This is a genomic window from Propioniferax innocua (genome assembly GCF_006716235.1).
Lineage (GTDB): Bacteria > Actinomycetota > Actinomycetes > Propionibacteriales > Propionibacteriaceae > Propioniferax > Propioniferax innocua.
The window spans coordinates 287,636-402,978 of the sequence record NZ_VFOR01000001.1; the positions used below are offsets into that span (position 1 = coordinate 287,636).

The 115,343-nt window shown below is 64.9% G+C and carries 102 protein-coding genes, 4 tRNA genes and 4 pseudogenes (2 of these 110 running past the window's edge); 45 read left to right on the forward strand and 65 right to left on the reverse strand.

Going from position 1 to position 115,343, the window contains the following annotated elements:
• From treS to glgB, 3 genes and pseudogenes are all read left to right on the forward strand, one after another.
• A protein-coding gene (gene treS, locus FB460_RS01310; protein ID WP_142092329.1) for a maltose alpha-D-glucosyltransferase crosses the window boundary here: on the forward strand, positions 1 to 737 show its end. The gene continues 1,024 nt to the left of window position 1, outside the view; 737 of the gene's 1,761 nt are visible here — the last part of the coding sequence; its start codon lies beyond the left edge, outside the window; the stop codon is at positions 735 to 737.
• Positions 738 to 1,278: 541 nt separating this feature from the next.
• Positions 1,279 to 1,782, forward strand: a pseudogene (locus tag FB460_RS13250) (phosphotransferase); the annotation flags it as partial.
• 438 nt (positions 1,783 to 2,220) lie between these two features.
• The gene (gene glgB, locus FB460_RS13255) at positions 2,221 to 4,140 is read left to right on the forward strand and encodes a 1,4-alpha-glucan branching protein GlgB (RefSeq protein ID WP_246044275.1); all 1,920 of its coding nucleotides are present in this window, start codon (positions 2,221 to 2,223) and stop codon (positions 4,138 to 4,140) included.
• Positions 4,141 to 4,286: 146 nt separating this feature from the next.
• Here the strand turns inward: glgB and FB460_RS01320 are convergent, their stop codons facing one another.
• The 4 genes from FB460_RS01320 to efp form a co-directional block, all read right to left on the reverse strand.
• The gene (locus tag FB460_RS01320; RefSeq protein WP_142092331.1) at positions 4,287 to 5,924 is read right to left on the reverse strand and encodes a hypothetical protein; all 1,638 of its coding nucleotides are present in this window, start codon (positions 5,922 to 5,924) and stop codon (positions 4,287 to 4,289) included.
• A 115-nt stretch (positions 5,925 to 6,039) separates the two neighbouring features.
• Positions 6,040 to 7,290, reverse strand: a complete 1,251-nt coding sequence (locus FB460_RS01325) for an MFS transporter (RefSeq protein WP_142092332.1) — start codon at positions 7,288 to 7,290, stop codon at positions 6,040 to 6,042.
• A 30-nt stretch (positions 7,291 to 7,320) separates the two neighbouring features.
• Positions 7,321 to 7,809, reverse strand: a complete 489-nt coding sequence (nusB, locus tag FB460_RS01330; RefSeq protein WP_142092333.1) for a transcription antitermination factor NusB — start codon at positions 7,807 to 7,809, stop codon at positions 7,321 to 7,323.
• A 77-nt stretch (positions 7,810 to 7,886) separates the two neighbouring features.
• On the reverse strand, positions 7,887 to 8,450 hold the full coding sequence (gene efp / locus FB460_RS01335; protein WP_281281815.1) for an elongation factor P: 564 nt from the start codon (positions 8,448 to 8,450) through the stop codon (positions 7,887 to 7,889).
• Between the two features lie 243 nt (positions 8,451 to 8,693).
• On the opposite strand from efp, the gene FB460_RS01340 reads away from it, so the two are divergent.
• From FB460_RS01340 to FB460_RS01365, 6 genes are all read left to right on the forward strand, one after another.
• Complete coding sequence (locus tag FB460_RS01340; protein WP_246044193.1) at positions 8,694 to 9,914, forward strand: aminotransferase class I/II-fold pyridoxal phosphate-dependent enzyme; 1,221 nt, start codon at positions 8,694 to 8,696, stop codon at positions 9,912 to 9,914.
• Positions 9,911 to 11,071: a trans-sulfuration enzyme family protein gene (locus tag FB460_RS01345; protein WP_142092334.1), complete on the forward strand. Its 1,161-nt coding sequence runs from the start codon at positions 9,911 to 9,913 to the stop codon at positions 11,069 to 11,071. The genes FB460_RS01340 and FB460_RS01345 overlap by 4 nt, the downstream gene beginning before the upstream one ends.
• A gap of 102 nt (positions 11,072 to 11,173) precedes the next feature.
• Positions 11,174 to 12,115 carry a siderophore ABC transporter substrate-binding protein gene (locus tag FB460_RS01350; RefSeq protein WP_142092335.1) on the forward strand — a complete coding sequence of 314 codons (942 nt, stop codon included), beginning with the start codon at positions 11,174 to 11,176 and terminating at the stop codon, positions 12,113 to 12,115.
• Between the two features lies 1 nt (position 12,116).
• Positions 12,117 to 13,115 carry an ABC transporter permease gene (locus FB460_RS01355; RefSeq protein ID WP_211345784.1) on the forward strand — a complete coding sequence of 333 codons (999 nt, stop codon included), beginning with the start codon at positions 12,117 to 12,119 and terminating at the stop codon, positions 13,113 to 13,115.
• On the forward strand, positions 13,112 to 14,104 hold the full coding sequence (locus FB460_RS01360) for an iron chelate uptake ABC transporter family permease subunit (RefSeq protein WP_142092336.1): 993 nt from the start codon (positions 13,112 to 13,114) through the stop codon (positions 14,102 to 14,104). The genes FB460_RS01355 and FB460_RS01360 overlap by 4 nt, the downstream gene beginning before the upstream one ends.
• Before the next feature lie 16 nt (positions 14,105 to 14,120).
• The gene (locus FB460_RS01365; protein ID WP_142092337.1) at positions 14,121 to 14,879 is read left to right on the forward strand and encodes an iron ABC transporter ATP-binding protein; all 759 of its coding nucleotides are present in this window, start codon (positions 14,121 to 14,123) and stop codon (positions 14,877 to 14,879) included.
• Positions 14,880 to 15,852: 973 nt separating this feature from the next.
• Here FB460_RS01365 and FB460_RS01370 read toward each other — a convergent pair.
• The 11 genes and pseudogenes from FB460_RS01370 to FB460_RS01420 form a co-directional block, all read right to left on the reverse strand.
• Positions 15,853 to 16,896: an IS30 family transposase gene (locus FB460_RS01370; protein WP_142092338.1), complete on the reverse strand. Its 1,044-nt coding sequence runs from the start codon at positions 16,894 to 16,896 to the stop codon at positions 15,853 to 15,855.
• A 217-nt stretch (positions 16,897 to 17,113) separates the two neighbouring features.
• Positions 17,114 to 17,345: pseudogene (locus FB460_RS01375) on the reverse strand (IS110 family transposase); the annotation flags it as partial.
• A gap of 91 nt (positions 17,346 to 17,436) precedes the next feature.
• Entirely contained in the window at positions 17,437 to 19,335 is a 1,899-nt protein-coding gene (locus tag FB460_RS01380) for an LGFP repeat-containing protein (RefSeq protein WP_170209899.1), read from the reverse strand.
• A gap of 968 nt (positions 19,336 to 20,303) precedes the next feature.
• Complete coding sequence (gene aroB / locus FB460_RS01385; protein WP_142092340.1) at positions 20,304 to 21,371, reverse strand: 3-dehydroquinate synthase; 1,068 nt, start codon at positions 21,369 to 21,371, stop codon at positions 20,304 to 20,306.
• Positions 21,368 to 21,871: a shikimate kinase gene (locus FB460_RS01390; RefSeq protein WP_142092341.1), complete on the reverse strand. Its 504-nt coding sequence runs from the start codon at positions 21,869 to 21,871 to the stop codon at positions 21,368 to 21,370. The genes aroB and FB460_RS01390 overlap by 4 nt, the downstream gene beginning before the upstream one ends.
• A complete protein-coding gene (gene aroC / locus FB460_RS01395) occupies positions 21,868 to 23,085 on the reverse strand; it encodes a chorismate synthase (protein ID WP_142092342.1) in 1,218 nt (405 codons plus the stop codon). The genes FB460_RS01390 and aroC overlap by 4 nt, the downstream gene beginning before the upstream one ends.
• A gap of 13 nt (positions 23,086 to 23,098) precedes the next feature.
• The gene (locus FB460_RS01400; RefSeq protein WP_246044195.1) at positions 23,099 to 23,929 is read right to left on the reverse strand and encodes a shikimate dehydrogenase; all 831 of its coding nucleotides are present in this window, start codon (positions 23,927 to 23,929) and stop codon (positions 23,099 to 23,101) included.
• On the reverse strand, positions 23,923 to 25,014 hold the full coding sequence (gene mltG / locus FB460_RS01405; RefSeq protein WP_142092343.1) for an endolytic transglycosylase MltG: 1,092 nt from the start codon (positions 25,012 to 25,014) through the stop codon (positions 23,923 to 23,925). The genes FB460_RS01400 and mltG overlap by 7 nt, the downstream gene beginning before the upstream one ends.
• Positions 25,011 to 25,487, reverse strand: coding sequence for a Holliday junction resolvase RuvX (gene ruvX / locus FB460_RS01410; protein ID WP_142092344.1), 477 nt, complete (start codon positions 25,485 to 25,487; stop codon positions 25,011 to 25,013). Before ruvX ends, mltG begins: the two co-directional genes overlap by 4 nt.
• On the reverse strand, positions 25,484 to 28,138 hold the full coding sequence (gene alaS, locus FB460_RS01415; protein ID WP_142092345.1) for an alanine--tRNA ligase: 2,655 nt from the start codon (positions 28,136 to 28,138) through the stop codon (positions 25,484 to 25,486). The genes ruvX and alaS overlap by 4 nt, the downstream gene beginning before the upstream one ends.
• A gap of 63 nt (positions 28,139 to 28,201) precedes the next feature.
• Positions 28,202 to 28,495: a DUF6167 family protein gene (locus FB460_RS01420; protein WP_142092346.1), complete on the reverse strand. Its 294-nt coding sequence runs from the start codon at positions 28,493 to 28,495 to the stop codon at positions 28,202 to 28,204.
• A gap of 76 nt (positions 28,496 to 28,571) precedes the next feature.
• Between FB460_RS01420 and FB460_RS01425 the strand changes: the two genes are divergently transcribed.
• Entirely contained in the window at positions 28,572 to 30,362 is a 1,791-nt protein-coding gene (locus tag FB460_RS01425; protein WP_142092347.1) for a hypothetical protein, read from the forward strand.
• Here the strand turns inward: FB460_RS01425 and FB460_RS01430 are convergent.
• Entirely contained in the window at positions 30,324 to 31,655 is a 1,332-nt protein-coding gene (locus FB460_RS01430) for a replication-associated recombination protein A (protein WP_142093291.1), read from the reverse strand. The two genes, FB460_RS01425 and FB460_RS01430, sit on opposite strands and share 39 nt — an antisense overlap.
• Before the next feature lie 163 nt (positions 31,656 to 31,818).
• Between FB460_RS01430 and FB460_RS01435 the strand changes: the two genes are divergently transcribed.
• Genes FB460_RS01435 through FB460_RS01450 form a run of 4 tightly spaced genes read left to right on the forward strand, consistent with a single transcriptional unit; the run spans position 31,819 to position 35,245 of the window.
• Positions 31,819 to 33,096 (forward strand): transporter permease, encoded by a 1,278-nt coding sequence (locus FB460_RS01435; protein WP_142092348.1) that lies wholly within the window; start codon positions 31,819 to 31,821, stop codon positions 33,094 to 33,096.
• Between the two features lie 33 nt (positions 33,097 to 33,129).
• Positions 33,130 to 34,122 carry an asparaginase gene (locus tag FB460_RS01440; RefSeq protein ID WP_142092349.1) on the forward strand — a complete coding sequence of 331 codons (993 nt, stop codon included), beginning with the start codon at positions 33,130 to 33,132 and terminating at the stop codon, positions 34,120 to 34,122.
• 20 nt (positions 34,123 to 34,142) lie between these two features.
• Positions 34,143 to 34,676, forward strand: coding sequence for a YbhB/YbcL family Raf kinase inhibitor-like protein (locus FB460_RS01445; RefSeq protein ID WP_142092350.1), 534 nt, complete (start codon positions 34,143 to 34,145; stop codon positions 34,674 to 34,676).
• Positions 34,677 to 34,711: 35 nt separating this feature from the next.
• Entirely contained in the window at positions 34,712 to 35,245 is a 534-nt protein-coding gene (locus tag FB460_RS01450; RefSeq protein WP_142092351.1) for a glycine cleavage system transcriptional repressor, read from the forward strand.
• 65 nt (positions 35,246 to 35,310) lie between these two features.
• Here FB460_RS01450 and FB460_RS01455 read toward each other — a convergent pair whose 3' ends face one another.
• The 4 genes from FB460_RS01455 to FB460_RS01470 form a co-directional block, all read right to left on the reverse strand.
• Positions 35,311 to 36,795: an alanine/glycine:cation symporter family protein gene (locus FB460_RS01455; protein ID WP_211345785.1), complete on the reverse strand. Its 1,485-nt coding sequence runs from the start codon at positions 36,793 to 36,795 to the stop codon at positions 35,311 to 35,313.
• Between the two features lie 135 nt (positions 36,796 to 36,930).
• Entirely contained in the window at positions 36,931 to 38,085 is a 1,155-nt protein-coding gene (locus FB460_RS01460) for an NAD(P)/FAD-dependent oxidoreductase (protein WP_211345786.1), read from the reverse strand.
• Positions 38,086 to 38,096: 11 nt separating this feature from the next.
• On the reverse strand, positions 38,097 to 39,539 hold the full coding sequence (hglS, locus tag FB460_RS01465) for a 2-oxoadipate dioxygenase/decarboxylase (RefSeq protein ID WP_246044196.1): 1,443 nt from the start codon (positions 39,537 to 39,539) through the stop codon (positions 38,097 to 38,099).
• Between the two features lie 94 nt (positions 39,540 to 39,633).
• On the reverse strand, positions 39,634 to 40,563 hold the full coding sequence (locus FB460_RS01470) for a LysR family transcriptional regulator (RefSeq protein WP_170209900.1): 930 nt from the start codon (positions 40,561 to 40,563) through the stop codon (positions 39,634 to 39,636).
• 111 nt (positions 40,564 to 40,674) lie between these two features.
• Here FB460_RS01470 and FB460_RS01475 point away from each other — a divergent pair, with 111 nt between their 5' ends.
• From FB460_RS01475 to FB460_RS01485, 3 genes are all read left to right on the forward strand, one after another.
• Complete coding sequence (locus FB460_RS01475; protein WP_142092353.1) at positions 40,675 to 41,331, forward strand: GntR family transcriptional regulator; 657 nt, start codon at positions 40,675 to 40,677, stop codon at positions 41,329 to 41,331.
• A 138-nt stretch (positions 41,332 to 41,469) separates the two neighbouring features.
• Positions 41,470 to 42,993, forward strand: a complete 1,524-nt coding sequence (amaB, locus tag FB460_RS01480; RefSeq protein ID WP_142092354.1) for an L-piperidine-6-carboxylate dehydrogenase — start codon at positions 41,470 to 41,472, stop codon at positions 42,991 to 42,993.
• Positions 42,993 to 44,117: a Glu/Leu/Phe/Val family dehydrogenase gene (locus tag FB460_RS01485; RefSeq protein ID WP_142092355.1), complete on the forward strand. Its 1,125-nt coding sequence runs from the start codon at positions 42,993 to 42,995 to the stop codon at positions 44,115 to 44,117. Before amaB ends, FB460_RS01485 begins: the two co-directional genes overlap by 1 nt.
• Before the next feature lie 78 nt (positions 44,118 to 44,195).
• Here FB460_RS01485 and aspS read toward each other — a convergent pair whose 3' ends face one another.
• A complete protein-coding gene (gene aspS, locus FB460_RS01490) occupies positions 44,196 to 46,001 on the reverse strand; it encodes an aspartate--tRNA ligase (RefSeq protein WP_142092356.1) in 1,806 nt (601 codons plus the stop codon).
• Positions 46,002 to 46,103: 102 nt separating this feature from the next.
• On the opposite strand from aspS, the gene FB460_RS01495 reads away from it, so the two are divergent.
• The 3 genes from FB460_RS01495 (at position 46,104) to FB460_RS01505 (ending at position 48,697) form a co-directional block, all read left to right on the forward strand.
• Entirely contained in the window at positions 46,104 to 46,799 is a 696-nt protein-coding gene (locus tag FB460_RS01495; RefSeq protein WP_142092357.1) for an MBL fold metallo-hydrolase, read from the forward strand.
• A 96-nt stretch (positions 46,800 to 46,895) separates the two neighbouring features.
• Positions 46,896 to 47,747, forward strand: a complete 852-nt coding sequence (locus FB460_RS01500) for an alpha/beta fold hydrolase (protein WP_142092358.1) — start codon at positions 46,896 to 46,898, stop codon at positions 47,745 to 47,747.
• Entirely contained in the window at positions 47,747 to 48,697 is a 951-nt protein-coding gene (locus FB460_RS01505) for a 3-carboxyethylcatechol 2,3-dioxygenase (protein WP_142092359.1), read from the forward strand. Before FB460_RS01500 ends, FB460_RS01505 begins: the two co-directional genes overlap by 1 nt.
• 76 nt (positions 48,698 to 48,773) lie before the next feature.
• On the opposite strand, the gene FB460_RS01510 is transcribed toward FB460_RS01505, so the two are convergent.
• Entirely contained in the window at positions 48,774 to 51,146 is a 2,373-nt protein-coding gene (locus FB460_RS01510) for a family 16 glycosylhydrolase (RefSeq protein WP_170209901.1), read from the reverse strand.
• A 151-nt stretch (positions 51,147 to 51,297) separates the two neighbouring features.
• Between FB460_RS01510 and hisS the strand changes: the two genes are divergently transcribed.
• The 5 genes from hisS to FB460_RS01535 all read left to right on the forward strand — a co-directional run bounded on the left by hisS (position 51,298) and on the right by FB460_RS01535 (position 56,469).
• Positions 51,298 to 52,605 (forward strand): histidine--tRNA ligase, encoded by a 1,308-nt coding sequence (gene hisS, locus FB460_RS01515; RefSeq protein ID WP_142092361.1) that lies wholly within the window; start codon positions 51,298 to 51,300, stop codon positions 52,603 to 52,605.
• Positions 52,606 to 52,931: 326 nt separating this feature from the next.
• Entirely contained in the window at positions 52,932 to 53,621 is a 690-nt protein-coding gene (locus FB460_RS01520; RefSeq protein ID WP_142092362.1) for a hypothetical protein, read from the forward strand.
• Between the two features lie 21 nt (positions 53,622 to 53,642).
• Positions 53,643 to 54,692, forward strand: a complete 1,050-nt coding sequence (locus FB460_RS01525; RefSeq protein ID WP_142092363.1) for a peptidoglycan-binding domain-containing protein — start codon at positions 53,643 to 53,645, stop codon at positions 54,690 to 54,692.
• Complete coding sequence (locus FB460_RS01530; RefSeq protein ID WP_142092364.1) at positions 54,692 to 55,339, forward strand: ABC transporter ATP-binding protein; 648 nt, start codon at positions 54,692 to 54,694, stop codon at positions 55,337 to 55,339. Before FB460_RS01525 ends, FB460_RS01530 begins: the two co-directional genes overlap by 1 nt.
• Positions 55,340 to 55,344: 5 nt before the next feature.
• Positions 55,345 to 56,469: an FtsX-like permease family protein gene (locus FB460_RS01535; RefSeq protein WP_342775211.1), complete on the forward strand. Its 1,125-nt coding sequence runs from the start codon at positions 55,345 to 55,347 to the stop codon at positions 56,467 to 56,469.
• 113 nt (positions 56,470 to 56,582) lie between these two features.
• Here the strand turns inward: FB460_RS01535 and FB460_RS01540 are convergent, their stop codons facing one another.
• On the reverse strand, positions 56,583 to 56,888 hold the full coding sequence (locus tag FB460_RS01540; protein ID WP_142092366.1) for a hypothetical protein: 306 nt from the start codon (positions 56,886 to 56,888) through the stop codon (positions 56,583 to 56,585).
• Positions 56,889 to 56,978: 90 nt separating this feature from the next.
• Here FB460_RS01540 and FB460_RS01545 point away from each other — a divergent pair, with 90 nt between their 5' ends.
• Positions 56,979 to 57,215, forward strand: a complete 237-nt coding sequence (locus tag FB460_RS01545; protein WP_142092367.1) for a VOC family protein — start codon at positions 56,979 to 56,981, stop codon at positions 57,213 to 57,215.
• 64 nt (positions 57,216 to 57,279) lie between these two features.
• Positions 57,280 to 58,144, forward strand: a pseudogene (locus FB460_RS01550) (IS5 family transposase).
• Positions 58,145 to 58,153: 9 nt separating this feature from the next.
• On the opposite strand, the gene FB460_RS01555 reads toward FB460_RS01550, so the two are convergent.
• Positions 58,154 to 58,624: a recombinase family protein gene (locus FB460_RS01555; RefSeq protein ID WP_142092368.1), complete on the reverse strand. Its 471-nt coding sequence runs from the start codon at positions 58,622 to 58,624 to the stop codon at positions 58,154 to 58,156.
• 112 nt (positions 58,625 to 58,736) lie between these two features.
• Between FB460_RS01555 and FB460_RS01560 the strand changes: the two genes are divergently transcribed.
• The 6 genes and pseudogenes from FB460_RS01560 (at position 58,737) to FB460_RS01585 (ending at position 63,718) form a co-directional block, all read left to right on the forward strand.
• Complete coding sequence (locus tag FB460_RS01560) at positions 58,737 to 59,693, forward strand: ABC transporter substrate-binding protein (protein ID WP_281281828.1); 957 nt, start codon at positions 58,737 to 58,739, stop codon at positions 59,691 to 59,693.
• Positions 59,690 to 60,463 (forward strand): class I SAM-dependent methyltransferase, encoded by a 774-nt coding sequence (locus FB460_RS01565; RefSeq protein WP_142092370.1) that lies wholly within the window; start codon positions 59,690 to 59,692, stop codon positions 60,461 to 60,463. Before FB460_RS01560 ends, FB460_RS01565 begins: the two co-directional genes overlap by 4 nt.
• The gene (locus FB460_RS01570) at positions 60,435 to 61,472 is read left to right on the forward strand and encodes a FecCD family ABC transporter permease (protein WP_142092371.1); all 1,038 of its coding nucleotides are present in this window, start codon (positions 60,435 to 60,437) and stop codon (positions 61,470 to 61,472) included. Before FB460_RS01565 ends, FB460_RS01570 begins: the two co-directional genes overlap by 29 nt.
• On the forward strand, positions 61,469 to 62,317 hold the full coding sequence (locus FB460_RS01575) for an ABC transporter ATP-binding protein (RefSeq protein ID WP_211345787.1): 849 nt from the start codon (positions 61,469 to 61,471) through the stop codon (positions 62,315 to 62,317). The genes FB460_RS01570 and FB460_RS01575 overlap by 4 nt, the downstream gene beginning before the upstream one ends.
• Positions 62,318 to 62,359: 42 nt before the next feature.
• Complete coding sequence (locus FB460_RS01580) at positions 62,360 to 62,818, forward strand: methyltransferase domain-containing protein (RefSeq protein WP_142092372.1); 459 nt, start codon at positions 62,360 to 62,362, stop codon at positions 62,816 to 62,818.
• A gap of 35 nt (positions 62,819 to 62,853) precedes the next feature.
• A pseudogene (locus tag FB460_RS01585) lies at positions 62,854 to 63,718 on the forward strand (IS5 family transposase).
• Positions 63,719 to 63,929: 211 nt separating this feature from the next.
• Here FB460_RS01585 and FB460_RS01590 read toward each other — a convergent pair.
• From FB460_RS01590 to FB460_RS01610, 5 genes are all read right to left on the reverse strand, one after another.
• Positions 63,930 to 64,649, reverse strand: a complete 720-nt coding sequence (locus FB460_RS01590) for a hypothetical protein (protein WP_142092373.1) — start codon at positions 64,647 to 64,649, stop codon at positions 63,930 to 63,932.
• A 151-nt stretch (positions 64,650 to 64,800) separates the two neighbouring features.
• Positions 64,801 to 65,925: an ABC transporter permease gene (locus FB460_RS01595; RefSeq protein WP_142092374.1), complete on the reverse strand. Its 1,125-nt coding sequence runs from the start codon at positions 65,923 to 65,925 to the stop codon at positions 64,801 to 64,803.
• Positions 65,922 to 66,800 carry an ABC transporter ATP-binding protein gene (locus FB460_RS01600; protein WP_142092375.1) on the reverse strand — a complete coding sequence of 293 codons (879 nt, stop codon included), beginning with the start codon at positions 66,798 to 66,800 and terminating at the stop codon, positions 65,922 to 65,924. The genes FB460_RS01595 and FB460_RS01600 overlap by 4 nt, the downstream gene beginning before the upstream one ends.
• Before the next feature lie 119 nt (positions 66,801 to 66,919).
• A complete protein-coding gene (locus FB460_RS01605) occupies positions 66,920 to 67,597 on the reverse strand; it encodes a response regulator (RefSeq protein ID WP_142092376.1) in 678 nt (225 codons plus the stop codon).
• Positions 67,594 to 68,850 carry a sensor histidine kinase gene (locus tag FB460_RS01610; RefSeq protein ID WP_142092377.1) on the reverse strand — a complete coding sequence of 419 codons (1,257 nt, stop codon included), beginning with the start codon at positions 68,848 to 68,850 and terminating at the stop codon, positions 67,594 to 67,596. The genes FB460_RS01605 and FB460_RS01610 overlap by 4 nt, the downstream gene beginning before the upstream one ends.
• 172 nt (positions 68,851 to 69,022) lie before the next feature.
• Between FB460_RS01610 and FB460_RS01615 the strand changes: the two genes are divergently transcribed.
• Positions 69,023 to 70,243, forward strand: a complete 1,221-nt coding sequence (locus FB460_RS01615; protein ID WP_142092378.1) for a pyrophosphate--fructose-6-phosphate 1-phosphotransferase — start codon at positions 69,023 to 69,025, stop codon at positions 70,241 to 70,243.
• A gap of 47 nt (positions 70,244 to 70,290) precedes the next feature.
• Positions 70,291 to 72,357: a hypothetical protein gene (locus tag FB460_RS01620; RefSeq protein ID WP_142092379.1), complete on the forward strand. Its 2,067-nt coding sequence runs from the start codon at positions 70,291 to 70,293 to the stop codon at positions 72,355 to 72,357.
• A 51-nt stretch (positions 72,358 to 72,408) separates the two neighbouring features.
• Here the strand turns inward: FB460_RS01620 and FB460_RS01625 are convergent, their stop codons facing one another.
• Positions 72,409 to 73,455 carry a YhjD/YihY/BrkB family envelope integrity protein gene (locus FB460_RS01625; protein WP_142092380.1) on the reverse strand — a complete coding sequence of 349 codons (1,047 nt, stop codon included), beginning with the start codon at positions 73,453 to 73,455 and terminating at the stop codon, positions 72,409 to 72,411.
• Between the two features lie 78 nt (positions 73,456 to 73,533).
• Positions 73,534 to 76,389, reverse strand: a complete 2,856-nt coding sequence (gcvP, locus tag FB460_RS01630) for an aminomethyl-transferring glycine dehydrogenase (RefSeq protein WP_142092381.1) — start codon at positions 76,387 to 76,389, stop codon at positions 73,534 to 73,536.
• Positions 76,390 to 76,464: 75 nt separating this feature from the next.
• Between gcvP and FB460_RS01635 the strand changes: the two genes are divergently transcribed.
• Entirely contained in the window at positions 76,465 to 77,727 is a 1,263-nt protein-coding gene (locus FB460_RS01635) for an APC family permease (protein ID WP_142093296.1), read from the forward strand.
• 171 nt (positions 77,728 to 77,898) lie between these two features.
• On the opposite strand, the gene FB460_RS01640 is transcribed toward FB460_RS01635, so the two are convergent.
• The 20 genes from FB460_RS01640 to FB460_RS01735 all read right to left on the reverse strand — a co-directional run bounded on the left by FB460_RS01640 (position 77,899) and on the right by FB460_RS01735 (position 92,037).
• Complete coding sequence (locus FB460_RS01640; RefSeq protein ID WP_142092382.1) at positions 77,899 to 78,474, reverse strand: MerR family transcriptional regulator; 576 nt, start codon at positions 78,472 to 78,474, stop codon at positions 77,899 to 77,901.
• 236 nt (positions 78,475 to 78,710) lie between these two features.
• Entirely contained in the window at positions 78,711 to 79,211 is a 501-nt protein-coding gene (locus FB460_RS01645) for a bifunctional nuclease family protein (RefSeq protein ID WP_142092383.1), read from the reverse strand.
• Between the two features lie 31 nt (positions 79,212 to 79,242).
• Positions 79,243 to 79,941, reverse strand: coding sequence for a transcriptional regulator FtsR (gene ftsR, locus FB460_RS01650; protein WP_142092384.1), 699 nt, complete (start codon positions 79,939 to 79,941; stop codon positions 79,243 to 79,245).
• Complete coding sequence (locus tag FB460_RS01655; RefSeq protein WP_142092385.1) at positions 79,941 to 80,465, reverse strand: FHA domain-containing protein; 525 nt, start codon at positions 80,463 to 80,465, stop codon at positions 79,941 to 79,943. Before FB460_RS01655 ends, ftsR begins: the two co-directional genes overlap by 1 nt.
• A 17-nt stretch (positions 80,466 to 80,482) precedes the next feature.
• Positions 80,483 to 80,866: a glycine cleavage system protein GcvH gene (gene gcvH / locus FB460_RS01660; protein ID WP_142092386.1), complete on the reverse strand. Its 384-nt coding sequence runs from the start codon at positions 80,864 to 80,866 to the stop codon at positions 80,483 to 80,485.
• Between the two features lie 146 nt (positions 80,867 to 81,012).
• A complete protein-coding gene (locus FB460_RS01665; RefSeq protein WP_142092387.1) occupies positions 81,013 to 81,855 on the reverse strand; it encodes a DUF881 domain-containing protein in 843 nt (280 codons plus the stop codon).
• Entirely contained in the window at positions 81,848 to 82,180 is a 333-nt protein-coding gene (locus FB460_RS01670; RefSeq protein ID WP_142092388.1) for a small basic family protein, read from the reverse strand. The genes FB460_RS01665 and FB460_RS01670 overlap by 8 nt, the downstream gene beginning before the upstream one ends.
• Complete coding sequence (locus tag FB460_RS01675; protein ID WP_142092389.1) at positions 82,177 to 82,950, reverse strand: DUF881 domain-containing protein; 774 nt, start codon at positions 82,948 to 82,950, stop codon at positions 82,177 to 82,179. The genes FB460_RS01670 and FB460_RS01675 overlap by 4 nt, the downstream gene beginning before the upstream one ends.
• A 59-nt stretch (positions 82,951 to 83,009) precedes the next feature.
• Positions 83,010 to 84,071, reverse strand: coding sequence for a glycosyltransferase family 4 protein (locus FB460_RS01680; RefSeq protein WP_142092390.1), 1,062 nt, complete (start codon positions 84,069 to 84,071; stop codon positions 83,010 to 83,012).
• On the reverse strand, positions 84,071 to 84,943 hold the full coding sequence (locus tag FB460_RS01685; protein WP_170209904.1) for a phosphatidylinositol mannoside acyltransferase: 873 nt from the start codon (positions 84,941 to 84,943) through the stop codon (positions 84,071 to 84,073). The genes FB460_RS01680 and FB460_RS01685 overlap by 1 nt, the downstream gene beginning before the upstream one ends.
• Entirely contained in the window at positions 84,940 to 85,569 is a 630-nt protein-coding gene (pgsA, locus tag FB460_RS01690) for a phosphatidylinositol phosphate synthase (protein ID WP_142092392.1), read from the reverse strand. Before pgsA ends, FB460_RS01685 begins: the two co-directional genes overlap by 4 nt.
• Positions 85,538 to 86,080, reverse strand: a complete 543-nt coding sequence (locus FB460_RS01695; protein WP_246044197.1) for an HIT family protein — start codon at positions 86,078 to 86,080, stop codon at positions 85,538 to 85,540. The genes pgsA and FB460_RS01695 overlap by 32 nt, the downstream gene beginning before the upstream one ends.
• Positions 86,080 to 88,095: a threonine--tRNA ligase gene (gene thrS / locus FB460_RS01700; RefSeq protein ID WP_342775195.1), complete on the reverse strand. Its 2,016-nt coding sequence runs from the start codon at positions 88,093 to 88,095 to the stop codon at positions 86,080 to 86,082. The genes FB460_RS01695 and thrS overlap by 1 nt, the downstream gene beginning before the upstream one ends.
• Before the next feature lie 70 nt (positions 88,096 to 88,165).
• A complete protein-coding gene (locus tag FB460_RS01705; protein ID WP_170209905.1) occupies positions 88,166 to 88,615 on the reverse strand; it encodes a GtrA family protein in 450 nt (149 codons plus the stop codon).
• 26 nt (positions 88,616 to 88,641) lie between these two features.
• Positions 88,642 to 90,396 (reverse strand): C39 family peptidase, encoded by a 1,755-nt coding sequence (locus tag FB460_RS01710; protein WP_142092394.1) that lies wholly within the window; start codon positions 90,394 to 90,396, stop codon positions 88,642 to 88,644.
• Positions 90,397 to 90,713: 317 nt separating this feature from the next.
• Positions 90,714 to 90,790, reverse strand: a tRNA-Val gene (locus FB460_RS01715).
• 1 nt (position 90,791) lies between these two features.
• Positions 90,792 to 90,862, reverse strand: a tRNA-Cys gene (locus FB460_RS01720).
• A gap of 41 nt (positions 90,863 to 90,903) precedes the next feature.
• Positions 90,904 to 90,975 (reverse strand) — tRNA-Gly (locus FB460_RS01725).
• Between the two features lie 129 nt (positions 90,976 to 91,104).
• Positions 91,105 to 91,181: transfer RNA gene (locus tag FB460_RS01730), tRNA-Val, on the reverse strand.
• A gap of 64 nt (positions 91,182 to 91,245) precedes the next feature.
• Entirely contained in the window at positions 91,246 to 92,037 is a 792-nt protein-coding gene (locus FB460_RS01735; protein ID WP_142092395.1) for an IclR family transcriptional regulator, read from the reverse strand.
• Between the two features lie 58 nt (positions 92,038 to 92,095).
• Between FB460_RS01735 and FB460_RS01740 the strand changes: the two genes are divergently transcribed.
• Both FB460_RS01740 and FB460_RS01745 read left to right on the forward strand, forming a co-directional pair.
• Positions 92,096 to 92,527 (forward strand): HIT family protein, encoded by a 432-nt coding sequence (locus tag FB460_RS01740; RefSeq protein WP_142092396.1) that lies wholly within the window; start codon positions 92,096 to 92,098, stop codon positions 92,525 to 92,527.
• Positions 92,527 to 93,579: a YihY/virulence factor BrkB family protein gene (locus FB460_RS01745; protein ID WP_142092397.1), complete on the forward strand. Its 1,053-nt coding sequence runs from the start codon at positions 92,527 to 92,529 to the stop codon at positions 93,577 to 93,579. The genes FB460_RS01740 and FB460_RS01745 overlap by 1 nt, the downstream gene beginning before the upstream one ends.
• Before the next feature lies 1 nt (position 93,580).
• Here FB460_RS01745 and FB460_RS01750 read toward each other — a convergent pair whose 3' ends face one another.
• The gene (locus FB460_RS01750) at positions 93,581 to 94,861 is read right to left on the reverse strand and encodes an ABC transporter substrate-binding protein (protein ID WP_142092398.1); all 1,281 of its coding nucleotides are present in this window, start codon (positions 94,859 to 94,861) and stop codon (positions 93,581 to 93,583) included.
• A gap of 215 nt (positions 94,862 to 95,076) precedes the next feature.
• On the opposite strand from FB460_RS01750, the gene FB460_RS01755 reads away from it, so the two are divergent.
• The gene (locus FB460_RS01755; protein WP_170209906.1) at positions 95,077 to 95,880 is read left to right on the forward strand and encodes a sirohydrochlorin chelatase; all 804 of its coding nucleotides are present in this window, start codon (positions 95,077 to 95,079) and stop codon (positions 95,878 to 95,880) included.
• A gap of 5 nt (positions 95,881 to 95,885) precedes the next feature.
• Here the strand turns inward: FB460_RS01755 and FB460_RS01760 are convergent, their stop codons facing one another.
• The 6 genes from FB460_RS01760 to FB460_RS01785 all read right to left on the reverse strand — a co-directional run bounded on the left by FB460_RS01760 (position 95,886) and on the right by FB460_RS01785 (position 101,240).
• Complete coding sequence (locus FB460_RS01760; protein ID WP_142092400.1) at positions 95,886 to 96,743, reverse strand: polyphosphate kinase 2 family protein; 858 nt, start codon at positions 96,741 to 96,743, stop codon at positions 95,886 to 95,888.
• Positions 96,744 to 96,803: 60 nt separating this feature from the next.
• Positions 96,804 to 97,808: a LacI family DNA-binding transcriptional regulator gene (locus tag FB460_RS01765; protein ID WP_170209907.1), complete on the reverse strand. Its 1,005-nt coding sequence runs from the start codon at positions 97,806 to 97,808 to the stop codon at positions 96,804 to 96,806.
• Between the two features lie 88 nt (positions 97,809 to 97,896).
• Entirely contained in the window at positions 97,897 to 98,316 is a 420-nt protein-coding gene (locus FB460_RS01770; protein WP_142092402.1) for an RbsD/FucU family protein, read from the reverse strand.
• Positions 98,317 to 98,335: 19 nt separating this feature from the next.
• Positions 98,336 to 99,661 carry an L-fucose:H+ symporter permease gene (gene fucP / locus FB460_RS01775; protein ID WP_142092403.1) on the reverse strand — a complete coding sequence of 442 codons (1,326 nt, stop codon included), beginning with the start codon at positions 99,659 to 99,661 and terminating at the stop codon, positions 98,336 to 98,338.
• Positions 99,655 to 100,602 (reverse strand): ribokinase, encoded by a 948-nt coding sequence (locus tag FB460_RS01780; RefSeq protein ID WP_142093299.1) that lies wholly within the window; start codon positions 100,600 to 100,602, stop codon positions 99,655 to 99,657. The genes fucP and FB460_RS01780 overlap by 7 nt, the downstream gene beginning before the upstream one ends.
• Entirely contained in the window at positions 100,602 to 101,240 is a 639-nt protein-coding gene (locus tag FB460_RS01785; RefSeq protein ID WP_211345790.1) for a KpsF/GutQ family sugar-phosphate isomerase, read from the reverse strand. The genes FB460_RS01780 and FB460_RS01785 overlap by 1 nt, the downstream gene beginning before the upstream one ends.
• Before the next feature lie 173 nt (positions 101,241 to 101,413).
• Here FB460_RS01785 and FB460_RS01790 point away from each other — a divergent pair, with 173 nt between their 5' ends.
• From FB460_RS01790 to msrB, 4 genes are all read left to right on the forward strand, one after another.
• Positions 101,414 to 102,610 carry a thiolase family protein gene (locus FB460_RS01790; RefSeq protein WP_142092404.1) on the forward strand — a complete coding sequence of 399 codons (1,197 nt, stop codon included), beginning with the start codon at positions 101,414 to 101,416 and terminating at the stop codon, positions 102,608 to 102,610.
• Positions 102,610 to 104,751, forward strand: a complete 2,142-nt coding sequence (locus FB460_RS01795; protein ID WP_142092405.1) for a 3-hydroxyacyl-CoA dehydrogenase NAD-binding domain-containing protein — start codon at positions 102,610 to 102,612, stop codon at positions 104,749 to 104,751. The genes FB460_RS01790 and FB460_RS01795 overlap by 1 nt, the downstream gene beginning before the upstream one ends.
• 96 nt (positions 104,752 to 104,847) lie before the next feature.
• Positions 104,848 to 105,714: an endonuclease domain-containing protein gene (locus FB460_RS01800; protein ID WP_142092406.1), complete on the forward strand. Its 867-nt coding sequence runs from the start codon at positions 104,848 to 104,850 to the stop codon at positions 105,712 to 105,714.
• A 106-nt stretch (positions 105,715 to 105,820) separates the two neighbouring features.
• On the forward strand, positions 105,821 to 106,252 hold the full coding sequence (gene msrB / locus FB460_RS01805; protein WP_142092407.1) for a peptide-methionine (R)-S-oxide reductase MsrB: 432 nt from the start codon (positions 105,821 to 105,823) through the stop codon (positions 106,250 to 106,252).
• A 110-nt stretch (positions 106,253 to 106,362) separates the two neighbouring features.
• Here the strand turns inward: msrB and hemQ are convergent, their stop codons facing one another.
• Together hemQ and hemE are read right to left on the reverse strand one after the other, a co-directional pair.
• Complete coding sequence (gene hemQ, locus FB460_RS01810; protein ID WP_142092408.1) at positions 106,363 to 107,100, reverse strand: hydrogen peroxide-dependent heme synthase; 738 nt, start codon at positions 107,098 to 107,100, stop codon at positions 106,363 to 106,365.
• 22 nt (positions 107,101 to 107,122) lie between these two features.
• Positions 107,123 to 108,178 carry a uroporphyrinogen decarboxylase gene (hemE, locus tag FB460_RS01815; protein ID WP_246044198.1) on the reverse strand — a complete coding sequence of 352 codons (1,056 nt, stop codon included), beginning with the start codon at positions 108,176 to 108,178 and terminating at the stop codon, positions 107,123 to 107,125.
• Between the two features lie 78 nt (positions 108,179 to 108,256).
• Between hemE and FB460_RS01820 the strand changes: the two genes are divergently transcribed.
• Together FB460_RS01820 and FB460_RS01825 are read left to right on the forward strand one after the other, a co-directional pair.
• Entirely contained in the window at positions 108,257 to 108,829 is a 573-nt protein-coding gene (locus FB460_RS01820; RefSeq protein WP_142092410.1) for a DUF3000 domain-containing protein, read from the forward strand.
• On the forward strand, positions 108,829 to 110,076 hold the full coding sequence (locus FB460_RS01825; protein ID WP_142092411.1) for an HRDC domain-containing protein: 1,248 nt from the start codon (positions 108,829 to 108,831) through the stop codon (positions 110,074 to 110,076). Before FB460_RS01820 ends, FB460_RS01825 begins: the two co-directional genes overlap by 1 nt.
• 393 nt (positions 110,077 to 110,469) lie before the next feature.
• On the opposite strand, the gene bluB is transcribed toward FB460_RS01825, so the two are convergent.
• The 5 genes in view from bluB to panD are tightly spaced (at most 60 nt apart) and all read right to left on the reverse strand, a layout consistent with a single transcriptional unit that may run on beyond the window.
• On the reverse strand, positions 110,470 to 112,167 hold the full coding sequence (gene bluB / locus FB460_RS01830) for a 5,6-dimethylbenzimidazole synthase (protein WP_142092412.1): 1,698 nt from the start codon (positions 112,165 to 112,167) through the stop codon (positions 110,470 to 110,472).
• Between the two features lie 60 nt (positions 112,168 to 112,227).
• On the reverse strand, positions 112,228 to 114,162 hold the full coding sequence (gene dxs / locus FB460_RS01835) for a 1-deoxy-D-xylulose-5-phosphate synthase (protein WP_142092413.1): 1,935 nt from the start codon (positions 114,160 to 114,162) through the stop codon (positions 112,228 to 112,230).
• Positions 114,163 to 114,172: 10 nt separating this feature from the next.
• Entirely contained in the window at positions 114,173 to 114,295 is a 123-nt protein-coding gene (locus tag FB460_RS13390) for a hypothetical protein (RefSeq protein WP_281281816.1), read from the reverse strand.
• 7 nt (positions 114,296 to 114,302) lie between these two features.
• On the reverse strand, positions 114,303 to 115,154 hold the full coding sequence (gene panB, locus FB460_RS01840) for a 3-methyl-2-oxobutanoate hydroxymethyltransferase (protein WP_142092414.1): 852 nt from the start codon (positions 115,152 to 115,154) through the stop codon (positions 114,303 to 114,305).
• On the reverse strand, positions 115,151 to 115,343 hold the 3' portion of the coding sequence (panD, locus tag FB460_RS01845; protein ID WP_281281817.1) for an aspartate 1-decarboxylase. 191 nt of this gene lie beyond the right edge of the window; 193 of the gene's 384 nt are visible here — the last part of the coding sequence; the start codon falls outside the window, past its right edge — the gene reads right to left on this strand; it ends in the stop codon at positions 115,151 to 115,153. The genes panB and panD overlap by 4 nt, the downstream gene beginning before the upstream one ends.

Consider the following 115,343-nt stretch of genomic DNA (forward strand, 5'->3'; position numbering starts at 1 on the left):
CACGGATGAAGTGCAACATCGGCATCCGGCGTCGGCTGGCCCCTCTCATGGATGGTGACCATGCACGCATCCGGCTGCTCCACGCGATGCTGCTGGCCCTTCCCGGTTCCCCGGTGCTGTACTACGGCGACGAGATCGGCATGGGCGACAACATCTGGCTCCCGGACCGTCACGGCGTCCGCACCCCGATGCAGTGGGCCCCACAGGAGGGCGCTGGGTTCTCCGAGGCGGCCGAGACAGATTTCTTCCTGCCCCTGATCCAGGATCCGTCATTCGACAAGACACTGGTCAACGTCGAGGACCAGATGATGGATCCCGGTTCGCTCCTGCACTGGCTGCGAGCGATGCTGGTGATCCGTGGCAATCACGAGGTCTTCGGCCTCGGCACCTTCACCGACCTCGGTGGGGAGAACACCGCGGTGTTCTCATTCCTTCGTTCGCATGTGGACGCAGGTGGCGTCGAGCAGACGGTCCTGTGTGTGAACAATCTCTCCGGCGAACCCCAGACCGCCGAACTCGATCTCGGTGCGCATCTGGATCTGACCGGCCTTCTCGGTGTCCGTCCTGAGAACCTCCTCGCCGACCACGAGACCGAGCCCATCACCGAAGATCCCTACGTGGTGGATCTTCCCGCCCATGGTTTCACGTGGCTGCATCTCACCCCGCAGCATGCGGAGCATCCTGTGCCCCTCGCAGCCCCTGACAATCCGAACGATCAGGAGAGTGAGCATGACTGAGCCCTACCCGACCCCCGGTCTGCAGGACGTGGCCCAGGTGGTGTGGCAGCACGTGAGCACGGCCCGCTGGTTCGCCGACAAGGGACGGGGCTGCCACCTGGCCCGGATCGTCCCACTGCCGTGGCTCCACCGCAGCGATGACCTGGCGGTCCGCCCCGAGCTGGTGGAGGTCCGGTTCGACGATGGTTCAGAGCCGCACTGGTATCAGGCGCTGCTTGCGTACGCGCGCCCCGAGACCGCGGACGCCGAGGGGAATCTGGGTCGCGTCGACACTGCAGCGGCCCCGGGTGCGCTCACCGAGGGGGCGCCCACCCCCGATCACTACGTGCTGGCCGACGCCACCCGCGTCCCCGCCGCGATGACCGCGGTGCTCGATTCGTTCACCGATCAGACGCTGAGCGACAACGGGCCCGCCCGCCTTGAATGTCATCTGGTGGACGATGGCTACCTCCATGATCGTTCCGGCCGTGAGGCCGACCTCTCCCCCGTGCTGTTCACCGGGGAGCAGAGCAACACCTCGATCATGTACGGGCGTACCGCGATGTTGAAGGTGTTCCGCCGGCTCGAAGCCGGTGAGAATCTCGACATCGAGGTGCATCGCGCACTCGTGGCCGACGCCGGTGCTCCGGTGGCCAGGCTCCACGGCTCGGTCCGCGTGCAGATCGCCGACGGACCGGAGATGGACTTGGCCATGCTCGCCGAGCAGTTGCGCGAACCGGTCAATGGATGGGAACTCGCGGTCTCGGCCGCCAGCTCGAACACCGATTTCAGCGATCATGCCCGCGGACTCGGCCAAGCCCTGGCTCAGGTGCATGGTGCCCTGGCGCGTGCGTTCGACACCAGTGCCGTCGATGGCGGGACCGTGGCCGCGTCGATGCGGACCCGACTCGAGAGCGTTGCGGGGCAGGTCTCCGAACTCACTCCCCACCGTGAGGGGCTCGCCGGCACTTTCGCAGCCCTTGAGGGGCGCCCGCTTCCGGTGCAGCGAGTGCACGGTGATTTCCATCTGGGACAGGTTCTGCTCAGTGAGGACACCTGGCGGATCATCGACTTCGAGGGTGAACCTCTCAAGTCCTTCGCTGAACGTCGCCAGCTCGATGCGGTGTGGCGCGATATCGCAGGGATGCTGCGCTCCTTCGACTACGCCGGTGCGACTGCGACCCGCTCCGGCGCCGACCCCGATGCCGCCTCGGCCTGGGTCGATTCCTGCACCGACGCCTTCCTCGACGGCTACGGCGCGATGGTCACTCCCGAGTTGCGGGCCTACATGGCCGACAAGGCCATCTATGAGGTGCTGTACGAAGCCCGGAACCGTCCCGGTTGGCTTCCCATCCCCATGGCTGCCGCCGCGGGATTGGCAGCCGGCAGTACGAAGCACATGTCTTCACGTACCGCGCCGACCGCGACCCGCGTCGAGCCGACCGATCCCACCCATGAAGGAGGGGCCATGAACGAGCCCATCGACCCCGAGCCCAAGCGCGCCATCGACGCCCCCAGCGTCGATCCCCGAACCTGGTTCGGCGGACTCACCGGCCGGGACTTCGAGGGATTCCACACCGGCGGGGACACCGAGCTCTGGAAGCGCCTGGGAGCGCACGCCGTCACAGTCACCGACACCGACGGCCGGGAGCGCAGCGGCGTCCGCTTCACCGTGTGGGCTCCCAATGCGCGGGAGGTCCGCGTCTTCGGCGATTTCAACGACTGGAACGGCGAGAGTCACCCCATGGAACTCATCCCCGGCACCGGGGTGTGGGGCATCTTCGTCGAAGATGCCCACCCCGGTCAGGTGTACAAGTTCAAGGTGCACGGTGCCGACGGGCGCTGGGTGGACAAGGCCGACCCCATGGCACGTTTCGCTCAGAGTGCACCGGAGACAGGATCGATCGTCACCGAATCGCACTACGAGTGGAATGATGCGGACTGGCTCGAGCGACGCGGCCGGGCACGCCACCACGCCGAGCCGATCTCCATCTACGAGATCCACCTCGGTGGGTGGCGACGCGGCAAGACGTACGTGGAGCTCGCCGACGAGCTCGTCGAGTACGTCTCCTGGCAGGGCTACACCCACGTCGAGTTCCTGCCGTTGGCCCAGCACCCCTACGAGCCCTCCTGGGGTTATCAGGTGACCGGCTACTTCGCACCCATGTCGATGTTCGGAACCCCCGACGAGTTCCGGTATCTCATCGACCGGCTGCACCAGGCCGGCATCGGCGTCATCATGGACTGGGTTCCCGGGCATTTCCCCAAGGACGAGTGGGCGCTCGGACGCTTCGACGGCACCGCACTGTACGAGCACGCGGATCCGCGTCAGGGCGAACAACCGGACTGGGGCACGTACGTGTTCAACTTCGGACGCAACGAGGTCAAGTCCTTCCTCGTCTCCAATGCCCTGTACTGGATCAAGGAGTTCCACATCGACGGGCTGCGCGTCGACGCGGTGGCGTCGATGCTGTACCTCGATTATTCCCGCGAGGACGGCGCCTGGGTGCCGAACATGTTCGGGGGCCGGGAGAACCTCGAGGCGGTCGACTTCCTGCGCTACGTGAACACGCATCTCTACGAGCGTGAGCCCGGCATCATGATGATCGCCGAGGAATCCACGTCGTGGCCCGGCGTCACCCGGCCCGTCGATCAGGGCGGTCTCGGATTCGGCTTCAAGTGGAACATGGGCTGGATGAACGACACCCTGTCGTACATCCAACGCGAACCGGTGCACCGTCAGTATCACCACAACGACATGACCTTCGCGATGGTCTATTCGTTCTCGGAGAACTTCGTGCTGCCCATCAGCCACGATGAGGTCGTCCACGGCAAGGGCTCCATGATCAACAAGGTCCCCGAGGATGACTGGCGCAAATTCGCCACGTTGCGTGCGTACTACTCGTTCATGTGGTCGCACCCCGGCAAGCAACTGGTGTTCATGGGCTGCGAGTTCGGTCAACGCTCCGAGTTCGATGAGTCCAAGGGACTCGAGTGGTGGGTCAGTGACCTGTGGGGCCATCGGGGTCTGCAGTTGATGATGCGACGCCTCAACGAGCTCTATCGGCAGAACTCCCCGCTGTTCGAACTCGACAACGACGCGGCCGGGTTCCGCTGGATCAATGCCGACGATGCCGGCGGCAATGTGTTCAGCTACCTCCGGTTCGACTCCCAGGGCAGTCCCATGGCGTGCCTGGTCAACTTCTCGCCGGTGCCCCGGCCGGTGTACCGCATCGGACTCCCCCACGACGGTCCGTGGCGCGAGCTGTTCAACTCCGATGCCATGGATTTCCACGGCACCGGTGAATGGCACAACAACGGCTGGGTGCAGGCCACCGATGTCCCCGCCTACGGGCTTCCGGCCAGTGCCGACGTGGTCGTACCACCACTCGGCGCTGTCTGGCTGGTTCCTGTCCGCGAGTGACGCCACTTGACGCCGCACAGCAGGCGGTATCCCACACCTGAACAAGAACGACACACCTGAACAAGAAGAACAGGGGCCCCGGTGGATGGTCATCCACCGGGGCCCCTGAATCGTTTGGCCGAATGTTTCAGCTTGGAAGAGCCGGCTCACACACCGGCGGAGGGCAGCCCTCGCTTGGCGGAGCCGCTGGGTTTCCCGGTGCTTTCCGGATCCTTCGAGCTTTCTGAGCCCTTCGAGCCGTCCTCACCCGGCTCGTCCTTGCCCGGCTCGTCCTTGCCCGGCTCGTCCTTGCCCGGCTTGTCGCCGCCAGGCTTGTCCTCACCCGGCTTGTCGACGATCTCGAACTCGTACAAAACCTTCGCATCGTCCCGCAGGAGTGCGAACGTGTGTCGGCCGAGTTCCCAGGGGAAATCAGAGCCGACGGTGAAGGTGACGGTCCCGTCCGCGTTGGCGACGCCGGTCAGTTCCGTTTCGTTGCCCCAGTCCATCTGTCCGGGAGCAAGCACGACGTAGCGGAACTCCTCACCCGGCTCGAGTCCGTAGATCGAAACATCGAGGGAGCCATCCGCAGAACCCGGCCCGGAGAGATCCAGCACGGGAGCCGGACGCGTCGGGGCGCCTTCCTCCCACGGCATGGGGACGTAAGGACGCAGACGCTCCTTGCCCGGCGTCACCGGGACGTCCACCGGATCATCCGCGGGATCCTGCAGCGGCACGTCCGGACCCCCCACTTCGCCATCGGGCCGAGGCCCGGGATTCACCACATCGGGCGCGGTCGGCTCCGGCGACGGGGCCGGCTGCTCGGTGTCGGGCTGCTTGTCCGCGTACTCGAAGTCGTAGAAGGCCTTCGCATCCTCCCGCAGCAGCGCGAAACTGTAGCGGCCGTCGACCCACGGGTGATCATTTGGCAGGGTCAGGGAGACCGTTCCGTCGGCATCCGCGACCCCGTTGAACTCGGCGTCGTCCAGCCAGTCCTGCTGGTCCGGATCGAGCACGAGGTAGTTGAACTCCTCACCCGGCTCGAGTCCGTAGATCGCCACCTCGACGGTTCCCTCAGCCCCGCCCGGACGGGACATGTCCAGAACCGGAGCCGGACGATCGGTCGGGGTCTCGGGGTCCCATGGAATCGGTTCGTAGGGACGGAGACGCTCCATGCCGGGGGTCACCGGGACGTCCACCGGATCATCCGCGGGATCCTGCAGCGGCACGTCCGGACCCCCCAGTTCGCCATCGGGCCGAGGCCCGGGGTTCGACACTCCCGGATCCGTCTCATCGGTGTTCGCCTTCTTCTCGACGCCGGGCGTCTGCTCCTCACTCGGGGAAGGCTCGGCAGGGGTCGGGGCCTCGGACGGCTGGGCCGAGGTCGGAGCGTCACTCGGCGTCGGCTCGGTGGCGCTTGGTTCATCCGTGGGCTCGGCCGTCGGTTCGGGTTCCTGGGTCGGCTCAGCCGTCGGTTCGGGTTCCTGGGTCGGCTCAGCCGTCGGTTCGGGTTCCTGGGTCGGCTCAGCCTCCTGAGTCGGAGCGGCCTCCTGCGTCGGAGCGGCGTCCTGAGTCGGAGCGGCATCCTGCGTCGGAGCGGCATCCTGCGTCGGAGCGGCATCCTGAGTCGGTGCAGGTTCCTCGGCAGGTGCGGACTGTGTGGCGGTGGGTTCCTGGATCTGTGTGGGTTCCGGCTGTGGCGTCTCGGCGTTCGCCGGAACGGTCGTCGAAATCGCAGAGAAGGCCAGAGCGGCTCCCAAGGCGATTCCTGTGGCGGGCTTCAGTACAGAGGTGGGTCGAAGCATTGTGTTCCCTTCGCCTGGGGGCATCCCCCCGATGCCCCGGTGTTGGAAAGGTAACCCTCGTCCATCGCCCGATGCAGTCAACGGGAAAAAGACGTTACTCAACCGTGACGCCTGGTCAGCGGTGCTGCAGAGCGCTCCGGGACAGGAGGCCGATGGGCACGAGCAGAGCCATCGAGATGATGGTCAACCAGCCGAACCCGAACGCGGCCATCACCGGTCCGGAGATACCAGCCCCGAAAGCGGCGAGAAGCCCGTTCAACGTATCGGACAGGCCTTGGGCTCGCGCACGGATCGGGGTGGGGGCTGTGGTTGAAAGCAACGCCGATCCGGCCACCATGCTCAGCGACCAACCGAGCCCCAGCCCGAACAGCCCGATGGTCAACAGCAGCCAGGAGTCCTGCCCGATCAGGCACACCAACAGCGATCCGAACGACACGCCACTGCCCAGGAGCACCGTGCGTCCACGCCCGATGCGGTCGGCGAGGACACCCACCAGCGGCGAGAACGCGAACATCCCCAGCGTGTGCAGGCTGATAGTCAGTCCGATCGCTTCGAGCCCGTGATGGCCCTGGTGCATGAAAACAGCCGTCAACGTCATGACCACGACCATCACCATGTGGGCCAGAGCACACGAGATGACCGCGAAACGTGCCGCCGGAATGCTCCACACCTCGACGAGAGCATGACGCAGCGGAACGGTCTTCGGCTGTCTGTCGGCATGATCGGCGTCACGATGTTGGGCGATCTTCAGTGGATCGGGGCGCAGTCCGACGAACGCGATGACCGCCGCGATGAGCCCACCGGCTCCGGAGATGACGTAGAGCCCAGCCATCGGCGTCAGCCCCGTCATGGCCCCGATCCACCGGCCCGGAGCGGCGAGATTCGGACCGGCCACCACCCCGACCGTCGACATCCACATGATCAGCGACAGGTCACGCGTGCGGTGCTCCTCGGCGGCGAGATCCGCACCGGCAAAACGTGCCTGGAAACCTGTCGCGCTGCCGACGCTGAACACCAGCAGTCCTGCCAGGAGCAGCCAGAGGTCCTGACGCATGATCGCGGCGGTCTGCATCACTCCGCCGGCGGCTGCTGAGAGCCAGCCGAAACCCAATGCAGGGCGACGACCGAATCGCGTGGCCAGCGACGCCAGCGGAAGGCCACACAACGCAGCGCCCAACAGGGCCACGGTGCGCGTCAGACCTGCCACTCCTTCGGAGTCGGTCACCTCGTAGGCCACCACGGATCCGAATGACGAGGACACACCAACGGCCAGGCTTCCGAACACCTGCATCCCCGACAGCACACCGACGGTGCGTCGCTGCAGATGCTCCAATGCCCGGGTTTCCCATGATCGAGCCCCGGTCATCCTCGGCACCACCTTTCCAGTGGTCCACTCTCAGTCTTCGGGCGTGTGTGCTGCTTCCTCCGCCGCCTCATCAGCGACACCGTTCGGGTCCGACGCGGCCCCGGCCGCCTCGACATCGGGCCGTTCCACAACAGCGATGCGCCCCAGGACGCCGTTGAGGAATCCTGCCGAATCATCGGTCGAGAACGTCTCGGCCAGTGCGACGGCCTCGTTGATGACCACCGCTGTGGGGGTGCCGACGAACCACATCTCCGCCACCGCCATGCGGGTGAGACAGCGATCCACCCGCGGCATGCGCATCAGCGACCAGCGGCCGGTCAGGTTGTCTTCGATCGCGGCATCGATCGTCTCGGCGTGATCGATCACGGCTGCGACGATGTCATGGCCGAGTTCGCGCAGCGGCGGACGCTCGGCATCAGCCACGTCGGCGGCCAACCGGGTAGCGAGCGATTCATCGAGCAGCTCGGCCTCGAAGAGCAGATCAAGCGCCTGTTTGCGCGCCTTGCGCTGGGTCGACATTGGCGCCGGGGGCTTCTGCCCGGGCGCCGGACCCACGAGTTTCAGTTCACCCGGCTCTGGATTGCGGAGTTCGCCCATCAGTTGTTGACGCGCCCGAGGTACTCCCCGGTCCGGGTGTCGACCCGGACGAGTTCACCCTGCTCGATGAACAGCGGGACCTGGACCTCCTTGCCGGTCTGCAGCGTGGCTGGCTTGGTGCCACCGGTGGAGCGGTCACCCTGAAGACCAGGCTCGGTGTAGGTGATCTCGAGCTCCACCGAGGCGGGCATCTCGATGAACAGGGGGTTCTCCTCATGCAGGGCCACCTGAGCGGTCTGCTCCTCGAGGAGGTAGTCCTTCGCCTCTCCGACGACATCGTCGGGAATGGTGATCTGGTCGTAGGTCGTGGTGTCCATGAACACGAACCCCGAACCGTCGTGGTACAGGTACTGCATGTCGCGACGATCGACGTTGGCGGTGTCGACCTTGGTGTCGGAGTTGAACGTCTTGTCGACGATCTTCCCGGTCAGGACATTCTTGAGCTTGGAGCGGACGACGGTGTTGCCCTTGCCCGGCTTGTGGTGCTGAAACCACAACACCTGCCACAACTGTCCGTCGAGGTCGAGGACCATGCCGTTCTTCAGATCGTTCGTGGAAGCCACCGAACCAAGCCTTTCTTCACAGGACGCAAGAGCCCCCACAGCATAGCCTCTCGAGACGGGGTGTGGCCGCACCATCCCGCCTTCACGAAGAATCTTCCCCACGTGATGCACGAACGGTGAGATGCACAGTGGGCATGGGGGCATCGACTTGTACCGTCGTTGTCCATGCGTCCCCGCCCCGAGAGTCCCCATCCCGAGAGTCCCCGCCCCGAGAGTCCCCATCCCGAGAGCTCGCGTCCAGAAGTGAGTGCCCATCCAGAACTCATCCGGCGCATGCGTCGTTTCGAGAACACGATCTTCGACGAGATGACCGAGCTCGCCACACGGCACGGTGCCATCAGTCTCGGTCAGGGTTTCCCCGACGATTCCGGGCCCGCCGAGGTTCTGGACGCGGCGGTCGCCGCCATCGGGCGGGGTGACAACCAGTACGCACCGGGCCGTGGCCTTCCCTCGCTGCGCGAAGCCATCGCCGAGCATCAACGCTCCTGGTACGGCCTCGACCTGGACCCCGACACCGAGGTGATGGTTTCCGCAGGCGCGACCGAGGCCATGACCGCAGCCATTCTGGCGCTGGTGGAACCCGGCGATGAGGTGATCGCCTTCGAGCCCACCTACGACTGTTACGACGGCGCGGTCACCATGGCGAACGGTGTGCTGCGTCCGGTGCGCCTGTCCGCCCCGGAGTACCGTTTCGACGCCGCTCGTCTGCGTGCTGCGATCACCGAACGGACCCGGTTCCTCATCCTCAATTCACCGCACAACCCGACCGGTCACGTGTTCGACGATCAGGAGCTCGCCGAGCTGGCCGACGTGGTGATCGAACATGACCTGTTCGTCCTGACCGACGAGGTCTACGAACATCTCGTGTTCGACGGCCACACGCACACGCCCCTGTCCACACTCCCCGGCATGGCCGACCGCACCCTGACGATCTCATCGGCCGGCAAGACGTTCTCGGTCACGGGATGGAAGATCGGTTGGCTCACCGGCCCGGCGGACGTGATCACCGCCGTGGGCCGCACCAAACAGAACATGACCTTCACCAACGGGACGCCATTCCAGCACGGGGTCGCAGCCGGGCTGGCCCTCCCCCACGAACGCATCGAAGCCATCGGCCACACCTTCCAGGAGCGTCGGGATCTACTGGCCGACGGACTCACCTCGCTCGGCTTCGACGTCCACCCGGCGCAGGGCACCTACTTCGTCACCGCCGACATCGGTGGCGTCCTCGACGATGCCGGGCGATCAGAATGGGACGGGATGGAGTTCTGCCGACGCCTGCCCGAACTCGTGGGCGTCGGCGCGATCCCGGCCCAGGTGTTCTACGCCGACCCCGACGATCCCGCCGACCCACGTGTGCGCCATCTGGTGCGCTTCACCTGTTCCAAATCCGCCCGCACGATCACCACCGGACTCGAGCGCCTCGCCGGGCTTCGGGATGCCATTCGAAGGAGCACGACATGACCAGCGGAACACCACACACCCGCGCCCATCGCGCCGGGGTCGAATCCGACCCGCTGGGTTCGGTCATGCCTCCTCTGCACCTGTCGGCCAACTACGCCTTCCGTGGTCTGGGCGAGCCGGGCCCCTACGACTACGCACGGGCCAGCAACCCCACCCGTGATGTGCTGGCCGAGGCGATGACCACCCTCGAGGGTGGCGCTGGGGCGGTCATCACCGGATCGGGCCTCGGGGCCATCAGCACCATCGCGCACACACTGGTGGGACCCGATGACACCGTCGTCATCCCCCACGACGCCTACGGTGGCACCTGGCGTCTGTTCGACCAGCTCTCCCGACGTGGACACCTGCGTCTGGTCACGTGCGACCTCACCGACCTCGACGCCACCGCCGCGTGTTTCGACGCGGAACCGCCGCAACTGGTGTTCGCCGAAACCCCGTCGAATCCCCTGCTTCGAATCACCGACCTCAGGGCGTTGAGCGATCTGGCCCACCGCCATGGGGCGACCGTGGTGGCCGACAACACGTTCTGCTCACCGGTCTTCCAGCGACCGCTCGAACATGGCTGCGATCTCGTGGTCCATTCGACGACGAAATACGTGAACGGTCATTCCGATGTCCTCGGCGGCGCCGTGGTGGCCAAGGACGTCGCAACCGCCGAGGATCTCGCCTTCATGGCCAACACCCTCGGCCACACCGCAGGCTCCTTCGATGCCTGGATGACCATGCGCGGACTGAGGACGCTGCGGCCGCGGATGCGTCAGCACGAGAGCAACGCCCTGGCCGTGGTCGAGGCTCTGACCGGGCATCCCGCCGTGGAACAGGTGTGGCACCCTTCGCTGCCCGACCATCCCGGGCACGAGATCGCCCGCCGCCAGCAGGAGGGCTTCGGCGCGATGGTCAGCTTCGACCTCGGTACTCGCGAAGCGGCCGGGGCCTGCGTCGAGAAGCTGCAGTTCGTCAGCCTCGCCGAATCCCTGGGTGGCACCGAGTCGCTCATCGCCCACCCGGTCTCGATGACCCACGGCGCGATGACGCCGGAGGCCCAGGCAGCAGCAGGTCTCACACCCGGCCTGCTGCGGATGTCGGTGGGTCTGGAGGACGCCGATGATCTGGTCGCCGATCTGACCGCCGGGCTGGATCGCGCCACGCGCGTGTGACGGAAATCACTGTCACTACGGGAATTCTTAGGTTAGGCAACCCTTGCGTGTGGCGTGGGGGTGAGGTTAGGTTAACCTTTCAAGACGATGGGAAGGTAACCAATGAAGCGAACCCTTGGCCTGGTGGCCACGATCATGGCACTGCTGCTCGGCCTGTCCGGTTGCGGCTCCAACGGCGCGTCCGGCGGTGAGACCGGCAGCGGCAAGATCACCGTGCAGGACTCACATGGTGAGGTGTCCCTCGACAAGGTGCCCGAGCGCATCGTGGTGATGGACTTCGGCGCACTGGACACCCTGAAGGCCCTCGGCATGGGCGATCGGGTCGTCGGCATCCCCCAGGGCGGCACCGTTCCCCCGCATCTCGAGGAGTTCGCCGGCGAAGGCGTCGAGAACGTCGGTTCGCCCAAGGAGCCCGATATGGAGGCCATCAACCGCGCCAAGCCCGATCTGGTCGTGGTCGGTGGGCGTCAGGCCGACTTCTACGAGGACATCAACAAGGTCTTCCCCACCCTCGATGTCTCGTATGACAAGGGCATGGACGCCATCGAGGCCACCGAGTATCAGGCCGACCTGCTCGGCCAGGCCACCGGGACCAGCGAGGTCGCCGACCAGAAGGTGGAGGCCATGAAGGACGACGCCGAGAAGAAGGAGGACGTGCTCGAAGACCAGACCGCCCTCGTGGTGATGACCACCGGCGGCAAGGTCTCCCTCCACGGTGAGGAGTCGCGCTTCGGGCTGGTCCACAGCCTCTTGGGCGCCGAGCCCGCAGTGGAGAACATCTCCACCGACAAGCACGGCCAGCCCGCATCGTTCGAGGCCCTGGCCAAGGCCGATCCCGACATCATGTTCGTCGTCGACCGCGACTCGGTGGTCAGCGGTGGTGGTGAGAACGCCGAGGTGCTCCTCGACAACGATCTGGTCAACGGCACCAAGGCGGCCAAGAACGACAAGATGGTCTACCTCGACGCCTCGCGGTGGTACCTGACCGCCACCGGGCTCGAGAACGTCCCGGCCATGCTCGACCAGGCGAGCAGCGTGGCCTGACATGTCGCTGCTCGAGCTGCGTCAGCCCCTGCTCTCGGCCGCCCCCGCGGCGGCCGAGAGCAGGCGCGAGCCCCGCGCCCGACGCCTCTTCCCCGCGGCCATGATCACCCTCGTGGTGGTGTTGGTCGCCCTCAGCCTCAACGTCGGCGCGGCCGATCTCACCCTGGATGTGCTGTTCACCTCGCGCATCCCCAGGACCCTCGCGGTCCTCCTCGCCGGTGCCGCGATGGCCATCGGCGGACTGCTCATGCAGCTCCTGGTGCGCAACCGGTTCGTCGAGCCTGCCACGGTCGGCACCACCGAGTCGGCCGGAGTCGGCCTGCTCGCGGTGACCATCCTGACGCCGGGCATGCCCATCGCCGGCAAGATGGCCGTCGCGATCATCACCGCCCTGTTGGGCACCTTCGCGTTCCTGCGCATCCTACGAGCCGTGCCACCGCGATCGTCGCTCATCGTGGTCCCCCTGGTCGGCATCATGTTCTCCGGTGTGATCGCGTCGATGACGACGTTCGTGGCCTACCGCACCGACATGCTCGCCACCCTCCAGGTGTGGATGACCGGCGATTTCTCCGGTGTCATCCGCGGCCGGTTCGAGCTGCTGTGGATCGTCGCCGGGGTTCTCGTGGTCACCTACCTCGTCGCGGACCGCTTCACCGTCGCCGCCCTGGGTCGGGAGCACGCCATCGGGCTCGGCCTCGACTACCGGCGCGTCGTCGCGCTCGGCATGGCTCTGGTCGCCGTCACCAGTGCGGTGTGTGTCGTGGTCGTCGGTGCTCTGCCCTTCCTCGGTCTGGTGGTGCCCAATCTCGTCTCGATGATCATGGGCGACAACCTGCGTCGCTCACTGCCGGTCGTGGCCCTCAGCGGTTCGGCCTTCGTGCTCGTGTGCGACCTGCTCGCCCGCACGATCAACCACCCCTTCGAGGTTCCGGTCGGTGTCGTCGTCGGCGTCATCGGTGGCATCGTCTTCCTGGTGATGCTGCTGCGTCAGCGCCGATGACCGAGACGCAGACGCCCACCACACCGACGCCCGCCCCACCGCGCCCCGGGCGTCGGATCGTCATGCTCGCCGTGGCCGCGATCGTGGCTGCGGCGATCTACCTGTTCGTCAACACCGGTGGGAATCTGGCGTTCGCGATGGAGTTCCGGCTTCCGAAACTCGCGGCCCTGACGCTCGTGGGGTGGTCGGTGGCGGTCTCGACCGTGGTGTTCCACACCCTCACCGGAAACCGGATCCTCACCCCATCGCTCATGGGGTTCGACGCGACCTATGCCCTGCTGCAGACGCTGCTGGTGTTCTTCCTCGGAGCCGTGGCCAGCGCCCGCATCGCAACGCCGGTGCAGTTTCTCATCAACACCGGCGTGATGATGGTCCTGGCCACCGTGCTGTTCACCTGGCTCTTCGGCGCCCAGAAGCGGTCCATCCATCTGCTGGTGCTGCTGGGCATCGTCATCGGAACCGTGCTGCGTTCGGTGTCGACGCTCCTGCAGATGGTCATGGATCCGGAGAATCTCCTGGTGCTGCAGGGACGCCTGTTCGCCACGTTCACCGGCGTCGACGAATCCCTGCTCGGGATCAGTGCCGTGCTGGTCGGACTCATCTCGGCATTGATCTGGCAGCGTCGCCGTGTGCTCGATGTGATGCACCTCGGTCGCGATCTGAGCATCTGCCTCGGCGTCGCCCACCGGCGCGAAACGGTGTATCTGTTGTTCCTCACCGCTGGTCTGGTGTCGGTCTCCACCGCGCTGGTGGGGCCCATCCTGTTCTTCGGCCTGCTGGTGGCCAACCTCGCGTATCTGGTCATCGGAGACCACCGACATCTCTACACGCTCCCTGCGGCCGGTCTGGTCGCGATCATCGCCCTCATCGGCGGTCAGGGGTTGCTGGAGCACGTGTTCGGGCTCGGCACCGTGCTGAGCGTCATCATCGAGTTCGTCGGTGGCATCGTGTTCATCGTCATGTTGATCCGCGGCCGCAGCGTCGCCTGAGAACCCGGGAGGTCCTGTGATCGAGGTCGAGAAGGTCAGCAAGAGCTATGACCGTGCGCTCGTGCTCGACGACGTCGAGGTGACCATCCCCACCGGCGGCATCACGTCGATCATCGGCCCCAACGGTGCGGGCAAGTCGACGCTGCTCAGCATCATCGCGCGCCTCCTCGACGCCGACGCCGGCACCGTCCGCGTCGCCGGACATGACGTGGCCACCACCGACAGCCGGGAACTGGCACGCATCCTGGCCGTACTGCGTCAGGACAACCACCTGACCGTCCGGCTCACCGTGCGTGATCTGGTGGCCTTCGGCCGCTACCCCCACAGCGGTGGCCGCAACACCCCGCACGACCATGACCTCATCAACGCGGCGATCACCTATCTGGATCTCGGTGATCTGGCCGACCGGTACCTCGATGAGATGTCCGGCGGTCAGCGTCAACGCGCATTCGTCGCGATGGTGCTGGCCCAGGACACCGACCACCTGCTGCTCGACGAGCCCCTCAACAATCTCGACATGCCGCACTCACGTGCGATGATGCGCCAACTCCGCAAGGCAGCCGACGAACTCGACAAGACCGTGGTGCTCGTGGTGCACGACATCAACTACGCCTCGTGCTACTCCGACCGCATCATCGCCATGCGGGACGGCCGGATCTTCGCCACCGGAACCCCCGAGGAGATCATGCGACGCGACCTGCTCGGCGACCTCTACGACATGGACATGCCCGTCGAGGAGTTCGGCGGACGCATGATCGCCTACCCGTACTTCTGAGAGCACACTGGACGCTCCAGCGTCACCGTACCCACGGCCCTACCCGCACACCCGCACGCCGGGGCAGCTCCCTGGCCCCAGCACACGCCAATCTGCCCGCAAAGCCGATTCAAGAATGGAAAAACTAAGTTCGCAAGCCAAAGCGCTTATGCCGTGGCCCCTCGGCAGGAACGCGGCTAGTTATCGTCTCCAATGTTGTGGTAGACGAGTTCATGTGGCTTAGGCCATCGCGAAGGCGGCTCATCGGAGGTCCAGGGCTGCTCCAATCCAGTAAAATATCCATTTTCAACCCAGGCGAAAACATCTGAGTTCCAATCGGGAGCAACAAGTATGAAATCCACTTCGACGGGGACCCGTCCGCTAGGACATTCAACCTTTGGCAGGTCTTTCGCAGGGCGCACGTCCAGCCATGTAGGGGAGATCTCGACAATGAGCGCGCTTTCTGCGTGCCGCATCAGCCCTTCTCTCACGCTAGGAGAGCAGGGCTTGAGTACAGCCTCGACAAGCTCCAACATCGCTGGCGAGAGACGACCGCCCACAACATCCAAATCCGCCATTTAACTCTCCTCAACGCCACGGAATGAAGTAAGCCCCAATGCGCGGTACACCGTCGATAACACGGCCTCTTACAACGACCGTTTGACCGCTGAGCCTGACCTGGGTTTCGTACACGCCCGGTGAAATTTTACCAGCAGATGATCCACACCTACCGACATGCGGCCCGGCGCCATGGCTGCAAGGTGATGGTCAAACTCATCGAGTCGATCAGCAACGGCGCACCAAAAAAACTGGTCGAGATCATCAGGCCGGGCAGGATGCTGAAGAAACGTGTCGGTAAAATACTGGCCTACTTCGCAACGACCTCACCGAGCAGTGAACGGACGACTCGAGCACCCTGCGACAGTGCGCTCGCCTTCCGTAACCTCGTCCACTACACCGCCCAAGCATTACTCGAGACAAGAGGTGGGCGGTGTCAAGTCGTCGAAGCAACATGGGGCTTGCTGGCCAGTAGCCGAGCGAATGCCTCGTTGGGGGTGAGGTAGCCCAGTCGGCGGCGGGGCCGGTTGTTGATCTCCTCAGCGATGGTGGTGAGGTAGGGCTGATGGTCCGGGATCACGGTGCCCTTGGGGAGATACTCGCGGTAGAGCCGGTTGGTGTTCTCGTTGCTGGGTCGCTGCCAGGGCAAGTGGGGGTCGGCGAAGTAGACCGGCATCGATGTGGCTAGGGAGACCTTCGCGTGCTGGGCCATCTCGCTGCCCTGGTCCCACGCGAGTGACGCCTTCATCATTTGGGGCAGCTCGTTGAAGTACTCGATGACCGCGTCCGCGGTCGGACCGGCGTGCTTGGAGGGCAGGGCCAGCAGCCCAGTGAACCCGCTCATCCGCTCCACCAGCGTCGCAGCGCATGAGGCACCGTTCTTCCCGATGATCAGGTCCCCCTCCCAGTGCCCTGGCACCCGGCGCTCGGCGGCGTCCTCGCCCCGCTCGCTCAGGGGCACCATCTCGATGATCGGCCCGCCCCGGGACCGGCCGGTGGTGCGGGGCCGGCGCTTGGTGCGCTTGGACTGCAGGAAGATCCCCCGCCGGGCGAGTTCCCCGCGTGGGATCGCGTAGATGTACTGGTAGATCGCCTCACCGGAGACGGTGCGGCCCTGCGCATCAGGAGAGTTCGCCATACGGCCAACAGTCGGGTCTGTTGCCTCCAGGCGCAAGCGGCCAGCGATCTCGTTCGGCGTCCACGATGCGGCCAGGTCCGCATCCACCCTGGCTTGCAGCACCGGATCCCCCGCGACCTTCCGCTGCTGCGGACGGGCCCGGCGACGCTGTGCTCTCACGTCCGCGGTCACGGCTTGGTAGCCGCGGGTCTTCGTCGAGTTCCGGTGGAGTTCTCTGGAGATCACCGAGGGGCACCGCCCCAGGTGACGAGCGATCCTCCGCACCGACCAGCCCGCTTTCGACGCTGTCGAGATCTCCGACCTGTCACTGAACGACAACCCCCACTCGCGCCACCTGCGCACCTCACCGATCAGACCCCCGCCGACCGGGAGTGTTGCTTCGACGCTACGACACCGCCTCGGGCCACATATTGCATTGAGCACAAGGTCGACCGGCTGGCCCACAACCGGCTGCGCCTACGCGACCGCTGATCACTGCCCCGCCCCGAATCGCGCCGGGATGCCCCCATATTCCTTGCCAAACGGTGAGGATCATGGGGTACGGGCTCTGGGCTTGGAGCGGGGCCCGGCAGGGCTCCCGGTTCTTACTCATCACGAACAGGACATCGCAACGTCGGCAGGACAAGCAGATCAGGGCTGCGTTGCGCTTCTTGCATTGGGGCATTTCCGGTCGCAGTAGGCCCGGCTGGTCGGGTCCAAGTGAAGTACTGCGAAGGCGGACAGAAACAGTGCTCGCTTGAGGTGCTTGTTGCCGGATCTGGCGGGGGCTCGCCGTAGATGCTGGTGCCGGAGGTCGCGTCCGCCCCACGGGCACGAGGGATGGTCGCTAAGAGTCGAGCTTGGCCGGGGGTCACATTCCCGTGATGGCGCTATACCATATGCTCAGCTCAAGCGAGCCCTCTTGAAATAGCTAGTCTCTTCGGGAGTAGCATCCCCGAAACTGGGCAGCCCCTCCGACACCCTAGGTTTAGCCCAAGGCTCACCATAGACGCTCTTTCCGTTCCATGCGAGCCATCCGCCTTGGAAGTCCTGAAACGTCAGCCCGTCCTTCTTATACTCTCCAGTAGTAGGATACCCCAACTGACTACGCTCCCAGCCCATATTCGCCCAGTGGGACTTAATCTTCCCTTCAATGGGTTGCGCGCCAGTCTTCGGCGACCAATAGATGGAACCGTTTCGATACTGGAAGTGCTGCCCACACCCACCGTCACGAAGTCCACAAAACTCGTCAGTTCGGGGGTACCCGAAGCGTGACTTTTCCCAGCCCATCTCCCCCCACCGGTAACGAATCATTCCTTTGACAAGACGGGCCCCAACTTCTGGATGAAAATAGATGTACCCTTTTTGGAAACGTTGCAAGCATCCGCCATCACGCAGCCCACATATCTCGTCAGAGACAGGATAACCAAGACCCTTTTCCCATCCAGCGCTCCCGTATTTATTAAATATTTTTCCCCACACCGCATGGGCCCCAGAAGCTGGATGGTAGTAGACGTTTCCCCCTTGAAAGCGAGACACGCATCCATCACCCGAAAGCCCGCAGATTTCGTCTGCCGTAGGGTATCCGAGTCGACCGTTCTCCCACCCGAGATCCCCCCACTTTTCGCGGATTTTTCCCTTGATGTAGTGAGGCCCAGTTGCAGGCGACCAGTAGACCGACCCTTCGCTGAAAACCGTAAAGCACCCATCATTTTTCAAGCCGCATGACTCGTTCTTTTCAAGGGTTCGCCCAACCGAATCATTCACGACTCCCCAGTGATCAGTAATTGCAGATCCCTGATTGGGGCAAGAGGTTCCTTTCGACGGATTAAACCGCACGCTCATCGCCGCATTGGGTGCAGGACCAACGAGCTGCAGAAAAGACTTCGAGGCGAACCGATAGGCACATTTGTCCATGCCTACGGAGCGAACGAGTAGCTCATGACTCGGGGCCTTGGAGTGCTTTCCTTGAACAGTCAATGTTCCATCAGATGTGGATTCTACAGAGAGATTTACGTCAATAGGGCCAAACCAGGAAGCGCCGGGGCACAAGGGATTCCCGGCGCTCAGATGCACACCATGGTAAGCTCGCCCGGAAGTGCTAGGCCCCCCTTGACTGGTACTGTTGTCGCTCGCCTGCCCTGTCTTGATGACATTCTTCTCGGTATCATAGAGGCGCGTACTGTTGACATAGGAGCTAAACTCGCTCGAGTACTCATCCCCATCCCACGAATAGCTCAAACGTCCAGAAAGCTTAGAATTCTTGTAATCAGACTGGGTACTGGAGGAGAAATGGCGATTATTTCCATCGAAGTACGCGCCGTTTGGCGCGCTGTTTAGGCACCCCTCCGGTTTGGGGACGTACTGGAAGGGGATGAAGGATCGCCACTCCAGGGAGACCTCTTGTCTCGTGCGCTGAGGCGCTACATCTACCCTGCGCGGCGCCCTGGAGTCACCACTGCGCTCACCGGAACCGCCAGAAAGGGAGAATTGATCCCGCTCTTCTGCATAGATAGATACCCGATAGGAATACGACGATGGCTCATCTCCCTCTGCCTCCGGGTCATCTGCAGTGATTTCGTAGACATGCTCCTCAGCGGGTGGTACTGAGTCATCGATGAAATGGGGGTCAGTTGTATTGGCAATCAGACCTCCGTCCCGGAATACCTTCCAAGAGAGATCCCTCGTTTGCGGACCCCACCAGCCCAATGATACCCCTTGGTCACTCTCCACGGTCTGGACCGCTGGAACGTTGTGCTCAGCATTAGTTTGGGGTGGCGACACCTTCGTGTCTAGCTGCATGAGAGCCACGCTGCTGGAGTGGGTCTCCGTAGAATCGATCCGAACTACTCGAAGGGCATTTGGGGTCCCCCATGGAATTAGCGTCTGCCCACCATCTAATCGAGGCTCCGCCGTAGGGGTGGGCTCCGCCGTAGGGGTGGGCTCCGCCGTAGGGGTGGGCTCCGCCGTAGGGGTGGCCCCTGCGGGGGCAGCGTATACCTCATGCTCGTACGGCCCCTCGGGCCATGAGACCCCAACCCCCGCCTCGGTCAGAGTCAGAGTCGGTAACGGAGCCGGTGTTTCTGCAAGCGCTGGGGTGCTACTCGACCCCACTAGGATTGATGAAGCGAGGAGGGTGAAGCCGACTATCCAGGCAGTTGTTGTTCGCACACATGAGACGATAGAGCACATGAATGCGCGACGGGGACGAAGTATGGAAAATGAAGAACTCCTTACGCATTCCTGTTGGCCTAGGTGGGATCGGGTGGTGGGGAGCACAGAAGTCATGCTTGTCGCTCTAACCCTTGCGATATGCCTCGCGAGGCAACTGTCTGTGTCCCTGCTCTTGTTTTTGGCCGCTGCTGCGGTCCATGCCGCGCTAGGGATGCTGTGGCTGCGAACATGGTGGTGGTGGCCGTTGGCCGGGCTTCTGGCCTACGGCGTCGTGACTCCAGTAGTCGCACTCATGGCATTTTCGGGGGGGAACCTATCCGAGAAAGCAGCGATCTTGGCTCTGTCCTACATGTTCCTAGTGCCGTGGTGCTTCGGCCAACTCGCTCAACTCATCATCCGCGCATCTCAAGGCATTCCGACAAGGCATCCTTTACGACACGCACTTGCCACCGGCATAGTGCTCATTCTCTCAGCAGGATGGGGTTGGTGGCGCTGGGCTGGCCTGTGAGCGGGCATTGCGGGCGTGTTGATTAAGTTGATCCTGATCCAGATCAGCGTGGCGGTGAGGGTGATGCTGACACATCACCCCGCAGGGCTCAGCGCACCCGCTCATACGAGCGGGCCAGGGCGTCCTCATCGGGGCCGACGCAGATCTCCGGCTGCCCCGCGCCGCGCAGGAGCACGAAGCGCAGCGTCGACCCGCGGGTCTTCTTGTCCAGGGCCATCGTGGCGCGGAGTTCTTCCCAGGAGCCCTCGTGCCGCGTCGGCAAGCCGAGGGCGGTCAACTGCGAGCGATGCAGGTCGACGAAGTCCCGGTCACACCAGCCGAGTTCGGCGGCCAGTTCGGCGGCGTACACCATGCCGACGCTGATGGCCTCGCCATGACGCCAGGTGAAGCCCTCGGCCCGTTCGATCGCGTGACCGAGCGTGTGCCCGTAGTTGAGCAGTTCGCGCCCCACGCGAGAGCCGCTCGAGGTGGCCTCGCGGAGGTCACCGGAGACGACCTCGGCCTTCACCCGGATGCCACGGGTGATGAGTTCGGCCTGTACCGGATGGCCCGGGGTCATCGCCCCGTCCGGGTCGCCGGCGATGAGTCGGGTGATCTCGGGATCGGCGATGAATCCGCACTTGACCACCTCGGCGAGACCGGCGCGGATCTCATCGGCGGCGAGCGTGGCCAACATGTCCAGATCGCACAGCACACCGACCGGTTCGTGGAAGGCGCCCACGAGGTTCTTGCCTGCCGGGATGTTGATGCCGGTCTTACCGCCGACCGCAGCGTCGACCATGCCCAGCACGGTGGTGGGGACCGACACATAGCGGACTCCGCGCAGCCACGTGGCCGCCACGAACCCCGCCAGGTCGGTGGTCGCGCCGCCGCCGAAGCCCACCACGGCATCGCTGCGGGTGAATCCGAGCTCAGCGAGCCGATCCCACACCGACACCAACACCTCGGAGGTCTTGCCCGATTCGGCGTCCGGAACCTCGATGGTGACTGCCCCGGGAACCGTCTCACCCAGCCGCGTCGCCTGCTCGGTCAGGGTGGGCGGATGCAGCACCGCGACCCGGTCGCACCCGTTCACCAGTTCGGGAAGCCCCTCGAGGGCCCCTGAGGAGATGTCGACCCGGTACGGGCGCTCGGCGTTCACCTCGACGATCGTCATCGGTCGATCCCCAACTTCTCCAGGACGCGGGCCGTCACGGCTTCGGCATCCCCTTCGGATGCGTCGACCGGATGGGTCGCCACGGCCTCGTACAACGGTGTGCGTTCCCGCAACAACTGGGCCAGGCGTCCACGCACATTGCCCAGCAGCAGCGGCCGGGCCACGTTCATCCCGACACGATCGGCGGCCACCCCCGGGGGCACCTGCAGCCAGACCACCTGGTGCCCGCCCAGGGCGTCACGGATCTGGTCGTTCATCACCGCACCGCCTCCCAGCGAGACCACGGTGTCGGCCTCCTGCAGCGCGGCGAGGGTGTGTTCGCGTTCGAGTTCACGGAAGGCCGCTTCCCCGTCGACGGCGAAGATGTCGGAGATCTCACGCCCGGTCGCCGAGACGATCACCGCATCCACGTCGACGAACCGGTGCCCCAACCGTTCGGCCAGCAGCGCCCCGACCGTCGATTTGCCCGATCCGGGGGCCCCGACCAGGACGATGCTCACGCCTGCTCACCCCACACGCGCTCACCGAGCGCCAGTCCGCGGTCGGCGATGTCGGCGAGGTAGGCGTCGTGGTTGCGGCGCACCTCGTCCACCGAATCGCCACCGAACTTCTCCAGCACCGCTTCGGCGAGCACCAGGGCCACCATGGCCTCGGCGACGACGCCGGCCGCGGGCACCGCGCACACGTCGGACCGTTGGTGGTTGGCCTGTGCGGCATCGCCGGTGGTGGTGTCGATGGTGCGCAGCGCACGCGGGATCGTGGCGATCGGCTTCATCGCGGCACGGACGCGCAGCGGCGCACCGGTGGACATGCCGCCCTCGGTGCCGCCCGAGCGTCCCGAGACGCGTTCGATGCCGGTCTCCCCCGGCACGATCTCGTCGTGCACCAGCGAACCGCGGGTGCGGGCCAGGTCGAAACCGTCACCGAGCTCGACGCCCTTGATCGCCTGGATCCCCATGAGGGCCCCGGCCAGGCGGCTGTCGAGGCGTCGGTCCCCCGAGATGTGGGAGCCGAGCCCCGGCGGGAGGCCGTGCACCACGACCTCGACCACACCACCGAGGGTGTCGCCGTCCTTGCGGCAGGCCTCGATCTCGGTGATCATGCGGGCTGAGGTGTCCGGGTCGGCGCAGCGCACGGGGTCGGTGTCGATGCGTTCCAGATCGTCGGGGCCGGGCAGTGTGCCCTGCGGCACCGCGATGGGGCCGAGTTCGACGACATGGGAGAGGATGCGCACGCCGAGGGCCTGTTCGAGGAAGTTCATGGCGACGCGGCCCACCGCCACACGGGCGGCGGTCTCACGGGCCGAGGCCCGTTCCAGGATCGGGCGCGTCTCGTCCCACGCGTACTTCTGCATACCGACCAGGTCGGCGTGCCCGGGTCGGGGGCGCGTCAGCTTCTCCCCGCGGGCCTGGGCGGCCACGACCTCGGGATCGACCGGATCGGGCGACATCACCGTCTCCCACTTGGGCCATTCGGTGTTCCCCACCTGGATCGCCACCGGCGAACCGAGTGTGACGCCGTGCCGCACGCCCGCGATCATCGTGACCTCATCGGCCTCGAACTTCATGCGCGCCCCACGCCCGACGCCCAGCCGCCGACGCCGCAGGGCCTCGGCGATCTGCTCCGAGGTCACCTCGACATGGGCCGGAAGCCCTTCGACCATCGCCACGAGGGCCTGACCGTGGGATTCCCCGGCCGTCATCCAACGAAACATGTCCGACATCCTTTCAGAGGCGGCCGCGCGCGGCGATCTCGTCTCGCGCCGCCGTCAACGCCAGCTCCAGCGAAACGCTGCGGCCGGTGAACAACTCGATCTGGCCCAACGCCTGGGCCGCCAACAGGTCAAGTCCGTTGAGCACGGTCAGCCCTCGGGCTTCGGCGGCTCCGGCCAACGGCGTCGGCCACGGGTCGTAGATCACGTCGAACACCGCAGCGGACGCGGCGGCGATGCGTTCGGCGTGCACGGCACCGGCTGCGGCGGGCACCGTCGAGATCGCCAGGTCGTGGACGGTCCCCTCATCCGGCAGTGCGTCGAAGGCATGCACGCGGGTCACGACACCGAGCTCGCCGCCCAGCGTCCGAAGATCCTCGGCACGTTCGGGGCGCCGGCACCAGATCTCCACCTCGGCCGCACCGAGCCGGGACCCGGCGATCAACGCCGACCGTGCGGTCGCGCCATTGCCGACGAGCAGCAACCGCTCGATGCGCGCGATACCGCGGTCCGCCAGCGCGATCTCGAACCCGCTCACATCGGTGTTGTGGGCCATGGCGGAATCCGGACCGAACACCAGGGTGTTGGCGACGCCCCCGAGTGCCACGACCTCATCACCGACGCCGAGCCGTGCGGCGTCGACCTTGTGCGGCATGGTGACACTCAGCCCGCGCCACTCGTCCCTGTTCAGCCCGTTGACGAAACCGGGAAGATCTCCTTCGTCGATCTCGATGGCCTCATACGACCAGTCGAGCCCGAGATGGGCATAGGCGACCCGGTGGATGGCCGGTGACAGCGAATGGGCCACCGGCTTGCCGACGACCGCGCACTGCATCGGCGTCAGCACTTACCCGGGTTGTTCTGACACCACTGCTGGAACTTGCCGACGTTCTGCTGGTGCTCCTCGAACGTGTCGGCGAACGCCGTCTCACCGGTGTCCAGGTCGATGGCGACGAAGTACCTCCAGTTGCCATCGGCCGGGTTCGCCGCCGCTTCCAGAGCCTGGCGTCCCGGGGCGCTGATCGGCCCCGGAGGCAGGCCCGGGTGCACATAGGTGTTGTACGGCGAGGGGTTGGCGCGCTCCTCGTCGGTGGTGGTGGCGCCAGAACCGCGGGGCTTGTTGTTGGCGTACTCGACAGTGGTGTCGAGTTCGAGCTTCTGCCCGTCATCCAAACGGTTGTAGAGGACGCGCGCCACCTTGGGGCGGTCCTCGGGACGGCGCACCTCGGCCTCGATGATGCTGGCCACGGTGACGATCTCACGCGGACTGCGGCCGAGCTCGTTGGCCTTTTTCTCCAACTCGATGTCGGTGGCGACCTTGGTGAAGTGTTCGGCCATCAACGTCGCGGCCAGCTTGGGGTCGCCGCCGGTGACATCGTAGGTGTCGGGAAACAGGAAACCCTCCGGGTTGCCCTCGGCCCATGGACTGAGCTTGTAGCTCGCGGGATCCTCGAGCGCCGCCTTCACCTCATCCTCGGGCCGTTCGAGCTGCTCGGCGAGTGCGGCCACCTGCTCGTTGAGTCGCAGACCCTCCACGACGGTGAACTTCTTGGCGTCCTGCACACCGGCATCGATCAGAGCCTGCAGGGCGTCCGATGCCTTCATCTTGGTCTTGAGCTTGTACGTGCCCGCCTGAAGATTCTCCGACTTCGGGTTCTCCCGGGTCGCCTTGTCGAACGCTTCGGCGGAGGCGATCACGTCCTCCTCCTCGAGGATGCCGCCGATCTGCGACAGCGTCGATCCCATGGGGATCTCGACGGTGACGTCCTCCTCGCCCGGACCGGGGTAATCGTCGACGGCGAACGCGCCGGTGACCGCTTCACTCACCTTGGAGTAGGCATACCAGCCACCTCCGAACAGGATGGTCAATGCGACCAGCACCGCCAACCCGCTCTTCACCTGACGAGAGATATCGCCTGACTTCTCGCTCACGAGCGTTCCTCCTCGGTGACGAGTGGACCGGGCGGCCCACCAGTCTGTCGTTCGATCTCCAGCGCGTGCTCCAGGATCGTGACCGCGGCTACCTGATCGATCACCGATCGCTGGTTGCGTTCGGATCGACCCGACGCCCGCAGCACATTCGCCGCACTCACGGTCGTCAGGCGTTCGTCGACGAATCGTACCGGAACGTCCCCAACGGCCCGCGCGAACGACACAGCATGCGAACGGATCCGCTGCGCCGACGGCCCCTCGCCGCCGCGTAGGGAACGGGGCAGCCCGATCACGATCTCGATCGGTTCGTACTCCTCGACCAGCGCCACCAGTTCATCGATGGAACGCGCATTGCCGGGCACGGTGGTGACGGGCGTGGCGATGATGCCCTGCGGATCGCAGGACGCCACCCCGATGCGGACGCTGCCCCAGTCGATACCGAGACGGCGTCCGATCCGGAATCCGTCGCTCACGCGGCGTCCACCGCCGCTTCGACCGACGCCAGTGCCTTGTCAATACCGGTGGAATCGGACCCGCCGCCCTGGGCCAGGTCGTCCTTGCCGCCGCCGCGGCCGCCGAGTGCGGCGCAGGCGTCCTTCACCAGCGCGCCGGCGCGCAGTCCACGTTCACGGGCCCCCGTCGTGGTGGCCACCACGACGGCCGGCTTCTCGTCGGTGCCGCCGACGAGGGCCACGACGCCGGGGCGATCGCCCAGTCGGCCACGGATCTCCTGCGCCAGTTGACGCAGGTCTCCGCCACCGACGCCGGCGACATGCTGGGCCACCACCGCGACACCGCCGCGATCCTGAGCGGATTCGACGAGACCGGCGGCGTTCCCGAGGATCTCCTTGCTGCGATGAGCCGCCAGCTGCTTCTCGGCGTCCTTCAGGTCGGCAACGAGCTTGCCGACGCGCTCGGTCAACTGATCGGGCTGGACCTTCAGCATCCCCGAGAGGTTGCTGACCAGCGCGCGTTCGGCCGCGAGGTGGCGGAAGGCGTCGGTGGAGACGAAAGCCTCGACGCGACGGACCCCGGACCCGATCGACTGCTCGTTGAGGAGCGTCAGGAGTCCGATCTGCGAGGAATGCCGCACATGCGTGCCGCCACACAGCTCCCGCGACCACGGCCCATTCATCTCGACCATGCGCACCATGTCCGGGTACTTCTCACCGAACATCGCCATGGCCCCCATCTCCCTGGCCTCATTGAGGGGCAGCGTCTGGCTGGTGACCTCATGGTCGGCGGTGATCGCCTCATTGGAGCGCCCCTCGATCTCGGCACGCTGGTCGGCGTCGAGCCCGTGGGTGGACTGGAAGTCGAAACGCAGGTAGCCGGGCTTGTTGTACGAACCGGACTGCACCGCCGTCGGTCCGACGGTCTCCCGCAGCACGGCGTGCACGATGTGCGTGGCCGAGTGTGCACGGCAGGCTCCGGCGCGATGATCGGCATCCACGCGGGCGTGCACCTGCTGATCGACGGTGACCTCGCCCGAGACCACCTCGACACGGTGGACGATCAGCCCCTGCACCGGCGATTGGACATCCACGATCTTGAGCTCCAGGCCGGGCGCGGTGATCGTGCCGCGGTCGGCGTCCTGGCCGCCGGATTCGGCGTAGAACGGGGTGGTGTCCAGCACGATCTCGACCACAGAACCTGCGGATGCGGCCGGAACAGAGGACCCGGCGTCCACGATGCCCAGCACGCGGGCGTCGGTCTCGAGTTCGGTGTAACCGATGAACGTCGATTCCCCACCATGACGCAGCTCGCGGTAGGCCTCGACGTTGGTGGCACCACCCTTCTTGGCCTTGGCATCGGCCTTGGCCCGTTCGCGCTGTTCGGTCATCAGACGTGAGAACTCGTCGCGATCGACCTTGAGCCCATGTTCGGCAGCCATCTCCATGGTCAGGTCGATGGGGAACCCGTAGGTGTCGTGCAACTGGAACGCCTGGGCTCCCGGCAGCACCGACGCCTGGGACTTCTTGGCGTCCGAGACGGCGACATCGAAGATCTGGGTACCGGCCTCGAGCGTGCGTCGGAAGGCATCCTCCTCGGCGTAGGCCACATCGCTGATCCGCTGCCACTGCTCGGCGATCTCGGTGTAGGAGTCGGCCATCACGTCACGGCTGAGCGGGAACAGCTCCGGCAGGACCGGGTCGGTCACCCCGAGCAGACGCATCGCCCGCACCGCGCGACGCAGCAGGCGACGCAGCACGTAGCCGCGTCCCTCATTGCCGGGGGTGACGCCGTCGTTGATGAGCATCATGCCCGAGCGCACGTGGTCGGCGACGACGCGCAGACGCACGTCCGAGGTGGCGTCGGCGCCGTACTCACGACCCGAGAGTTCGGCGGCGCGTGAGATGACCGGGAACACCTGGTCGATCTCGTACATGTTCTGCTTGCCCTGCATCAGGTAGGCGACGCGCTCCAGCCCCATGCCGGTGTCGATGTTGGGTCGCGGCAGGGGGCGGGCGACGTCGAAGTCGGTCTTGGAGCGGACGGTCGCGAGCTCCTCCTGCATGAACACCAGGTTCCAGAACTCCAGGAAGCGATCCTCATCGGCCTCGGGGCCGCCGTCGGGTCCGTACTCGGGGCCGCGATCGAAGTAGATCTCCGAGCAGGGGCCACCGGGGCCCGGCACACCCATGTTCCAGTAGTTGTCGGCGAGACCCCGATGCTGGATGCGATCGGCTGGCATACCCACCGACTTCCAGTACGCCTCGGCCTCCTCATCGCCGTCGAGCACCGTCACCCAGATGCGTTCGGGATCGAAACCGAGATTGCCGTCCTCCACCGCACCGGTGGAGAACTCCCACGCGTAGGCGATCGCCTCTTCCTTGAAGTAGTCGCCGAAGGAGAAGTTGCCGTTCATCTGGAAGAACGTGCCGTGACGGGTGGTCTTGCCCACCTCCTCGATGTCGAGCGTCCGCACACACTTCTGGACGCTCGTGGCCCGCGCGTACGGAGCGTCCTCGGCGCCGATGAAGTAGGGCTTGAACGGCACCATGCCGGCATTGACGAACAGCAGCGTCGGGTCGTGATGCATCAGCGACGCCGAGGGAACCTCTGTGTGATCGTTCCTGACGAAGAAGTCGAGGAAACGACGCCGGATCTCGGCTGTCTTCATGCTGGGTGTCCTTTCACGACGACCGAATGCTGTGGGTGTGTTGTGGTGCTGGAAGGCCGCGGTTCAGTTGCGGACGCGTCGCGGTGCCCGTCCGAGAGGTTGACCGGCGTCGACCGCGGGTGTGTACGGCTGGTGGATGGTGAGTTCGTCGAGGCGCCGTTTCTCGTCCAGTCGTTCGCCGACGCCGACACGCGCTCCCCGAACGAACCGGCCCATGCGCTCACGTGAATCGACGAGCTGACGTCCGACCATCACCCCGATGCGCTCGGGGGTGAGCTTCTTGAGTTCGCGTCGACCGCGGATCGTCGCATACACCCCGACACCCGCACCCAGCACGAACCAGAGTCCTCGTCCCATGCTCTCCCTCGGTCCTCATCGATTGGTCTGATCGAACGCCTTCACACTTTAGTGCACGCCTCCCTAGTCTGTGACCGTGAAGCAAACCACCGGGCAGCACGGTCTGCGCCAAGCCGTCACGCTGGCGCTGCGCGGCGCCTTCGTGGACCCGGTGCGCACCGGACGTCCACGCATCGAGGGGCTCCCGATGGTGGTCGGGGTCTCTTCGGCGGCAGCGCTGACGCTCATCGTGCTGACCCTGCTCTGGCGTCTGCTCTCGCCGATCCTGCCCGACCCCGTCACGTCGGTTGGCGACGCGACCTCCCAGATCGTGGCGATCCTCATCGTGTTCATCGGCGGGCATCTGGCGTCACACGGGCTGCGGTGGCGTTGGCGCATCCCCCTGTGGGGGTTCCTCGCCGTCCTGCATCTGGTGGCCGCCATCGCCTTGGTGTTTGGCCTGATCGACGCATCGGCAGGTGCAGTGGTGACGTTGCTGGTCCTGGGTCTGGTGGGGAACGTGCTGCTGCTCATCGGGACGGTCTTGGGCGTCCGCCGCCCGGGCTCGCCGTGGTCGGTCACGCTGGTGCTGGTGGCGCTGGCCCTGAACCTCGCCCCCGCCTTGTTCACGAGCTTCACCACGACCAACCCTGGGGTGCGGGAGAGCGCACCCATGCTGTTCATGCTCCTGATCCTTCTGCCCGCCCTCGCCCTGGCCCTGGCCGGATCGGTGTCCTTGGCGTCGCTGTCGGTGAACATCTCTCAATGGTCCACCTTGGGATTCCGCGACGTCCGGCGTCCACGTTCCACCCGCATCGCCTGGATGGCCACCGCCCTCATCGGCCTGGTCGGTGGAGGCCTCGCCTGGTGGCTCGAAGGCTTGGAAGTGCAGGCGGCGGCGTCGAATGGTGCGGTCCTGATGGCCGGGCTGGTGTTTGCGTGGCTGGCCCTGAAGCTGGCGAGCCGCAGGACTCCGCAGCGGCATGCCCACCCGTCGGATCTGGCCGAGCATCTCGCCGAGATCGCCATGCCGCTGGGCGTCTTGCTGGGCATCGTGGGTGTGGTCGTTCCAGGAATCGCAAGCTTGGTGTGGATGTACCAGGAGGGCATCTTCGCCGACCAACTACAAGCCGTCCAGGAAACCGGGACCTACACCGTCCACGACCTCTCCGAATCGGACCTCGCCCAGATCCCCTCGGTGGTCACGGCGGCCAACATCGCCCACATCGTCGCAGGCATCGTGATCACTGCGGTGATGCTCATCGCAGCCCGACGTGGACGCATGGTCACCACTGCCATGCTGGGCCCGGTTGCCATCTGCTTCGTCGCCGCCGGGGTGATCGGCACGCACGAACGATGGGAGCTGTCCCAGACGGTCCTGGCGACGCTGCTCGGCGTCGTGGTCGCCGCAGCGGTCCTCGCGACGCGAAATCGCCTCGATGAACGCGGCTGGACCCTGGCTCTCATGGCCCAGAGCCTGTGTGCACTGTGGCCCTGGTACCCGATGTTGTTGGAACCGCTCGGCATCCTGTCCGACGGCCAGGGGCTCGTGGTCCTCATCGTCGGTCTGCTGTGGTTCCTGATCACCGAGGCCGAATACGTGAATGCGACAGGCGACCCGGCGACGCGAGGGTCTCGCCTCATGTTGTTCTGCGCCCACACCGGAACACTCGTCCTGTTCGCCTTCCTCGTCGACGACACCTTGGGCGCCTCCTATTGGGAGACGTTCGACATATCACTGTTGACGGTCGCGATTCCGCTCGCGGTCATCGCACTCCTCGGGCTCCTGGCCCGGCGTCATATCGACCCGGATCCACGGATCGCGGCCGCCGAGGCACGTTCCGACGGTTCAACCGTCACGCCCCAGGAGCTTCCGCACGATCGGTAGCCGCTGGGCGATCGCGGCCTCGTGGCCGTGTTCGGTGGGCTCGTAGTAGCGCGCGTCGGCGAGGTCCTCGGGCAGGTAGGTCTGCTTCGCGATGGCGTGCGGCTGGTTGTGGGCGTAGACGTAATCCTTGCCGTGCCCCAGTCCTTTCGCCCCCGGGTAGTGGGCATCCCGCAGATGCAGGGGCACCGCGCCGCCACGCCCGGCCTCCACATCGGCCACGGCCTTGTTCAGCCCCATGTACGCCGCATTCGATTTGGGAGCCATGGCGCACGCCACCGTCGCTTGGGCGAGGTTGATCCGCGCCTCGGGCATGCCGATGAGCTGGACCGCCTGCGCGGCGGCGACGCACGTCTGCAGACAGCTCGGGTCGGCCATGCCGATGTCCTCACTCGCGGAGATCACGAGCCGCCGCGCGATGAACCGTGGGTCCTCCCCGGCCACGACCATGCGTGCCAGATAGTGCAGTGCGGCATCGACATCGGAGCCGCGGATCGACTTGATGAACGCACTGGTGACGTCGTAGTGCATGTCGCCGCCGGCGTCGTAGCGCACGCTCGCACGATCCACCGCCGCCTCCACATGCTCGGTGGTGATCGTCGTCTCCCCCGATGCTTCGGCTCCGGCGGCGGCCTCCTCCAGATAGGTGAGGACGCGACGGGCGTCCCCCGAGGCGAACTGGCGAATGGCTGTTCGCGCGTCGTCGCTGAGCTCGAAGCGCTCGGCGCCGGTGGGATGCAGGCCTCGCTCGTCGGTCAGGGCGCGGGTGATCAGGGTGTCGATGTCGTCATCGGTGAGCGGTTTGAGCGTCAGCAGCAATGACCGGGAGAGCAGCGGGGAGATCACCGAGAAACTCGGGTTCTCGGTGGTGGCGGCGATGAGCGTCACGATGCGGTTCTCCACCGCGGGAAGAAGTACGTCCTGCTGCGCCTTGGAGAAACGGTGCACCTCATCGACGAACAGCACCGTGCGCACCATCTTGGCCAGATCCTTTCGGGCGCGGTCGAGTACGGCCCGCACGTCCTTGACTCCGGCGGTGACGGCGGAGATTTCGACGAACTTCGCGTCGGTGGACTGCGACACGACCGAGGCGATGGTGGTCTTGCCGACGCCTGGCGGGCCCCACAGGAAGACCGACATGGCCGTGGTGCCCGACGCCAACCGCCGCAGGGGTGAGCCGGGGGCGAGCAGGTGCTGTTGGCCCACGATCTCGTCGATGGTGCGGGGACGCAGCCGGACCGCCAAGGGGGCTCCGGCGTGCTCGGTGTCGGTCAGGCTTCCGCCGGTGCCGGGCATCCTGTCGCCCGAGGGCTTTCCCTCCACCGGGTTGCCGAAAAGGTCCTCTTCCACGTGTCGAGCCTAGCCCCACCCACCACCCCTGTGAGCAGACTCACTCCGTTAGCCTTTATGTGCCTTGATTGTCAAGGGGTAAGCCAAAACATCTCACATGGAGAGATCGATGTTGATCGCTGCGCAAATCATCATGGTCCTGACTCTTGTTCTCATGGTCTGGGGCAAGACGCCGCTGTACTCCACCGCCGTGATCGGTTCGGCCCTGGCCGCACTGGTGGCGGGAATCCCCATCATCAGTTCCGATGAGGAGGCCACCACCATCCGAACTCTGATCGGTGATGGCCTCAACCCGGTGATCGCCGACATGGCCGGTGTTCTGGTGTTCATCGGAATCATGGAAGCGGTCGGGTTCCTCGACGTTCTGGTGAAAGCGATCATCCGACTCGGCAACCGGTTCGGCGGCGGCCCCGGCGTGGCCAGCTCCGGCGGCATCGCCGCAGGTCTGATCGGCGCGTTCACCGGTTTCACCCAGCCGGCCATCACCGCCGTGGTCACGGGGCCAGCCTCCACCAAACTTGGCGTCAGCCCCAGCAAGTCGGCCGGTGTGCACGCCCATGCCGGGCACCTCGGAAATTTCGCAGGATTCACCCATCCGACGCTGTTGGCCGTGATCGCCACCGCCGGTATCAAGTTCGGCTGGATCAATGTCATCGGTCTGGCCACGGCACTGACGATCTTCGGAGTGTCGTTCCTGCGCATGCGCGGAGACCTCAAGGGCAAGGAGATCTCCGGGGAGGAACGTGACGAGGTGATGAAGCAGTTCGCCCCCGAGGAGGGCGAACCTTCGGTCTGGTTGGCGCTCCTGCCGTTCGTCCTTCTCGTGATCGGTTTCGCGCTCGGCTACCCGGTCTTCGCCGTCGGCTTCGTCGTCTCGGTCATCGTCATGGCTCTGGGCCGCTACAACCCGCTCAAGGGCGAAGAAGAGATGCTGAAGTCCGTCCAGCGTGTCGCTGTTCCCCTGATCGCCACCGTCGGCTTCCTGTTCATGTCGGGGGTCATCGGTGAGATCGGCATCGTGCCGCTGATGGCGGGATTGTTCGAGCCGCTGCTGACGAGCATGCCCATCCTGACTCTGGTGCTGGTGTCGGCGGTGGCCGGGCTGCTCACGCAGTCCAACTCTGCGTCGGCTGCCATCATCCTGCCCTTCCTCACCTTGGTCATGGCACAGGACGGCATCAATCCGCTCGCTGCTGCGGCTGCTGCGGCAGGCCCCACGGCCGTGATGCAGTACTTCCTGACCGGTGGCCCGGTCGCCGCCCTCGCGACGGCCATCCCGGTGATCCCCGGATCGGATCTCAAGACCGCGAACCGCTTCCAGCGCCCCTCGATCCTGGCCGGTCTGGGATTCGTGGGTGCTCTGGCCATCGTCCTCGGGTTCTTCTGATCCGCCCCACCTGAGCTGAAAGGAACATCAGACATGACACCCCGAATCGCTGTCGGTGCGCTGGGCGGCACCATCGCCATGGCCGCCGACACTCCCGGAGGAGCGGTCTCCCCCAAGCTCGATGCAGACTCCCTCGTGACCGCCGTACCCGGGTTGGACGAGGTCGCCTCGATCGAGGCGAAGACCTTGGCCTCGCTCCCCTCTCCTTCGGTGGGCCCCGCCGAGGTGCGTGCAGCGCTTGAGTTCGCTGAAGCCTCCATCGCATGCGGAGCCGATGGAGTGGTCATCACCCATGGCACCGACACGCTCGAGGAGACCGCCTATCTGCTCGACCTGTGTTGGTCTCACCCCGAGCCGCTCGTCGTGACCGGGGCCATGCGGCATCCCGAAGCGATCTCTGCGGACGGACCGGCGAATCTCCTCGCAGCCGCCCTGACCGCATCGAGCCCGGCCGCACGAGACATGGGCGTGCTGGTCTGCCTCGACGACACGATCCTGGCGGCCCGGCATGTGACGAAGTCCGATTCCACGTCCTTGGCCACCTTCGTGGCACCGGGCTGGGGCCCTCTGGGGCGGATCGTGGAGGGGCAGGTGCGCATGGCCACCCGGCCCGTCGGACGTTTCGAGGCCCTGCCCATGCCCGGCACCGACGTCATCGACGTGGCGTATCACGAGGCACTCCTGGGCGACGACGGCCGACAACTCACCGCGGTGATCGCGTCCGGCCCCCGTGGATTGGTGCTTTCGGGGGCAGGTGGCGGGCATGTCTCACAGACGGCGGCAGAGCCGCTGGTGAAGGCATTGGACGAGGGCCTCCCGGTGGTGTTCGGCACACGGACCGGTGGTGGTTCCAGCATGGTCTCCACCTACGGCTACCCCGGATCCGAGGAGCACCTGATCGCACATGGCGCCATCGGTGCCGGTTTCCTGCATCCACGGAAGGCTCGGCTGCTCCTGCACGTGCTTCTCGAAGCAGGGTATGCCGTGCCCGAGATGCGGGAGGTGTTCTCTTCACGCGGAGCCTGACCGGTCGCTACGGTGGAGCCATGCCGAACAATCCGTTTGCCAATCTGGATGATCTTCCGCTGTTCGAGCTCACCAGCCACGACATCGCCGATGAGGGTGAGATGCCCTTGGCCAACTGCTCGGGGCTCATGGGCGTCGAGGGCGGTGAGGATGTCTCCCCGCACCTGAGTTGGAAGGGCGCTCCCGACGAGACGAAGTCGTACGTCGTCACGTGCTTCGACCCCGATGCACCCACCCAGGCCGGGTTCTGGCACTGGGCCGTCGCCAATATACCGGCGTCGGTGACCGAGCTTCCGGCCAATGCCGGCGATCCGGACGCCGGGCTGCTCCCCGACGGCGCACTCACCGTGCCGAACGACCTTCGTCAGCCGCGTTACATCGGCGCGGCTCCGCCGGCCGGGCATGGGCCACACCGCTACTTCTTCGTGGTCCATGCCCTGGACGTCGAGAGCCTCGAAGGAGTCGACGGCGATTCGACACCGACGTTCCTGGCGTTCAACGTGTTCAGCCACGCGATCGCCCGGGCCTATCTCGAGGTCACCTTCGAGCAGTGATTCCCCACCGGCAGGTGATGTTCTAGCCTGTCGACATGGCGAAACTCGTACTGACCGCAATCGGGCGCGATCGGGCCGGCCTGGTGCAGGCCCTGTCCAGTTCCTTGGATGCTCATGCCGGGAACTGGCTGGAAAGTGAATTCCTGCACCTGGCCGGGCATTTCGCCGGTATCGCCCTGGTCGATGTGCCCGACGCCGACGTGCAGGCCTTCACCTCATCGGTCTCGAAACTCGAGGATTCAGTGGGGCTGCGGGTGGAGGTCACCACAGGTGAGCCCAAGTCAGTGCCGACGCCCGAGCCGGCCGCCGGTGAGGCCGAGCGGTTGAAGCTCCATCTGCTCGGTCAGGACCGGCCCGGCATGGTGCGTCAGGTGACCTCAGCGCTCGTCTCACAGCAGGTGACCATCGAGGAGTTCAGCTCATGGACCCGCAGCGCCCCTGAAGGCGGCGGCACCCTGTTCGAGGCCGAGGCACTGATCCAGCTCGCCGAAGGCACCGAAGCCGCCAAGGTGCGTGACGCCCTCGAGCAGATCGCCAGCGAACTGATGGTCGACCTGGAACTCTCGTAAGTCATCCGTCACCACCGTGCGGTGAACATCATGTGATGCTCACCGCACGGCACAGAGGACCCCCGTCAGACTCCGCGACTTGCGGGCTCGGGCTGCTCCGTCACCCGCTCGGCCACAGGCCTGCCGAAAATTGTTGACCTCTCCGCTTCTGGGACAGGATCGATCTCACCCGCTTGTACCTTTTCGCGATGACCATTGATCTCGCGGCGCAGGACATTGGACAGGAAGTAGATCCCGACAAGATTTGGAATTGTCACCAAGAAGAAGAGCGCGTCAGAGAACCGCACCACCGTTTCGAGGGTCACCGCCGATCCGAGGACAATCATCGTCAAGTAGACGACGTCATACACACGTTCGGCCACACGGCTTCGGTTGAACACAAAGCCAGCCGCCTTGCGTCCGTAGTACGAGAACGCCAGCACCGTTGAGAATGCGAACAAGGCAATGCACACCGTTAAGAGCCACGGAAAGATGGCATGCACCGTGGCAAAGGCATCGGTGGTGAGTGCGACACCGTCGCTCTCGGATGACTTGTACTCCCCGGTGACGATGATCGCCAGTGCTGTCATCGTGCACACCACGACGGAGTCGATGAACGGTTCCCAGGAGGCCACCATGCCTTCCGCAGCAGGCCGACGATTCTTGGTCGCAGCATGAGCCATCCCTGCGGTTCCCACACCTGCGGCATTCGAGAACAGCGCCCGCTGGATTCCAACGACCATGACCCCGACGACGCCACCGGTCACCCCTTCTCCGGTGAACGCGCCGCTGAAGATGAGACCGAGCGACTCGGGCACATGCTGAATGTTGACGCCCAATACGACGAGGACACAGCCGATGTAGAGCACAGCCATGATGGGTGTGATGCGGCCGGTCCACTGTGCGATCTTCTTCAGACCACCGAGTATCACGATGCCGACCACAGTAGCCAGCACCACTCCGATGAGCCAGCCTCGCTCGGCGAACCAACTCGCCTCGCCGCCAGTGGCCCCGATGATCTGGGCGGTCATCTGATTCGACTGGAAGATATTGCCAGCTCCAGTGGCTGCAACCATCATGCAGGCCCCGAAAATCAATGCCAGGACTCGACCAAGCCGCGGGCGACCGATATCGGCAAGACCATCGCGCAAGTAATACATGGGGCCCCCATCGATGGTTCCATCGATGTTGACGCGCCGGTACTTCTGGGCCAGCGTCGCCTCAGACATCTTCAGGGCCATGCCGAACATCCCTGACACGATGATCCAAAACACTGCTCCCGGACCACCCACGGTGATGGCCACTGCAACACCTGCGATATTTCCCAAACCAACGGTTCCTGACAGCTCTGTGGCCAAGGCTTGGAAACTGGTTACCTCACCTTCGTCGTCATATCGGCTGAATCGGCCCCGAAGGATATCCAAGGTATGCCTCAGATCACGCCAGGGCCTCATTCTCAGCCAAAGGGTCAGGAACAGTCCACCCGCAGTCAGCCAGATGACCAGCAAGGGCACCGAAAGTGCACCGAGCGTCAACTCGTAGAAGACGATCGCCTCCAGCACATCGACCACTGGGCCGAACCAACTCTGTATCCACGCATCGATCGAACTTCCTGTCAGGGGCATCATTGCCACCACTCACCTTTCGATTCTTCACAGTTGTGCACCGCGGCGACCCGCTTCATTGCAGTACCCACGGCTGCATGATCAAACGATGTTCAGTTCAGGCCGCCATGTATTTCCAGCAAAACGGTCGGCATTAAAGGACGAGACATCAACGAAGGGCTGCTCACCGCGAACAAGATCACGCATCACTTCGCCGATCGCTGGACCCTGAAGGAAGCCATGTCCTGAAAAACCAGCCGCATAGAAGAATCCGGGCACCGCACTGGATTGCCCGATCAGGGCGTTATGGTCAGGCGTGTTCTCATACAGGCCCGCCCAGCCGGAGCAGAAACCCACATCTTGAAGATGAGGGATCCGCCTTTCCATGGCGCCACACAGGTCCTCCAGCCAATCGTCGCTCATGGACGTACAGAATCCGGGCTCCTCTCCCCGGTATGACATCCCCATCAGCAACCCAGGCCCTTCGTTGTGAAAGTAAAGCCCGGTGCGATGATCGATCGTGAATGGCGTGTCGGCGGCCAGGCCTTCAATGGGCTCGGTGATGAGAATCTGACGCCGGAGCGGTTCGATCGGGAGTGTGACACCGGCCCATTCCCCCACCTCCTTGGACCAAGCACCTGCGGCGCAGATGACCGTATCGGTGGCGATCGGGCCGGCTACCGTCTGCACTCCGGCAATTCGCCCGTCGACGATGTCGATGTCTGTGGCCGCGCAACCGCTGATGAGTCTCGCTCCGGCTTTCCTGGCGGCACGGACATATCCGACAACCACTGATTCGGGAGTGCAATGGCCATCGCGTGGCGTCCATGCCGCAGCGACCAAGTCACCGGTGACCGCCTGGGGGGAGAGCTTCTTTGCCTCGGCAGGAGAGATTATGTGCGATTCAAGCCCCAATCGCGTCTGAAGCTCTGCATTCGCGGTGAACATGTCGACTGCTTCATCATCGTCGAGCAGAAAAAGGTAGCCGACCTGATGCAAGTCGATAGCCTGATCGAAGAGCGTCTCGAAGTTCTCGAAGATCTCAAGGCTTCGTGCCCCGAGTTGGACGTTCACCTCATCGGAGAATTGAGCACGGATACCTCCTGCAGCTCTGCACGTGGAAGCTTCGCCGAACCCTCCCTTGTCCAAAAGCACCACGTCACGGATCCCGGCAGCCGCAAGCTCATAGGCAGTGGCCACCCCCATGATGCCTCCGCCGATTATCACCACGGATGCCTGCTTCGGAATGGTGGTCATGGTCGTTCCTTTCAGGCCGCCAGATGTGACACGCCGAGTTTCTCCATCGCGGCCTCGAGCGATGCACGCGATTGCGCGGCGTAGAGATCGTGAGGGTCGGTGATGGCTCGCCCCATGGCGCGGGCCAGCCACTCTTCATCACGTTCGATGGCGTTCTGGGACTCGTCCTTGGAGCCACGATCAGTGAGATTGGAATCGAAGATTCCTGCCGCCGAACGCGGTAGGAAGTCCTCATAGACGATGGGCGTGGCAGTGATGTGGCCACTGTCCAACAAGGCGGAAAAGGTCCCCGGCAGCGGCCCCTTCTGATCAGGGTGTGCGGTGTAGGTGAAGTAAGCCAGTTCTCTCCTGCAGAGCTCCTCCTCACTGGGGCACCGTTCCTCCCATACTTCGCGCGCCACGTCGACGCGAGTCACCCGAGGATCGACTCTGCGGCGATCCACCAGCCGACGGTCGGTTTCGGCCACCATCTCGTCATAGAGATCACGACCCGCCGGCGTGAGCGCTATGCCCCGTTGCTCCACCTCCCCGAACCGAACACGTAATTCACCAGTCGACAGGCTTCCATCCGTTTCGCGAAAGGTACGCTTCTCGGCCAACGCGCGGAACGAGGTCTGGCGCAACAGCAAGTCGGGAAAATCACCACCGGGCGGCCCCTGCACCTCGGCGATCATTTCGAAGCCACGCTCCTGCATCGAGGCGTACAGGTCATCGATATCCAGCACGCGGGGCGTCAGGTGATTGATATGAGTCGATTCCACCCCTCCGATGTCGGCCGCGACCCCGGAGACCCTGCCCAATTCTTCGTACCATGCCCGGTCTACCGGAATATCGGACAGCTCGAAAGCACCGACCGCGAGATCCAAGAAACGGTCAGCGTCGGCAGAAGCCAGCCCCCCGTCAACCTCAGCACGGTCTGCCAGCTCGAGCAGTTCGTCGTCGAAGAGAGTTCGCGCCGCCAGAAATTCCTTGAGCCGAGACTCCTGATCCTCTGAGAAGAACCGTCGATCTTCGGGGATCAGCATCGAAGTGAACACCCGGAAGGGGTTGCGCGCTAGCTCCTCAGGGGCATGCGGGCGAAACGCAGTGGATACCACAGGTACCGGCTGCGGGTAAGCGTCTCGAAGATCGTAAAAGCCCGTCGGGTACATACCGCAGGCACCGAAGATGCGCGCTGCCTGCGACAGCTCTTCGGGGGAGCCGACGCGAATGGCACCATGCCGCTCTGCCGTCACCCGGTCAATGGTGCCGAGGCGCTCGGCAGAGGCCTTTTGGGTATCCATCACACGTTGATTGACTTCTGCCGAGACGTCCACAAGGGCGTTGTAGGCCGGCACCTCAGAACCGTAAAGCTCCGACAGTCGAACGGCGAAGCGAGCGCGTAGCTCCACAGGAAGGATGAAGGACATCTGTGCCTCCAGAACGACGATGTACTGGCTGACTGTGACCAGCATCACTAGGAGTGGAGGCTCATGCCAAGGCCTTCAAGCCATGCCATTCGTGATGGTGGCGTAAGCGCTGCTTATGCTGACAGGCCGCAACAGTGGCTCAGCCCTCTGGAAGGCTGATGCCGGGAATATCCTCAGCCAGCTCACCCGCGGCCACGAGAAGTCCTCTGATCGCTTCAGGGACAGCCGCATTGGTCATTGTTCGACGGTGCACGATATCGATCCGGCGATAGATCGGCGCGGCCAATGGACGAGAAACAGCCCCCTGCCCCTCCCGAACTGCAAGTGATGGCATCAGAGCTATCCCGAGATCAACCGAAACCAGTCCCCGGATGACCGCATAGTTGTTCGAACGGTAATCCACCTTCGGAATAAAGCCATGTTGCGCGGCCAATGCTTGAAGACACTGCGTCCCATCCGCAGAGTCAGAGGTGTTAATCCACATCTCTTCGCTCAATGTCGCCATGTCGAGCACCTCGCGTTTGGCCAAGGGGTTCCCCTCGGCAACCATCACCACGACCTCGTCGATGAGCAGCGGGATCGCGGTGAGGGTCCGCGGATAGGCACGCGGAACGAGGTCGTAGCGGTAGACCAGCCCGAGGTCCAGCTCACCATCGGCGAGGAGTGTCAAAATCATCTCCGGCTCACCCTCGTCCAGCTGCAATGCGAGCTCCGGATACAGCTCACGGCGCGCGGAAAGCCATCGCGGGAGCAGTCGGGAATTGATCGTCGGAAACGACCCGACACGCAACAGCCCCGCAGACCCGCCCACCATCTCGGCCACTTTGTTCTCCAGGTCTTCCATGTCTGCCAGCACAGCGCGAGCATGTGTAGCCAGCACCATCGCTGCGGGCGTGGGGGTCACACTATGAGCTTCACGCTCAAACAGCGTGAGGCGACTGGCCCGTTCCAAGGCGGCCATCTGCTGGGAAATCGCTGAAGCCGTGAAGTTCAACGATCGAGCGGCATCGGCGAACGACCCTGTTCGCAGAACCGTGACCAGTGTATGAAGGTGCACAGGGTTCAACACGACTGCAGGGTAACCGTCAGCAGGTGCGCCGTGCATACGGCCTTGGCCCGAATGGATCAATGGGCCAGACTGCCATTGTCGACAACCGATCATCGCAGGCGGACAATCACCATGACGAACCAGACATCCCGTCCCCAGACCCTCACGCGGATGACCCTCAAGGACTCCGCAGAGGAGTTGGTGCGTGGCGCGCTTCTCGACGGGTCCATGCAGCCCGGAGAGATCTACTCAGCCAACGCACTTGCGCGTCGCCTGGGCGTCTCCAACAGCCCGGTCCGCGAGGCCATGATGGCCTTGGCTGCGCGTGGCCTGCTCGACCCCGTTCGCAACCGTGGATTCCGAGTCGTTCGCTTCACTGAACAGGACAAACAGGAGGTGTACGACCTCCGATGCCATATCGAAGTTGAAGCCGTGCGCCGGGTGGCTGCGCAGAGAATCGACCCTGAAGATGCCTCAGCTCTTCGAGATCACGCGAGGCAGACACTCCACTTGGCGAAGAACGCCGATCTCACAACGTACCTGAACGCTGATCATGCTTTTCACCTCGATATCGTCGGGCGTCTGGGCAACAATCGCTGGCTTGAATTCGTCGCCACTTTGCGTGACCAGGCCCGCATCAACGGCGCATACGCCTATCTACAGGACCATGCCGGACTCATGCAGAGCGCACGAGAACACATCGAGATGGCCGAAGCGATAGCAGACGGCCAACCCGACCGCGCTGCCGAAGTGATGCTGAAGCACCTGGAGTACGCGCGCCCCACCTGAGCACAGATCTGCTTGACTCTTGACAGTCGGCATCTGCCCCGCAATGGTGGTTATCGATAACTGGCTACCATTCGAGCGTCGAGGACGACGCCATGCATGTTGGTCAGTGATCGACAGCATCGAAACGAAGGAGTCTCCATGCCCATCACCGCCGACCCCGCCCTCGACGAATCCGTGCAGACAGCCCTCACCGCCTGCGGCGTCACCCCTTCCATGCTGGGCGGCGATCACGAAGTAACCACTCCCCTCACCGGGCAAACGGTCGCGTCGGTCAACATGGCGTCCGTCGACGACGTGAGCGCAGCGATTGAGAGAGCCGACGTAGCCTTCCGCACATGGCGGGACGTACCCGCCCCCGAACGCGGGCAGGTGGTCAAGCGTTGGGGCGAGCTACTGACCGAGCACAAAGTCGATCTTGCTGTTCTGGTTCAGGCGGAGGCAGGAAAGGTCACCTCCGAGGCCCTTGGTGAAGTGCAGGAGATGATCGACATCTGCGACTTCGCGCTCGGCCAATCGCGCATGCTGTATGGCCGCACGATGCCGTCTGAACGGCCTGGGCATCGGCTGATGGAAACGTGGCACCCCATCGGCGTGGTGGGTGTGATCTCCGCCTTCAACTTTCCGGTCGCGGTCTACTCGTGGAACACTGCGCTGGCCCTGGTGGCCGGCAACACCGTCGTGTGGAAGCCTTCCCCCGCCACTGCGCTGTGCTCTTTGGCCACCGATGCCCTATTGGCACGGGCCATCGCCGAATGTGGCGCCCCCAGCGACATCCACCAACTTGTCATCACCAACCCCGAATCAGCAGCACCGATCTTGGATGATCCCCGCGTCGCGTTGGTCTCAGCCACCGGATCCACACGCATGGGCAAGGAGGTCTCCCCACGCGTCGCTGCCCGTTTCGGTCGTTACCTCCTCGAGCTCGGTGGCAACAACGCCGCAATCGTCACGCCCAGTGCAGATCTGGATCTGGCCCTGCGCGGAATCGCATTCGCGGCGGTGGGTACAGCAGGTCAGCGCTGCACCACCATGCGTCGTCTGATCGTCCACGAGTCCATCGCGGACGATCTGGTCGAACGTCTGATCTCCGCCTACGGAACCTTGACCATAGGCGACCCCCGCGACGAGAAGACACTGGTTGGGCCATTGATCAACGAAGCAAGTTTCACTGCCATGCAGGATTCGTTGGACCAAGCACGGGCCGAAGGCGGCAAAGTGATCACCGGTGGTAGAAGAGTACTCGCCGATGAGAATCCGGGAGCCTACTTCGTGGAGCCCGCCATCGTGCGCATGCCCAGGCAGAGCCAGGTGGTGCACACCGAAACGTTCGCACCGATCCTCTACGTGATGACCTACTCCTCGCTCGACGAAGCATTGGAGATGCACAACGCCGTGCCTCAAGGGCTATCGGCATCGATCTTCACTCAGGACATCACCGAGGCGGAGATTTTCTTGTCGGCACGGGGTTCCGATTGTGGGATCTCAAACGTCAACATCGGCACCTCTGGCGCGGAGATCGGCGGTGCCTTCGGAGGCGAGAAAGAGACCGGCGGTGGACGCGAATCGGGCTCGGACGCTTGGAAGGCCTACATGCGGCGTGCCACCAACACCATCAACTACTCCGGCGAGCTTCCGCTGGCACAGGGAGTGGAGTTTCTCTGATGTTCGATCTGATGGATGAATGGGGGCCCGAGAAGATCGTGGCGGTCAGCGACGTCCGCACCGGCATGCGCGGCGTACTCGTCATCGACAACACCGCACGCGGCATGGGCAAGGGCGGCACCCGCATGCAGCCGAGCGTCAGCGTCACCGAGGTCGCCCGACTGGCTCGGGTCATGACGTGGAAATGGGCCGCGACCGACCTGTTCTATGGGGGCGCCAAGGCTGGCATCGCTGCAGACCCCAATTCTCCTCACAAGGAGGAGATTCTTCGGTCCTTCGTGCGCGCGCTGCGCAACGAAGTTCCCGAGGAGTATGTGTTCGGGTTGGACATGGGCCTCACCGAGAACGACGCTGCAGTCATCAACGACGAACTCGGTCGCGGCAGCGCCGTGGGGACACCCTACGAACTCGGCGGTATGCCCTACGACCAGCTGGGCGTGACCGGCTACGGAGTGGCCGAGTCGATCGACGCGACGGTGTCGCGTCTGGGAATCAAGCAGGCTGGTGTCGCGATTCAGGGTTTCGGGGCTGTGGGACACGCTGTGGCTCGCCGACTGCAGGACCTTGGCCATCACGTCGTGGCGATCTCCACTGCAGAGGGGGCCCTAGCCGATCCGAACGGCCTGGACGTCGATGCGCTTCTTGCGGCACGCAACCTGCATGGGGATGCCTTGGTCCATGAGTTCGCAGACCGATCGATCCCTGTCGGCGATGAGTTGTTCGTCGACGCCGATGTGCTTGTTCCGGCAGCGATGCAGGATGTCCTCAGCGTCGATGACATCGAGCGTGTCCAGGCAAAAGCCTTGGTGGAGGGGGCAAACCTGCCCACAAGCCCCGAGGCACAGGCGGCCTTACTGGAGCGAGGCATCACGGTGGTTCCCGACTTCATTGCCAATGCCGGTGGCGTGGTCGCTGCAGCCTTCGCGATGGATGCCCGAACCTCCGCGTTCCGACCCGACACCGACAAGGTGATGGCCACGGTCGCCGAACGGATTCGAGAAAATACCGAGACGGTTTTACAAGCCAGCACGGATCGAGGCATAACGTCCCACGAAGCAGCCCGCACGCTGGCACAGGAAAGGGTACGCAAGGCGATGGACCTGCGAGGTCGTTCTCTCACCTGAGCAACGGTCATCTGCAATGACGACGGTCGGGACGCGAATCTTCGCGTCCCGACCGTTCATCATGTATGTGTCCTGAGGTCAGTTGTTCCTATCTTGATCCTGTTTGGCCTCATCGCGCTTCGGCTTCGCATCGACGCCGGCTTCCTTGCGCTGCTGCGCGGTGATGGGCGCGGGGGCGTCGGTGAGGGGGTCGTAGCCACCACCGGACTTCGGGAAGGCGATGACGTCGCGGATCGACTCGGCCTTCGACAGCAGGGCCACGATCCGGTCCCATCCGAACGCGATGCCACCGTGCGGCGGTGCGCCGTAGGCGAAGGCGTCGAGGAGGAAGCCGAACTTCTCCTGCGCGGTCTCGGCGTCCAGACCCATGACCTTGAACACGCGTTCCTGCACATCGCGGCGATGGATACGGATGGAACCGCCACCGATCTCGTTGCCGTTGCAGACCATGTCGTAGGCGTAGGCCAAGGCGTTGCCCGGGTCGGTGTCGAAGGAGTCGATCCACTCGGGCTTCGGAGAGGTGAAGGCGTGGTGGACGGCGGTCCATGCGCCTGCACCCACCGCGACGTCACCGGCCGCGACGGCGTCGGATGCCGGCTCGAACAGCGGGGCGTCGACCACCCAGCAGAACGCCCACGCGTCGTCGTCGATCATGCCGGTGCGCTGCGCGATCTCCAGGCGTGCCGCACCCAGGAGTTCCTGGGACGCCTTGCGCTTGCCCGCGGCGAAGAAGATGCAGTCACCGGGCTTGGCGCCGGTCCATTCGGGAAGCCCGGCCCGCTCGGCCTCGGAGATGTTCTTGGCCACGGGGCCACCGAGCTCGCCTTCGGCGTTGATCGTCACGTAGGCCAGTCCCTTGGCGCCGCGCTGCTTGGCCCATTCCTGCCAGGCGTCGAACTGGCGACGCGGCTGATCGGCCCCGCCGGGCATCACGACGGCACCGACGTATTCGTTCTGGAAGACGCGGAAGGGCGTCTCGGCGAAGTGTTCGGTGACCTCCACGATCGGGTTGTCGAAGCGCAGGTCGGGCTTGTCGGAGCCGTACTTGGCCATGGCGTCGGCGTAGGTGATGCGCGGGAACGGCGTCGGGAGGTCGACGCCGATCAGTGACCAGATCTCCTTGGCCAGCGACTCACCGAGTTCGATGACGTCTTCCTGATCGACGAAGCTCATCTCGATGTCGAGCTGGGTGAACTCCGGCTGCCGGTCGGCGCGGAAGTCCTCGTCCCGGTAGCAGCGCGCGATCTGGTAATAGCGCTCCATGCCACCGACCATCAGCAGCTGCTTGAACAACTGCGGCGACTGCGGCAGGGCGTACCACGAGCCGGGCGCCAGACGCGCCGGCACCAGGAAGTCGCGGGCGCCCTCGGGCGTCGAGCGGGTCAGCGTCGGTGTCTCGATCTCCACGAAGTCGCGCTCCCCCAGCACCTTGCGGGCAGCGGCGTTGACCTTCGAACGCAGACGGATCCGGTCGCCACTCACCTGGCGACGCAGATCGAGGTAGCGGTACTTCAGCCGGGCTTCCTCACCGACGTCGGTGCGGTCATCCAACTGGAACGGCAGCGGCGCTGCGGCGTTGAGCACCTCGAGTTCGCTGATCGCCACCTCGATGTCGCCGGAGGGAAGGTCGGGGTTGGCGTTCCCCTCGGGGCGCACCTCCACGACGCCGATCACCTTGATGCAGAACTCGTTGCGCAGATCGTGAGCACCCGAGGCCTCGAGGATCTCGTCACGGATCACCACCTGACACACACCGCTCGCGTCACGCAGGTCGATGAAGGCGACGCCGCCGTGATCTCGGCGACGACCCACCCATCCGGCGAGGGTCACGGTCTGGCCAGCGTGCTCGGCGCGCAGCGTGCCGGCGTCATGGGTACGGATCACGGAAATCTGTCTCCTCGGGTCGTGGCGTGCCCAAGAATCCTAGCCCGTGTGACCGTTCGGCACATGCCGCATGCGATCGCGCATGCTCTAGTGTGGCGCCACATGTGGTGCGTGACGTTTCCTGCTGGCCCTTGGCACACCAACTGCTACCTCGTGGCGGCTCGCGAAGGGACGCCCGACGAGCGCGTCCCGTGCGTCATCATCGACCCGGGCGTCGGCGCGGCGGAGCCCGTTCGCAAGCTTCTCGACGCCCACCACCTCGAGGCGGTGGGCGTCCTGGCCACACACGGGCATATCGACCACGTCTACACCGCCGAGGAGTTGAGCCGCGATCTCGACATCCCGGTCTGGATCCACCCCGACGATGAACATCTGCTCTCCGACCCGCTGGCCGGTTTGGGCGCCGACGCCGAGCCGCTCCTGCAGAGTTTCCACGGCTCCACCGAGTTGACGCCTCCGTCGGATGTGCGACACATCGCACCGGGCACCGACATCGAACTCGCCGGGTTCACCTTCACCACCCGCCACGCCCCCGGTCATACCCGCGGCAGCATCCTGTTCTCCCTCGACGCCGCGCAGACCGGGCAGGTCCCGGTCACCTTCACCGGCGATGTCGTCTTCGCCGGATCCATCGGCCGTACCGATCTGCCCGGCGGCGACACCGACACCCTCATGGCGTCACTGCGCGATCAGGTGCTGACCCTTCCACCCGACTCCGCGCTGCTTCCCGGGCACGGGCCCGCAACCACCCTTGCGCAGGAGAAGTCGCAGAACCCGTGGCTCACCGACATCCGCTGATCCGGCGGTAACGCTCCACCGACCAACCCTCTTGAGCATCCACTCAAGTGCGCCATATGGTGGAGCGAACAACCGCGAGAGCAAGGATGTCTCCGAATGACTCAGATCCCCGATTTCACGACCCCCGACTTCTTCGGTCTTGAGGACAAGTGGCTCGAGACCGCGCCCGGTGAGATCACCCACTACCACGACCTCGGCGAAGGCACCCCGATCCTCTTCCTCCACGGTTCGGGTACCGGCGTCACCGCTGCGGCGAACTGGTGGCTGACGCTGCCGGACATGGCCGAGGTGGGACGCTGCATCGCGATCGACTCCATCGGGTACGGCCAGAGTGTCGTGGCCGAGGGCACCGAGTACGGCATCCGCGCCTGGGTGGAGCACGCCATCCGCGTTCTCGACGCCCTGGGCATCGAGAAGACGTGGATCGTCGGCAACTCCCTCGGTGGCTGGGTCGGCCTGCAGCTCGCCATCGACCACCCCGAGCGTCTCCACGGCGTCGTCTCGATGGGCACCGGCGGTGCGCAGCTCACCGGAGCGCTCAAGTCGCACTCCAATCCCGTGCTGACGCCCGAGGGCATCCGCGAGACCTTGGAGAAGTTCGTCGTCGACAAGTCCCTGATCACCGACGAGTTGGTGCGTCTGCGCTTCGAGTCGGCGCAGAACGACACCGCGTCGGACCGTCTCAAGCAGGTCGTCGCAGCGCGTGACCGGGACCGCAACGAGTTCCCGCTCGATTTCGACGCCCTCGCCAAGCTGGAGATGCCGGTGCTGCTGATCCATGGCATGCAGGACGTCGTCATCACACCGTCGCGCACCTGGGATCTGCTCCAGACCATCCCCCATGCCGATGCGCACATCTTCAACCAGTGCGGTCACTGGTCGCAGGTGGAGAAGGCCGAGGAGTTCAACAAGGTCGTCGGTCTGTACCTGAAGGAACGGGGTGCCTGATGCCGCAGGCCCTGGTGTGCATGTCGCACAGCCCCCTGCTGGAGCATGTGGAGCCGCCGGCCGATGTGAAGGCGTCGGTACAAGAGGCGTTCACCGCCGCGAGGGAGTTCGTGCATGATTTCGCGCCCGATCTGGTGGTGAACTTCGGCCCGGACCACTACAACGGCTTCTTCTACGACCTCATGCCGCCGTACTGCATCGGGTTCACCGCCACCGGGACCGGTGACTACGACTCGTGGGCCGGTCCGCTCAACGTTCCCACCGAGGTGGCCGAACGTCTGGCCCAGTTCGTGATCGACCGTGACATCGACGTGGCCATCTCGCGGGCCATGGAGGTCGATCACGGCGCGGTGCAGCCCATGGAACTGCTCTACGGCGATCTCACCGACAGGCCGATCATCCCGGTGTTCGTGAACTCGGTGGCGCGGCCGTTCGTGAAGATGGAGCGCGTGCGGCGCTTCGGCGCGGCCGTGGGCGAGTTCTTCGCGACCGATGCGGAGTTCGCCGACGCCAAGGTGCTCTTCCTGGGCTCTGGTGGCCTCTCGCACGATCCACCGGTCCCCCAGTGGGCGACGGCCACCGACGCCCAGCGCAAGTTCCTCACCGACGGACGCAACCCCACCCCCGAGGCCCGTGCCGCGCGTCAGCAGCGGACGATCGACACCGCCAAGGCGTTCGCCGCGGGCACCGCGTCGGTCCAGGACCTCAACCCCGAGTGGGACCGGGCTTTCTTGGAGATCTGCCGTACCGGGGAACTCGAACGTTTCGACGCGCTCGACGCCGACGAGATGGACGCCGCCGCGGGGCACTCCTCGCACGAGGTCCGCACGTGGGTCAGCGCCTACTCCGCGCTCGCCGCGGCCGGTGCGTACGACGTGACCTACGAGTTCTACCGCCCGATCAAGGAGTACATCGCCGGGTTCGCGGTCACCACCGCCACCCTGCGCTGACGCCTCACGACACGGCCAAGGGCCTGACGCGATACGCCCTCGCGTCAGGCCCTTGACGTCTGCTCACAGCGGTGGATCACTCGGCTCCGGTCAGCCGGTTCCATCCGATGGTGCGGTAGTCCTCGAACATCTGGCTGCAGAGGCGTCCGTAGCCCTCCTCGCGAATACAGTGTTCAGCCTGCGTCGGGTATCCATATTTGCTCCGTTCCCACCCCTGCGCAGCCCAGTGCTCGAAGATCTTCCCCTGCACAGGCCAGGCTCCTGTCTTCGGCGACCAGTAGATATGACCCTTCTCGTGCTGGAAACGCTGGTAGCAGCCACCATCACGCAGGCCACAGATCTCATCGGTCACGGGAAACCCGAACCGGCCTTTCTCCCAGCCAGTGCTGCCGTAGCGGGCGTGGATCATCCCACGGGTGAAGTGCGCTCCGGTCGCAGGAGACCAGTAGATGTGGGTGTCCTCCTTCTCGAACCGCTGGAAGCAGCCACCATCACGCAGGCCACAGATCTCATCGGTCGTGGGGAAGCCGAGCCGCGGGTTGGCCTCGTATCCGAGCTGGCCGTACTTCCCATGGATCTTGCCACGCGTGAAGTGGGCTCCCGTCTCCGGCGACCAGTAGATGTGCCCGCCGTGGTGCTGGAAGCGCTGGAAACAACCACCACTGATGCTGCAGTCCTCGTCGGTGACCGGATAGCCCAGAGCGTGGTTCTCCCAGCCCATGGACGCGTACTTGCGCAGGATCTCGCCCTTGGCGAAATGTGCCCCGGTGGCCGGGGACCAGAACATGGTGCCGCCGGTGAAGCGTTGGCTGGCGCCGCCGTCGCGCAGGCCGGTGGCCTCACCCGTCGTGGGCAGGCCGAGAGTCCGGTCCCCACCCATCTCGACATACCGCTCACCGATCGCACCAACGACCGCGTGAGTTCCGGTTGCGGGCGACCAGTACACGCGTCCGTTCTCGAACACCTGGACGCGTGCGCCCGGCGTGAACGTATCGGATTCACAGCTCTGCGGCGCGCCCAGTTCTGGATGTTCGGCGGCGTACTTGCCGATCTCGCCATATGGCTGGCACTCGGAGAGGTCGAACGGTTCGACGCGGATGTAGTCGATCTGGTCGTTGTGCTCGGCGAAAGGCTGCGAGTCATCCACGGCGGGAGCCCAGCCGCCACTCTCGGGGAACTTCACACCGACCACCGACTGCCATGCGTAGTCGTTCATCACGTGGCTGAACTTCTCCTGGGTGAGCCCGATCGTCTCGGGCGTCACATGCGGTCCCTTGTCACCGTCCAGAGGTTCACCGTCGAGGTAGTAACGGATGGCGTACCCGTCGTACTCGACGCGCCATGTGTGCCACTCGCCCGGGAGATCCTTCTTCGTGCCGACGCTGTAGCGCGGGAATCCCGAGGGGCCGCAGTCCATGTGCGTCGTGGCCACCGATCCGTCGGTTCCCCAGACCTCGAGCACGTCCATCTCGGCGATGTTGGTGTCCGGGTATTCTTCCCGGCAGAACTGCTGATCGTTGTGCGTCCAGGCAGCCAGCGTCAGGCCCTCGTGCGGGGTGTCCATCTTCGCGCGGATCTCCATCACCTTGGGAGTTCCGTGCACGTGTCGGCTGAGCATCCGCGAGCCCGAGTAGATCGTCTGCTTCCCGTCGGGGCAGACCCTTTCAGTGGCGTTCGCGTCGGTCAGCGGCTCATCGGCGTTGTCCACGCAATGGCGACGCGACCGCAGGTTGAGCACTCCGTCACCCTCATCATTGGTGATGACGCTGACGTTCTCGGCGACATTCCGGCTCTTGCCCTTCCCGCCGCTGTCGTAGACGTACCAGCTCTTCGACAGCCCGTTCTCGTTGAACTCGTCGCCGCGATCGAGCGGATAATCCGGGTGAACGGTGAACCGGTGTTCCCACGAGGTCTGCCCGATGAGCAGCAGGCTGTTCCCGTTGGGACGAGCTTCGATCGTCAGCGGATCGCCCCCGTACTCGGACAGGTCGTTCCAACTGTTCGGGGTGAGGCGCCGCTCCTGGCCCTCGTGGATCACGAGGTAGTGCATGCCCCATTGCCCGGGGGCGTGTACGCGTTGCTCCTTGTCGTGGAAGCGGGGAGCCGTAGGCTCGAACACGAAGGGGAACTCGTGTCGCCACGTCTTGGTGCTGCCGTCACTCGCGGTTGCGACGAACTCGATCCACTGGGAGCGTTCCGGCTGGGCGAACTCGACCTCGTGAGTGCCCGGTGTCACATCGGTGCCGTCGGCGGAGTACACGACACCGTCGATGTCCGGGATCGTGAAGGTGGATGCACGGTCGTCGTAGGTCGGCTGGGTGAGAGCTGCACGTTGGTGAACGGTCGGGCTGGGCGGCTCGGCGGGTTCGGCGTGCGCCACAACGCCACCGGACAACGCCACGGAGGCCGCGACGGCCAGTGCGGCCGCGCCACGGACAAGGCGGTTCATGGAAACTCCTATGAAGGATGCAGGGGAAGTGTCACCATGTGAACACCCCTCGCCCCTCATATTCTGAGGACACTCTCACCTTTACCAACCTGTGACGCACAGGTTCGCCGCGATAGGCTCGTCCGGCACGTTCACGTCCGAGGAGAGTTCCATGAGCCGTCCGCGTCCCATCTCCGGTTACCCCGAGTTCCTGCCCGCCGGGTACGCCGTCGAGCAGAAGGTGCTCGATGCGTTGCGGCATGTGTTCGAGCTCCATGGTTTCGCCGGGATCGAGACGCGGGCCGTCGAGCCCCTCGAGGTGCTGCTGCGCAAGGGGGAGATCGACAAGGAGGTCTTCACCGTGCGTCGGCTGCACGCCGAGGCCGATGCCGCCGATGAGATGGCCCTGCACTTCGACCTCACCGTGCCGTTCGCCCGTTACGTCCTCGAGAACGCCGGGCACCTGGCGTTCCCGTTCCGCCGCTATCAGATGCAGAAGGTGTGGCGCGGTGAACGTCCGCAGGAGGGCCGTTACCGCGAGTTCCGTCAGGCCGACATCGACATCGTCGGCGACGGCCAACTCGCCCCGCACCACGACACCGAGATCGCGCTGGTCGCCGTCGAAGGGTTCGAGCGCCTGCACACCGATGTGGGCACGCCACCGGTGCGTCTGCACGTGAACAACCGCAAACTCGCCCAGGGCTTCTACGAGGGTCTCGGCATCGACGACACCGCCGCGGTGCTGCAGCGCGTCGACAAGTACGACAAGATCGGCCCCGAGAAGGTCACCGAACTGCTCACCACCGAACTCGGCCTGTCCGACGCCGTGGCCCGCCAGTGCGTCGCTCTCGCCGACATCCAGACCACCGACGCTTCATTCGTCGATCAGGTACGGGCGCTGGGGGTCACCTCGGAACTGCTCGAGACCGGCTTGGAGGAGCTGGTCGCCCTGGTGGAGACCGCCGGTGCTGCGGCTCCCGACCGCATCGTCGCCGATCTGAAGATCGCGCGTGGCCTCGACTACTACACCGGCACGGTCTACGAGACCGAACTGGTCGGTTTCGAGCACATCGGCTCGGTCGGTTCGGGCGGCCGCTATGATTCGCTCGCCTCCGACGGCAAACGCACCTACCCCGGCGTCGGGTTCTCCTTCGGCGTGAGCCGACTGCTGGTGCCACTGATCACCAAGGGCGAGCTGCAGGCGTCCCGCCCGGTGCCCACGTGCGTGCTGGTGGCAGTCGATTCGGAGGACACCCGCGCCGAAGCCACCGCCATCGCCCAGAAACTGCGATCCCGCGGTGTCCCCTGCGAGGTGGCTCCCAAGGCCGACAAGTTCGGCAAGCAGATCCGGTACGCCGACCGGCGTCAGATCCCCTACGTGTGGTTCGGCACCGACCAGGTCAAGGACATCCGCTCGGGCGAACAGGTGCAGGCCGACGCCGCGTCATGGATGCCCGCCGCCAAGGACCTCACGCGCTGAGGGGCTCGAACGACCCAGGGATGGGCTGACTCGCGCGGAGAATCTGTCCAAATACCTTCTGGCCTTTGCGCTCTTAACTTTCGATCCCTTTTTGCAAGAACTTCTTGCAGCGAGTCTGACGATGTGAGACCTTGAGGCCACTCGATCACACGATAATGGAACTCGGGAGGATCTGCTGTGACCAGAGCGTTCACAAAGGAACCGTCGACGGTGTCGGCCCAAAATGGCAGCGTTGCTGGGCATCGCACCTTCTCGTTCGATGGAGTGCCGAACGTTTCCTCCAGTCCCGTCTGGACTGACGGGGCTCTTCACTCGGAACGCCGCAAATGCAGATGATGACGCACAATCGCAATCACACCAGATACGGCTGTCTCCTCATCGCAACGGCCGCGCTTGGTTCGGTGGTTCTGGCTGGTTGCTCTTCCCCGGCTCCTGATCCCGACCCCACCCCCATTTCTGGCGCGAGCCAAGCGGAGCAGTCGGACGCTGAAATTCTGAAGCAGCAGCTCGATGCGGCATGGGAGCGCGCCAAACAGCGAGCCCCGAATCTCACGGATGAGGATCGACCTGAGGTGCAACAGGTGCGGTCCATCACGCTCGATGAGCACCCGCAGGTGATCGTGGATTGTCTCCATAAAGCAGGTTTCCCTGAGGTAACCGCGGAGGAGGGTGCAGTTACCTACTCGGTTGCTGACGAGGCGCAGGGCGCGGCACTGGCGTTGGCCCACTACACGTGCGTCGCGGAATATCCGCTGGACCCGAAGTTCGAGCGTCCGCTGACCGATGAACAGTTACGCAAACTGTATGACCATTACACCGGTCCCCTGCGTGAATGTGTCGAGACCGAAGGCCACGAGGTATCCGAACCTCCCACGTTCGAGAAATTTGTGGAAGATCACCGCAGCGAGACGGGCACGTGGGATCCGATCTCGGAGGCTTCGGCAAACCTGAACGGGTCACAAGTACAGGCGCTCATGGACAAGTGTCCGGACACACCACCGGACTTGTACGACTGACCTCCACAACGGACTGATCTGATGCAAAGAACCCTCGGCTGGCTGGTGACGCTGGCGCTGGTGGCGATCGCCGCTTTTGCTGGCGGCTGGGCGGTGCGCACCTTGAACACACCGGTGGCAGCACCGCCTCCTGAGCCACCCACCACCGTCACCGTCACCGAGGGTGAGGTCGCCGATACCCTCACGCTCGGGGCCACGGTCACATGGCGTACCGAACCGTTGGGTTTCAACCATGCCGAAGGCACCCTGACAGCCCTGCCGCGCTCCGGCCAGACGGTCAACGCCGGACAGGTGCTCTACGAGGTCGATGCCCGGCCGGTGATTCTCGCCCGTGGCGAGGTCCCCATGTACCGCGATTTGGCTCGGGGCGACAAGGGCGACGATGTTCAACAGCTCCAAGAATTCCTGTCCGATCTCGGATATTTGTGGGCAGCCCCCATCGGTAAGTTCGGACCCGCCACAGAGACTGCGGTCAAGCAGTGGCAGCGCGACCTTGGCCTTCACGACGATGCCCGGGTACGCCGCGGCGATGTGATGTTCCTCCCCCGCGTCCCGGCCACTGTCACCCCCACATCGGAAGCAGCCGTCGGCCGGGGTGTGTCCGGTGGCGATGTGGTGCTGTCGCGCCTGGCCGATGACCCTTCGGTGTCGCTGTCGCTGACCGAGGGCCAGCGTGCTCTGGTCACCGAGGACATGACCGTGCACGCCCGCTCGCCCAAGGGCACCGAGCTACGTGGGCACATCGGCGGATTCCGCAACAGTGAGCAAGGTTTCACCGCTGACCTGCGAACAAAGGGTGACCGCCCGTTGTGCGCCGACGTGTGCAAGGAGTTCGAGCAGGGTGACACGCTCATGGTCACCGTCGAACAGGTCACCGCGACCAAGGGTTTGTTGGTGCCGGTCACCGCGATCGAAACCGATGCCGCCGGGGCCACGTGGGTCCGTCCCGCCGGTAGCACCGGAGGCGACCGTGACCGGGTCGAAGTGCAGGTCCTCGCCGTGGCCGACGGCCAGGCCGCTGTGGAAGGCGATATCGCCAGCGGTGACGAACTCATCGTCGGTGGCGCCTGATGGGCGCGGTTCTGACCACCGACGAGCTCACCTTCACCTATCCCCGCGCTCGGGAGCCGGTGATCTCTGACTGGACCGGGTCATTCGATGCCGGCACCATGACCGCGCTGGTCGGTGCCAGCGGATCGGGCAAGTCCACGCTGCTGTTCCTGCTGGGGTTGATGATGAAGCCCACCTCGGGAACCGTCACCGTCCAGGGCATCGATGCCACTGCCAGCCATGATGCCCATCGCTCTCACCTGCGGGCCCACCGCTATGGCTTCATCTTCCAGGACGCCTGTCTTGATCCACGTCGCAGCGTCATCGCCAATATCCTGCAGCCTGCGACACTGCGCGGTACTTCGCACAAGACCCTGCGCTCTTGCGCCGAGGAGATGATGCAGGAGATGGGCGTCACCGTGCCGCCGCAGCGGCGCCCCGGACAGATCTCCGGTGGGCAGGCTCAGCGCATCGCACTGTGCCGCGCTCTGCTGCACGATCCGCCGATCATCCTGGCCGATGAACCCACCGGAAACCTCGACCCCGCATCTGCCGAAGTCGTCGTCGCCGAGCTGCGTCGCCGCGCCGACAAAGGAGCATGCGTCCTCATCGTCACTCACACTCCCGCCGTCGCCGAGGCCTGCGATGAGACCATCGAACTGGGCTGATCGTGATGAAACATCTGCCGCACCTGTTCGTTGAAGCTCTCCGAGAGATTCGCGCCCACGGATCCCAGTCGGTGATCGGGATCTGCATCATTGCAGCCACGGTCGTCGCGGTGGCGGTCACCTACGGGCGGGCGGTCAGCACCGCAGAAGAGGCCATTGCCTCGATCGACACCGCAGCCGCACGCACGATCACCGTCCGGTTCGGGCCCAATGCCGACGTCACCGTCGCTGACATCGAGCCCTTCAGCCGCGTCACCACCGTCCATGACCTGACCGTGCTGGGGCCTGCCCGTGACACCCACAACAGCTTCGTGCCCGGAGACGAAGTGACGCTGCGCGACTGCTACTCCTCCGAACGCTCGAGCCTGTGTCCGACCCCTCGCACAGCCCCGCCCTACCCTGCGCGGGCCACCGAGCCGACCATGCGTGTCCTCGGGTTCAGCGACGATGTCGGCGCGGTCACCGACACCCATCGAACCCTCACCCTCACCGCGACGGCACACGATCACATGACCATGCCGGAATCCGCTCTCACCCAGACCGTCGTGACCCCGGCCATGCCCCATTCTGATGCGCCAGAGCCAGAAGCCCAGGAAGCAGACGACAGTGTGAGCCTCATGCTCGTGACCGCCTCTTCCCCTGGATCCGTCGCCGATCTGGTCGACATGATCACCAAATCGTTCGGGCATCTTGACCCGGGTGATCTGGTGGTTGATCACCACCTCGACCTCATCGAATTGCGCGACCAGCTCGACGACACGCTGCTGGCCGGAACACGAGCCCAAGCCCTGGGAGCGCTGGCCGTGGCCGGGACCATGCTGGCCCTCGCAGAGTTCTCGGCAGCCCGCTCCAGGCGTCGTTTCGCCGGACTCCAACGAGCCCTCGGGGCCAGCCGCATCCAGATCATCACCATCGCAGTGTGTCGGTCGGTGATCGTCGGCTGCCTCGGAGCCCTGACCGGCGTCGCCGCCTCGGTGGGCATCACCGCAATATGGTTCGACGCAACACCACCGTGGCGATTCCTCGCGGCATTGGCCATCACCGCAGAACTGGTGGTCGTCATCGCCTCAGTCGCCCCCGCCTGGTACTCAGCAACCCGAGACCCCATGGCAGAACTCCGCGTCCCCTGAACACATGGTCTTTCCCATCAGCGGAGTCCTGAATTGGCGCTCCCACAGTCACGATATGGATAACGTTCAGGGCCGTGAAGAATGAAGGCCGCATTGCAGGTGTGGTGCAGGGATCAGGTCTGTGGAGGCGTATTTCTGCGAGCCCACATGGGACGACCATCCTCATGCAGGGGCACGAATCCTGAGTTTCCCACAGCGATCACGCGGGCCGACCCTTCGAAGGACGCCGAGGCGATTGTCTCGTCAAGATGGACGAAGAACAGTCCTTCAACATCATCGTCATACCCGTCGGCGAGATCCTGCCAATCCTGCACGGACCCTCGAATCTGGATGGGTGGGTCCAACGGCCCAAGCCCCGGGCTGTAACGGATCTCGACCACCGAGTCAGAAATCAGGTATGCGTCATCTCCATCTTCCACCAGACGCTCCTGAATACGCCGAGGAAGCCCCATTGCGACTGACCCAGAGTTCTTCATACGGGCTTCACATCACAGTTGTTGACCGGGAACATGGTGATCACCTTATTCAAGCGTCACAACGACGCTCTGCTCGACGGGGGCTCCGAGATGGCCTGCGGCTGGGTGACCGACCGGTTCGGAGTCGCCTGGCAGGTCTCTCCACTCGAGCTCCTCACCCTGGTGAACGACCCCGACCCGGACCGCGCGCTGGCGGTCAACCGCGCCATGCAACAGCAGAGGAGCATCGACATGGACCCCATCCGGGACGCGGTGGCCGCCTGCGGGTGACATACGAGATGACTAGGGCGTGTTGCTAAATGGTGTTCCGGGGTGCGCGGGTGATGCTGGAGTCATGTCGAGAGGTGTCATCACCGACGAGGTCTGGGAGCTGATCGGGGACGTGTTCCCTGCGGTGAACACGAGGGGCCGCCCGCCGGTGGACCGGCGCACGGTGGTCGAGGCGACCGCGTGGCGGTTCCGGACGGGGTCAGCATGGAGGGACCTGCCCGAGCGCTTCGGGAACTGGAACACGATCTACAAGAACTTCCGCCGATGGGCGACCGAGGGTGTCTGGGAGGACCTGCTCACCCATGTCCAGCGGCGGGCCTCGCTCGCGGGCGAGGTCGACTGGGTCGTGTCGGTGGATTCATCGATCGCGCGTGTGCATCAACACGGTGCGACCCTGCCCCGGGACACAGGGGGCTCGATCGAACTACAAGAGATCCGGGCCGGAGCCGTGTGACCACGCGATCAGCCGGTCACGAGGTGGTGTGACAACGAAGATCCACCTCGTCTGCGATGGGCGAGCCCGCCCGCTGGCGTTCGTGCTGACCGGTGGACAGATCGCGGACACGAGCATGTTCACCTGCGTGCTCGATGAGATCCCCGTCCCCGGGCGAAGCCGGGCGCGCACGAGGCCGGACCGGGTGCTCGCGGACAAGGGATACCCGTCGAAGAAGAACCGTGCCTGGCTGCGCGAGCGCGGCATCAAGGCCACGATCCCCGAGCGCGCTGACCAGATCGAGAAGCGTCGGAAGAGACCGGGCCGGCCGATCGACTTCGGCAACGAGCAGCAGGAACGCTACACAGGGAGCAACGTCGTCGAACGATGCTTCAACGCAGTGAAGCAGTGGCGAGGGCTCGCTTCCCGATTCGACAAGACCGCCCGCTCCTACGCGGCCGGAATCTACCTCTCCGCCACCCTCCAATGGATTTAGCAACACGGCCTAGCTGGCGGGGTGGGCGCGGTTGTCATCGTGGCGCGCGAGGGCGCGGTGGACGGTGGACTTGCCGACCTCGAGCACATCCGCGATCTGCGAGAGGGTCTTACCGTCGTCTCGCATCCGTGCAGCGGCCTCGGTCCGCTCGGGAGACATGACGCTGGGCCGTCCGCCGACGCGGCCGGCGGCGCGCGCGTGCTCGAGCCCGCGCAGGGTGTTGTCGCGGATGGTGTCGACACGGAGCTGCGCGAAGACGGCGACGATGCCGAACAGCGCGCGCCCCATGGGCGTGGTCGTGTCTATCTCGGGCTCCGTGAGAGACCGAATGTCGACCCCTCGGTCGTTGAGTTCGGAGAGCGTGTCGATGGCCATGCGTTCGGACCCGGCGACGCGATCGAGCCGGCGGACAAGGAGCGTGTCGCCGGGCTCAAGGCGCTCGAGGCACGCGACCCACTGCGGGCGGCTGCTGACGGCCAGAGCGCCTCAGCCCCAGGGTGAACGCATGGTCGGAGGCGCGCCCGCGTGTGTATAGACTGACACCATGCGAACGATTCCTATTACCAGTATGGCTGCGGTGGCATCTGTCGTGATGCTCGCAGCGTGCAGTTCCCCTTCCTCTGCACCCGCCCCTGATGACTCCGGAGCATCGGCTCAGCTGAGCAGCTGCGGGCTAGATCTGACGTTCGATCAAGTCCCCACGCGTGCGGTCACGCTGGAGCAGGGTGCGACGGAGATGATGCTGGCACTTGGGCTCGGTGACTCGATGGTGGGTACCAGCTACTTGACCGATGCCGTCGCACCAGAGTTCGCAGGTGCCTACGAGCAGGTCCCTGTGCTCGCCGACCAGTACCCCACGGCGGAGCAGCTTCGCGGGGCGGATCCGGACTTCGTCTACTCCATGCGAGCATCGGCGTTTGCCCCGGATGCGGTGGGGGAACGCAGCGAACTGCGTGACCTAGAGGTTCCGGCGTATCTGTCGTCGAACGACTGCGAGGATCCGAGTTCGGTCTCTGCCGAGGGTGGCTTCGAGCAGATCTTCGCTGAGGTCACCGATATCGCGACGATCTTCGATGTGGCCGACCGGGGCGAGGATCTGATCGCCGAACAGGAGCAGGTCCTGGATCAGGTGACGTCCTCGGCGCAAGATCTGGACGGGGTGGAGGTGGTCTGGATCTACTCCACGATCAACGGCGCACCCATCGTGGCCGGGAACGCCGGCCTTCCGCAGACCATGACTGAGCTTGCCGGCTCCGAGAACGCCTTTGACGACTTGGACGCGCAGTGGACCGAGACGACCTGGGATCAGATCTCCCAGCGTGACCCTGAAGTGCTGGTGCTGGCCGACCTTTCCCGCGGCATGGACGGCGACAGCGCTCAGGACAAGATCGAGACGCTGCGTGCCGACCCGGTCACTTCGCAGCTGGCTGCGGTGCGGGAGGACCGGATGGTCGCGATCCCCGCCACCGAGATGGATCCGTCCGTGCGAAGCATCGATGCGCTGTCGACGCTGTCGGACGCCCTGGTCGAGTTCGAGGGGGCGCGATGAACGAGATGGTCGAAGGTGTGGAGACGTGGGCGCGCGAGCATCTGGAGAACTGGGATCGGCAGCAGGCCTCGTACATCAACCGTCGTGAGGACCGTTTCGCGGTGATGCTCGACGTGCTTGCCGAAGCAGTTCCCGAGGATGCCCTGGTCGTCGACCTCGCCTGTGGCCCGGGGTCAATCTCAGACCGTGTGCTTCGCCGATTCCCACGGATGAGGTGTATCGCCGTCGATTACGACCCGATGCTGCTCGAGCTCGGTCGGCTCGCCTTGGCCGAGCACGGCGACCGGGTGACCTTCCACGAGGCGGACCTCTGGGACCCGACGTGGATCGAGGCCCTGGATGGTCGTCGGCCACATGCGGTGCTCTCCTCGACCGCGCTGCACTGGTTGCCGGCTGATGTGCTGAGTCGGGTCTACCGCGACGTCGGCGACCTCCTTCTCCCGGGCGGCGTGCTGATGAACGCCGACCATCTGCGCCAGCTCGAGGGGCGCCCGCTGTTCGAAGAGCTCAGCCGCCAGGACGACCAGGCGACTCAGGCCCGCGACCAGGCATCCGGCGCGATGACCTGGGACACCTGGTTCTCTCGAATCGCAGACCACCACCATTTCGCCCCCTTGCGCGCCGAACGAGAGCGCCGCTTCGCGAACCGGCCGCCGAATCCGGACCTCAGCGTCGCGTTCCACGTCGCTGCGATGCGTGCCGCGCAGTTCCGTGAGGCCGGCTCGATCTGGCAGCACCTCGATGACTTCGTCATCCTCGCCCAGCGCTGAGCGGCTACGCCCGATAGGGGCGACGCTCGTCGCCTGGCTGCTGCTCGTCGCAGGCGTTCTCGTGTCGATCGCGGTCGGAGGCGGCGAGATCGGCTGGTCAGAGACTCTGCGCTCGCTAGGGAGTCGAGTGGGCCTGCCGGTGGAACCGTTATCGGCCTTGGCCGATTCGGTGGTCTGGCAACTTCGCGCCCCTCGTGCCCTTCTGGCCGCGGTCGCCGGTGCTGGTCTGGCCACCAGCGGCGCGATCTTGCAGGCGGTCACCCGGAATGCGCTGGCGGAGCCGTACCTCCTGGGCATTTCCTCGGGCGCCTCGACCGGCGCTGTCTTGGTGATGGTCGCCGGGCTCGGCGCGGGAGCAGTCTCCTTGGCGGCGGGCGCACTGGTCGGTGGCTTGGTGGCTTTCGGACTGGTCCTCGTCCTGCTCGGGCGGCACGCCTCGAATACGGGACGGCTGGTGCTGACCGGGGTCGTGGTCGGGCAGCTCTTCACAGCGATGACATCGTTGGTCCTGCTCGGGTGGGGCGATGCGGACGCCGCGCGCGGGTTGACGTACTGGCTGACCGGGTCACTCGCAGCCGCGCGTTGGCCCGCAGTCGCGCTGTGCGTCGGCGTGACCAGCATCGCCCTGGTGGCGGCACGGCTCATCGCCTCCGACCTCGACGCCTTCGCCTTCGGCGCGGTGGCTTCCGCGTCACTCGGTGTGCCGGTGGCCGCGGTGCGGAGCGTCGCGCTGATCGCCACCGCAGCGGTTACGGCGGTCGTGGTGTCCGCCGTCGGAGCGATCGGTTTCGTGGGTCTGATCGTCCCGCACGCAGTCCGCGCCCTGGTCGGCCCTCAGCATCGGCGGCTGCTGCCCGCCAGCGCGTTCGGTGGCGCCGTCTTCCTCCTGCTGGCGGACCTGGTGGGGCGGATAGTTCTCGCGCCGCGGGAGCTGCCTGTCGGCGTGATCACCGCACTGATCGGCGTTCCGGCCTTTCTGATCATCCTGCGCCGGAAGGAGCGGTCATGACGCTGTCGCTGCGCGGCGAGCACCTCATGTACTCGGTGCGAGGGCGGCCTCTGCCGATCCTGGACGACATCGAGTTCACGGCCGTTCCAGGTCAGGTCACCGCACTGCTGGGCCCGAACGGCTCCGGTAAGTCGACGCTGCTCCATATCCTGGCGGGCGTGGCCTCCCCCACGTCCGGACAGGTCAGGCTCGGAGATCGACCGCTGCAGGACGTCCCTCGCAGAGAACGAGCTCGCCACCTGGCCATGATGGAGCAAGCCAGCGACACCGATACCGACCTCGCGGTCGCAGATGTCGTCGCCCTCGGAAGGCTGCCCCACCGAGCACGGCTGGATCTCGAGAGCCCGCGCGACGTCGCCGCCTGCACCCGGGGTCTGAGCTCGGTAGGGATGACAGGAACCGAGCATCGGCGCTGGCAGACCCTGTCCGGCGGGGAACGGCAACGAGTCCATGCAGCTCGCGCGCTGGCGCAAGAACCCTCCGTATTACTCCTGGACGAGCCGACGAATCACCTGGACATCAGGCACCAGCACCAGCTGCTCTCACTGTTGAACCAACTGGCCGGGGATGGGCTGACGGTGGTCGTCGTCCTGCACGATCTGTCCTTGGCAGCCCAGTACTGCGACCGAGCGATGGTCCTGGACAGCGGCCGCGTGCACGCTGCCGGTGAGATCGCCGACGTCTTGACTCCCACCGCTCTGCGCCAGGTCTTCGGTGTCGACGCGCAGATCACGCGTGCGGACGGACGCCTTGCGGTCCAGATCCTCGGGGTCACGGCGCCGCAACCCACCGCCCTACCGGCGCTGCGTGATAGTTCGCCCGCGAGCCATGCCGCCCACCGCTGAGCCGACGCCGGTCGCCAGCCACCGCTTTCGGAGAGGAACGAGATGAACGAGGACAGCTACGTCGCGAACGCCGAGTGGTACGCCGCCCTGGTCGCCGGGCAGAGCGGTCTGGCCCGCGACGCGGTACGGACTTTGCTGGGCACGGTGCGCGGAGGAGATGTGGTGGATCTGGGCTCGGGGATCGGGTCCGGACTCGGAGTGCTTCGAGATCTCGGCGCGGATCGGGTCTTCGCCGTCGAGCCGTCCCGAGCGATGCGAGCAGGTCTGATGACCACTATCACCGCCGATCCAGACCTCATGGACCGCACCACAGTGATCCCCCGCAGCATGCCAGACGCCTTCGCCGAGCTGCCGCGCAGGTGGTCCGGAGCCACGATGCTGAACGTCATCGGCCATCTGGATGACGAGGCCCGACGAGCTCTCTGGCTGACGCTGAGGGAGCGTCTCCTGCCCGGCGCGACGTTGGTTCTCTCCCTCCAACCTCCTAGGGCGTGTTGCTAAATGGTGTTCCGGGGTGCGCGGGTGATGCTGGAGTCATGTCGAGAGGTGTCATCACCGACGAGGTCTGGGAGCTGATCGGGGACGTGTTCCCTGCGGTGAACACGAGGGGCCGCCCGCCGGTGGACCGGCGCACGGTGGTCGAGGCGACCGCGTGGCGGTTCCGGACGGGGTCAGCATGGAGGGACCTGCCCGAGCGCTTCGGGAACTGGAACACGATCTACAAGAACTTCCGCCGATGGGCGACCGAGGGTGTCTGGGAGGACCTGCTCACCCATGTCCAGCGGCGGGCCTCGCTCGCGGGCGAGGTCGACTGGGTCGTGTCGGTGGATTCATCGATCGCGCGTGTGCATCAACACGGTGCGACCCTGCCCCGGGACACAGGGGGCTCGATCGAACTACAAGAGATCCGGGCCGGAGCCGTGTGACCACGCGATCAGCCGGTCACGAGGTGGTGTGACAACGAAGATCCACCTCGTCTGCGATGGGCGAGCCCGCCCGCTGGCGTTCGTGCTGACCGGTGGACAGATCGCGGACACGAGCATGTTCACCTGCGTGCTCGATGAGATCCCCGTCCCCGGGCGAAGCCGGGCGCGCACGAGGCCGGACCGGGTGCTCGCGGACAAGGGATACCCGTCGAAGAAGAACCGTGCCTGGCTGCGCGAGCGCGGCATCAAGGCCACGATCCCCGAGCGCGCTGACCAGATCGAGAAGCGTCGGAAGAGACCGGGCCGGCCGATCGACTTCGGCAACGAGCAGCAGGAACGCTACACAGGGAGCAACGTCGTCGAACGATGCTTCAACGCAGTGAAGCAGTGGCGAGGGCTCGCTTCCCGATTCGACAAGACCGCCCGCTCCTACGCGGCCGGAATCTACCTCTCCGCCACCCTCCAATGGATTTAGCAACACGGCCTAGTCCGATGGGGTTGATTGGAGGGTTCCCCAGACAATTTGCTGGGAAAGGCTCTACCCGCTCATGAACGTGCTCGCCGCCGACAGAACAGGCTTCGACGGTTGATCCCCGTCGAGTCCGAGACGGTCATGAGACCGATAGCCGCTCAGGCTGTGTAACCGCTGTTACCTATGATCCATGCAGCAGACCCTTGCGATTGGATCATGATTCCTCCGTGATGATGGTCGGCTGACCAGCGTCATCAGCTGCGATTATCAGGCGGGTCGTTCCCGATGGCACGACCGTTGCGGTCATGGCTTCAGCGATGGACACGCCCAGGCGCCACGGCGGCAAGTCGTCGTCAGGGAAATTGGAGTAGCGCCACACCTCCCCATCGACCAAGTCGAACTGCCGGAAATCTGCGATCGCCACCGGAACCAGCCGATCCCCCACCGGCACCACCAGATGCCCCTCGCGCCATACCTCGCCAAGACGCCACATCGCATGGGGTAACGACAACATGGTCAACGACCCTCTCCGGTCATAGTCCGGACCCGCGGCATAGGTGTAGTACGCAAGGTCCCAATCGTCGCCCTCCGGCGGCCCCGACCGAGGCACCTGCATCGGCGGAGGCGAGAACTCCTCAATGTCCAAGCCAGGCTGACCGTTCGGATGAAACCACGAAATCCCCGGCGGCAACGGTTTGCCACGGCAAGCGTAACCTTCCCAGACGTTCGAGGTAAACAGACTGGTCGCCGCCATCAACGTCGGAGGGCCTGGGGTGACCAGCTCGGTCGCGAACAGCAACTCAGGATCCAAACGCTCGGTGTCGACGACCGTGGCGTGACCACCATCAGAAACGGTCGCCCACGAGTACTCCGACACCTGCAAGGACGGCTTGTACATCCACGACAGGAACGACCGGAAAATCTCCAGATGCATCTCCGGAGTCAAGGCTTGCGACATGCGTTCCCCCGGAAACACAGTGATGATTTCCCTTCCTCTGTCTGAACCGCGCTGGGTTTCGTTCCAGCCTACTTCTTCAAGGAGGACCGGAACATGCCCCAGAAGTACAGCCCCGGAAGCCCCAGCGTCAGCGCAGCACCTCACGCCAGGTCAGTGCCTTGCCGGTGCGCAGGATCGAACGCTCGTACACCATGGCGGCGAACCACAACGCGACCACGACCGAGGCGGCGAGGATCAGCACCGACACCGAGTTCTGCCACCACGTGGCGTCCCCGGTGAACACCCGCATGGGTACCGAGACCGGTGCTGAGAACGGGATGTAGGAGAGCACGTGCAGTGCCGTGGGGTTGCTGCTCAACGCGATGATCGCGAAGTACGGGAACATCACCATCATCGTGACCGGCGTGGTGGAGGTACCGATGTCCTCCTGACGCGAGACCAGCGATGCCGCTGCACCGTAGAGGGCCGCGATCATGACGAACCCGAGCAGGAACAGGCCCACGAACCACACGATGGGAAGCCCCAGACCGTCAAGGTTGAGCCGTCCACCGTTGACCGCCAGACCGATCAGGGCCACCGCCGCGTAGGCGACCACCTGGGCGAACGCCAGCACCGTGTTCCCGAGGATCTTGCCGGTGAGCAGTGCACGGGTCGAGATGGTGGAGAGCAGGATCTCCACGATCCGCGTCTGCTTCTCCTCCACCACCGACTGCGCCATCGTCATGCCGAACATCATCGCCGACATGAAGAACACCAGGCCGAACCCCAGGCCGATGAAATACAGGGCCATCGGGTCGGCGGCATCGGTGCCGATCAACTCCACTTCCGGAGACACCGACAACCCCTGGATCAGCGAGGTCGGCGCTTCACGTTCACCGATCACGGTGAGTCCCAGGGGTGCGGGGCCGGGGATCAACCCCGCCTCGGCGTCCCCGGCGAGCACCGCGTCACGGACCTCCTGCTCCGACCCCACCACCATCGGCTCGTATCCGTCCTCCGGCAGCGCGTCCTGCGTCTGGACGGTCACCGCGATCGTGTCATCGGATCCGGCGATCATCGACGCCACGCTCGGCCCGACCACCGCGAGCAACAGCAGGATGCCCAGCATGATCAGGGTCGGGACGAGAAAGCCCTTGGAGCGCACCCGGGTGACGATCTCCCGTCGTGCGACCACCCCGACGGCGTGGGCGAAGGAGACGCGTCGATGATCGTCGGTGCCGACATGCGTCGACGTGTTGGTGGTGGTGCTCATGCGAGGGTCTCCTTGAAGATGTCGTGCAGCGAGTGGGTGACCGGGCCGAAGCGATGTACGACGCCGCGGGTCATGGCCTCGGCCAGGACGGCCTGGGCCTGTTCCTCGGAATCGGCCCCGAAGCGAACATGTCCGCCGTCGAACTCCTCGACGCGGACCCCCATTCCGCGGACCCAGCCGGTGTCGGCGTCGGCCTCGAGTTCCCACACCGGGTCGGCCGTGGCGAGCAGTTCGGCCCGCGTGCCCGACGCCCGCACCTCACCGGCGGCGATGATCACCAGCTCGTCGCAGAGCCGCTCGACCAGATCCAACTGATGCGAGGAGAACAACACCGGCGCGCCCGCGTCGGCCACATCCCGCAGAACCTCCAGCGTCACGTCCACCGCCACCGGATCGAGCCCAGAGAACGGCTCGTCGAGGATGAGGGCCACCGGGTCATGGATCAGCGCGGCCGCGATCTGGGCGCGCTGCTGATTGCCCAGGGAGAGTTCCTCCACCGGGGAGGTCGCGCGCTCGGCCAGCCCGAGGCGTTCCAGCAGCTCCATGCCTCGCGTCCGCGTCTCCCGGCGATCCCGGCCGTGGAGGTCACCGAGGAACACGAGCTGGTCGATGGTGCTCATCTTCGGATACAGGCCACGCTCCTCGGGCATGTAGCCGATGTGCGCGCGGTATCCGGCGGTGATCGGTTTCCCGTCGTGCAGCACCTGCCCCGAATCGGCCTCCAGCACCCCGAGGATGATGCGCATCGTCGTCGTCTTGCCCGCTCCGTTGCCACCGACGAAGCCGGTCATCCGTCCTGGGGCGATGTCGAAACTGAGGTCTTTCAGCACGTGCGCGGTGCCGAACGACCTGTTGAGGTCCACTACCGAGATCATGGCGCCGACGCTACGGGTGGGACGCCGACGCCACCTCCCCCCGCAGGGGGAGATCCGGGTCCAGATTCTTCCTGAACGGTCTCCCCCGTTCAGCCGAACCCGTGCCAGCCGAACCAGCGTCAGCCGAACCCGTGCCGATGTGCCCAGATAACCGCCTGGATCCGGTCGCGGGCGTCCAACTTCATCAAGATGTTCGACACATGCGTCTTGATGGTGGACTCCCCCACCACCAGTTCTGCCGCGATCTCGGCATTGTTCGCCCCCGACGCCATGTGTCCGAGGATCTCCCTCTCCCGTGGGGTGAGATGCACGGTCGGCTGAGGCGCGTTCCCGCCCATGGCCGTTCCGGCATCGTCGACGCGTTCTCTGGGCTGCTGCGTGGCGGCGAAGCGCTGGATGACCCGCCGTGTGACCGTCGGTGCCAGGAGTGCATCACCGCGTCCCAGCGTCTGCACCGCCGCGATCAGTTCCTCGGCGCCCGCCGACTTCAACAGGAACCCGCTGGCTCCCGCAGCCAGGGTGCGGAACAGGAAGTCATCGTCATCGAACGTGGTCAGGATCAGCACCGCCGACGGCGACCCCGATTCCACGATCCGGCGGGTAGCCTCGATGCCGTCCATCACCGGCATCTGTACATCCATGCAGATCACGTCAGGGGTCAGCTCTGCGGCGAGCCGCACCGCCTGCTCACCGTTCTCGGCCTCGCCCACCACATCGAGCCCCGGTTCGGTGTCGAGGATGGTGTGGAACCCCGTGCGCACCAGACGCTGATCGTCCACCAGCAGAACCGTCGTCATCTGTGACCCACCTCACTGCGTCCGGCCGATTCCACGCGTGCATTCTCGCTGCTCCCCGGCAGTGTCGCGCGCACCAACCAGCCTCCGCGTGCCTTGGGCCCTGCTTCAAGGGTTCCGCCGACTGCCTCGGCGCGCTCCTTCATCCCCGTGATGCCGACGCCCATGCCGCGCGCACCCACGCGTCGGGCTCCGCGTCCGTCGTCGCTGACCTCGACCTCCAGCCGCCCTTCGAAGAAGCGCAGACGCACGGTCACCTCCGCCGTCGGCCCTGCATGTTTGCGCGCATTGGTGAGCCCCTCCTGCACGATGCGATAGGCGCTCAACCCCACCGTGGGACTCACCTCGACAGGCGCCCCGATGTATTCGAAGCGAGCATCCTGCCCCAGGTCCCGGGCGTGGGTGACCAGGTTCTCGACGTCCTCGATCCCGGGCAGTGGCTCGGTGCCATCGTCTCGTCCCCGCAGCGTGCGCACCACCTGATGGAGCTCACCGATCGCGTCCCGCGAGGATTCCTCCACCAGCCCTAGCTGGTGTGCAGCCGCCTCCCGGTCCCGGTCCAGCAGACGCCGCGCGGCCCCCGCCTGAATCCCCATGGCCGTCACATGATGCGCCACAACGTCATGGAGTTCGCGGGCGATGCGCAGCCGTTCCAGATCGACGGCATTGCGAGCCAGTTCATCCTGCTGATCGATGATCTCCCGTTGCTGCCGCAGGAGTTGTTGCCGATCCTCCTCGCGCTGCCATGCACGGTCACCGAACAACCACGCGGCCCCGAAGAAGGCGATGTTGACGCCCCACTGGATCAGCAGCCAGCTGTAGTAAGCGGTGACGCCCCGCTCACCGGTCTCGGGATCCCAGAAACCCTGCACCGAGACCACGAGCAGCCACAGGGCCATGCCCACCACGGTGAGTACACGGACCCAGTGGGCCCGGCGACGGTCTGGTTCAGATGCCCCCACGGTGTAGAAGCTCAGGAACAGCACCACCTGGGAGACGTACATCTCGATCCCGAACACCGTCGCCAGAACGCCGTAGAGCACCGCGACCACGAGGAGCACCACGATCGGCCACCGGCGGCGGAAGGCCAACGGAGCCGCAAGAATCACCGATCCCAGCGCCGACCACGTGGGTCCGTGCTCGAACCAGCCGATCCCCAACCCATCGACCAGGAACGTCGACGCCGCGCCGACCACGGCCAGCACCGCGGCGAGCGCAGCATCGCCCCGGACCAGTCCTCCAGCTCGCGCATGCATGCGCCCGAACCTATCGCGCGACCAGCGTCATCGGCCCCACGCATCCCACGTCGCTCTCATGGGCGCCTTCAGGTTCACCCTGACAGGGCCTCCCCCTCAGGTCGGCTTGGTCGAGTGCTCATATGCTGGCTCCCGTCATCTCCGCGATACGTCCTCAGTGAAGGGAAAACCCATGGTGAAGAAGGTTGCACTGCTCACGGCCGGAGGATTCGCCCCGTGTCTGTCGTCCGCGATCGGCGGGCTCATCGAGAAGTACACGCGCGTCTCGCCCGACACCGAGATCATCGCCTACCGGCACGGCTACCAGGGTCTGCTGCAGGGCGACTCGATCACCATCACCCCCGAGGTCCGTGAGAAGGCATCCGTTCTGCACGAGTTCGGCGGTTCCCCGATCGGCAACTCCCGCGTGAAGCTCACCAACGTCGCCGACTGTGTCAAGCGTGGCTTCGTCGCCGAGGGCGATGATCCGCTCAAGGTGGCCGCCGACCAGCTCGAGGCCGACGGCGTCGACGTCCTGCACACCATCGGTGGCGACGACACCAACACCACCGCAGCCGATCTCGCGGCCTTCCTCGCCGAGCACGACTACGGCCTGACCGTCGTCGGTCTGCCGAAGACCATCGACAACGATGTGGTGCCGATCAAGCAGTCCCTGGGCGCATGGACCGCCGCCGACATGGGCGCACGTTTCGCCGCCAACATCGTCGCCGAACACAATTCGGCCAGCCGCATGCTCATCGTTCACGAGGTCATGGGACGCCACTGCGGCTGGCTCACCGCCGCCACGGCCCAGAAGTACCGCGAATGGCTCGACACCCGCACCTGGCTGCCCGAGATCGGGCTCAGTCGTGAGGCCTGGGAGATCCACGGTGTCTACGTCCCCGAGGGCCACATCGACATCGACGCCGAGTCCGAGCGGCTGAAGCAGACCATGGACACCGTCGGCAATGTCACCATCTTCCTCTCCGAGGGAGCCGGGCTGGATTCCATCGTGGAGCAGATGGAGAAGAACGGCGAAGACGTGCCCCGTGACGCCTTCGGCCACGTCAAGCTCGACAAGATCAACCCCGGCAAGTGGTTCGCCGACCAGTTCGCCAAGGGCCTCGGCGCCGAGAAGGTCATGGTGCAGAAGTCGGGTTACTACTCGCGTTCGGCCGCCGCGAACGACGCCGACCTCGAACTGATCCGCCAGTGCACCGAGCTCGCCGTCGACGAGGCCATGGCCGGCAACTCCGGCGTCATCGGCCAGGACGAGGAGGCCGGCGACGTGCTGTCGTGCATCGCCTTCGACCGCATCGCCGGCGGCAAGGCCTTCGACATCACGGTGCCGTGGTTCCGTGAACTGCTCGACGGCATCGGGCAGGCCCAGCCGACCCGCATCGAAGCCCACTGAGAACTCCACGCCGCTCGATCGGCTTCTTCCTGACCCTGGTGATCTGCATGCTTGCCGCCTGCTCTCCGCGTCCCCCGATCGAGAACACCGAGGACGGACTGGTCGACCCCGCCGTGTGGCGGGGTCGCCAGGTGGAGTACCTCGAACGTTCCACCTCCAAGCTGCATCCGGTGGTCCCCGAGTCCCTCATGGCCCACCTCATGCGTGCCGAGGCCGACCCCGATTTCCGATTCGACGCCACCAGCATCGGCGTCGATGACTGGGCCGACACGTTCGCGAAACTCGACGAGCACCGCGACACCTCAGACTTCGACCTGATGCGTCTGTGGGTGATCTGGCACGATCACCGCGATCAGCTCGATCCCGAGCTGGCGTCGGCCATGCGTCAGCGTCTGCTGGATTTCCGCTACTGGTACACCGACCCGGCGCCGAAGAGCGGCCCGGATCACAAGTGGTTCTGGAGCGAGAACCACAAGCTGATCATCCACACGATGGAGTACCTGGCCGGTCGTGATCTGGCGCAGGAGAAGTTCACCATCACCGGTTGGGACGGCGGCCAGCACGCCGACCGGGGACGACGCTTCGTCACCGAGTGGCTCGATGAGAAGGCCCGACACGGCTTCACCGAATGGCACTCGGACGTGTACTACCCCGAGGACATCCAGTCGTTGTTGCTGCTGGCCGAACATGCCGAGCCCGATATCGCCGATCGTGCCCGCACGATGCTCGATGTCATGTTCCTCGATCTGGCGATCCACCAGCTCGACGGCAACAACGGCGTCACGCACGGCCGCTCCTACATGAAGGACAAGCACCGGGCGTCGGAGCAGAACGTCCACGACATCGTGCACTTCCTCTACGGTTCACCCGGTGACTACCGGCCCTGGGCCGACTTCACCACGCTCCTGCTCGCCGGAACCGACGGTTACCGGCTTCCGGTGGTGCACGACCGCATCGCACACTCACCGCGTACCTTCACCGACGTCGAGCGGATGAACGTCCCACTCGACCCATCCGCGGAGGTGACCGACGCCCCATCCGCCCCGCCGGGCACCTCGTTCGATGACCTGGACAGCATTCCCTTCTGGTGGGAACGCGGAGCCATGGGCGCCTGGCAGGTGGCACCACTGACCCTCCGGGCGGTCAAGGAACACGACCTCACCAACACCGACTTGTTCGCCCCATACGGCCAGTTGACCTCACTGGGCGCGACGCCGGCCGCCACCCAGCACGTGGCCCGTGCCCTGCAGTGCCAGCTCAACCCCGGCCTCATGGTGCAGGTGGACACCGTCACCCACCGCACGCCCCACGCGATGCTCTCCAGCGCTCAGGACTACCGGGCAGGTTGCCTGGCATACCAGGTGCATGCCTGGCAGGCGACGCTCGGCCCCGACGCGGTGGTGTTCACCACCCATCCGCAGAACGAGGACCGTGGCCATTGGGAGGACGCCGACCGGTACTGGAACGGTTCGGCATCCCTGCCCCGCGTCGCACAGCACGACAGCACGTTGATCTCGGTGTACTCCCCCGGCTACCCGAACGGGGAGAACGACACCAACTATCTGCCGATGACGCATGCCTTCTTCCCGACCGAACACTTCGATGAAGTGGAGCGTCACGAAGGGTGGACGCTGGCCCGCAAGGGCGATGGCTACGTGGCGCTGTGGTCCTGGCGTCCCACGACGTGGGCTCCCGTGGCCAAGAACCCCGCCGGACTCACCGAGCCCTACGACCTGATCGCCGAGGGCGGCGCGACCAATGTGTGGGTGACCGAGATCGGCGACGCCGACACCTACGACGGTTTCGACGACTTCAAGAACAAGGTCACCGCGCGCACCCCACAGGTCTCCGAGACCCCGTCCGAAGGAGAAACCTCCGAAAACGGCGTCTCCGAGTTCGAGGTGGACTACGTCTCACCACGCGGCGGAACCCTGTCGTGGGGAACCGTCCCCAAGAAGTTCACCATCGACGGCGAGCCCCGGACCCTGCCGGGCTCACGCATGACCAACCCGTTCGTCACCGTCGAATCGGGCGATGATGTCTGGCGCATCTCCGAGGCCGGGGCGTCCCTGGAACTCGATCTGATGACCGGACGCCGGGAACCAGCCAGCTGAGGCCTGATTCCCGGCGTCGACCGAGGAGAGTCAGTCGTCGGCTGAGGAGGGTCAGTCCTTGCCCACCAGGTTTTTGGCCTTCTCGAGGGCTTCCTTGCGCTGCTCCTCGGCCTTGGCCTGCTCCTCCTCCTGCTCCACCTTGTCCTTCTGGGCTTCCTCCCAGTGGTCGGGCACCGCTTCGGTCTCCTCATCCTGACGCAGGAGCTCGTCCGCAGCAAGGTACTTGCGGGCCACCGCGGGCTGGGTCGCGGTGGCGATCCATGCCGCGACGAACAGGATGAGGCGCGCAAACAGGTTGAAGAACAGCATCAGGATGATCACCGGGCCAAACAGTGCTGCGGCCGGATTGCCGGAGAACGACCCCATGAGTATCCCGGTGAGGTACTGCAGGATGGCCAGACCGACCGAGCCGATCAACGCACCCTTCATCCGTGCAGGCCACGGCAGCTTGCCGTCGGAGAGCACCGAGTACAGGAACAGGAACAGGAACCAGCCGGCGATGATCGATGCGACCGGGGGAACAAACCGCATGAGGAATCCGATTCCCGGCACCCCGTCGAGCCCGGTCAGACTCACGATCGTCCCGGTCAAGGAGGTGGCCGCCGAGGAGATCGCGAAGGTCACCGCGATCATGAGCAGCAGCATGACGAGCGTGCCCATGTCCTTCAACTTCTCGACCACGAAGTTGGCCGGCGGCGTCTTGTCTTCGAAGTCGACGCGCAACTGCGCCCGCACCGAGGCCTTGAGGTTACCGACCCAGCCGGCTCCCGAGTACAGGAACGACAGAAGACCGAAGAAACCGACGCCCGCCCAGTTCTTCAGAGCCTCCTCGATGACCTTGCTGACCTCCTGCCCCGGCCCCTGAAGCCGCTGCTGCACGGTGTTGAGAACCACGTCCAACAGATCGGGCCGCAGAAGAGTGAGGAACGCGCCCGTCAGAGCGAAGGCGAACATCAAGATCGGCACCATGGCGAGCACCGAGAAGTACGTGATCGCAGCGCTGAACTGATTGCCCAAACGGTTGTTGAACCGGGCGTTGGCACGCAGCACATGCGCGACACCGGGTTTCGACATCACTTTGTCGATGAATTCCTTCATGGCCTTCTCCCTTCCGACGCGCAGCCTAGCGGTCCGATGCCGGGTACCCCCACAGCGTGGGTACCCGGCACCACCGGCTCACTCCTCGAAGGACTCCGGCGGAGGACACGAGCAGACCAGATTCCGGTCGCCGAACGCCCCGTCGATACGCGACACCGGTGGCCAATACTTGTCCGACCCGTCGCCGCCGATCGGGCCCTGATGCGAACCCAACGGGTAGGCCGCCTCCTGCCGCGTGTACGGGTGGAGCCACTGTTCACCGATCACATGCGAGATGGGGTGCGGGGCATTCACCAACGGGTTGTCGTCGGCGGGCCACTCCCCTGCACCGACCTTGTCGGCCTCGCGTTTGATGGCGATCATCGCGTCGCAGAACCGGTCGATCTCGGCCAGATCCTCCGATTCGGTCGGCTCGACCATGAGCGTCCCGGCCACCGGGAAACTCATCGTCGGGGCGTGGAAGCCCAGGTCGATCAGACGCTTGGCCACGTCGTCGACCGTGATCCCGGTGGCCGCCTTGAGCGGACGCAGATCGAGAATGCACTCGTGTGCCACCAGATCCCCACGTCCGGCGTAGAGCACCGGGTAGTGGTCGCGGAGGCGTCGGGCGATGTGGTTGGCGCTCAGCACCGCCGTCAGCGTCGCCTGACGCAGCCCCGCCCCACCCATCATGGCGATGTAGGCCCAGCTGATCGGCAGGATGCCGGCCGATCCGAACGGCGCGGCCGAGATGGGGCCGACGCCCGTGCTGGGGCCCGCAGCCGGTTGCAGCGGATGGTTCGGCAGGTACGGAGCGAGGTGTTCGCCCACGGCCACCGGGCCGACGCCGGGGCCGCCGCCACCGTGCGGGATGCAGAAGGTCTTGTGCAGGTTGAGATGCGAGACGTCCCCGCCGAACTCCCCCGGCTTGGCGACGCCCGCCAACGCGTTGAGATTGGCACCATCCAGGTACACCTGCCCACCGGCGTCATGCACCATCGCGCACAGTTCCTGCACCGTCTCCTCGTAGACGCCATGCGTCGACGGATAGGTGATCATGATCGCTGCGAGTTCCTCGCCGTGCTTGTCGATCTTGGCCCGCAGGTCGTCCATGTCGACCGAACCGTCCTCGGCGGTCTTGACCACCACGACCTTGAGCCCGGCCATCGCAGCCGACGCCGCGTTCGTACCGTGGGCCGAGGCCGGGATGAGGCAGACCACGCGCTGGTCATCACCATTGGCGCGGTGGTAGGTGCGGATCGCCATCAACCCGGCGAGCTCACCCTGGGAGCCGGCGTTGGGCTGGATCGAGACCCGCGCATAGCCGGTGATGGCGGCCAGACGATCCTCCAGGTCGGCGATGAACTCGGTGTATCCCTGCGCATCGCTCAACGGTGCAAACGGGTGCAGGTTCGCAAAGCCCGGCAGCGAGATGGGTTCCATCTCGGTGGTCGCGTTGAGCTTCATCGTGCACGAGCCGAGCGGGATCATGCCACGGTCGAGGGCGAAGTCCCGATCCGAGAGCGTACGCAGGTAGCGCAACATCCGCGTCTCGGAATGGTGGGAGTGGAAGACCGGGTGCGTGCAGAACTCGGTGGTGCGCTCCTGCCCGGCCAGATCGCCGTGCTCGGCCTCGGTCGGCGCCGCGGCTCCGAATGCCTCCGCCACAGCGGCCAGATCGGTCTCGGTCGCGTCCTCGCCGACGCTGACACCCACGGTGTCGGCGTCCACCAGAAGCAGATGCACATCTGCGGCGGCGGCCTTCGCCACGACGCGCTCGGCCTGCCCGGGAACCTTCACCCGGAGGGTGTCGAAGAACGACGTGTGCTCCAGCGTGAGACCGGCCTCGGTCAGCGACGCGGCCAGGCGTCGAGCATCACGTGCGATGTTCTCGGCGATCCGGGTCAGACCCTGCGGCCCGTGATACACCGCATACATGCTGGCCACCACCGCCAACAGCACCTGCGCGGTGCAGATGTTGGAGGTCGCCTTCTCACGTCGGATGTGCTGCTCACGCGTCTGCAGCGCCAGACGCAGCGCGGGCGTGCCATCGGCATCCTTCGACAGCCCCACCAGACGCCCGGGAAGCGAACGCTGCAGGCCCTCACGCACCGCGATGTAGGCCGCGTGCGGGCCGCCGTAGAACAGTGGGACGCCGAACCGCTGCGTCGATCCCACCGCGATGTCGGCACCCCACTCTGCTGGCGCGGTCGTGATCGTCAGAGCCAGCAGATCACCGGCGGCGATCACCTGGGCACCGTTCTCATGCGCCTTCTCCGCCACGGCGCTGAGCTCGGAGACCGGGGCCATCCGCCCGGACGCCCCCGGCGTCTGCACCACGACGGCGAACGCCTCGTACATCTGCAGGGCCTCGACCAACGACCCCTCGGCCACGATCACCTCATAACCCATGGCGCGGGCCCGGGTGCGCACCACATCGACGGTCTGCGGCAGGGTGTCGGCGTCCAGCACGACGCAGCTGCCCTTGCGCGTCGCCCGGCGTGCGAGCTGCACCGCCTCGGCCACCGCCGTTCCCTCATCGAGCAGCGAGGAGTTGGCCACCGGCAGACCGGTCAGGTCACCCACCATGGTCTGGAAGTTCAACAGCGCTTCGAGACGCCCCTGCGAGATCTCCGGCTGATAAGGGGTGTAGGCGGTGTACCACGCCGGGTTCTCCAACACGTTCCTACGCACCACCGCCGGGGTGATCGTGCCGTGATACCCCAGCCCGATCATCGCGCGACGCGGATTGTTCGCAGCGGCGAGCTGCACGAGCCGCTCGGCGGCTTCGCTCTCACTCACCGCGTCGGGAATGTTCGGGAGATCCCCACGGATCCCCGCCGGAACGGCGGCATCGGCCAGGGCCTCCAGCGAATCGAAACCCAACGCTTCGAGCATCTTCGCTCGATCCTGCTCGGAGGGTCCGATGTGGCGTGCGACGAACGGGACGGACATGTCAGCGACTCACTTCCCACGGATGCATACTCAAGGCGTCAGCCTAGCGACATGGGCTTAGGGTGTGGACACGTGATGCAACTCGCCCGCCGTCTCGGCACCCTCGACGCTGTTGTGATCGGACTCGGAGCCATGATCGGCGCCGGGGTCTTCACAGCTTTCGCCCCCGCTGCCGCAGCTGCCGGCCCCGCCCTTCTGGTCGGCCTGGCCCTTGCTGGAATCGTCGCCTACTGCAACGCCACCAGTTCCGCCCAACTCGCCGCCAAGTACCCGACCTCCGGCGGCACCTACGCCTACGGCCGCGCCGAGCTCAACGACTGGTGGGGCTTCCTCGCCGGCTGGGGATTCGTCATCGGCAAGACCGCGTCGGCCTCAGCGATGTCGCTGACCTTCGCCGCCTATGTCCTCCCCGATGGCGGTATGTGGCAACGTCTCCTGGCCGTGGCCGGCATCTGGGCCCTGACGATGGTGAATTACCGCGGCATCACCAAGACCGCCGGTCTCGCCCGAATCCTGCTGGCCATCGTGTCCGTGGTGCTGCTCGCGGTGATCATCAACAACGTCCTCGTTCCCGTTGAATCCACCCTCACCATCAGCACCGAACCGCCTGCGCTGTTTCCCGATGTGAGCCTCTACGGGGTCTTCCAGTCCGCGGGGCTCATGTTCTTCGCCTTCGCCGGCTACGCACGCATCGCCACCCTCGGGGAGGAAGTGCGCGACCCCACCCGCACCATCCCACGGGCCATCGGCATCGCCCTGTTCATCGCCCTCGCCCTGTACGCGATCATCGGTGTGACGCTGCTGTGGGCCCTCGGCTCCGAAGGAATCGCCGCCACCCCCACACCCCTGCGGGCCGCCGCCGAAGCAGGGCCCTGGGCATCGTGGCTCGTTCCTCTCGTCGCCATCGGCGGTGCCGTCGCCGCCCTCGGCGCTCTCCTGGCCCTCGTCGCCGGCATCGGACGCACCAGTCTGGCCATGGCTCGAGAAGGGGATCTCCCTGGCTTCCTCGCCGCTGTCCACCCGCGCTTCCAGGTGCCCCACCGGGCCGAAATCACCCTGGCCGTGATCGTCACGATCATCGTCCTGCTCGTGGACCTGCGCGGCGTCATCGGCTTCTCGAGCTTCGGCGTCCTGCTCTACTACTTCGTCGCCAACCTCGCCGCGTTCAAACAGACCGATCAGCGACGCCACCCACGCTTCATCCAGGTGCTCGGCATGATCCTCTGCATCCTTCTTGTGGCAACACTGCCCGTCTGGAGCATCGCGGCCGGTATCACCGTCTTCGTCGTGGGAGCACTCGGCCGAATGATCGCCTCACGCCACCGACCAGCAGGCTGATCGCCTCACGCGGCCTCTACACGTCCACATCGACGCGCCACCTTGACGTTGTGCCGGGACTGCCCGGCACAACGTAGAGATGGACCGAAGAAATCAACCAGCCGCGCGCTTCACACACATCAACCAGCCGCGCGCTTCGCGCACATCAACCAGCCGCGCGCTTCGCGCACATCAACCAGCCGCGCGCTTCGCGCGACGCTTCTTCGAAAGCTCATCCTCCACCGGCTCGGCAGCCTCGGTGTGCTCACCTGGAAGATCCACCAAGCTGCCTTCGAGATCACGGCACACACTGCCAAGAGCAATACCGAACATGCCCTGACCACCGCTGAGCAGGTCGATGACCTCATCGTTCGAATTGCACTCGAACACGCTCGTGCCATCACTCATCAGCGTCACCGACGTCAGATCTTCAACGCCACGGGCACGCAGATGATCGATCGCCTTGCGGATCTGCTGCAACGAGATACCCGCGTCGATCAGTCGCTTGATGACCTTCAGCAGCAGGATGTCGCGGAACGAGTACAGACGCTGACTGCCCGATCCCTTGGCCCCACGAACACTGGGCGTGACGAGCCCGGTACGAGCCCAGTAGTCGAGCTGACGGTAGGTGATCGCGGCAGCGCTGCAGGCAACCGGACCCCGGTACCCCACATCATTGGGCACGGGAGCGAAATCGCCATCGAAAAGCAGATCCTGTGCAGGCGCAACATCTTGTTCCGATGTCGCGTTCTCGGGCCTTGAACTCACGGATGCCTCACTTCATGCTGGGGAAGAATTTCAGCGGTGTCGTTCCGAACACGCATCACGCTAAGCGTCCCCCCATCGGGCGGTCAACGACCCTCAGAACCGTGTTGGTCACGAAACGGGAACAACCAGCGCCAAACGTTGATCCAATGGGCTTCAACGTACCTCGTGGATCACTTGAGGGTTGGACACGAACCATCAACCATCGCTTGAGACACCACACGCCCAGATCCCGTCACTCAACCCGCACCACCGGGGCTGTCCGGCGAACCGGGCTCCTCACCGGTGAAGTCATCGGGCGACACATGGTCCAAGAACTCGCGGAACCTCTCGACCTCGTCATCGGCCTGCTGCGGCACCTCGACGCCCGCGGCGTCCATCACCGACTCGGCGCAACGGATGTCCGCACCAGCACGCAAGGCCAATGCCACCGCATCCGAGGGGCGAGCCGGAATCGTGTGATCGTCCACCGAGATCTCGGCGATGAAGGTGCCCTCGTCCACCGACGTGATCGTCACCTGTGAGATCCGATGCCCCAGCTCACCCAACACCTCCACGAACAGATCGTGCGTCAATGGCTTGGGTGGCACCAGACCCTCCTGGACCTGCGAGATCGCACTGGCCTCCGCCGCGCCGATCCAGATCGGGAGCACTCGGTGCCCGGCGACCTCACGCAGGATCAACACCGGGGCGTTCTCCGGCCTCTCGATCCGCACACCGACCACATCCAACTCCAGCATGCGTCCAGCCTACCGATCCTCGGCAAGGCTCTCAGCGTTCGTTGGCCATCAGCACCATGGCCGCGTGCACATGCACCAGAAGCTGCGTCACCTCGGCACTGACATCCCTGCTGGGCCCACGTCGTCGCTGATACGGCGCGATCGCCTGCTCGATGATCCCGTACTCGCGGTTGGCGAGCGACTTCACCTGCCGCAGATGCCGGGCATCCACCCCGTAGGGCGCCAGACGCCTGGCCGCGATCGCGATCGTGACAGCCTCGCGACCATAGTGCTTCGTCCCCCGGCGTGGCTGCACCACCATCGCCCGCTCCAGCTCGTGAAGCTGTGGTTCGGTCAAACCACTCGCCTCGAGCAGCTCGGTACGGGTCATCCGGATCGGCGGTTTGCGCGTCGCCCCCTTCTCATTCGACGACGCCTGCGCGGTCGCCTCGACCGGCGGCTCCGGTACCGGTGTGGGCGCCTCCGGCGTGGGCGGCGTCACACCACGATCCATCATGTCCAAGTGCTCACGGATCACCTTCAACGGAAGGTAATTATCACGCTGCACCCGCAGGATGTACCGCAGACGTTCGATGTCAGCCTCGGAGTACCGCCGATAACCCGAGGGAGCACGCACCGGCGAGATCAGGCCCTCGGCCTCGAGGAACCGGATCTTCGAGATGGAGATGTCGGAGAAGTCACTCTTCAGAACGTTGAGGACCTGCCCGATGCTTCGCGTCGATTCGGCCATCAATCCCTGTCGGCACCCGCGAAGAACATCATGCGGAACTTGCCGATCTGCACCTCATCGCCGGTCCTCAACGCAACCTCGCCATCGATCAATGCTCGGTTCACGTACGTGCCATTCAGGCTCCCGTTGTCGCTCACCACGAACCGGCCCTCCCCATCGGGATGAAAAGTCGAATGATGACGCGACACCGTGATGTCATCCAGGAAGATGTCGGAGCCCGGATGGCGCCCGGCCGAATTCTCCCGCCCGTCCAACAGGAACCGATTTCCAGCAGCCGGCCCACGATGGACGATCAGCAGACCACGACCCGGCGGCAGGGCATCGATCGCTCGCTGCTCCTCGTCGGAGAGCTTGCGTTGCGGCCCCGATTCATCACCCATGATCGGGATGGCCTTGGTGGTCTCCCCCGTGGTGGTCGCCACGGAGTCGTCTCGACGCTCCGTCACTTCCATGCGGTGACCACACTGCGAGCAGAAGTTGCTACCCGCAGGATTCTGGTGACCGCAGTTGTTGCAGTAGGGCATGAATGACTTCCCGACCCTCAGGCCTCTACCTGCTCGGCGTAAGCGTCGGCTTCCATCAGATCATCGAGGTCGGCGTCATCAGCCAACTGCACATCGAACAACCACCCGTCACCGTACTGGTCGCTGTTGACCATCTCAGGCGAATCGATGACGAGTTGGTTCACGCCCGTCACCACGCCGGTGACCGGGCTGACGAGATCCTCGACCGTCTTGGTGGACTCGAGCTCACCGCAGGGCTCACCCGCGGTCACCTCGGCGCCCTCCTCGGGGAGAGTGACGAACACGATGTCGCCAAGCTGCTCGGTGGCATACTCCGTGACGCCCACTCGGGCGCTCTGCTCATTGGCGGTCCGAACCCATTCGTGGTCCGAGCTGTACCGAAGATCCTCGGGAAACTCCATCTCCACCCTCCTCCTCGTGTGTGGCTTTCTGCTTGCCCATATGTGTTTGCCGGTATGTGGTTCCGTGGTGCGTGGCCCGTGATGTTCCATCACGCACCCGAATCATGCCGGATACCGGGACAGCACCTGCCCAGCACCCTATCGGTTCAGCCAACCGGCCGTGCATGCTCCGGTGGCTGCCGTTGATACACCGAGGCCACGGTGAGGTCATCGACCTCCGACATCATCAGTGTGGCACCGACTTCGGTCGACGTCACCTGACTCTCCACACCACCCCGGAAACGTACGGCTTCGGACAGGGCCTCGGGTGATCCGATGGCATCGATCACGATCGTGTGGCCCAGCGGAACATCGTCGACCACCAGCGACCCCGAACCACCACCGAACCATGTGGACTCCACCACCCGGATCGAATCATTGATCTCGATGGCCTCTGCACCGGCGTCACGCAACTCCTGCACCGCGCTGAGCACCATCTGGGCCTCCACCGCGCCGTTCGTGTCCTTGATCGTGATCCGCACACCCGGGCCATAGGCGGGAGACTCACCGCTCAGGATCGCCAAGGCGTCCTCACGACGCTCCGCCTCGGCACGAGCAACCTCCCGAGCATCACCGCCGTATTCGAGCTCGGCCTTCGTCCGCTCCAACTCGGCGATCTCGTTCTCCAGGCGCCTGCTCTCATGGTTCAGGCCATCGAGCAACTGCACCAGATCCTCACGGCGGGTGTTGGCGTACGTCTGATCCTCATTGGTGGTGCGCACCTGCATGACCACCATCGTCGCCAGTACGCACAACATCGCAGCGATCATGAACTGCCCACGACCCGGATGCCACATCGCATACCAGAGCCGCTGAAGACCGGGCCTCTCCGGGTCGTCCGACACCCGTGTCACGCCACCGGAGATCTCCTCAGCATCGGGCTGCACCTTCGGAACACGACCCGTCTGGTCATCCACATGTCCCTCGTCAAGAGTGTTCTCATCAGGCATGGAACAGACCTCGCCGGATGGCTGCTGCGTTGGTGAAGATACGAATTCCAAGCACGACGACCACGGCCGTGGAGAGCTGGGAGCCGACTCCGATCTTGTCGCCGACCCAGACGATGAGGGCTGCGATCAGAACGTTCGAGATGAAGGACACCACGAACACCCGGTCGGTGAACTGGCCCTGCAGCCATGCGCGCACACCACCGAAGACCGCGTCCATCGCGGCCACGATCGCGATCGGCAGGTACGGCTGGAGTCCGGTCGGCAGACTCGGTTCCATGAAGACGCCGATGAGAATGCCGATGACGAGCCCAAGGATGGGAATCACGGCGTCCTCCTTGCATGTCGCACCGTCAACGATGGATCGCCCGGCACCACCAGATCATCGCGGGCCTGGACGTCGAAACGAAAAGCATAGTCGTCCCGCAACGACTCCCACAGACGGCCTTCAGGAGTGGACGCGAACGCCTCGGCGAACTCGTCGGGCGAGCCGATCGCGGTGATCGTGTACGGGCGGGTCAGGGACCGATAGTTCACGGTGACGGCATCACCGGCCGACCGGATCGCCGAAAGCGACGTGATCCGATGTCCATTGATCGCCACCGCTTCGGCACCGGCCCGCCACAGTCCATTGACGAGCACCTGGATGTCACCATCCAGCACCTGATCGAGCTCGTCACCGCTGCCCTCGGGCGCATCGTCGACGACGATCTCCAGCCCGGGCCCGGAGACATCCACCGAACCGGCCACGGGGGCGAGCTCGGCGATGTGCTCCTGCCGGAACGACGCCTCCTCGTCACCATCCAGCAAGGCTTCCCGATGGACGTCATTGGCGTTCTGCAGCTCCTCAACCCGAGCACGCTGCTGCGTCACACGCTCATTGCCCTCACGGACCGAGTCGATCAAAGCCTCACGCTGCTCGGCCACCACCGGCGCAGCACGAAAACTCTGCACCGCGGACATCGCCACGAGCATGCCGGTGACAACCATGACCGAGGCCAACGCGAGACGATTCCGACGTCGGGGCCCTTTACGTGCACTCACCACCGCATAGTCCGGATCGATGGGCGCTCGGGTGATCTCCCGCAGGAGGTCCATCGACGCATCCTTGCGCTCGGGGGCCGGTAACCTCCATGCCTCCCGAAGGTTCAACCGCTTCAACGCGTCCCTCCCATCGCTCGCTCGTAACGCTCCATGATCTGCGGCAGCACTGCGTCCCAAGAGTACGTGCGCGCATGCATCCGACGCCGTGTCCTGGCGTCAACAGTGTCAGGTGTGGCCAATGTCGCCCGCACCGCCGCACTCAACGAGGCGACGTCCCCGGCCCGGTGCAGACGCCCCACCAGGCCATCGTCGGCGTCAAGCACATCGACGAAGGCCGGCAGGTCGGCGGCAACCACCTGCGCACCGGCAGCGAGCGCCTCGACCAGAACCAGCCCGAAGCTCTCCCCCCGTGTGTTGGGAGCCACCACCACTGCGGCCTCCCCCACGCGCTCCCGCAGCCGTGCCACGCTCAGCGGCCCCGGCCCGTCGGGTTCGATGATCGGTGGACGAACATCCCCACCCGGCCCCAGCGCCCACCAGTCGATATCCGGGTGATCGCGGTACATCGAACACGCCATCTCCTCGAAGAGGCCGAACCCCTTGCGCGGGTCCCCCCGACGCCCCACGAACGCCACGACCCGCCGTTTCGGCTCGGACGCCGCGTCGGCCCATCCCTCGAAATCGAAACCGTTGCCGATGATCGTCGGATCGGGCAGACACAACGGCGCAGCCGCCTCCAACGCTGCACGGGACACACAGATCGCAGCCCCCAACCGGCCCAGCGAACCACGCAACCCCTTCCGAGCCACGGTCAGCGCCCACGCGGGCGTCCCAGCCTGGTGGAAGGTCGCCACCGTCGGCCAGCGGCCATCGGCCGCACGCAGAGCGTGCCACCCGACCGATGGCGCAGTGGGCTCATGGACATGCACAAGATCAGGATCCACGCATCGCAACCAGCGTCGCACCGCGTTCGCCGTCCGCGGCCCCCACACGACCGGAGCCACCGAACCATTCCAACGAACACTGACGCCACCGGAGATCTGCTGCCCAACACCGGGAGCAAGCACCCGAGCGTCATGCCCAGCGGCTCGCAGGGCTGCGGCCAGACCGAGCACATGGTTCTGCACTCCCCCCGGCCGAGCGAGGTCATAGGGACAGACGAGAGCGACGCGCATCAGTCGTTCTCGAAGAAGGGCTGCATGACCTGCCAGTCACTCGGGTGCCTGCGGATCTGGGAGACGAAGAAATCCGCAACCTGCTGCGTCGCCTCCTGCAGGCCCGCCCGGCCCGGCCCCGGGTGCAGGGACTGGCCGAACATCAACGCCATGCCCGTGGACGTGTAATGCGGGACCATGGGGATCAGGGCAGCACCGGAGCGTCGAGCCACGAGGGCTGGGCCGGCGGGCAGTCGCGCCGGGTGACCACCGAAATCGACGCGGAGTCCCGCGCCGGTCATGTCCCGGTCTGCCATCAGGCACACCACACGCCCGGAACGCACCGCGGCGATCATGCCCGCCACCGCACCGGGATCGTCATGCGCGAACACCTCCATACCGAGGCGCCCACGCAGCTTCACGTAGGCAGCGAACTCCCGCTCACCGAGATGCTCGGCCACGGTCGTGACAGGAAGACCGCTCGCACAGGCCCATGCACCGGCGAGATCCCAGTTGGCCATGTGCGGCAGCGCCACGACCGCCCCGATGCCCGCCTGCGCCGCCCTGAGCCGGGCCAACCCCTCCGGTTCGGCATCCACCAGTGCGCGCAGCGTCCGAGCATCCCAACCGGGCACCGCCAGTGTCTCCATGAACATCCGTGCCCACGACCGCACCGACGCGGCCCGTTCAAGCTCGCTGGGCATGCGCCCGATCACCTTGGCCACATTGCGATGGCCCTGATCGATGTGCTCGGTCCCGATCGCCGACGCCACCGTGCCCAAGAGCCCGGACCAGCCACGGACGCTCCCCGGACTCAACCGCGGCAGCACCGATCCCCCCAGCCGGAACAGCGCACGATTCACCGCATCACGGAACTCCTCCTGCGAACTCACACGTCCCCCCTTGCCGCATGCAGACGCTGGGCCACCGTGATGGTGCCCATCACTGCGAGCACCACCGCCGCGGCCGGGAGGGCCCACGCCACTCCGACCCCGGCCAGCAGCGTTCCCACACCCGCCATGAAGAGCCGGTCCGCTCGCGTGGCCAGCCCGGGAACCGTGGGTAGGCCCGACGCCTCGGCGCGTGCATTCACATAGGGGATCGTCACCGCACAGATCAACGCCCACACCATGACGCCACTCCAGACCGGCTCGTCTGCCGTCACCGCCAGATACAACACCAGCCCACCGAGGATGGCACCGTCAGCAAGGCGATCACAGCTCGCGTCGAGCACGGCCCCCCACCGACTGACACGCCCACCCCGACGTGCCATGGCACCATCGATCACATCGAGGCTCGCGAAGAACCCCGCAATCAAGGCACCCGACACCAGCCACCCGCGCGGAAGGCAGAGCAACGAGGTCACCACCACCCCACCGGTTCCCACGATCGTCACCACATCCGGGCTGACACCGATCCGGTTCAGCCCATCGGCCAACGGCCCCACAAGACGGCCCACCGGATGGCGGAGTCGGTGCAGCACCGGCTCACCACGCCTCGACCAGGCGGCGTCGCGCATCTTCGATCAGCTCGGGAACCGCGCGCGTCTGCCCGATGATCGGCAGGAAATTCATGTCGCCGCCCCACCGGGGAACAATGTGTTGATGCAGGTGCGCGGCGATCCCAGCACCAGCGATCGCCCCCTGATTCATTCCGAGGTTGAAACCGTGGGGATTGGAGGCCCGGCGCAGGGTCCGCATCGCGTGCTGCGTCAGCTCGGCGACCTCCTTCGTCTCCTCGGCAGTCAGCTCCGGATAGTCGGCCACATGCCGGTAGGGACAGACCATGATGTGCCCCGGCGAGTACGGGTAGAGATTCATCACGACGAACGCCAGTTCCCCGCGGTGCACGATCAGCCCCTCGGCGTCAGATCGCTGTGGCGACCGACAGAACGGGCACTCACCCACACTGGAATCCTTGGGTTTGTTCTCCCCACCCACGTAGACCATCCGATGAGGGGTCCACAGGCGGCCGAACCCATCCGGCTCGCCGGGCAGGTCAGTGGCGTCCTCCGCATCCACCGGCCCCACTACCCCTGCGTCTCATCCGACGCCGGGGCGACCGGGTCGTGATTGTCACGGCGGACGACATGCTCCAAGATCTGCTGCACGGCGTCAGCCACGGGCACTTGATTCTGCTGCGAGCCATCGCGGTAGCGGAACGAAACCGCTCCGGCGTCGCGATCCTCACCACCGGCGATGAGGATGAACGGCGCACGTGATTTGGACGCGTTGCGGATCTTCTTCCCGAAGCGGTCATCGGAGAAGTCCTCCTCGACGCGGACGCCGGCCTCCCGCAACTGATCGATGACGCCTTGCAGGTGCGATTCGAACTCCGCCGCGACCGGAACCGCGACCACCTGGACCGGCGCCAACCAGGCCGGGAACGCACCTGCGTAGTGCTCCACAAGCACACCCAGGAATCGCTCGATCGACCCGAACTTGGCCGAGTGGATCATCACCGGTTCGGCATGTGAACCGTCGGGGGCGGTGTAATGCAGCCCGAATCGATTCGGCTGGTTGAAGTCGTACTGGATGGTCGACATCTGCCAAGTACGGCCAATCGCATCCTTGGCCTGCACCGAGATCTTGGGCCCGTAGTACGCCGCGCCACCGGGGTCGGCGACCAGTTCGAGCCCAGATTCGTCGGCGACATTCTGCAGGACCGCCTCGGCCTCGGCCCACTGCTCGTCGGTACCGATGAACTTGTCGGCCTTCTTCGCGTCGTCACCACGCGTGGAAAGTTCCAAGTAGTACTCGTTCATCCCGAAGTCATCCAGCAATCCACGGATGAAGGCCAGCAGATGCTTGATCTCGTCGGGCGCCTGCTCCTTGGTCACATAGGAGTGTGAATCGTCCTGGGTGATCGAACGGACACGCGTCAGCCCCTGCAGCACACCTGACTTCTCATTCCGGTAGACGGTGCCGAACTCGAAGAACCGCACCGGGAGTTCACGATAGGAACGCCCACGTGACCGGAAGATCAGGTTGTGCATCGGGCAGTTCATGGCCTTGACGCGCAGCGGCTGCCCATCATCGTCCATCTCCGGCATCATGCCGTCGGCGTAGTACGGAAGATGGCCCGAGGTGTGAAAAAGCTCTTCACGAGCCAGGTGCGGCGTGCCCACGTAATCGAAACCGGCCTTGATGTGTGCGTCGCGGACATAGTCCTCCATGACGCGTTTGATGACGCCACCCTTGGGATGGAACACCGGGAGTCCTGCCCCGATCTCCTCCGGGAAGGAGTAGAGATCCATCTCTGCGCCGATCTTGCGGTGATCCCGTCGCTCGGCCTCGGCCAGACGGTGCTGGTAGGCCACCAGCTCGTCCTTGGTGGGCCATGCGGTGCCATAGATGCGCTGGAGCTGGTCGTTGGCCTGATCGCCCTTCCAGTAAGCGGACGACGACTTGGTCAGCGCGAAACCGTTCCCGATCATCTTGGTGGACGGAAGGTGCGGGCCACGGCACAGATCGGTCCACACCACATCGCCCTTGCGCGAAACGTTGTCGTACATCGTGAGGCCGCCCTCGCCGACCTCGACCGAAGCCCCTTCGGCGCCCGACCCCTTGGTGTCGATGAGTTCGAGCTTGTATGGCTGTTCGGCAAGCTCCTCGGTGGCGTCGGCATGCTCGATGGGACGGCGCACGAAACGCTGCCCGTCCTTCACGATGCGCTTCATGCGCTTCTCGAGGTCCTTCAGCAACTCAGGAGTGACCGCGTCGATGTTGCCGAAATCGTAGTAGTACCCGTCGGTGATGTACGGGCCGATACCGAGGTTCACCTCGGGGAACACCTGAGTGACCGCCTGCGCGAGCACATGGGTGCACGAGTGACGCAGGATGTCGAGTCCGTCGGGTGAGGAGATGTCGACGCGCTCAACCTCAGCGCCCGGGGGAATGGCCTGGTCGAGGTCGGTCAGCACTCCATTGACCCGCATCGCTGCAGTGGTCGGCTGGTCGGCGAAGAGGTCGAGCCCTGTCGTGTCCGTCTCGACCGTCCGCTCGATGCGTGCGTCGGAGTCGATCAGAACAATGGTGTTGGACACGACGGTCCCCTTCTTCGGTCGTACCACGCCACTTCCGGCGTGGGGCGTCCACTCTGGACGGCGTCCTCCATCATGCCCGATGCCGACCGCAGTCGGCATCCTGGACGCGGGGGTGGGCACGGTCCATCCAGAGCTTCATACCCACGAACCGCAGGACACCCCCGACGCCAGTGCCCGCCACGAGCATCGGAACGTGCCACATCCCACCCCATTCGTCCGCGGCTTGGATCATGAGCATCGATGCCCCCAGCCCCAGCAGACTCGTGCCGAACTGAACCACGGCGTCCAGCACACGACGACGCGGGGAAGCCACTTCGAACGTGACCCGACGGTGCACCACGTTGGTCGCGACCGTGGAGATCAGCCAAGACGCCACGGTGGCTCCCTGCGGCGACCACCACACCGCAAGGAGCAGATAGAGCCCCACATGGACACCGGTGCCGCTGGTGCCGACCAGAAAGAACGTCAAAAACGTCAGCAGCAGCGAGCCGGAACGATGACTGCGGGGGTGGTTGGCCACCCCCGCAGTCAATCATTTCGGCGTCGTCACTCGGCGATGACGCCCAAGCTCCAGCCGCGAGCCTCGATGTAGGCGCGAACCTGGTCCTCGGTGGCGCGGTGCACCTGGTTGGCGTCGACGCTGGAGACCGGATCGACCACGAGGTACTCACCGGTGCCGGCGTCGTAGCCGAGCAGCGCGACCCAGTGCGCCACCTGGTAGCTCGGGTCGGAGAGGTCCTGCTGCCACGGGAACACGGCGGTCATGCCGTTGATCACCGACGGCTTGCCCTGCTGGGCCGCCGACAGGATCTCGTCGGTGGTGTGCACCTCACGGGTGGAGATGCCGTAGCTGGCGAGCCCGGCGGCCACCTCCGCGCTCGAGGTCCCATTCACATGGGCGTCGGCGCTCACGTTCATGTGCGCGGGCTCTCGCATCGCCTGGATCGCGTGAACGGGGGCGTTCGGATCCCATCCCTCGGGGGTGATGCCCATCGCCAGTGTGACCACCACGGCGCTCGTCGGGCCGCAGTCGGTCCACTGGCTGTAATGCCCCTGCCCCTGACGCACGGCCACGAGCTCCCCGGGCGGGACCATGAGCGAGCCACCGGGCTGCGTGGTCGGATTGGTCGTCGGTTCAGCGGTTGGCTCGGGCGTCGGTTCAGTGGTCGGCTCAGCAGTGGGCTCCACGCCCGAATCGAGGTCGGCGCAGTCCGGTATCCCGGGAATGCGGTAGCTGTGGCCGGTGTCGAGCCACGAGTCGGCGACGTAGGCGCCGGCGTCGGTACGGTTCCAAAGATCGGTGGTCCATCCTGCGATCCCGTTGTGGACGGCGTCCCCGACCGTCTGGCAGGTGATGGTGACCTGTTCCCCGGTCTGCAGGAATCCCACGACCTCACTGCTGAACGAGCTGCTCGCCCGCACGTTGAGGCCGATGCCACCGGTGTTCAGGACCGTGGCCTGCGCGGTCGCGGTGTCTGCCGTCGGGACGGAGGTGGTGGGCGCATCCTCGACCGGCGTCTCCGCCGGAGCGTCGGCGACCACTCCATCGAGCATGTCTGCATAGGCCTGCTCCAGTTCGGACACCACCGCCAGCGATGTCGCCAGATCCGGCGCATACCGATACTGCGACGGCCAGGTGGCAGTGCCGGTGGAGAAGCACCAGCTCGCCTCAGCTCCGCTGAGGCACTCGGCCTCGGCGGCCTGCGCAACGGCGACCGTTCCGAGCACGGCGTGACGGGCCAGCCATCCCTGCTGCAGACGCTGGCTCCCGTTGCGGACGGCCTGACCGGTTTCGCCCTCGGGATCGACGCCGTGGTCACTCAGGCTCGCAACAAGGGCATCGTCGACGCTGCTGCCGGGCAGCACTGTGGAGACCTGGTCGGCCGAGACAGCGGCAACCTGCACACCATGGATGCCCACCTGCCAGATGTCGGTTCCGGCCGGATCATTGCATTCGAACAACGGATCTCCGTCACCGCCGCGATGGTCGGCACCATTTTCGTGGCAGTTGTTGTAGATATCGGAGGCAGGGATGCTGAGCGGCCCCTCCTTGATGGCCCACCAGGTGGCGACGGCGAGCGTGTGGGCGCGCTGCTCGTGGTCACCGGGGAGCTCGTCGGCACGATCGACCAGCAATCGCATGTTGCTGCGCTCGGCCTCGGACAGGGCGTAACCGTTCAGCTGAGTGGGAACATCGGCCGCAGCATCGGCGGTCCATGGCTGGATCAGGACGCCACCGGCGAGCAGGGCGGCGCCTGCTGCTGTGGCTGCGATTCGTCGTGTGGTGTGGGAAACGCTCATATCGGCTCTCCGTGATGATCTCAGGTGGGCTGCTGCGTCAACCACAACACGCAAAGCCCCAAGCTGAGTCGTTTCACATGCGGAGGATTCCGGCGGAACATGACGCTGCGAACAATTGGTCAATGCCTTGGGAATGGTCAATGCGCTGGAGATGGTCAACACACCGGAGACCGACTCGGATCGCTGCCGTGACGACTGTCGTGAGAAAACTGCCGCCAATCTGCTGTCGCATCGGACACGGGCGGCCCGGCCGAAGCACCCTGAGACGACGAAGACACCTGAGACGACGAAAACCCCGCCGTGGCGGGGCTTTCAAGTGGTGGGCGATAGCAGATTTGAACTGCTGACCTCTTCCGTGTCAGGGAAGCGCGCTAGCCAACTGCGCCAATCGCCCGAGGTGGGTACGGGATTTGAACCCGTGTAAACGGATTTGCAGTCCGTTGCCTCGCCTCTCGGCCAACCCACCGTGAGGAGGAACTCCCTCAAACAGTGGGAGGTCCCACTCCGAGCGGACGACGGGATTCGAACCCGCGACCCTCACCTTGGCAAGGTGATGCTCTACCACTGAGCCACGTCCGCGTGATCACTGTTGTGACCTGCCACCATCGCTGGCGACGAAGAGCAACCATACTCACTCCTCACCACCGGCGCAAATCCGCCCCGAAGCATGCCGGGAACGGAAAACCGGGCCACGAGGACCCGGTTCGGTGGTGGGCGATAGCAGACTCGAACTGCTGACCTCTTCGGTGTGAACGAAGCGCGCTAACCAACTGCGCCAATCGCCCGGGCGAAGTTGAACTATAGTGCCGCTGCTCGGTCAACGCAAAACCACAGCAGCACCGAAGAGCGTCACTCCCCCGCCGACGGCCTCGAATCGATCTCCACGACCGACGCCGCGCGCGAAGCGGCGAAACACACCTGACGCAGCTCCTTCTCATAGTCATCGGGACGAAAACGCCCGACCGGCCCCGAGATCGACAACCCCGCGACCGGTTTGCCACGACCGGAGAGGATCGGCGCGGCGATGCAGTTGAGCCCCCTGGTGATCTCCTCCCGATCGAAAGCGAGCCCACTGGTGCGCACGTGACGGATCTCACGGCGAAAGGCCACCGGGTCGGTGATGGTGTTCGGCGTCCACGACACCAGGCCCCGAGAGATGCTCTCCTCAACCCGATCGGGCTCATAGGACAGCAGTACCTTGCCCACCGCAGTGCAGTACGCCGGGACTCGTCCACCGATCCGCGACGGCATTCGTTTGTGAAGATGTCCGTGCAGTTTGTTCAGATACACCACCTCGGTCCCCTGCAGCACGGCGAGATGCACCGTCTGTCGGGTGAGGTCGTACACATCGGCCAGGAACGGGGTCATCGCATCACGAACCCGACCCAGGTAGTCCGATTCCTGCGTCGCCCCCAGACTCTGGATCATCGGCCCCAGGCGGAAGGCCGTCCCCGCACGTTCCACGGCACCGTTCTGCTCCAACATCGCCAGCACCCGGAAGGCGGTCGACTTGGACAGCCCGGCGCGTCGGGCCAGCTCACTGACGCCCAACCCGAGATGGGCCTCGTCGCCGAACGCATTGAGCAGCGCCATCGCCTTGTCGACCGCGGTCCGCGGATCGCGTCTCGTCTGCCCTGTCATGCCCGCATATTAGCCATGGGGCACGATTTCCGCCGCCGATCTCGATTAGGATCGCCCCATGGCCACTGTGTTCACACGCATCATCAACGGCGAGCTGCCAGGACGCTTTGTGTATCGCGACGAGACCTGCGTCGCATTCCTCACCATCGCCCCCATCACCTACGGCCACACCCTCGTGGTGCCCATCGAGGAGGTCGATCGCTGGACCGATCTCGACGGCACGACCATGGCCCATCTCGGCGTGGTCGCCCAACAGGTCGGCGAGGCGGTGCGCACCGCTTTCGATGCCCAACGCGCCGGCCTGCTCATCGCCGGTTTCGAGGTGCCACACACGCATCTGCATGTGTTTCCTGCCAACTCGATGGCCGGATTCTCGCTCAACCCCGACGAGATGGTCGCCGACCCCGACCCCGAACGCATGGATGCAGCCGCCGAGGCCATCCGCGCGGCCCTGCGCGAGGCCGGCCACGGAGAATTCGTCCCCGCCTGATGCCCTCCACCTCCCGGGCATCGAGCCGCCGCATGCTCGCCGGCACGGTCGGACGCCGCATCGTGTGGCGCACCATCACCGGGTGCATGACCTACCGGGTGGGCGGGCTTGCCGCGGAGATCGCCTTCTTCGGGATGCTCGCCATCCCGCCGCTCATCTTCGGACTCGCCGGAGTGGTGGGCTTCATCGCCCGGGCCTACCCAGTCACGACGCTCGAGACCTTCCAGAACGAGGTGCTCGCCTTCAGCGGCAAGTTCCTGACCGATGACGCAGTGCAACAGCTCATCGCGCCAACACTCGCCGAGGTTCTGGGCGGCCGACGCTTCGATGTGATCTCCATCGGTTTCGTCATCGCCCTGTGGTCGGGGTCGCGCGCCATGTCCGTATTGGTGGACACCGTCACGATCATGTACGGGATGTCCGGCGAACGTTCATGGATCCGCCAGCGACTCTTCGCCTTCGGCGTCTACGTGATCGCGTTGCTCGGCGGAGCCGTGCTGCTCCCTCTGATGCTCGCAGGCCCTCGGATCGTCGACGCCATTACGCCCGACGCCTTCACCTGGCTCGGCGACCTCTACTGGCCGATCGTCGTGGTGGTGACGACCGCCGCGGTCGCGACGCTGTACCACGTGGCCGTCCCCCTGCGTGACCGTTGGTTCGGCGCCATTCCCGGCGCCATGTTCACCATGGTGGTGTGGATCGCAGGATCGGAGATCCTGCGTCGTGCACTTGGGTTCGCCATCGGCAGTTCCTCGGTGTTCGGCCCCTTGTCGACGCCAATCGCCCTACTGCTGTGGCTGTATCTCATCGCCATGGCCATCCTGATCGGCGCAGCACTGAACGCCGCAGTGGCCAGCGTCTCCCCCGAACTTGCCGGGCTCACCCAACGCGAGGCCGACCGCGTCCTCACCTCGGCCAGCGGGAAGACCGAGAAACGACGCACCAGCGTCTCCCTCGAAGACGATTCAGCGCCGCCCAGACCTGTGGAGGACCCCACCAGGCCCCATGACCTGACCATCGAGCACGACGAAACCCCGACCCAACACGGCTAGCTCAACCGACGTTGGTCTCCGCGGCCGCACGCACGCTGGCGGCAACGCCATCGGGCGTGGCCGTTCCCGACAGCAGGCTCTCCAACTGCCCTTGAAGCACCGCCCCGGTGGGCGTGAATCCGGACGCGAAAGCGGTTCCCCATGCATTGGACGGCGCCTCGTCCAATTCGCGTTCGAAAAGCTCCATCTGTTCCTCATGCACTCCGTAGGTGGCACCGGCAGCCCGGACGTCACGTCGCGTCGGCATGTGGTTGGCCGTTGCCGCCAACCGGAGCTGGGATGCCGCGCTCGTCATATGGGCCACGAATTTAGCCGCCTCCTGCTGACGCTGACCGTGCTTGAGTGCAACCAGGAACCTGGCTCCCGGGAAGGCTCCGGTGCGTTCCTGCACGACGTTACGGACCACCGTCCAGTCGAAGCTCAGCGTCTGAGCGTAAGCAACGACCTGCCAGTTGCCAGCCAGATAGACCGGCGCCTGGCCCGCGGCAAAGATCTCGGCTGCAGACTTGTAACGCCCACCAGCCTGCGTGAACAGACTCGTGGGCATACCGCCGTCACGGTGCATCTGTTGGAACATCGTCACTGCCTCGGTTCCCTTTGCCACGTCGAAGGCGACTTCGGTTCCGGTGTGATCGAAGAATGTCGTTCCGTACCCGCTGAGCAACGACGAGAGATGCCCCAGCGACACATCCATGAGGAAGGCATATTCCGACATCGCCACATCTTTGACCCGGCGTGCATCACCAAAGAGCTTCTCCCAGCTCCGCCAAGGATTCTCGGGGTCTGGAACCGCAACGTTGGCGCGGCGGAAAAGATCCCGGTTGACGAGCAGTCCGGTGACGGTGACATCGCTGGGTGCGGCCACCAGGCGATTCCCGTCATGGATCGCTCGATCGAACTGCGACAGGAACGGATTCTGAAAACTCTGCGGTTCGTACTGGCGCAGATCGAGCAGGTCCGCCTTGTACGACGCCACATCCGAGACGCGGGCCACGTCCGGCTGGACGCCCCGTTCGATCCGCGAGGTCAGCGTCTCAGCCATATCGGCGTAGGGAATGACCTCCATCTTCACCCGAATACCGGTCTTATCACGGAAACCGTCGCAGAGCTCCTGGAAAGCCGTTTCATCGTTGCCATCGGCGAAGGTGAGGAAGTTGACCGTCGGCTCCGGGTCAGACATCGGAGGGAGCGGAAGGTCATCACCGGCCGAGCAACCGGCCACGACTCCGCCCGCGACACCGAGACCCGCAGCGAGGAACCCACGACGGCTGACGTGACGCACTGGCCCTCCCCTCGAAATGACGTGCTGTCACCCGGCGCAGGTGACCATCGACCAGTCTGCCACGCACACTTCCGACACAGCGGCACACCATTCGCTCGCACATCGAGACGACATCTTGTATGTTAAGACAACTCTTGTTCGGCACCCATCCGGCAAGGTTGGGTGAAGCATCACCCGGCCATCATCCGGGGACGACTGCACAGAAAGGCATACCGATGTCCGCACCGGCGCTCATCCTGTTGGCCCACGGTTCGACCCTTCCCGTGGTCTCCGAGGTCATTCGAAAGATGCGCGCCCACATGCAGTCGGTACACCCGAACATTCCGGTTCACATCGCCTTCGCCGACCACGAACATCCCACTGCTCAGCGAGTCCTCAGCCGACTCGAACGCAGTGGCGTCCGCGAAGCCATCCTGGTGCCCCTGAATCTGGCCAACCTGTTCAACACCAGCACCCGGCTCGACGAGATCATGACCGCAGCGCAGGCGCGTTGCCCGAAGATGACCCTGAGCTTGGCCCGCCCTGTCGGCCCTGAGACCGGCCTGCTGAATCTGATCGACCTCCGCCTGCGTCAGGAGCTCGCCAGCGCCCGCGTCGGCGAACTCGACGGCCTCGTTCTGGCGACAGAGCCATCGCGAGACAAACGCAGCCGCAGCATCTTGGCCCGCCGTGCACGCCAGTGGTCACTGCACCACCGCCTGCCCGCGCTGGTCGCCAGCGATTCGGTCGGGGCCGCGATCACGCAGCTCCGAGCCGAAGGCCGTCGTCACATCGCAGTGGGCTCGATGTTCCTGACCGCGCACGACACCTACGCCCAGTGCCGGGCTGACGCCATCGGAGCCGGGGCGATCGCGGTCGCAAAGCCGATCGGCTTCGCGCCGGAGGTCTGCGACATGGCTTTCGGACGCTACTCGGTGGCGGCGATGGACCTGTTGAGCTTCGGCCCCGACGAAGCTTCCGACGGCGAGGACGGTGCCGAGGCTCCCGCCACTGCACAGCTCCACGTCGTGGGCGCCTGACCGAGTCAGGACAAGCGCTTCAACAGCTCCTTCTGCTCGGTCACATCGAAGTCTGCCTCGGGCCATTCCAGCTTGAGGGACCGCAGGTGCTCCAGCAGCAGCTGAGCAACCGCCCAGTTGCGATACCACTTGCGGTCTGCCGGCACCACGAACCATGGCGCCACCTCGGTGTTGCAGCGTTCCAACACGTCGCGATAGGCGGCTTGGTACTGATCCCAGTGGGCCCGGGTGATGAGGTCGCCCGGCGAGTACTTCCAATGCTTCGCCGGATCATCCAGGCGCTCCTGCAGACGTTCGGCCTGCTCGTCCCTGGAAACGTGCAGGAAGCACTTGATGATGGTGATGCCCGACTCGGCGCTCTCCTGTTCGAAAGCGTTGATCTGTTCGTAGCGCGACTGCCAGACCTCGGGTTCCACGAGTCCCTCGACGCGGGCCACCAGAACGTCCTCGTACTGTGAGCGATCGAAGATGCCGATCATGCCCGGCTTCGGCAGGGCACGACGGATACGCCACAGGAAATCGTGCTGACGCTCCTCCGCGGTCGGCGCCTTGAAGGCTGTGATCTGGACCCCCTGCGGGTCCACGAGGCCAACCGCCTTGCGGATCACGCCACCCTTGCCCGAGGTGTCCATGCCCTGCAACACCAAGAGGATCCGAGGGGCAGAGGCCGGGTTCGAACGCCCGGCGGCAAACAGACGTTCCTGCAGGTCGGAGAGCTCAGCGTCCAACTCCGCCAGGCGCTTGTACCCGTCCTCCTTTCCCTCACCTTCAGGAAGCCCCGGCGTCGCCCGCGGGTCGAAAGCAGCAAGATCCACCGACCCGGCGGGAAGACGCAGCGCGTTTGTCATATCGATCTTGGTCATGCCGCAATCTTCGCGCATCGCGTCAAGACACCTTTCGGCACCAAGCCCCTCAGCGGCCCCTCAGCGCCGTCGCGTTGAATCCCGGATCACCAACTCCGGGAGCAACACGACGGCTTCTTCATCGATCGGGGAACGCTTCACCTGCGCCATCAACAAGGTGGCCGCAACCCGCCCCATCTCCTCGAGAGGCTGACGGAACACCGTGACCGCCGGATCGACCATGTCCGTCCAGAGCTCATCATCCACACCGACCAGGCCGATGCGTGGCTCCTCGAGGCGTCCGGCAGTGCGCAGGACCCGGAAGGCGGCCGCCGTGAGCGGCCCATTGGTGGCGAACACACAATCGAAGTCATGCTGGACGCCCAGAAGCCACCACATGGCGGTCTCTGCGCCCACTTCCCGAGAATCGGCCGACACCACCAAGTCATCCGGCAACTCCAGCCCAAGCTCTCGGGCGGTTCTACAGAATGCTTCCGCTCGCTCTCGCGTGGTCGAAATACGGTTCGAGCTGGCGAGCACGGCGGGACGCCTGTATCCCATCTCGTGCACATGCCGAGCCGCTTGCTCGCCGATGGCAGTGTTGTCGGCGGTCACCGCGGGCCCCATGTACCCGTCCACCTGACGGTCGACCAGCACCAGCGGTATGCCGCCGTTCCCAAGGATTTTCGGCGCCTCGGAATCCTGCGAAGCCACGGCCAACACCACGCCCGAGAACCTGTTGGACACGGCGGCCTCTGCGTAGACACGCTCCCGGGCCGGAGACTCGTCGGTGTTCCCCACGACCACCTGCATCCCGCTATCGGAGAGAACCGACTCCAAACCATAGGTCAACCCCATGAAGAAGTCGTTCCGGGTATCGGGGACGATGGCCGACACCATGTCCACTCGTTGACGACGAAGCGCCCGACCTGCGGGGTTCCGGACATAGCCCAATGTCTGGACCGCTTGTTCGACTCGCGCGCCGAGCTCCGGGTCAACCGTTCCCACGCCATTCAGGAAGCGCGACACCGTCGCGGTCGATACTCCTGCGGCTGCAGCCACGTCTCCGATCGTGGGCCGTCCCATCGGTCCCCTTCCACGCAAGGGGCTCCCCGACAGCGTCGAGGAGCCCCAAAGCTTCATGCACATTGACTCAGTCCGAGTGATTCGAACGCTACTGCAAGGTTCCTTTCTGCAACAGAATGTTCCCAAACAGCGTCGTATCCCCCGACTGGATGATCCCAGCTGCGTGCGATGCCACTTCATAGAAACGGAAGCGCTCGATCTCCTCCAGCTCGGCCGGACCACCTGCAGAATCGACGATCTCACTGAATCGGGCCCAGACCGCCGGGGACTCGTCGGTCCCGGTGGCCATGACGCTTGCCGGACGGTCCACCACGGTGTCCAGCGGCAGGAGCGCCAGCACCGCCTCGAGGAGATCAGGGATCGTGTGGCCATCCGCGCGGATCACACGGTCGTTGTTGGTGTGGGCGGGATAGTTGGCGTCAGCCAACAGCACTGTGTCACCGTGGCCCATCTCCATGAGCAGCTTCACGGCCTCTGGCGACAGGATCGCAGGAATATTTTTCAACATGGTATTTCTCCTCTGGGATTCAGGCGGGTTGTGTCGCCACAGCGTCATCACCACGGCCGGACATGTAGGTGAAGTACGCAAGCACGATCACATAGGCGAGCAGGGGCACCACGAACGACAGACGCAGCGAACCGATCATGTCCGAGGCGAGCCCTTGGAGCACCGGCTGGACTGCTCCACCGATGATCGACATCACGATGATGGCCCCACCGGTTTCGCGGTAGCGAGCATCGGTGATGGTCTCCAACGTCTTGCCGTAGATCGTCGGCCAGCACGGAGCGAAGAACAGTACCGAGGCAACCGCCGCGTACACCGAAGTGATGCCCGGGACCACGACCACGTAGGCCATGCACAGGACCCCCAGAACAGAGGCCACCTGCAGGATCCGCGCGGCGCGGAACCGAGACATGAGCGACGATGCCGCTCCACGGCCCACGAAGAACAATGCGAAACTGATGATCATGAACGTGGAGGCCGCGCGTTCATTCAGACTCTTGTCTTCTTCGAGGGCGAGACGAATGGTGAACGACCACACCGCCGTCTGCATCCCGATGTACACGAACTGCGTCAGGATGCCGATGACGAAGTCCTTCTTCGAGAACAGGTACCTCAGGGTCTCGAGGACGCCGGCATGGGTTTCATGAGCGGTGTCACGCGGCTTGCAGGAGGGAAATTCCGTCAGCAGGAACGCCACGAGGACCACGACCAGGATGACGATGATCACCTTGTATGGCTGCAGGATCGCCTGGAGCGCCTGCTCGGCGATCATCGCCTGCTGCTCGGGGGCCGCGTTCGCCAGCTGCTCCTCCAATGAGTCCCCGGCTCCGAAGACCAGGTACTTTCCCATGACGATGCCGAGGATCGAGCCCAACGGGTAGAAGGTCTGGGCGATATTGAGCCGCTGCGTCGAGTTGCGTTTGGGGCCCATCATCGATCCGTACGTATTCGCCGAGGTTTCGAGGAACGAAAGTCCGACCGCCAGCACGAAGAGGGCGACCAGGAACATCGCATACGTCCCAGCATGCGAAGCGGGCAGGAATAGCAAGGCACCCGCAATGTAGAGAACGAGACCGATGATGATCGCCGTCTTGTATGTGAAGTGACGAATGACCCGTGCCGCGGGGATTGCGATCACGAAATACCCCAAATAGAAGGCACTCTGCACGAAAGCCGTGGCGACGTCGGAGAGTGTGAAGACGCTCTTGAACGCCGTGATGAGGATGTCATTCAGCGAGGCCGCAGTGGCCCACAGCGAGAAGAGCAGCGCCAGGAGAATGAATTGGAACCACGGGGTGCGGTCCAGATAGCCATCAGGTCGGACCTCCGCATGATTCTTGATCAGCATGACGCCACCTCCGGGAAGCCGTTGATCAGTATGCTCTGAACGTCTTCGACGCTGGGCGAACTCGTCCCACTGCCCGCTCGTGTCACCGAGAGAGCGGCGGCTGCATTCGCGAACTCGAGCGCTTGGGACAGGTCGATCCCTTGGGCCAGCTGGGCGCACAGCGCTCCGCAGAACGTGTCCCCGGCCCCCACCGTGTCCACCGCGTGCACACGATGCCCCCTGATGTGCTCGACCGCACCTGCCGGCTTCACGCGCAAGAGGCCTGCATCCCCCAGAGTGACGACGACTTCCACATCGAGACGTCCGGCGAACGCCTTGGCCAAGTCATCGATCGGCCCCTCACCGCCGAGCCCGAGCGAACGACAGAACGCCCGTAGCTCCCCTTCATTCGGAGTGAAGAGATCGACGAGCGCCCAGATGCGAGGCGGCAGATCACGGAACGGAGCAGGATTGAGCACCACCTTGGTGCCCGCCCGGTGGCCGATCTCAGCCGCTCGAAGCACGGCATCATTGGGGATTTCCAGCTGCATCAGCAGCACATCGGCGTTCTCGATCGATTCTGCGGCATCCTCGATCTCCGGCACACCCATCTCCTCATTGGCACGAGGAATGATGATGATCGAATTGTTGCCGTCCGGGTACACCACCGGCATTCCGACGCCGGTCCCCGAATGCCCTTCAACACACGAGGTCACATGCTCGGAAATGATGCCCTCCGCATCCATCACCGACCGGAATTCTGCGCCGAAGGGGTCCTCCCCCAGCATGCCCACCATCTCGGTCCGCGCACCTGCGCGCGCACTCGCAACGGCCTGATTGAACCCCTTCCCGCCAACCGATCGACGGAAAGCTGTTCCGCGCAACGTCTCTCCCAATTCGGGGCGGCGCGGAGCCTCCACCATCAAGTCATACATGAATGAGCCGACGACGATGACGCCCATCACGCACCTTCCTTTCCGTGATTTCCGACCCGTGCCCCCAAGGAGCCGCCGGGGTGCCGTGCGCCGAAGTCATCGGCGGTGAACTGCGCGGCTTCCATGAGCCCCGCCGCGAGGGCATCACCGAGCACGAGAGTGACCGTCGTCGAACTGGTGGGCGCCAGGTTCAACGGATCGGCCTCCGACTCGACGGTGAGGCGAACGGTGGCATCACACAGAGAGCCCAGAGGAGAGTCGGGATTCTGGGTGAAAGCGATCCGAGGGATCCCCCACTCCTGGAGCATGAGCGCGAAGGAGCAGACCTCCGAGGTGCGTCCGGAGTTGGAGATCAGGATGACCACGTCGCCGGGACCGACGACGCCTGAGTCCCCATGGAGAGCTTCGGTGGCGTGCACGAACAGCGACGGCCTGCCGACGCTCGCGAATGTTGCCGCCATCTTCCGACCGATGTGACCAGATTTGCCGATGCCCGAGATGATGATCTTTCCTCGGCAGGCATCGAGGATTTCCAACGCGGGCGGCAAATCCTCGATGGCCGTGGCGCGCACCCCTTCTATCGCCGCCGCCTCGACGTCAATGGCTTTCAACGCCGCAGCCGCACTCCGGTTGCGTCCCGGAGGTTGTATTGCCGGATTCATCATTGATCCCCTAGCACTCGTCAACAACGACGAGTAATCGTTTTCTCAACCATGAATCATGGTACGAGTAATCGTTTACATGCACAAGAGCCAAACCCGGGCCATCAGGTGACTTGCCTCACCTCGAGCCCACCACCCCCTTCCCAGAATCAGTTACTTGCTAGTAACATTCCCGCATGCCTGTTACCCGAGACGTGGTCTTCGTCGAAGGCGTGCGCACGCCATTCGGCAAGGCCGGATCCCTCTATGAAGAAACCCGAGCCGATGATCTGGTGGTCAACTGCATCCGTGAACTGATGCGACGCCACCCCGAACTCCCCGGCGAACGTGTCGATGAAGTCGCGATCGCCGCCACCACCCAGACCGGCGACCAGGGCCTGACGCTGGGCCGCACCGCCGCACTTCTGGCCGGTCTGCCCAAGAGCGTTCCGGGGTACGCGATCGATCGCATGTGTGCGGGCGCGATGACGGCCGTGACAACCACGGCATCGGGCATCGCGTTCGGTGCCTATGACGTCGCCATCGCCGGTGGTGTCGAGCACATGGGCCGCCATCCCATGGGCGAAGGCACCGATCCGAACCCACGGTTCCTCGCCGAACGCATCGTCGATGAGAGCGCACTCGTCATGGGCGCCACCGCGGAGAATCTCCACGACATGTTCCCCGCGATCACCAAGGAGCGTGCAGATCAGTACGCACTCCTGAGCCAGCAACGCGTCGCTCGCGCCTACGAGTCCGGGGTCATCCAGCAAGGCCTCGTCCCCACAGCCGCCCGCAGCACCGAACTCGGCTGGGGCTTGGCCACCGCTGACGAGCCCCCGCGCCCCGGCACCACCATCGAAGCCCTGTCCGACCTGAAAACCCCCTTCCGACCGCATGGAAACGTGACGCCGGGCAATGCCGCAGGCCTCAACGACGGCGCCACGGCCTGCCTGCTCGCTGAGTCCGAGGCAGCTGCTGAACTCGGACTCGCTCCGAGTATGAAGCTCGTCGGCTACGCATTCGCCGGTGTGGACCCATCCGTCATGGGCGTGGGCCCCGTTCCTTCGACCGAGCGCGCCCTGCAACGTGCGGGTCTGACCATCGACGACATCGGCGCCTTCGAGATCAACGAGGCCTTCGCCGTGCAGGTGCTCGCGTTCCTGGATCACTTCGGCATCGACCAAGACGACGAACGCGTCAACCCCTATGGCGGCGCCATCGCTCTGGGCCACCCACTGGCCAGCTCCGGCGTCCGCCTCATGATCCACTTGGCACGGCAGTTCGCCGAGCGACCCGAGGTGCGCTACGGGATCACCACCATGTGCGTGGGTCTCGGCATGGGCGGCACCGTCATCTGGGAGAACCCCCACTACACCGGAGGCGACAACTGATGTACGACAACGTCAACGAACTCCTCGAACAGGCGTGCGCCATCACGCCCGAGCCCGAGATCGTCACCCGCGCACTCGCACGCGATATCGAACTCCCCCACGGTGCCGGCACCGGCGTCCTGATCACTCTCGACAACGGCCACGATCACACCAAGCCCAACACCTTGGGCCCCTGGGACCTCAAAGCGATCAATGACACCTACGATGCCGTGCTGGCTCGCAAGGACGTGTCCGCGATCATGGTCACCGGCAAGCCGTTCATCCTTGCTGCAGGCGCGAACCTCAAGATGATCGGAGCCATCGGCAGCCTCGAACACGCCACTTTGATGGGCCGAATCGGCCACGCAGTCCTCGGCAGGATGCACACGTCGAGCGTCCCGACCTTCGGCTTCATCAACGGACTCTCGCTGGGCGGAGGCACCGAGGTCACCCTCAACTGTCATTACCGCACCATCAGCACAGCATGCCCGGCCATCGCCTTCCCCGAGGTCTTTCTCGGCATCCTCCCCGGCTGGGGCGGGGCGACACTTCTCCCGAAACTCATCGGCCCGGCCAAGGCCGTCGAGGTCATCATCGGCAACGCACTGAACCAGAACAAGATGCTCAATGCTCCCAAGGCACAGGCCATGGGGCTGGCTGACGCCATGTTCGAGGGCGCCGACTTCCTGGAGCGCTCCATCGACTGGGCAGCCAGAGTCGTCACCGGTGAGGTGCGCGTCGAGCGGGCTCGAGTCGAGGATGCCGAGTGGACAGAACAGGAGTGGACCGAAGCCATCGCCGCCGGCCGCGAGCTGAGCCGCAAGAAGACAGGTGGCATCGCACCGGCCGCCGACCGATGCCTCGACGTCATGGCCGCAGCACAGCACAACGACGTAGCCGAGAACTACCTGCTCGAGGACGCCGCGCTCGGCGAGCTCATCATGACAGAGGAGTTCCGTTCGGGACTCTACGCATTCGATCTGGTACAACGTCGCGCGAAGAAACCCGCCGGCGCGCCCGATCGGGACCTGGCACGCAAGGTCTCCAAGGTCGGTGTCGTCGGCGCCGGCCTCATGGCATCCCAGCTCGCACTCCTGTTCATCAGAAGGCTGGGGGTTCCGGTGGTCATGAGTGACCTCGATCAGGAGCGCGTCGACCGCGGCGTCAGTCACGTCCATACCGAGATCGACAAACTCATCGAGAAGGGACGTACCACCGAGGCCAAGGCCAACCGTCTGCGTTCCCTCATCTCCGGCACCACCGACCAGGCTGATTTCGCCGACTGCGACTTCGTCATCGAAGCCGTGTTCGAGGAGATGGACATCAAGCAAAAGGTGTTCACCGGGCTGGAGCAGCATGTTTCACCCGAATGTGTCCTGGCCACCAACACCTCATCTCTGTCGATCAGCGAGATGGCCTCACAGCTGCAGCACCCCGAGCGCGTGGTGGGCTTCCATTTCTTCAACCCGGTCGCGGTCCTCCCCCTGCTGGAAATCATTCGGGGAGAGAACACCGACGATGCAACGCTGGCCACTGCCTTCGCCACGGCGAAGAATCTGAAGAAGAACGCAATCCTCGTGGCCGATGCCCCGGCCTTCGTGGTCAACCGCATCCTCACACGGCTCATGGGCGAGGTGCAGAAGGTGGTGGATGAGGGCACACCCATCGAACAGGCCGATGCCGCACTCGCTCCGATGGGGCTTCCCATGCCACCCTTCGTGCTCATGGAGCTCGTGGGCCCGGCGATCGCGCTGCATGTGGCCGAAACCCTCCACCAGTCCTTCGGCACCGAACGCTTCCCCATCTCCCGGTCCTTGCAGAACCTGGTCGAAGCAGGTCGCTCGTCGTACTACGACAGGGACGAGAACGGCAGGCCCCACGTGCCCGACGAGGTGAAAGCCCTGCTCGTCACCGGTGATACACCCGTGGATCCCGACACCATCCTCGAACGCTGCCGTGATGCCCTGGCCGAAGAGATCGGTCTGATGCTCACCGAAGGTGTCGTGGCAGGACCGGCCGAGATCGATCTGTGCATGATCCTCGGCGCCGGATGGCCCTTCCATCTGGGCGGAATCACCCCTTACCTGGACCGCACGGGCACCTCCGAAAAGGTCAACGGTCAGAGGTTCCTCCCACAAGGAGTTGCAAGCCTCCCGGCCTGAGCCGGCGAAATTCTGCGAACTGCAGCGTTTGACCGCCCCTCGTGAACGTCACCGTAACGATCATGGATCAGACGCTGCAGTTCGCACCGCTCCGGCGTGTCGAACCCGAATTTCGGGCCTAATGGGCCTGTGCACGGGATCTGGACCACCGCCGAAATCCTCAGCATCTACACCCGCACCGAGCTCCAGCGTCTTCTGGAGACCGGGCAGCTCCGTCGGCTCCGCCGCGGACGCTACGCCGATCAACGAGCAACACCGCAGGCGATCCGCGCGGTCACCTTGGGCGGTGTGCTGACCTGTTTCTCTGCGCTGACCGAGAGCTGGGTCCCACACCGCCACCAACTCCATGTGAGGATCCCCGCGAACTCCAACCGAGCCATCACGTCCCCGGCGGGTGTCGTCATCCACCGGGCGACTCGTGGCATCAGCACCGACGCCACCGTCGACTCGATTCCGGTCAGTCTTGCCATGGCGCTGCAGTGCACCACGGACCTCGAATGGATCGCGATGGTGGATTCGATCCTGCATGAACGGCTCGCCGACCGATCATCCTTGGCCGCCGACGTGCTCATGGCCGCGCCGACATGGCACCGGCGAGTGCATGACCTGATGACGAAGGTCGATCCGAGAAGCGAATCCGGCACCGAGTCCATCCTCCGCTGTGCGCTGAGAGCCGAGGGCTACCGGGTCCGGATCCAGGTGCAGATCGGTCAGGATCGGGTCGACATGCTGGTCGGTGACCGCCTCGTACTCGAGTGCGACTCGTTGACCCACCATTGGAACTCTCGGGCCTTCGAGCACGACCGTCGCCGTGACCTGCGCCTGAAGTCCGCCGGATACGAGGTCCTTCGATTCACCTACAACCAACTCATGTACGAGCTGGACGAGGTTCTGGAGATGGTCAGGCAGATGACCCGCGCCCGCAAGCACCGTTGGAGCCACCGAGACCGGCGCGTGGCCTGATCCCTGACGCGACACGCAGTGCAGCGTTTGATCCATGATCGTTTCTGTGACGGGCCCAGAAGGCGATCAAACGCTGCATTACGTCAGCGGTCATACACTGGCAGACATGACTGAGAGCCCCGAGAAACCCAAGCTGTCCGTCCTGAAGACCGAGGACGAGTGGCGTGAGATGCTCACCCCGGCCGAGTATCAGGTGCTCCGTCAGGCGGGCACCGAGCCACCCTTCGTCGGCGAGTACACCGACACCACCACCGAAGGTGTTTACCGCTGCCGCGCCTGCAATGCCGAGCTGTTCCGCAGCGAAACGAAATTCGAGTCCCATTGCGGCTGGCCCTCGTTCTTCTCACCCCTCGCCGAGGACACTGTCCGTTACGTCGAGGACCGCAGCATCCCCGGCCCTCCGCGCGTGGAGGTGCGGTGCACCGCCTGCGATTCCCATCTGGGCCATGTCTTCGCCGGTGAGGGTTATCAGACACCCACCGACCTGCGGTACTGCATCAACTCCATCTGCCTCACTCTGGAGCCGACGCAGAACTGACCGACAAGGGCTCCCCAGATACGGCAGTCCAACCACGGCACCACCAGAAGCAGATGCAGGGCCCCGACCAGATGGTCGGGGCCCTGCATCTGTCGAATGGTTCGGCGACCTCAGTCAGTGAGGCCGAGCCAGCCCCGCACGATGTCGGCCAGTTCGCGGCGACGTCCGGAGTAGAACGGGGTCTCCTCACGCACGTGACGGCGCGCGGCCGAGGCACGCAGTTCGCGCATGCACTCCACGATGCGGGTCATGTCGTCGGCCTCGAAACACAGCAGCCACTCGTAATCGCCGAGAGCAAAGCCCATGGTGGTGTTACCGCGCACATCGGGGTAGTCAGCGGCCAGCCCACCGTGCTCACGCAGCAAATGCATGCGCTCGTGATCCGAGAGCAGGTACCACTCGTAGGAGCGCACGAACGGGTACACGCAGATGTGGTCGTGCGGCTCCTCGTCGGCCATGAAGGCTGGCACATGGCGACGGTTGAACTCCGCGGGACGGTGCAGACCCATCTGCGACCACACTGGCTGCAGGCCACGGCCAAGATCCGAAGAACGGAGGGTGTTGTAAGCGCGCTGCAAATCCTCATACTCGCTCGCGTGCCACCACACCAGTAGGTCGGCGTCAGCGTTGAACCCCGAGACGTCGTACCAGCCACGGATCATCAGATCGTCGGATACAGCCTGCACCTGCTCGAGTGCCTTCTGCGCCAGGTGCGTGGCCTCCTCGACGTCACGGGGAAGATCGGTGCGACGGAACACCGAATACATCACGTAGCGCTTGGTTGCGTTGATCCGATCGAAGTCGGCGTTGGCCTGGGGATCGACGTGCTCGATCTTCTCGTGGGTCATGTTTCCTCCTTGGTTGGTGGGGTCAGTCGTTGTCCGCGATGCGCTCGAGCTCGTCACGACGCCACGTGGGGCCTTCTTCGTGCACGAGTTCGACAATGCGGGTGAGTACTGTCGGGTCGGTGTCCGGCGGTACGCCGTGGCCGAGGTTGAAGATGTGTCCGGGTGTGTGGGCCCCGGAACGGATGACCGCCTCGACGCGTGCGGCGATCACCTCCCAATCAGCCTTGAGCAGCGCGGGGTCGAGGTTGCCCTGCATGGCATGCCCGCCACCAACACGACGAGACGCTTCAGCCAACGGCACACGATGGTCGACCCCGACGACCTCGCAACCTGCAGCGGCCATGTCTGCCAGCAGTTCACTGGTGCCGACGCCGAAGTGGATGCGAGGCACATCGGTGACCGAACCGAGCAGTCCACGGACATGCGGCTTGACGAAGCTCCGGTAGTCCTCCGGAGCAAGGCTTCCCGCCCACGAGTCGAACACCTGCACAGCTGCGGCACCACCTTCGATCTGTGCCCGCAGGAATACCTCCGAATACTGTGCGAGGCGCTGACACAGGGCATTCCAGGTCTCGGGCTCGGAGACCATGAACGACTTGGCAACCGCGTGATCCTTCGACGGCCCGCCCTGTACGAGGTAACTGGCCAAGGTGAAGGGCGCACCGCAGAACCCCAACAGCGGCACATCGAGCTCGGCTACGAGCAGGCGAGCTGCCTCGGTCACGAAATCGAGATCCTCGACGCCGAGTTCCGGCAGCGCATCCACCTGTGCTCGTGAACGTATGGGCTCGGCTACGACAGGGCCGGTCCCTGGCACGATGTCCAGGTCAATACCGGCAGCCTTCAGCGGCACCATGATGTCGGAGTAGAACACTGCGGCATCGACGCCATGACGGCGCACCGGCTGCGCGGTGATCTCACACACCAGCTCGGGGATCCGGCATGCCTCCAACATGGTGGTTCCGGCCCGCGCTTCCCGATATTCGGGCAGGGATCGGCCAGCCTGACGCATGAACCACACGGGGATACGGTCGGGATCGGGTTCACATCGAGCAGCGGCAAGGAAGGGATCAGTCACGCCCCCCATCCTTGCATGTCACGGCGAGTCGGCTGATCCCCGTTGACAGGAAATGCTTAACCTGCAGGGGTGCAGGCAATGAAGGGATCCAAGCTTCCGCGCGAATTCCAGCGCGCGGCTCAGGCCATGGTCGACCATGCTTGGCGCCCGGAACTCCATGTGGACAGGGTCCCCGGGCCCCAGCGGCTTGCCCCGCATGCCGCGGCGCTCACCGCCGAGCTCGAATCCGAAGGTGCGACGGTGGGTTCTGCACGACTCGTACTCCTCCACGACCCCGAGGGGAACCCGGCATGGGACGGCACGTTCCGCTGCGTGGTGTACATCCGTGCCGATGTGGATGCCGAGATGGCGGCCGATCCTTTGATGACCGGTGTCGGCTGGTCCTGGCTGCAGGAGTGTCTGGAGAACAATCACTGCGAGTTCGGAGCATCGACCGGTACGGTCACCGTGGTCACCAGCGAAAGTTTCGGTGCGATGGATGACGAGCAGAGCCGGTCGGAGATCGAGATCCGCGCCTCGTGGACGCCTTACATCGGTGAGGGAGATGGCATGGCCGATCACCTCGATGCGTGGTCCGACCTGCTGTGCACCACCGCAGGGCTGCCCCCACTGCCCAAGGGTGTCGTCATGCTTCCCCGACGAGCGCGCTGATGGCAGCCGACGCCAGTGAGCCCGAACTTCCCCTGCTCGCCGCACCGACTGCGGGGGTGCCTCCCGTCGCCACCACCGAGGCGCAACTGCAGGAGACCATCGACTCCCTGGCCGCAGGAACCGGCCCTCTTGCCATCGACACCGAACGCGCGCACGGTTTTCGTTACAGCACCCGCGCCTATCTGATCCAACTGCGCCGTGCCGGTTCCGGCACCCACCTGGTGGACCCCATCGGATTCTGGAACGGCGATGAGCCCGCCGACCTCTCCGCACTCGGGGCCGTGGTCGACGACGTCCCATGGATCATCCATGCCGCCACCCAGGACATGCCGTGCCTGGCCGAGGTGGCTCTGGTGCCCCAGCAGGTGTTCGACACCGAACTCGCCGGGCGCCTCCTCGGTTGGCCGCGGGTCGGGCTCGGGCCCATGATCGAGAAGGTCTTCGGCAAAAGGCTTGCGAAGGAGCATTCGGCATCGGACTGGTCTTCGCGACCACTTCCGGAGAGCTGGCTCACCTACGCGGCCCTCGACGTGGAGCTCCTCATCGAACTCCGCGAACACATGGTGGCCGAACTCATCGCGGCCGACCGCGCCGAGTGGGCACGTCAGGAGTTTGCACATCTTGCGGCCCACGCTGCGGATCCGACGCCGCCGCGACCCGATCCGTGGCGCCGGACCTCCGGCATACAGAACGTTCGGACGCCACTGGGCATGGCTGTTCTCCGTCAGATCTGGGAGGCCCGGGACGAACTTGCCCGGTCCCTCGACAAGGCACCAAGCAAGCTTCTGAAGGATTCTGCGATCTCGGATCTCGCCGCCTTGGTGGGGCAACACAAACGTGTCGACCGTGGCATGTTGCGTGACATCTCCGGTTTTGAGCGGCGCGTCGCGCGGCGCTACGAATCCCGCTGGCTGACCGCCGCGGAAAAGGCGTTGGCCGCGCCACGAAGCTCACACCCACCATTGCGCCCACCAAGCAGCGGCATTCCGAATCCGAAGTCGTGGGCACGACGCGCACCCCAAGCCGATGAGCGCCGTGTCCGGATGCGCACGGTCATGGATGAGCTCTCCGAACGCTTCGGAGTCGCCCCGGAGGTCATCCTCTCCCCCGGCACATGGCGTGAACTCGCGTGGGAACCGTGCGACGCGACCCCTGCCGCAGTCACCGACTGGCTCACCGAGCATGGTGCCCGCCCCTGGCAGTGCGATTTGACAGCAGAACCCCTCGCCCGGGCGATCAGCGGCTGATCACCGGGGCACCGGAGCCCTGGGTCCTGCGTTCCGCAGTCAACCGGAAAGGTCGGTTGCTCCACCTGCGAGGTCGATTGCCCCACCAGCAAGGTCGACTGCCCCACCAGCAAGGTCGACTGCCCCACCAGCAAGGTCGATTGATCAACCTGCGAAGTCGATTGGCTCGGGGCGGTGTCTTTCTCTGTTGGTTTGTGGCGGTGCCTTGCAGGGACTGGCCATACCCCCGTAGGGATAGAAAAACATCGAGGACAGATGCTGACCTCGACGAACGAGGATCTGTCTTTGAAAAGCGTCGTTGAGGACACGATCTGTCCTCAACGAAAAACGATGTATGGAGCCCCGGTCGGTGGGAGGCCAATGCGTGATCGAGGGTGCCCACAAGGTAACGGGTCACCGGGTGGTCGCGACATCACGGCGCAGCATCAGGGCATCGCGTAACAGCCCCACCGCCAAGGCTGCCCCGACTCCCTCACCGGAACGGATCCGGAGGTCGAGCAGCGGCTCCAGCCCGAGTTCATCCAGGACCGCCCGGTGCGCAGGCTCGCGCGAACATTGTCCAGCCACCAGGTGTGCTTGGATCCACGGCTCAGCACGCACCGCCGCCAACGCAGCGATCGAGGTGGCCAGGCCATCGAGCACGATGACGCGTCCGGCCCGCGCTGCTCCGGCCACGACGCCCCTCAGCACGGAGAACTCTCCCCCGCCGAGACGACGCAGGATCTCTTCATCGTCATCGGTGCAGATCCGCGCCACGGCATCGGACACCACAATCCTTTTGCGGTCCACCATGTCGGTGTCGGACGCCGATCCCAGCCCCACGACGTCATCGGACCGCAGGCCCAACAGGCCCGCGGTGAGGACCGAGGCGACCGTTGTGTTTCCGATCCCCACTTCCCCCAACGCCACCGGCCCGTATCCTTCCCCGCCGATCTGCCGTCCACGCTCCACAAGCTCCGCGTGGGTATCGGCATCAAGTGCATCGGCAACACGGACATCACCTCCGGGTCGCCCGATCCCTGCATCGACCACCTGGAGTTCCAACCCTGCTTCCCGGGCTGCGACGGCGCCCATGGAAGATCCTGCTCGGGCAGCACGGACGATATCGGCTGTGACCTCTGGTTCGAAGGCCGAGACGCCCTGCCGAACCACCGCGTGATCGGCTGCGGCAAGGATGAGCGTCCCGGCAGTGGCGAGGGGATCCGGCCCACCCACCGCCAATGCGCGATCCAGAGTCCGATCCAGGATGCCCAACGAACCGGGCGTCGTCAGCAACTGATCGGCGGCATCCCGAGCAGCCACCACCGCGTGCTGTTCGGGAGCGTGCTGTTCGGGAGCTGAGGATTCGGACGCCAGATGATTCACCGGCGCCTCCCGGTCCTGCCACCTCTCCTGCATGATCACACTCGCCACCGGTTCTCGACGCGACCAGCCGGCCCGCTGCAGACCAGGTTCGGGAGGACGTTCATCCGGCCACCCCAGACACAGCCAGCCAAGCGATTCGACACCGTCGGGAAGTCCGACGAGATCGGCCAGATCTGCGGGTTCGAACAGCGTCACCCACCCCATCCCGAGACCATGCGCACGAGCGGTGAGCCACATGTTCTGGATTGCACAGGCGCATCCCCACAGGTCGGCGTCGGGGAATGTCGCCCGCCCGAGGACGCCTGCGGCAGGCGTCCTCCGATCACAGGCCACCACGATTCCCAGCGGTGCTTCACGAATGCCATCGAGCTGTAGATCCAGCAGGCGGCGAGCCGCGTCCGGCTCCATCATCCGGGCCTGACGCAGCCGAGAACGATCCGCGAGGTGGGCAGCGTGATCGCGAGTCTCGGCCGCCGTCACCACGATGAACCGCCACGGCTGCGAATGTCCCACCGACGGACCAAGGTGCGCGGCGGTCAAGACCTCGGTCAGCACCTCGTCGGGAACAGGATCTGGTCGATAGCGTCTGATGTCACGACGTGCACCGATGACGTCGGCCAAGGGTCGGATGTGGTCATCCATGCGCCACGCAGTGTGGTCGGCGGCGCGCTCAGCGGAGCTCGTCGCATCCCCGATGACGGGCCGTGGACGCGGAAAATCGCTCATCGGGCCATCATCCCACCAGCATGCATGGCCCTGTTTCCGGGGCAGGTCCCGCGGCGGGGATCAGGACTTGTCGTGGAGGTCGCTCGTCCGCTTCTCGTCGGCGCTCGCTTCGAATCCGGGATCCCCATGCAGGACGATCTCGATGGCCTGCCGCGCGATGGACTGCGGGGTCAGGCCCATCCGTTTGAGCAGGTCGCGGCGAGAGCCGTGCTCGAGGAATCGCTGGTCGATACCGAACTCGCGCATCGGCGTCCAGACGTCGGCCAGATGCATCTCCTGGCCCAGACGTGCTCCCAAGCCACCCTTGACGCCGGAGTCCTCCAGCGTGATGACGAGTTCGACGTCACGGGTCATCTCCACCAGTGCAGGGTTGACAGGCAGGGCCCACACCGGGTCCACGACGCGCACCCCGAGCCCCTGATCGATCAGCCGTTCCCCGACCTCGACCCCGAGCGTCGCGAACTGTCCGTGGGCCACCACGAGCACCCGTGGTGTGGCGTCGGAGCGCAGCAGGGTGTCGACACCATCGGTGGATTCGATCGCGGGGATGGACGACGGCATGGCGTCCTTGGAGAAGCGGATGACGGTGGGGGCATCTGGGATGTCGACCGCCTCGTTGAGGACGCGCACCAGGGTCTCCTCGTCACGCGGAGCACACAGGTGCATGCCCGGCACGATCTGCAGGATCGAATGATCCCACATGCCGTTGTGGCTGGCTCCGTCCGAACCGGTCACACCGGCGCGGTCGAGGACGAAGGTGACGCCGGCCCTGTGCAACGCCACATCCATCAGAACCTGGTCGAAGGCACGGTTCAGGAACGTCGAGTAGACCGCGACGACCGGATGCAGTCCTGCGGCGGCCAGACCGGCCGCGCTCGTGGCGGCGTGCTGCTCGGCGATGCCGACATCGAAGGTGCGCTCGGGGAAGACTTCGGCGAACCGGTTGAGCCCGGTGGGGTGCATCATCGCGGCGGTGATTGCCACCACGTCGGAGCGTCGACGCCCGATCTCGACCAGTTCCTCGGAGAAGGCCCGAGTCCACGTGCGTGCCGAGCTCGTGGCCAGCGACTCCCCGGTCGCCGCATCGATGCGTCCGACCGAATGGAAATGGTCCTCCATGTTGTCCTCGGCCGCCTGGAAACCGCGCCCCTTCTGGGTGAGGACGTGGACGATGACCGGGCCGCCAAAACGCTTGGCCTGTGTCAGGGCGCGTTCGACCGAGCGGATGTCATGCCCATCCACGGGGCCGACGTACTTCATGCCCAGGTCAGCGAACATCCCCTGGGGCGCCAGCACGTCCTTCAATCCGATCTTGACGCCATGCAACCACTCATAGGCCGCCCGACCCACCAGCGGTGTTCCGGAGACGCTGCGGCGCAACAGATCCAGCATGTCCTCATACCGACGATCGGTGCGCAGCCCGGTGAGATGCTCGGCGATACCACCGACCGTCGGCGTATAGGAGCGGCCATTGTCATTCGCGATGATCACCAACGGCAGGTCCTTGCCGACAGCGATGTTGTTGAGCGCTTCCCACGCCATGCCGCCGGTGAGGGCACCATCGCCGATGACCGCCGCGACCGTGCGGTCGGCCTCGGTGAGTCGGAACCCCTTGGCCAGTCCCTCGGCCCACGACAATGACGAGGACGCATGCGAGGACTCGACCCAGTCGTGCGGGGACTCGTCCCGGCTCGGGTAGCCGGAGAGGCCATCGGTCTGCCGAAGTGTGTCGAACTCCGCGGCCCTCCCGGTCAAGATCTTGTGGACATAGCTCTGATGCCCGGTGTCGAAGATGATCGGATCGTTCGGCGAGTCGAACACACGGTGCAGGGCCAAAGTGAGCTCGACGACACCAAGATTCGGCCCGAGATGGCCACCTGTGAGACTGACCTTCTCGATGAGGAACGCACGGATCTCGGTCGCCAACGTGTCGAGCTGCGCAGGCGCGAGGGCACGCAGATCGGCGGGCGACTGGATTCGGTCGAGCAAAGACATGGCGTCGATTCTATCCCCGCTGCATCAAACCTGCTCCGCTCACCGTCGGCCCGTCGGCGCCGAGGACCACGAAGCCACAGACCACGAAGCCACAGGCCGTGGAGCCAGCAGCGTCGAATGGTCCCCGTGCCATGCAGGAATCAGGAGCTGAGCTGGTTGACCTCGGCACGGGCTGCCTCGAGAGCTTCGGGCTTGCTCTTGTAACAGTGCTCCCCCGCAGGGAAGACCCCCGAGCGCACCTCATCGGCATACGCGCCTATCCCCTCGGCGAACGCCTCGTTCAGCCGGGCATAGCTCTTGACGAAGGACGCCATCGGCCCTTCGGTGATCCCCAGCAGGTCGTGCTGCACCAACACCTGCCCGTGAGCCGCACCGGCGCCGATGCCGATCACGGGGATCTGCATGTGCTCCAGCACCAGCTGCACCACGTCAGCAGGTACGGCCTCAACAACGACGCAGAAGGCACCCGCCTCCTGGACTGCGAACATCTCACGCACGAACCGCGATGCCGTCTCGGCCGTACGTCCCTGAGCCCGCATGCCACCGAGCGCGACGGCGGTCTGCGGCGTCAGCCCCACATGCGCGACCACCGGGATACCCGCGTCGACGATCGCTCGGATCCGACTCAACCGACGAGGATTCCCGCCCTCGAGCTTCACCGCATCGGCACCGGCTTCCTTGACAAAACGGACCGCGGTTTCCACGGCCTGTTCATCGGACACCTCGGTCGAGCCGAAGGGCACATCACACACCAGGAACGCAGTCTTCGTCCCTCGACGCGCCGCCGCGGCCATCGTCAGCATCTCGTCCATCGACACCTCGGCGGTCGTGTCATACCCGAGCACCACATTGGCTCCCGAGTCGCCGACCAAAACCATGTCGACGCCCGCCTTCTCCGCCGCACGCGCGGAAGGGAAGTCATAGGCCGTCACCATGACGATCTGCTCTCCCGCAGCCTTCATCGACGCCAGTTTGGCCGTGGTCACGCTCATTCTGTGCTCCCATCAAGCAGCATCTCGGGATGATCGTCGACGGTCATGATCTTGTTGGTCTGCGGCTCGACATGCACCACTCGTGGCTCGTAACTCTCGAGATCCGCCTCATCGTAATCACCGTAGGAGATGACGATGATCGTGTCGCCGACGTGCACCAGACGAGCCGCTGCCCCGTTCAGCTGCATA

What these genes read in the sequence shown, in the direction of transcription:
- FB460_RS01825 (WP_142092411.1), top strand. Translation starts at nt 108,829, where the DNA reads ATGGCAGCCGACGCCAGTGAGCCCGAACTTCCCCTGCTCGCCGCACCG.
- FB460_RS01445 (WP_142092350.1), top strand. Translation starts at nt 34,143, where the DNA reads ATGCCGAACAATCCGTTTGCCAATCTGGATGATCTTCCGCTGTTCGAG.
- aroC (WP_142092342.1), bottom strand. Translation starts at nt 23,085, where the DNA reads ATGTTTCGTTGGATGACGGCCGGGGAATCCCACGGTCAGGCCCTCGTG.
- FB460_RS01525 (WP_142092363.1), top strand. Translation starts at nt 53,643, where the DNA reads ATGCAAAGAACCCTCGGCTGGCTGGTGACGCTGGCGCTGGTGGCGATC.
- dxs (WP_142092413.1), bottom strand. Translation starts at nt 114,162, where the DNA reads ATGTCTTTGCTCGACCGAATCCAGTCGCCCGCCGATCTGCGTGCCCTC.
- FB460_RS01600 (WP_142092375.1), bottom strand. Translation starts at nt 66,800, where the DNA reads ATGATCTCGGTAGTGGACCTCAACAGGTCGTTCGGCACCGCGCACGTG.
- FB460_RS01430 (WP_142093291.1), bottom strand. Translation starts at nt 31,655, where the DNA reads ATGCCCGGCACCGGCGGAAGCCTGACCGACACCGAGCACGCCGGAGCC.
- amaB (WP_142092354.1), top strand. Translation starts at nt 41,470, where the DNA reads ATGCCCATCACCGCCGACCCCGCCCTCGACGAATCCGTGCAGACAGCC.
- fucP (WP_142092403.1), bottom strand. Translation starts at nt 99,661, where the DNA reads ATGCTGATCAAGAATCATGCGGAGGTCCGACCTGATGGCTATCTGGAC.
- FB460_RS01450 (WP_142092351.1), top strand. Translation starts at nt 34,712, where the DNA reads ATGGCGAAACTCGTACTGACCGCAATCGGGCGCGATCGGGCCGGCCTG.
- FB460_RS01765 (WP_170209907.1), bottom strand. Translation starts at nt 97,808, where the DNA reads ATGGGACGGCCCACGATCGGAGACGTGGCTGCAGCCGCAGGAGTATCG.
- alaS (WP_142092345.1), bottom strand. Translation starts at nt 28,138, where the DNA reads ATGAAGACAGCCGAGATCCGGCGTCGTTTCCTCGACTTCTTCGTCAGG.
- FB460_RS01355 (WP_211345784.1), top strand. Translation starts at nt 12,117, where the DNA reads ATGTCGCTGCTCGAGCTGCGTCAGCCCCTGCTCTCGGCCGCCCCCGCG.
- FB460_RS01740 (WP_142092396.1), top strand. Translation starts at nt 92,096, where the DNA reads ATGGCCACTGTGTTCACACGCATCATCAACGGCGAGCTGCCAGGACGC.
- FB460_RS01735 (WP_142092395.1), bottom strand. Translation starts at nt 92,037, where the DNA reads ATGACAGGGCAGACGAGACGCGATCCGCGGACCGCGGTCGACAAGGCG.
- FB460_RS01420 (WP_142092346.1), bottom strand. Translation starts at nt 28,495, where the DNA reads ATGGGACGAGGACTCTGGTTCGTGCTGGGTGCGGGTGTCGGGGTGTAT.
- FB460_RS01350 (WP_142092335.1), top strand. Translation starts at nt 11,174, where the DNA reads ATGAAGCGAACCCTTGGCCTGGTGGCCACGATCATGGCACTGCTGCTC.
- FB460_RS01505 (WP_142092359.1), top strand. Translation starts at nt 47,747, where the DNA reads ATGCCGCAGGCCCTGGTGTGCATGTCGCACAGCCCCCTGCTGGAGCAT.
- FB460_RS01605 (WP_142092376.1), bottom strand. Translation starts at nt 67,597, where the DNA reads ATGACGACGGTTCTGCTGGTGGACGATCAGCGTCTGGTGCGCACGGGG.
- FB460_RS01535 (WP_342775211.1), top strand. Translation starts at nt 55,345, where the DNA reads ATGAAACATCTGCCGCACCTGTTCGTTGAAGCTCTCCGAGAGATTCGC.
- FB460_RS01345 (WP_142092334.1), top strand. Translation starts at nt 9,911, where the DNA reads ATGACCAGCGGAACACCACACACCCGCGCCCATCGCGCCGGGGTCGAA.
- gcvH (WP_142092386.1), bottom strand. Translation starts at nt 80,866, where the DNA reads ATGGAGTTTCCCGAGGATCTTCGGTACAGCTCGGACCACGAATGGGTT.
- FB460_RS01380 (WP_170209899.1), bottom strand. Translation starts at nt 19,335, where the DNA reads ATGCAGCTAGACACGAAGGTGTCGCCACCCCAAACTAATGCTGAGCAC.
- FB460_RS01545 (WP_142092367.1), top strand. Translation starts at nt 56,979, where the DNA reads ATGGTGATCACCTTATTCAAGCGTCACAACGACGCTCTGCTCGACGGG.
- msrB (WP_142092407.1), top strand. Translation starts at nt 105,821, where the DNA reads ATGACTGAGAGCCCCGAGAAACCCAAGCTGTCCGTCCTGAAGACCGAG.
- FB460_RS01820 (WP_142092410.1), top strand. Translation starts at nt 108,257, where the DNA reads ATGAAGGGATCCAAGCTTCCGCGCGAATTCCAGCGCGCGGCTCAGGCC.
- FB460_RS01620 (WP_142092379.1), top strand. Translation starts at nt 70,291, where the DNA reads ATGCTTGCCGCCTGCTCTCCGCGTCCCCCGATCGAGAACACCGAGGAC.
- FB460_RS01320 (WP_142092331.1), bottom strand. Translation starts at nt 5,924, where the DNA reads ATGCTTCGACCCACCTCTGTACTGAAGCCCGCCACAGGAATCGCCTTG.
- FB460_RS01645 (WP_142092383.1), bottom strand. Translation starts at nt 79,211, where the DNA reads ATGCTGGAGTTGGATGTGGTCGGTGTGCGGATCGAGAGGCCGGAGAAC.
- nusB (WP_142092333.1), bottom strand. Translation starts at nt 7,809, where the DNA reads ATGTCGACCCAGCGCAAGGCGCGCAAACAGGCGCTTGATCTGCTCTTC.
- FB460_RS01440 (WP_142092349.1), top strand. Translation starts at nt 33,130, where the DNA reads ATGACACCCCGAATCGCTGTCGGTGCGCTGGGCGGCACCATCGCCATG.
- bluB (WP_142092412.1), bottom strand. Translation starts at nt 112,167, where the DNA reads ATGAGCGATTTTCCGCGTCCACGGCCCGTCATCGGGGATGCGACGAGC.
- FB460_RS01615 (WP_142092378.1), top strand. Translation starts at nt 69,023, where the DNA reads ATGGTGAAGAAGGTTGCACTGCTCACGGCCGGAGGATTCGCCCCGTGT.
- FB460_RS01710 (WP_142092394.1), bottom strand. Translation starts at nt 90,396, where the DNA reads ATGAGCGTTTCCCACACCACACGACGAATCGCAGCCACAGCAGCAGGC.
- FB460_RS13390 (WP_281281816.1), bottom strand. Translation starts at nt 114,295, where the DNA reads ATGGCACGGGGACCATTCGACGCTGCTGGCTCCACGGCCTGTGGCTTC.
- FB460_RS01575 (WP_211345787.1), top strand. Translation starts at nt 61,469, where the DNA reads ATGACGCTGTCGCTGCGCGGCGAGCACCTCATGTACTCGGTGCGAGGG.
- FB460_RS01655 (WP_142092385.1), bottom strand. Translation starts at nt 80,465, where the DNA reads ATGCCCTACTGCAACAACTGCGGTCACCAGAATCCTGCGGGTAGCAAC.
- FB460_RS01520 (WP_142092362.1), top strand. Translation starts at nt 52,932, where the DNA reads ATGCAGATGATGACGCACAATCGCAATCACACCAGATACGGCTGTCTC.
- pgsA (WP_142092392.1), bottom strand. Translation starts at nt 85,569, where the DNA reads ATGCGCGACGCCGCCTGGTCGAGGCGTGGTGAGCCGGTGCTGCACCGA.
- FB460_RS01785 (WP_211345790.1), bottom strand. Translation starts at nt 101,240, where the DNA reads ATGATGAATCCGGCAATACAACCTCCGGGACGCAACCGGAGTGCGGCT.
- FB460_RS01755 (WP_170209906.1), top strand. Translation starts at nt 95,077, where the DNA reads ATGTCCGCACCGGCGCTCATCCTGTTGGCCCACGGTTCGACCCTTCCC.
- FB460_RS01565 (WP_142092370.1), top strand. Translation starts at nt 59,690, where the DNA reads ATGAACGAGATGGTCGAAGGTGTGGAGACGTGGGCGCGCGAGCATCTG.
- FB460_RS01595 (WP_142092374.1), bottom strand. Translation starts at nt 65,925, where the DNA reads ATGAGCACCACCACCAACACGTCGACGCATGTCGGCACCGACGATCAT.
- panB (WP_142092414.1), bottom strand. Translation starts at nt 115,154, where the DNA reads ATGAGCGTGACCACGGCCAAACTGGCGTCGATGAAGGCTGCGGGAGAG.
- FB460_RS01530 (WP_142092364.1), top strand. Translation starts at nt 54,692, where the DNA reads ATGGGCGCGGTTCTGACCACCGACGAGCTCACCTTCACCTATCCCCGC.
- FB460_RS01675 (WP_142092389.1), bottom strand. Translation starts at nt 82,950, where the DNA reads ATGGACCTCCTGCGGGAGATCACCCGAGCGCCCATCGATCCGGACTAT.
- FB460_RS01665 (WP_142092387.1), bottom strand. Translation starts at nt 81,855, where the DNA reads ATGCCTGATGAGAACACTCTTGACGAGGGACATGTGGATGACCAGACG.
- FB460_RS01790 (WP_142092404.1), top strand. Translation starts at nt 101,414, where the DNA reads ATGCCTGTTACCCGAGACGTGGTCTTCGTCGAAGGCGTGCGCACGCCA.
- FB460_RS01460 (WP_211345786.1), bottom strand. Translation starts at nt 38,085, where the DNA reads ATGACCACCATTCCGAAGCAGGCATCCGTGGTGATAATCGGCGGAGGC.
- FB460_RS01360 (WP_142092336.1), top strand. Translation starts at nt 13,112, where the DNA reads ATGACCGAGACGCAGACGCCCACCACACCGACGCCCGCCCCACCGCGC.
- FB460_RS01610 (WP_142092377.1), bottom strand. Translation starts at nt 68,850, where the DNA reads ATGCATGCGCGAGCTGGAGGACTGGTCCGGGGCGATGCTGCGCTCGCC.
- aroB (WP_142092340.1), bottom strand. Translation starts at nt 21,371, where the DNA reads ATGACGATCGTCGAGGTGAACGCCGAGCGCCCGTACCGGGTCGACATC.
- hisS (WP_142092361.1), top strand. Translation starts at nt 51,298, where the DNA reads ATGAGCCGTCCGCGTCCCATCTCCGGTTACCCCGAGTTCCTGCCCGCC.
- FB460_RS01435 (WP_142092348.1), top strand. Translation starts at nt 31,819, where the DNA reads ATGTTGATCGCTGCGCAAATCATCATGGTCCTGACTCTTGTTCTCATG.
- FB460_RS01625 (WP_142092380.1), bottom strand. Translation starts at nt 73,455, where the DNA reads ATGAAGGAATTCATCGACAAAGTGATGTCGAAACCCGGTGTCGCGCAT.
- FB460_RS01635 (WP_142093296.1), top strand. Translation starts at nt 76,465, where the DNA reads ATGCAACTCGCCCGCCGTCTCGGCACCCTCGACGCTGTTGTGATCGGA.
- FB460_RS01510 (WP_170209901.1), bottom strand. Translation starts at nt 51,146, where the DNA reads ATGAACCGCCTTGTCCGTGGCGCGGCCGCACTGGCCGTCGCGGCCTCC.
- FB460_RS01580 (WP_142092372.1), top strand. Translation starts at nt 62,360, where the DNA reads ATGAACGAGGACAGCTACGTCGCGAACGCCGAGTGGTACGCCGCCCTG.
- hemQ (WP_142092408.1), bottom strand. Translation starts at nt 107,100, where the DNA reads ATGACCCACGAGAAGATCGAGCACGTCGATCCCCAGGCCAACGCCGAC.
- FB460_RS01560 (WP_281281828.1), top strand. Translation starts at nt 58,737, where the DNA reads ATGCTCGCAGCGTGCAGTTCCCCTTCCTCTGCACCCGCCCCTGATGAC.
- FB460_RS01590 (WP_142092373.1), bottom strand. Translation starts at nt 64,649, where the DNA reads ATGCATCTGGAGATTTTCCGGTCGTTCCTGTCGTGGATGTACAAGCCG.
- FB460_RS01770 (WP_142092402.1), bottom strand. Translation starts at nt 98,316, where the DNA reads ATGTTGAAAAATATTCCTGCGATCCTGTCGCCAGAGGCCGTGAAGCTG.
- FB460_RS01680 (WP_142092390.1), bottom strand. Translation starts at nt 84,071, where the DNA reads ATGCGCGTCGCTCTCGTCTGTCCCTATGACCTCGCTCGGCCGGGGGGA.
- ftsR (WP_142092384.1), bottom strand. Translation starts at nt 79,941, where the DNA reads ATGGCCGAATCGACGCGAAGCATCGGGCAGGTCCTCAACGTTCTGAAG.
- hglS (WP_246044196.1), bottom strand. Translation starts at nt 39,539, where the DNA reads ATGCTGGTCACAGTCAGCCAGTACATCGTCGTTCTGGAGGCACAGATG.
- FB460_RS01485 (WP_142092355.1), top strand. Translation starts at nt 42,993, where the DNA reads ATGTTCGATCTGATGGATGAATGGGGGCCCGAGAAGATCGTGGCGGTC.
- FB460_RS01760 (WP_142092400.1), bottom strand. Translation starts at nt 96,743, where the DNA reads ATGACCAAGATCGATATGACAAACGCGCTGCGTCTTCCCGCCGGGTCG.
- FB460_RS01795 (WP_142092405.1), top strand. Translation starts at nt 102,610, where the DNA reads ATGTACGACAACGTCAACGAACTCCTCGAACAGGCGTGCGCCATCACG.
- FB460_RS01475 (WP_142092353.1), top strand. Translation starts at nt 40,675, where the DNA reads ATGACGAACCAGACATCCCGTCCCCAGACCCTCACGCGGATGACCCTC.
- FB460_RS01780 (WP_142093299.1), bottom strand. Translation starts at nt 100,602, where the DNA reads ATGGGCGTCATCGTCGTCGGCTCATTCATGTATGACTTGATGGTGGAG.
- gcvP (WP_142092381.1), bottom strand. Translation starts at nt 76,389, where the DNA reads ATGTCCGTCCCGTTCGTCGCACGCCACATCGGACCCTCCGAGCAGGAT.
- FB460_RS01500 (WP_142092358.1), top strand. Translation starts at nt 46,896, where the DNA reads ATGACTCAGATCCCCGATTTCACGACCCCCGACTTCTTCGGTCTTGAG.
- FB460_RS01570 (WP_142092371.1), top strand. Translation starts at nt 60,435, where the DNA reads ATGACTTCGTCATCCTCGCCCAGCGCTGAGCGGCTACGCCCGATAGGG.
- FB460_RS01325 (WP_142092332.1), bottom strand. Translation starts at nt 7,290, where the DNA reads ATGACCGGGGCTCGATCATGGGAAACCCGGGCATTGGAGCATCTGCAG.
- FB460_RS01495 (WP_142092357.1), top strand. Translation starts at nt 46,104, where the DNA reads ATGTGGTGCGTGACGTTTCCTGCTGGCCCTTGGCACACCAACTGCTAC.
- FB460_RS01745 (WP_142092397.1), top strand. Translation starts at nt 92,527, where the DNA reads ATGCCCTCCACCTCCCGGGCATCGAGCCGCCGCATGCTCGCCGGCACG.